This window comes from Streptomyces sp. NPDC005281 (assembly GCF_040607495.1).
Lineage (GTDB): Bacteria > Actinomycetota > Actinomycetes > Streptomycetales > Streptomycetaceae > Streptomyces.
Map to the genome: position 1 here is coordinate 115,344 of NZ_JBEXGX010000014.1, position 113,002 is coordinate 228,345.

Consider the following 113,002-nt stretch of genomic DNA (forward strand, 5'->3'; position numbering starts at 1 on the left):
CCATGGCCGACCTCAAGGGCACCCTGGACCACATGGTCCAGTCGCTCTTCGGCTCGGACATGAAGACCCGGCTGCGCCCGAACTACTTCCCCTTCACCGAGCCGTCCGCCGAGATGGACATGCTCTGCTACGTCTGCAAGGGCGAGTCCGTCGGCAACCCCGACCGCCCCTGTCGGACCTGCTCCTCCGAGGGCTGGATCGAGCTCGGCGGCTGCGGCATGGTCAACCCGCGGGTGCTCGTCGCCTGTGGCGTCGACCCGGAGAAGTACAGCGGATTCGCCTTCGGGTTCGGCATCGAGCGGATGCTGATGTTCCGTCACAGCGTTGAAGACATGCGAGACATGGTCGAGGGTGACGTCCGGTTCACCCGGCCGTTCGGGATGGAGATCTGATGCGGGTCCCGCTTTCTTGGCTGCGGGAGTACGTCGACCTGCCGGCGACGGAGACCGGGCGCGACGTCCAGGCCAAGCTCATTTCGGCAGGCCTCGAGGTCGAGAGGGTCGAGCAGCTCGGCGCCGACCTCAAGGGCCCCCTGGTCGTCGGCCAGGTGCTCACCATCGAGGAACTGACGGAGTTCAAGAAGCCGATCCGCTTCTGCACCGTCGACGTCGGCACCGCCAACGGCACCGGTGAGCCCCAGGAGATCGTCTGCGGCGCCCGCAACTTCGCCGCCGGCGACAAGGTCGTCGTCGTGCTGCCCGGCGCGGTGCTGCCCGGCGACTTCGCGATCGCCGCGCGCAAGACGTACGGCAGGACCTCGCACGGCATGATCTGCTCCGGCGACGAGCTGGGCATGGGCGACGACGGCAGCGGCATCATCGTGCTGCCGCCGGAGACCGCCGTCGGCACCGACGCGATCGAGCTGCTCCAGCTCGTCGACGAGGTCCTCGACATCGCCGTCACGCCCGACCGCGGCTACGCCCTGTCGATGCGCGGGGTGGCCCGCGAGGCCGCCATCGCCTACGGCCTGCCGCTGCGCGACCCCGCGCTGATCGACGTACCGGCCCCGAACGCGTTCGGGTACCCGGTCCAGGTCGCCGACCCGATGGGCTGCGACCGCTTCACCGCGCGTACGGTGACCGGCCTCGACCCCGACGCCCGGTCCCCGATCTGGGTGCGCCGCCGGCTCCAGAAGGCCGGCATGCGCCCGGTCTCCCTCGCCGTCGACATCACCAACTACGTGATGCTGGAGCTGGGCCAGCCCCTGCACGCCTACGACCGCAGCCGGGTCGAGGGCACCATCGGCGTGCGCCGGGCCGAGCAGGGCGAGAAGCTCACCACCCTCGACGGCGTCAAGCGCACGCTGGACGCGGGCGACCTGGTGATCACCGACGACCGCGGCCCCATCGGCCTCGCGGGCGTCATGGGCGGCGCCCACACCGAGATCGACGACGCCGAGGGCACCACGACCGAGGTCGTCATCGAGGCCGCGCACTTCGACCCGATCTCCATCGCCCGCACCGCCCGCCGGCACAAGCTGGCCTCCGAGGCGTCCAAGCGCTTCGAGCGTGGCGCCGACCCCGCGGCCACCTCGGCCGCGGCCCAGCGGACCGTCGACCTCCTCGTGCTCCTCGCGGGCGGCACCGCCGACGCCGGGGTGACCGAGGTGATCGCGCCGTCCGCGCCGCACACCATCACCATCCCGGCGAACCACCCGGACAAGGTGGCCGGTGTCGACTACGGCCGCGAGACCGTCGTCCGCCGCCTCCAGCAGGTCGGCTGCGACGTCTACGGCCAGGACGAGCTGATCGTCACCGTGCCGTCCTGGCGGCCCGACCTGACCGACCCGAACGACCTCGCGGAAGAGGTCATCCGGCTCGAGGGCTACGAGAACCTGCCCTCCACGCTGCCCAAGCCGCCGGCGGGCCTCGGCCTCACCGACCGGCAGCGGCTGCACCGCCGGGTCGGCCGCGCGCTGGCCGGCGCCGGATACGTCGAGGCGCCGAACTACCCGTTCATCGGCGAGCACGTCTTCGACCAGTTCGGCCTCGCCGACGACGACCCGAAGCGCAGGGTCGTCAAGCTGGTCAACCCGCTCTCCGACGAGGAGCCCGCGCTCCGCACGACGCTGCTCCCGGGCCTGCTCCAGGCCCTGCGCCGCAACGACGGACGCGGCAGCCACGACCTGGCGCTCTTCGAGACCGGCCTGGTCTTCCACCCGCAGGACGAACTGCGCGTCGCCGGGCGGCTGCCCGTCGACCGCCGTCCCACCGACGAGGAGATCGCGTCGCTGACCGCCGCGCTCCCCGTCCAGCCCCGGCACGCCGCCGTCGTCCTCGCGGGCGCCCGCGAGCAGGCCGGCTGGTGGGGCAAGGGCCGCCCGGCCGACTGGGCCGACGCGATCGAGGCCGCGCGCACCCTGGCCCGCGAGTCGGGGACCGAACTCCTCGTCCGCTCCGGCCGGTACGGGCCGTGGCACCCGGGCCGCTGCGCCGAGCTCTCGGTCGTCGTGGACGGCGCGGAGCAGGTCATCGGGTACGCCGGTGAGCTGCACCCCGGTGTCCTGAAGACGCTGGGCCTGCCCGCGCGCACCTGCGCGATGGAGCTTGACCTGGACGCGCTGGAGCGGGCGAGCTCGGGCCACCCCAAGGGCCCGAAGATCTCGACCTTCCCGGTCGCCACGCAGGACGTCGCGCTGGTCGTCGACAAGGGTGTCCGGCACACGGACGTCGAGGCGGCACTGCACGAGGGCGCGGGTGAACTCCTGGAGTCCATCCGGCTGTTCGACGAGTACGAGAGCGAGCAACTCGGCGAGGACAAGAAGTCCCTCGCCTACGCGCTGCGGTTCCGTGCCGCCGACCGCACGCTGACCGTCGACGAGGCCTCCGCGGCCCGCGACGCGGCGGTGGCGCTGGCCGCCGAGCGCACGGGAGCGGTGTTGCGCGGAGCCTAGAAGCTCCACCAGGGGTGCCGCCGGGGAACCGTGCGTCGTCGGGTGGCCGTGGATCGTTCACGGCCGGGCGACGCGCGGTTCCCCGCGGCCGTTCCCGAGGGGTTCCACCGGCTTCGGTATGCCCGGAGCGGGTGGTTCCGCTCGACTCCGGCCTGCCTGGAGCCAAGGGTGGTTCCTCCGGCTCGGGCCTGCCGGGAACGGGTGGTTCCCCGGCTCCTGCCTGCATAAATGCGGCTGTCCGAAGACACCTCACTCATTCGGGTGACATGTCCGGGCGATCCGGCCCGCCCGGGTCGGGCGGTCGACAGAATTCGGAGCGGTCTCTCCGAGGCCGTCTGCGCTGTCCGTGCCTATTGGGGGGCCAATCGGCATGATCCGTATCAAGGCTGGGGCTCCCCGCAGGGCGACGCTCCGGACGCATTCGCCGAACCCGGCCAGAGCGGGTTTCGGGCCGCGTCGCCGCCGCGACCGGCTGAGAGCCGGATTCGACCGGGCCGTGCGCGGTCGCGGACCCCGCACCGGGGTCACCCGTGAGGACTGCGGCCGCCGCAAGCGCGGCGGCCTCGGCCACCGGGTCCGGCGCACCGCCGGCCGGCCGCCGCTGCGCCGGGCGCTGAACCTCGGGCTGCCCGCGGTCTGGGGCGCGCTGGCGATCTCGTACAAGATGGCCTGTCCGCTCGCGCAGCAGCACGGGCTCGGTGCCCGCATCGTCACCAGCGCCGTCTTCTTCGCGGTCGGCGCCGGTCTGATACTCCACGTCAGAAGAGCGCTGCTGCGCGAACTCCGGCAGATCCGCAAGGTCGCCGGGGCCGCGCAGAGCGTCCTGCTGCGCCCGCTGCCACCGCGCATCGACGGGCTGGACATCGCCGCGGCCCAGCTCTCCGCGGACCACGGCGCGAGCATCGGCGGCGATCTGTACGAGGCGATCGCCACCGAACACGGCGTGCGGGTCGTGATGGGGGACGTCCGGGGCCACGGACTGGGTGCCATCGGGGCCGCCGCCGCCGTCCTCGGCAGCTTTCGCGAGGCCGCGCACGACGAACCCGAACTCGGCGGCGTTCTCAGAAGACTCGAACGGGCGCTGGCCCGGCATCTGCGCGAACGGGACCGGGCGGCCGAACACTCCTCCGCCGGACCCGGCCCCGAAAGCCACGCGGCCGAGGAGTTCGTCACCGTCCTGCTGCTGGAGATCCGCGGGGATGGCGAGGTGTACGCCCTCAACTGCGGCCATCCCTGGCCGTATCTGCTCGCCAGGGGCCGCGTCCGGCCCCTCGTGCGCGCCGAACCGCTGCCGCCGCTCGGGCTGTTCCCGCTGCCGGCCTGTCTCCCGGCCGAACCCTGCGGCCGGCTCGGACCCGGCGAGGGGCTCTTCCTGCACACCGACGGCGCCGAGGACGCGCGGGACGCACGCGGGCGGTTCTTCCCCCTGCTCCCGGCACTCACGGCGGCCGTCCGCGACGGGCCCGTCGTACCGCAGGCCGTGCTGCGCGCGGTGTTCACGGGTCTGCTGCGCCACACCGGCGGCCGGCCCGACGACGACGTGGCCCTGCTGGTGCTGCGCAACGACCGCCGGCCCCTCGCCCTGCGCCAGGGCCGGGTGTCCCAGCACGTGCCTCGATGACGGCTGTCCCGCACGCCTGCGGCGGGCACGGGCGACACCGGCATGCGCTCCGCCCGCGCGTTCCCGGGGACGACCGGCCACGGGACCCGCACCCGGACGACCGGAGTCCCGCGGTCGCCCCGGCCGGACCGGCTCTGCCGTCCGCCCGGCCACGGAGTGTCGGGCAGGCGGCCGGGCGGACGGCGCGGAGCGGGCCGCCGCACTGTACGAGGGGGAGCCGGCGGCCCGGCCGGCCTCTTGCGAGGCATTTCAGTCAACCGGTGCGAAACCCTCCGCGACAGCGCGCGCACAGCGCGGATACGGGCATTCCCATCACACCCCGTGTGAAAGGGGACGCACTACTCTCTCTGGTGCGGTCGGGCGTGGCCCGCGCGACCGGCGCCGTCGGCAACGAGCCACCCGGGGGGCCTCCCATGCAGCCCAACACTCTGCTCGACGCGATCCTCGACGAGGCGGGCATCTCGCACGCGGGACTCGCCGCCCACGTCAACCAGGCGGGCCGGGCCCGCGGACTCGCGCTGCGCTACGAACACACCGCCGTGGCGCGCTGGCTGAAGGGCCAGCGGCCGCGCGGCCAAGTCCCCGACCTCATCTGCGAGGTGCTCGCGGTGCGGCTGCACCGGCCCGTCACGCTCGACGACATCGGCCTCGGGGTCCCGGGCGAACCCGCCGCCCCGCACACGGGCTCGCTGTCCGGCTTCGTCGAACGCGCCACCGCTCTGTGGCGCTCCGACGAACAGCAGCGCCCGCACATACTCGGCGCGCCGGCCGTCACCGGAACCCCGGCCGTGATGCCCGTGTGGGAGTGGGAGAACCCGCCCGAGGACGCGGACGTCTCCCGTGGTGGCCGCCACCGGGTCAGCATGGCCGACATCGAGATGCTGCGCGCGGCGCGGGCCCACTACGAGCAGATGTACCGCAAGGCCGGGGGCATAGCGACCCGCACCCGCATAGTCGGCTTCCTCAACTCCGAGACCGCGCCCCTGCTGCGCGGCAGCTACACCGACGCCACCGGCCGCCAACTCCACCGGGCGACGGGCGGCTTGGTGGCCATCGCGGGTATCTGCGCGTACGACTCCGACGCGCACGGACTCGCTCAGCGCTACTTCCATCAGGCGCTGCGTCTGGCAAAGGCCAGCAACGACAGGGGACTTGGCGCGTATGTCATAGCCCTGCTGGTCAACCAGTCGCTGTTCATGCGCGAGTACCGGCAGGCGGTCGCCTTCGCCGAGGCCGCGCTGCGCGCCGCGGGGCGGGACATCACGCCCGCGCTCGCCTCCGACCTCTACGCCATGCAGGCCAAGGCGTACGCACACCTCGGCGACGGCAGCAGCGCGCTGTCCTGCATCCGGCGTGCCGAGCAGGCCGCCGAGCGCATCCGGCGCGGGTACGAGCCCGACGAGACCGGCTATGTCCAGCCGGGACTGGTCAACGTACAGGTGGCGGAGGCACTGCTCAGCCTCGGCGACCTCGTTGCCGCCGCGGAGCACGCCGCGGCCGCGGTCGACACTCCGGCGCACGACCGGGGGCGTGTGCACCGGCTGGCCATGCTCAGCCAGATCGAACTGCGCCAGGGCAACGCCGACAAGGCGGTCGCGACGGCCGTGCAGATGGCGGAACAGGCCCGGGGAATGGAGTCCCAGCGGCTGCGCGACAGACTCCGCGCGGTACGCGAACACCTGGTGCGCAGCGGCTGCGCGGGCACGAACGAGGCCGCTGAACTCATCGACGGCGCACTGCGCGTACCGCTCTAGGCAGCGCGCGGGAAAGCCGCATCGCGCGCCGGGCCGGAGTGCCGCGGTGGGGCGGCACCGGAACGCGGGCCACCGTTTCGCCCGGCCGCGTCCACCGTCACTGTGCTGCGCCCCGACCCCAGTGAGCCCTGCTGCCGGGAGGCCGCTGCTGCGATATTGCCATCACTCGGCGGAAGGTGGCAGAACCGTGCAGTGGACGAAACAGAACGAACAAACTGTGTATGAAAACCGCTGGTTCAGCGTCAATCTCGCAGATGTGGAGCTGCCGGACGGGCGGCATCTCGATCACTTCCTGATACGGCTGCGGCCCGTCGCCGTGGCCACGGTGGTGAACGAGGCCAACGAGGTACTGCTCCTGTGGCGGCACCGCTTCATCACCGACAGCTGGGGATGGGAGCTCCCGGCGGGCGTCGTGGAGGACGGCGAGGACATCGCCGTGGCGGCGGCCCGGGAACTGGAGGAGGAGACCGGGTGGCGGCCGGGACCCCTGCGGCATCTGATGAGTGTCGAGCCCTCCAACGGGCTCACCGACGCCCGGCATCACATCTACTGGGCCGACGAGGGCGCGTACATCGGACACCCCGTGGACGACTTCGAGTCCGACCGCCGGGAATGGGTACCCCTGAAGCTCGTCCCCGACATGGTCGCCCGTGGTGAGGTCCCGGCCGCCAACATGGCGGCCGCACTGCTCCTCCTGCACCATCTCAGGCTCGGGCAGGACGCGTTGCCCTGATCCGCCCCCTCATCGCGTCCCCGGCTCTAGTGGCCGAGAGCCTGCCAGACCGCCACGGCCAGTGCGCCCACGGCCGCGACGACGGCGACGGTGGGCAGGGGCCAGCGGGTGTGTTCTAGCGCGACGATCCGGGTGCTGAGGTCGTCGAGATCCTTGGCCGTCTGGTCGTCGCGCTGGGTGAGCAGTGCCAGTCCTCCCTCGATGCGGGTGAACCCCACTTCGAGAGACCGGCGTAACTCCGCGAGTTCCTTCGGTGCCGCGGGATGCCCTGGGTCGGCGGTCACGAGTCCGCTCCTTTCCGTGGTTGGCACATCCCCTGTCCGTGCACGGAAAGTCAACTCGCCTGGTGGACACGTGGGGAGAGTGTGCGCGGGGCATATGCGAGCCCGGTGCGCACACGGCGTGTGAACGACGCGGGCCCGGCACCGTGGAAGGTGCCGGGCCCGCGCGAACTCCGGGGAACGGAACGGCTGTTCAGCCGGTGTCCGGCCTGGTCAGCCGTAGCTGTAGAACCCCGAACCGGACTTGCGGCCGAGGCGGCCGGCGTCGACCATGCGCTGGAGCAGCGGGGGAGCGGCGTACAGCGGCTCCTTGTACTCCTCGTACATCGAGTACGCGACCGAGGCCACCGTGTCGAGACCGATCAGGTCGGACAGCTTGAGCGGGCCCATCGGGTGGGCGCAGCCCATCTCCATGCCGTTGTCGATGTCCTCGCGGCTGGCCATACCCGACTCGAACATCCGGATCGCGGACAGGAGATACGGGATCAGCAGCGCGTTGACGACGAAGCCCGAGCGGTCCTGGGCGCGGATGGCGTGCTTGCCGAGCGCCTTCTCGGCGAACAGCTGGGCGCGGCCGATCGTGCCCTCGGAGGTGGTCAGCGCCGGGATCAGCTCCACGAGCTGCTGCACCGGGGCCGGGTTGAAGAAGTGGATGCCGATGACCTGGTCCGGACGCGAGGTCGCGACGGCCAGCTTCACCAGCGGGATCGAGGAGGTGTTGGAGGCCAGGATCGCGTCCGGCCTGGTCATCACCTGGTCGAGCACCTGGAAGATCTCGGTCTTCACCTGCTCGTTCTCGACGACGGCCTCGATCACCAGGTCACGGTCGGCGAACTCGCCGAGGTCCGTGGTGAAGCTCAGCCGGTCCTGGGTGGCCTTGAGCTCGTCCTCGGAGATCTTTCCGCGCTCGGCCGCCTTGGAGAGGGAGGAGAAGAGCCGGGTCCGGCCGATCTCCAGGGCTTCGCCGGTGGTCTCGGCGACCTTGACGTCCAGTCCGGCGCGGGCGCACACCTCGGCAATGCCCGCTCCCATCTGGCCGCAGCCCACCACTCCGACGCGTTCGATGTCGGTCACATCGTCCCCTTCGCTGATCCGTACGGCCCGGCAGGTCGTCCGTTGTTCGGTCCCTGCTCCGAACGTGCACGTTACTCCCAAGTATCGATGATCGATCGTCGGGGTGGTGCATGCTGGGTGCCGATACGGTCCGTGATCAAGTCAATCCGCAACGTAGGGGGTACGGATATGGGGCGACTGCCACGCCGGGCGTTCGCGGTGGCCGCGCTCGCGACGCTGTCGGGATGCGGTACGGCGGGGGACGCCGCGGCCGCCCAGGACACGGCCGCGCCGCACCGGTCGGCGGCGGCCCCGCGCGCCATGCGGGGGATGTGGCTCGCGACGGCCTCGAACCGTGACTGGCCCTCCCGCACCGGCCTGAGCCCAGCCCTTCAGCGCGCCGAACTGCTCGCCCATCTGGACACGGCGGTGCGCCTGCGCCTCAACGCCGTGTTCCTCCAGGTCCGTCCCGCCGCCGACGCGCTGTGGCCCTCGCCGTACGAGCCCTGGTCCCGCTACCTCACCGGCGTCCAGGGCGGGGATCCCGGCTGGGACCCGCTCGGCACCGCGGTACGGGAGGCCCACGCGCGCGGCCTGGAACTGCACGCCTGGTTCAACCCGTACCGCGTCTCGGGGCAGCCGGACCCCGGCCGGCTCGCTCCCTCGCACCCCGCGCGTCTCCACCCCGACTGGACCGTGCGGTACGGCGGGAAGCTCTACTACAACCCCGGACTGCCCCCGGTCCGCACGTTCGTCCGGGCCGCGATGCTCGACGCGGTGCGCCGGTACCCGGTCGACGGTGTGCACTGGGACGACTACTTCTATCCGTACCCGGTGCGCGGCGAGCGCTTCGACGACGACGCGGCGTACGCCGAACACGGCGCGGGCTTCCCGGGCAGGGCGGCCTGGCGGCGGCACAACATCGACCGGCTGGTGCTGGAGATGGCGGCGGGCATCAGGAAGGCCCGCCCCGGGGTCCGTTTCGGGATCAGCCCCTTCGGGGTCTGGCGCAACGCCTCGACCGACCCGCTCGGCTCACCGACCCGGGCCGGCGTCGAGACCTACGACGACCTGTACGCCGACACCAGGAAGTGGGTCCGGGAGCGCTGGGTGGACTACATCTGCCCCCAGCTGTACTGGAACATCGGCTTCGCCGCCGCCGACTACGCGCAGCTGCTGCCCTGGTGGGCGCGGGTGGCCCGGGGCACGGGAGTGCAGCTGTACGCGGGCGAGGCGCTGTACAAGGCGGGCGACCCGGCGCAGCCCGCCGCCTGGCAGGACCCCGCCGAACTCTCCCGCCATCTCGCCCTCGCCCGCAGCCAACCGGAAGTACGCGGGCATGTCTTCTTCGCGGCCTCGGAGGCCCGCGCCGACCGGATCGGCGCGATGGCACGGGTGGTCGCCGACCACTACCGGCAGCCGGCGAAGCCCCCGCTCTGAGGGCCCGCCGGCACCCGTCCCACTCGTCCTGCTGTCGTCCTACTGCGGCATGTCCCGGTGACGGATCTCGGAGTCCGGGCCCGGCGAGCAGACGGCCTCGTGACCGTCCTCGAACCGCACGCGGTAGGGGGGAGAGCCTTCCGCTCCCATGACCTCGGTGATCTCCGCGACCTTGTCGTGCTGGCCGACGGTCCTGCCGTGCTGCACCAGCTGGTCGCCTTTGGTTGCGTGCATCTGAGCGGTCTCCTCGTCCGTACGGGAGCAACGGTTCGTGGCCTTGAAACGCAGGCCCGCGGCGCGGGTCGGCCCGGCCCCTGCGTGCCGGTCAGCCCCGTGCCCGCTGGGTCAGAGCGATGCAGACGAGGACGGCGGCCGCCGTCAGAGGCGCCGCCGGGGTGAGCCGCTCGCCCAGGAGCAGTACCGACCACACCAGTGTGAGCAGCGGCTGGGCCAGCTGCAACTGGCTGGCCTTGGGAATCCCGATCGACGCCATCCCCCGGTACCAGGCGACCAGGCCGAGGAACTGCGAACCCGCCGCCACCCACAGCACCCCGGCCACGCTGTGCGCCGTCAGCTGCACCGGCTCGTACGACAGCGCGAGCAGCGCGCCCGGAACGCTGAGCGGCAGGCACAGGACCAGAGCCCAGCCGATGACCTGCCAGCCCGGCATCACCCGGGCCAGCCGGCCACCCTCGGTGTAGCCCGCCGCGCAGATCAGCAGGGCCCCGAAGAGATAGGCGTCCGCACCGGTCAGGGCACCGCCGCTCTGCTGCACGGTGAACGCGATCACGGCCGCCGCGCCCGCGCAGGCCGCCAGCCAGAACGTCCGGGACGGCCGTGCGCCCGTGCGCAGCGCCGAGAACAGCGCCGTCGTGAGCGGCAGCAGCCCGACGACGACGGCGGCGTGGGCCGTGGTCGACGTCCGCAGGGCGAGGGTCGTCAGGAGCGGGAAGCCGAGGACGACACCGGCGGCGACGACGGCGAGGCCCGCCAGATGCCGCCGGGCGGGCCTCGGGACCCGAAGCGCCAGCAGACAGCCGCCCGCGAGAACGGCCGCGAGGACGCAGCGCACGGTCACCAGCGACCAGGGGCCGAAGCCCGTGAGGCCCCAGGCGGTCGCGGGAAAGGTGAGGGAGAAGGCGGTGACACCCAGAGCCGCCTGAAGGGTGCCCGCGCGGCGGTCCGCCGGAGCGGGACTCCGGGACAAGGCGGCGGCCGGGGTCTCGGTGTCGGTGCTGACCGCTATCCCGGTCGGGGCGGTAGCGCTACTCTGTGCTCTCATGTATAAGCGTAGCAGTGTGGGCGACCTGGCGGACAGACTGCGGAAGGAGCTGGACCGCTACTCTCCTGGTGGAAAGCTGCCGTCCAGCCGGGCACTCGTCCAGCGGTTCCGGGTGAGCCCGGTGACGGTGTCACGGGCGCTGGCGCAACTGGCCGCCGAGGGACTCGTGGTCACCCGGCCCGGTGCGGGTGCCTTCCGGGCGCGGCCCAGGCCCGCGGTCACCTCCACCGGCGACACGTCCTGGCAGGAGATCGCGCTGAGCGCGGACGCCGCCACCGAGGCCGTTCCCCGCACCGTGGACGCCTCCGGCGTTCTCGTCTCGCTCGCCGCGCCGCCGCCCGGGGTCGTCGAGTTCAACGGCGGCTATCTGCACCCCTCGCTCCAGCCGGAGCGGGCGATGGGCGCGGCCCTCTCCCGGGCCGGCCGCCGCCCCGGCGCCTGGTCCCGGCCGCCCATGGAGGGACTGCCCGAACTGCGCGAGTGGTTCGCGCGCGGTATCGGCGGGGCGATCGGCGCCGCCGACGTGCTGGTCGCGGCGGGCGGCCAGACCGCTCTGACGACCGCCCTGCGCGCCCTCGCGCCGCCCGGCGCCCCCGTCCTGGTCGAGTCGCCCACGTATCCGGGCATGCTGGCCATCGCCCGCGCCGCCGGGCTTCGTCCCGTTCCGGTCCCCGTCGACCCCGACGGGGTGAAACCCGAGCTCCTGGCCGACGCCTTCAAGGCGACCGGCGCGCGCGTCTTCGTCTGCCAGCCGCTGTTCCAGAATCCGACCGGCGCCGTGCTCGCTCCCGGGCGGCGCGGCGAGGTGCTGCGCATCGCGCGGGATGCCGGAGCCTTCGTCGTCGAGGACGACTTCGTACGCCGCCTGGTGCACGAGGACGCGGGCCCGCTGCCGCGTCCGCTGGCCGCCGAGGACCCCGACGGAGTCGTGGTGCACGTCGGTTCCCTGACCAAGGCGACCTCGCCGAGCTTCCGGGTGAGCGCCCTGGTGGCACGCGGTCCGGTGCTGGAGCGGCTGCGCGCCATCCAGGTCGTCGACACCTTCTTCGTGCCGCGCCCGCTCCAGGAGGCCGCGCTCGAACTCGTCGGATCGCCGGCCTGGCCGCGCCATCTGCGCACGGTTTCGGCCGAGTTGAAGACCCGGCGCGACACCATGACCGCCGCACTGCGGCTACGGCTCCCCGAACTCGCCCTGCCCCACATCCCGTTCGGCGGCTACCACCTGTGGGCGCGGCTGCCCGACGGCACCGACGAGTCCGTCTTCACCGCCGCCGCCCTGCGCGCGGGGGTGGCCGTGACCCCGGGCCGCCCCTACTACAGTGCCGAACCCCCGGCCGCGCAGATCCGGTTGAGCTTCGCGGCGGTGGCGGGGACGGAGGAGATCACGGAGGGCGTACGGCGGCTGGCGGCGGCCTACGACGAGGTGCGGGCCTGAGCCGGACGCGACGCGACCCCGCGCCGGACGCGACGCGGCCCCGCGCCACCCGGAGTCACGGGGCCGCGTCGGCGGGAAGGCCGAATCCGGGGAGTCCGCGCAGTCGGGGCACAGGCCAGAGGCTGATTGTCGCGTGAATATTCGGATACTCTGCGTAACGCCCTTGACCTGCGGGGTCCCGCGCTCCACGATCTGCGCATGCATCTTCGGGTCACGTTCGTCGCCGCCGCACGCAGCTCCGCGCTGCTCGCGGAGCGCTTCGAGGACGACCGGCCGCTCGACCAGGCGGGATGGGAAGAAGCGCAGCGCGCCGCCGCGGGACTGCTGTCGCTGGCGGCGGCCGAACTGCGCTACTGCGCGCCGACGCCCCGCAGCCGGGCCACCGGTGACGTCCTCGGCTACGCCCCCCTCGTCCAGCTCGCCCTGCGTGACTGCGACATGGGCCGCTGGCGGGGCTTCACCCTGGGCGAGGCCATGGCCCGTGAGCCCGAGGCCGTGGACTCCTGGCTCTCCGATCCGCGCTCCACGCCCCACGGCGGTGAGAGCCTGCTGGCCTTCATCGCCCGGGTCGGCGCCTGGCTCGACACCCGGCCGGGGGAGGACGGCGGCAGCATCGTCGCGGTGGCCGAGCCGTCGGTCGTACGGGCCGCGCTGGTCTACGCGCTGAAAGCGCCGCCGTCGACGTACTGGAACATAGACGTCCGTCCCCTGTCGGCGATCACGGTGACCGGCCACGCCGGCCGCTGGAATCTACGCGTCGACGGAGCGCCCGCTCAGGCCAGGCGCGCGTAGCCGGTGGTGAGCACCAGGTCCTTCGCGGGCCCGCGCACCCGCCAGACGGACCTCCAGTGGTCCTCGTCGCGGACGGTGAACTCGCCCCGGTAGAGATCCGCCGAGCACGGGTGGTCGGCGATCCAGTGCCCGCTCGTCAGGTCCAGGCCGTGGAACGGGCGGCCGTCGGAGAACCGTACGAGAGCCGTTCCTGGGCCGTCTCCCGGCAGGAACCGCAGGGTCCGCTCGGCGGGCCGCGCGACGCCCTGCCACATGAACGTGCCCGACTCCCGGTGCAGCAGCCCGCCCCCGTCCAGCGGACCGAAGACCGTCGTGCCGGTGAAGCGCCCCTCGGCGTCGCTCGCGAGGTCCCGCACGGTGCGCTCGACCCGCCAGCTCCCGCCCAGGTACGTCAGCACGTCCTCCACCGGCCAGAACTCGCCCATGCCGTCCCGATCTCCGTCCCGTCCGATGCGGCACGCCCCTTCGACGCGCGCCGGCCCGCCCCCATCCTGCCGTCCCGGCCGACGGCAGCCGACCGCCGTGTCGAGCAGGGCGCAGTCGGCGCATCCCGGGGATCAGGCGGCGGCCGGGCCCGCCGTGGAGTTCTCTGCGGCGGGCAGCAGCCCGCGCTCGCCGAACACCTTCTTCGCGACCAGGGTCGCGTTGATCGCCTTCGGCATGCCGCAGTAGACGGCGGAGTGCAGCAGCGCCTCGACGATCTGCTCCGGGGAGAGCCCCACGTTCAGCGACGCGTTGACGTGCACCTCCAGCTGGGGCTCGCAGCCGCCGAGCGCGGTCAGCATGCCGAGGGTGACCAACTGGCGGTCGCGCGGCGCGAGTCCGGGCCGGTCGTAGATGTCGCCGAAGCCCCAGGCGACGATCTGGTGGCCCAGTTCCGGACTGATGTCCCCGAGCGCGCCGACCACCCGCCGGCCGGACTCGCCGTCCACCCGGTCGAGGACCTTCAGGCCGTGCTCGAAACGCTCCTCGCGGGTGGTGGACCCGGTGCTGTTCACGGTGTCGCTCATGTCGCGTCGTCCGATCCCGGCCGCTCCAGCAGCCGTTCGTAGTGGTCGATCTTGTCGTCGAGGGCGGACGCGTTGCGGCGCAGCGCGCGGATCCGGTCCTTGAGGCCGGCGCTGTGCTCCCGGAGCATCGCCAGCCGTTCGGGGACCGTCGTGTCGCCCCCGGAGCGCAGCTCGGCGAACCGCCGTACCTCCGCGATCGGCATGCCGGTCTCCCGCAGCCGGATCAGGAACTCGAGCCAGGCGAGATCGGCCGCCAGGTACCGGCGCTGGTTCCCGGTGCTCCGGCCGACCCGTTCGATCAGACCGGCCTTCTCGTAGTACCGCAGCGTGTCGTGCGAGAGGCCGGTGCGTTCGACGACCTGCGCGATCGTGAGAGTCGACTCCGGGGTGCGTGGGAGGTGCTGTCCGCCGCTCATGAAGCAACCGTAGAACCTGGAGCGCGCTCCAGGTCAAGCACCGCCGGAACCGCAACGGGAACCGACCCCGGAACCCGAACTCGGAACCCTGAGCCGGAACTTGGCGGGGCTGAGCCGAGAGCGGGCGTGGGTCAGGAACCACGGTGGGGCTGAGCCGAGAGTGGGCGCGGGTCAGGAACTGCGGTGGGGCTGAGCCGAGAGTGGGCGCGGGTCAGGAACCGCGGCGGGGCTTGCCGCGCTTCGCGCCGCCCTTGGGGCCACCGGTGCCGCCGCCACGGGAGTTCTTGGCCGTGGCCCTGCCACCGCCCTTGCCGGGCGCGGGCTTGCGCCGGGCGCCGCCGCCCGTGTCCGGCTTCCGGGCAGCGGACTTGCCGGACTTCGCCGCGCCCCGGTCCTTCTCCTCCGCCGACTGCTGGGTCTGGGAACGCCCGCGGGTGCTGTTGACCGTGCGGCCGCGCACGATGCCGATGAAGTCCTCCACCCTGTCGGTCGTCCGCTCCTCGGGCCAGGCCAGCGCGACACGCGACTCGGGGGCGTCCGTGACCGTCCGGAAGGTGAGGTCCTTGCGGTGGTGGAGCCGGGCGATGGACTGCGGGACGATCACGACCCCGATGCCCGCCGCGACGAGGTCGACGGCGTCCGCGGTGCCGGCGGGCCGTTCCAGCGCGGGCCTGCCCGGCAGGCGCTCCCACTCCAGCGGGTCGTCGAGGGGGTGCAGCACGATCTCGTCGGCGAGATCCTCGCCGGAGACCTGCTCGACCGCCGCCACGATGTGATCCTTGGGGACCACGACGACCGTCGTCTCGGTGTAGAGGGGGATCGCGCTGAGATCGGCCGCGTCGACCGGCAGCCGGACGAAGCCCGCGTCGGCGTCGCCGCGCCGCAGGACGTCGCACACCTCGTCGGCGGACACCGGGACGAGGGCCAGGGGCACGCCGGGCAGCCGCTCGTTCCAGATCCGCACCCACTTCGAGGGCGTCACCCCCGGAACATAGGCGAGCCTGAAGGAGGGGGATGCTTCGGAGCCGGTCACCACGTCAGATTACCCGGCGCGGCCGTCGTCGCCGTACCCGCGATGGTCGGCGGGGGCCCGTGCGCTCGATACCCTTGACCCCATGAGTTCGCAGCAGACCGCCCAGACCATGAAGCCCGCCACCGCGGCGAAGAAGCTGGGTGTGCACCTCGAGGCCACACCCGCCGAGTTCCAGGAGGGTGTCGTCTCGCGTGCCGAGCTGAACGCGTTGCAGACCGACCCGCCCGCCTGGCTCCAGGAACTGCGCCGTACCGGCCCGCACCCGCGGCCGGTCGTCGCCGCCAAGCTCGGTGTCTCCATCGCGGGCCTCGCCCGCGGCGGCGTCAGCGAGGCGCTCACCACCGACCAGATCGAGGCGCTGAAGACGGAGGACCCCGGGTGGCTGCGGCGTGAGCGCGCCACCCAGGCGGAGGTCCGCAAGGAGTCGGCGCGCATCAAGCAGAAGAACGCGGACCGGGACGCCGAGCGCCCCTGACCCGAGGTGCCGCCCGGGGGATGCCACCGGGCGGCACCCGAGGCATCCCTCCGGCGGTCTCAGCCGCCGGTCCCCGGGGTGTCGCGCCCGTCGGAGCCGGGTGCTGGGGAGCCGCTCGCGCCGGGCGGGGATGCCTGGCCGCCCGAGTGGCCGAACGCCTTGACGAGCAGGTAGATCACCGCGCCCGGCGGGATCAGGAAGATGACGACGGGGAACTGGAACGTGCCCGTCGTCCGGTGGGCGACGTACCACCCGTAACAGGTGAGGAAGATCCCGCCCAGGGCGGCCCAGACGCGATCCTTGACCGAGACGCCGGGCACGAAGGCCGCTCCGATCAGGATGATTCCCGACAGGACGGCGAAGATCTCGTACGCGCTCCAGTGCGCGGACGACGACGATGACACAGTCGTTCCTCCAGGGTTGCGGGACAGGGTGCCGTACGGCTCGTACGGCACCTCTTCTATGCGTGCGGGAGCCGGGTCACACCGGTGACGGACACGGGTTCCGGGAGCGCGCCCGAGCCGAGGGTGACGGCGAGCTGCTCGGCGGACTCCCGGGTGAAGCTTCCGAAGATGTCGGCGGTGCCGCCGTCGAGCCGCTGAGCGACGGACGGGGCGGAGATCACGGCGCCGTCCAGGACGATGGCCATCTGGTTCTGCGGCGAGGTGTTCACGCACAGTGTCGCCGTCAGGGCGGAGAACTGCCGGGCGCCCACGGAGTCGAAGGCCAGGCGTACGAGCCAGCCCGCGCCCTGCTCGTCGTGCACCGCCCTGGCCGAGGAGACGTGGGTTCCCTCCACCGCCGTCGGTCCCAGAGCGAACTTGGCGCGCGAGGCCGATCCGCCGCCGTCGGTCCCGCAGGCGACGACGGAGTCCCGTGCGGCGGCCTCCGGCTCGGCCGCGGGCTTCTCCCGTGCCGAGCAGTCCAGTGCCACGAAGCGTGCCCGGAGCGCCGCGTCCGCCGCGTCCCCCTCGGCCGGAGCGGGCCCGGCGCTCGCGCTGGCGGACCCGGCGGCACGGGGGCGCAGCCCTTCGGTGACGGCGCGGCCCCGCGCGGGGTCGGCACTGGGGGACGGCACCGGCGTCGCACCGGACGTCTCCTCCGCGAGGACGGGGCGGAAGCCGAGCCGGCCGGACGCGCCCAGCCCCGTCAGACGCTTCTCGTCGGCGGTGCGGCCCATGACGGTGACCCCGCCCTCGCGCTCCTCGACGTGTACGTCCTCGAGCCCCAGCGCCTCGGCCCGCGCCCGCATACGGTCCGCCGTCCGGCGCGCGGCCTCGGCCCCCAGCGGTGTCACCCCGGCGAAGGTCAGGACCGACCGCCGCGAGTCCGCCGCGCCGGAGGGTGAGGCGCTGCCGGACCGGACCGCCCCCGGGGCGCCCGGCGACCGGTCCGCGGAGCCGGAGCCGGACGCGGAACAGGCGGCGAGCGTCGCCGCGGCGACGCAGAGGAGGAGAGCCCTGTGCGGGGCCCGGGGGAGACGCATGCGGGGGATGGTTCCAAGCCGCCGGCCCCCGGCGAAGCGGATGCCAGGCTTTGATCGGAATTCATCGGAACGGCTTGCGCATTTCCTTCGGGCCCGATCATGTGGTGCCGGACGGATCGAAGAGGATTGCATAAACGTGCAGCGAAACGTATAGTCATGCCATCCAAGAGGAGGGTTCCATGGCGATGCGTGCGGCGGTGGCGGGAGCGAGTGGGTATGCGGGCGGGGAACTGCTGCGCCTGCTCCTGACGCACCCCGAGATCGAGATCGGCACCCTGACCGGCAACTCCAACGCCGGCCGGCGGCTCGGCGGGATCCAGCCCCATCTGCTGCCGCTCGCCGACCGCGTCCTCACCACGACCACCGCCGAGGAACTGCGCGGCCACGACGTGGTGTTCCTCGCGCTGCCCCACGGTCAGTCCGCCGAGGTCGCCGAGCAGCTCGGCCCCGACGTCCTCGTGGTCGACATGGGCGCCGACTTCCGGCTGAAGGACCCGGCCGACTGGGAGCGGTTCTACGGATCCGCCCACGCCGGGACCTGGCCGTACGGCCTCCCCGAACTGCCGGGTGCCCGCGCCGCGCTGGAGGGGTCCAAGCGCATCGCGGTACCCGGTTGCTATCCGACGGCCGCCACGCTGGCCCTGTTCCCCGCCTACGCGGCGGGGCTGGCGGAGGCCGAGGCCGTGATCGTCGCCGCCTCCGGCACGTCGGGCGCAGGCAAGGCGCCGAAGGCCCACCTGCTCGGCAGTGAGGTCATGGGGTCGATGAGCCCGTACGGAGTCGGCGGCGGCCACCGGCACACCCCGGAGATGATCCAGAACCTCACCGCGGCCGCCGGTGAACCCGTCACCGTCTCCTTCACCCCGACCCTCGCGCCCATGCCCCGCGGCATCCTCGCCACGTGCAGCGCCAAGGCGAAGCCCGGAGTCGGGGCCGAGTCCGTCCGGGCCGCCTACGAGAAGGCCTTCGCCGACGAGCCCTTCGTCCACCTCCTGCCCGAAGGACAGTGGCCGGCCACGGCGTCCGTCTACGGTTCCAACGCCGTTCAGGTCCAGGTCGCGTACGACGCCGCCGCGCACCGCATCATCGCGATCAGCGCCATCGACAACCTCACCAAGGGCACCGCGGGCGGTGCCGTCCAGAGCATGAACCTCGCCCTCGGCCTCCCCGAGGACCTGGGGCTCTCCACGATCGGAGTCGCACCGTGAGTGTCACGGCAGCACAGGGATTCACCGCGTCCGGCGTAGCCGCCGGGATCAAGGCGAACGGCAACCCGGACCTGGCCCTCGTGGTCAACACCGGGCCGCGCCGCGCCGCCGCGGGTGTCTTCACCTCCAACCGTGTGAAGGCCGCGCCGGTCCTGTGGTCGGAACAGGTCCTCAAGAGCGGCGAGTTGAACGCGGTCGTCCTCAACTCGGGCGGCGCCAACGCCTGTACGGGACCGAAGGGCTTCCAGGACACCCACGCCACCGCCGAGAAGGTCGCCGAGGCGCTCGGTGACATCGGCGCGGGCAGCGTCGCCGTGTGCTCGACCGGCCTCATCGGCGTGCTGCTGCCGATGGACAGGCTGCTTCCGGGCATCGATCTGGCCGTCGCCGGGCTCGGCCCGCACGGCGGCGAGAAGGCCGCCATCGCCATCAAGACGACCGACACCGTGCACAAGACCTCCGTCGTGACGGGGACCGGCTGGACGGTGGGCGGGATGGCCAAGGGCGCCGGCATGCTCGCCCCCGGGCTGGCCACCATGCTCGTCGTGCTCACCACCGACGCGGACGTGGACGCCGCGGGCCTGGACCTGGCGCTGCGCGCGGCCACCCGTACCACCTTCGACCGGGTCGACTCCGACGGCTGCATGTCCACCAACGACACCGTGCTGCTGCTCGCCTCCGGTGCCAGCGAAGTCACCCCGGACCAGGCGGAGTTCGCCGAGGCGGTCCGCGCGGTCTGCGACGACCTGGGCCAGCAGCTGATCCGGGACGCCGAAGGGGCGAGCAAGGACATCAAGGTGGAGGTCGTGGGCGCCGCGAGCGAGGACGACGCCGTCGAGGTGGGCCGCTCCATCGCCCGCAACAACCTCCTCAAGTGCGCGATCCACGGCGAGGACCCCAACTGGGGACGTGTGTTGTCCGCGATCGGCACCACCAGGGCCGCCTTCGAGCCGGACCGCCTCAACGTGGCCATCAACGGTGTCTGGGTCTGCAAGAACGGCGGGGTCGGCGAGGACCGCGAACTCGTCGACATGCGCTACCGCGAGGTCCACATCGTCGCTGACCTCGCCGCGGGCGACGCGACCGCCACGATCTGGACCAACGACCTCACCGCCGACTACGTCCACGAGAACAGCGCGTACTCCTCATGAGCAATGTGACCCGCAAGCACACCGCACTGCCGAAGGCGCAGATCCTCATCGAGGCGCTGCCCTGGCTGACCCGGCACCACGGCAAGACCGTCGTCGTCAAGTTCGGCGGCAACGCCATGATCGACACCGAGCTGAAGGCCGCCTTCGCCCAGGACATCGTCTTCCTGCACCACGCGGGCCTGCGGCCGGTCGTCGTGCACGGCGGCGGTCCGCAGATCAGCTCGGCCCTCGACCGGCACGGCATCGTCAGCGAGTTCAAGGCCGGCCTGCGCGTCACCACCGAGGAGGCGATGGACGTCGTCCGCATGGTGCTGGCCGGACAGGTCCAGCGCGAGCTGGTCGGACTGCTCAACGAGCACGGACCGCTCGCCGTCGGTCTCACCGGCGAGGACGCGCACACCATCACCGCCACCAAGCATCTGCCCCGGATCGACGGCGAGTTGGTCGACATCGGGCGGGTGGGTGAGATCACCGCGATCGACACGGGCGCGATCGAGGCACTGCTCGCCGACGGTCGTATCCCGGTCGTCTCCTCGATCGCCCGGAGCCAGGACGACGGACATGTCTACAACGTCAATGCTGATACGGCGGCTGCGGCACTCGCTGCCGCACTGGGTGCCGAGACACTCATGGTCCTCACGGACGTCGAGGGACTCTACGAGGACTGGCCCGACAGCGACGAGGTGATCAGCCGCCTCACCGCCTCCCAGCTGGAGAAGCTGCTTCCCGATCTGGCCAGCGGCATGGTGCCGAAGATGGAGGGGTGCCTGCACGCCGTACGCAACGGCGTCACCACCGCCCGTGTCATCGACGGCCGGGTCCAGCACTCGATCCTGCTGGAGATCTTCACCGACGAGGGCATCGGCACGATGGTCGTGCCGGACGACGAGGAAGCGGGAGACGCCGAATGACCGGCAGCACGACGAACGCGGAGCTCACCCGGCGGTGGCAGGGCGCGCTCATGGACAACTACGGCACCCCGCGGCTGCCCCTCGTCCGCGGTGCCGGAACGAAACTGTGGGACGCCGACGGCAACGAGTACCTCGACTTCGTCGGCGGCATCGCGGTCAACGCCCTCGGACACGGCCACCCCGCCATCGTCGAGGCCGTGAGCCGGCAGATCGGCTCCCTCGGCCATGTCTCCAACCTCTTCATCGCCGAACCGCCCGTCGCCCTCGCCGAACGGCTGCTCCAGCTCTTCGGCCGCGAGGGCCGGGTGTACTTCTGCAACTCGGGCGCCGAGGCCAACGAGGGTGCCTTCAAGATCGGCCGGCTGACCGGCCGGACCCACATGGTCGCCACCACCGGCGGCTTCCACGGGCGGACCATGGGCGCCCTCGCGCTCACCGGCCAGCCCGGCAAGCAGGAACCCTTCCTGCCACTGCCCGGCGACGTCACCCATGTCCCGTACGGTGACGCGCAGGCCCTCGCCGAGGCGGTCACCGAGGACACCGCGCTGGTGATCATCGAGCCGATCCAGGGCGAGAACGGCGTCGTGGTACCGCCCCCGGGCTACCTGAAGGCGGCCCGCGCCATCACCGCGGCCCGTGGCGCCCTGCTCGTCCTGGACGAGGTGCAGACCGGTATCGGCCGCACCGGCCACTGGTTCGAGTACCAGGCCCACGAAGGCGTCCTGCCCGACATCGTCACGCTCGCCAAGGGGCTGGGCGGGGGTCTGCCGCTCGGTGCCACCGTCGCCTTCGGCCGCGCCGCCGGGCTGCTGGAGCCGGGCCACCACGGAACGACGTTCGGCGGCAATCCGGTCGTCTGCGCCGCCGGACTCGCCGTGCTCGACACGATCGAGTCCGAGGGGCTCCTGGAGAACGTGAAGCGCGCAGGCGAGAAGCTGCGGGACGGGATCGAGGGCCTCGGAGACGGTTCCGGCCATCCGCTGATCGACCACGTCAGGGGAGCCGGACTGCTCCTGGGTATCGTGCTCAACGAGCCGCTCGCTCCCCAGGTGCAGCGGGCGGCTCAGGACGCCGGTCTCCTGGTGAACGCGCCCGCACCCGATGTCGTACGGCTGATGCCGCCGCTGAACCTCGGCGACGACGAGGTGGACGCGCTCCTCCGGGCCCTTCCCGGCATCCTCGACGCAGCCAACGGGGACGGGTGATTCCGGGAAATGGGACGACGACGATGAGTCAGGCGCAGGACCACGGGCACGCAGGGCCTGCCGTGCCGCAGACCCGCACCGCACGCCACCGCCGGATCGTGGACATCCTCAACCGGCAACCGGTGCGCTCACAGAGCCAGTTGGCGAAGCTTCTCGCCGACGACGGGCTGAACGTCACCCAGGCGACGCTCTCCCGGGACCTCGACGAGCTCAACGCGGTGAAGATCCGCAACAACGAAGGCGACCTGATCTACGCGGTACCGAGCGAGGGCGGGTTCCGCACTCCGCGCGCGCCTCTGGGGGAGTCGGCGAAGGAGGAGCGGATGCGCCGGCTGTCCGGGGAGCTGCTCATCTCCGCGGAGGCCTCGGCCAATCTCGTGGTGCTGCGCACCCCGCCCGGGGCCGCCCAGTTCCTCGCCTCGGCCATCGACCAGGCGGAGCTGCACGACATCCTCGGCACGATCGCGGGGGACGACACCCTGATGCTGATCAGCCGGAGCCCGACGGGCGGTCAGGCGCTGGCCGATCATCTGCTGCGGCTGGCCCAGAACGATCACTGATCCGTACGACGGTGGAGGCGCGCCCCGCAGCGGGGCGCGCCTCCACCGTCGTATGCACCGTCGTACGCCCTGACGCGGGCGCCGGTCAGCCCAGGCGCTGGGCGAGGCCTCCCGTGCACCGGACCTCGTTGCCGGCCGTGATGAGCAGGGCCTCCACGTCGGGAAGCGACTCCAGCCAGTCGAGGCCCGCCCGCGAGCCCATCGCGAAGGCCGCGGTCGCCCAGGCGTCCGCCCAGGTCAGGCGGGGGCCCACCACGGTCACGGCCAGCAGGTCGGTGACCGCCGACTTCCCGGTCCGCGGGTCGACGATATGGGCGCCGCGTTCGGCGGTGCCCGAGGTCGCGACGGCCAGCTCGTCGACGCCGGCCGCGGAGATCACCGCGGCCAGCGAGCCCGGACGGAGCGGGTCGGACACGCCCACCCGCCAGGGGCGGTTCGGCCCGGGGACGCCGCTCAGCTGGACGTCGCCGCCGCCGTTGACGCTCACTCCGCTCGCCCCGGCCGCGGCGAGATGCAGGGCCGCGCGTTCGGCCGCCCAGCCCTTGACGATCCCCGTGGGGTCGAGCTGTCCCTCGTAACGCGTGCTGAACCAGCCGTCGCTGACGCGCTCGGCCTCGGCGCCCAGTTCGAGGACCTCGGCGACCTCGGGGTCGCACTCCTCGACGGTGAGCTCTCCGCGTACCAGCCGCGAGATCTGGCTGTCCTCGCGGTAGGTGCTGAACACCTCGTCCACGCGATGGAGTCGGGCGATCGCCTCCTCCAACGCCGTTCTCACGGCCGCGGGTTCACCGCCGCGCACGTCGAAGGAGAAGACCGTGCCCATCACCTCCTCGGCGTGGCGCAGCTCCTGGGGAGCGTCCTGCGCGGGCTCAGACACCGGCCTTGTCCAGGGCCGACTGGAGGGACTTCTTGTAGCCCTCGCTGGTGTAGGTCGCGCCGGAGACACTGTCGATCCGGGCGCTGCCGGCCGTGACGGCCTCCTGGTTGAGCTTGGGCACCGAGAGCGCGGTCTTCTGGTCGCTGGTCCCGCCCTTGGGGGCCTGGATCGCCTCGGCCTTGGTGATCTTCTTGCCGGAGAGGGTGAGCCGGACCTGGACCGGGCCGTACTGGGTGTCGGACACGGTCCCGGTGACGACGCGGGCCTGCGCGGCCGGGGCCGCGGAGGCCTTGCCCGAGGACCCGGATGACCCGGCGGAGCCCGCGGACCCGGCGGAGCCCGACGCGCCCCCGGCGGTCTTCGCCTTGTCCAGCGCCGACTGGAGGGACTTCTTGTAGCCCTCGCTGGTGTAGGTCGCGCCGGAGACACTGTCGATCCGGGCGCTGCCGGCCGTGACGGCCTCCTGGTTGAGCTTGGGCACCGAGAGCGCGGTCTTCTGGTCGCTGGTCCCGCCCGAGGGGGCCTGGACCGCGTCCGCCTTGGTGATCTTGCCGCCGCTCATGGTGAGCCGCACCTGGACCGGCCCGTACTCGGTCCGCACCACGTCACCGAGGACGGTGCCGGTGCCCGTCTGCTGAGCGGTGCCGCCCTGGGGCGAGCCCTGCGCGTCCGCCGTCTGCTGGGGCGCCGCGCCGGCCTGCGTCGACGCGGCGGCCGGGTCGGAGGCCGGCTTGAGCGCCAGCAGCAGCACTATCCCGGACACGGTGGCGGCGCTCGCCAGCACGAAGCGGCGGATGGGGTGATTCTTCTTCATCGTTCCTGACTCCCGTCGCTCACATCTCGAACGACTCGTGATGGATGCGGCGGGCGGGGACCCCCGCGCCGCGCAGTGCTTCGTAGACCTCCTGCGCGAAGCCGGGCGGCCCGCACATGAAGACGTCGTGGTGGTCTATGTCGGGCAGCTTGCGGCGCAGGGAGTCGGCCGAGATGTCAGGGCGTTCGCCCTCGGGGCTGTTCACCGCGTACATCAGACGCGCCCCGCGCTCCTTGGAGATGGCGGCGAGCTCGTCCCACAGGGCCAGGTCCTGGGTGGTGTTGGCGCGGTAGAGCAGGGTGAGGTCGCCGGAGGCGCCGGGGAGGGTCTCGAACAGCGCCCGCATCGGGGTGATGCCGACACCGCCCGCCACCAGGAGCACCTTGCCGCGGCTGCGCTTGCCGGCGGTCAGCGCGCCGTACGGGCCCTCGGCCCAGACCCGTGTGCCCGGCTCCAGGTCACGCAGGGCGGCGCTGTGGTCGCCGATCGCCTTGACGGTGATGCGCAGCATGTTGGGGCGGGGCGCCGCCGAGAGCGAGTACGGGTGGGAGCTGAAACGCATCCCGGGCGCCAGGAAGCGCCAGCGGAAGAACTGTCCGGCCTCGGCGCCCATCCGGTGCAGCTTGCGGCCGCTGATCAGCACGGACACGATGCCGGGCGTCTCCTCGATGACCGCCTGGACCCGCATCCGGTGCTTCAGGTTCAGCCGGACCGGAGAAAGGATTCGGTACCAGATGACCAGCGCTGTCACCGATCCGTAGAGCCCGTACCAGACGGTCTTGGCGACGGGTTCCACCGCGAAGTCGTTGCCGGTGGACAGCTGGTGCCAGAACGTCAGGAACACCGCGGCGTACGTCAGCAGGTGGACGTGGTACCAGGTGTCGTACGGGATCAGCCGGCGCAGCCAGCCGACGGAGATGAAGCCGATGAGCACGAGCAGACCCGTGCCGATGGCGGCCTTGCCCATGTCGGGCAGCTGGTTGACCGAGTCGATGGTCTGCTGCACGATCCCGCCGAGCCCCTTGCCGGACTGGAGGGCGTAGCCCCACATCGTCAGGAAGAGGTGGGCGAGGACCATGCAGATGGTGTAGCGGCCGGTCATCGCGTGCCAGCGCGCCACCCGGTCGGAACCCACCCGGCGTTCGAGGGCGGGGACGCGGGCCATCTGGAGCACCACGAGCGCCATCAGATATCCGGCGAGCAGCCCGGTGATACGGCCGGCGTTGAGGATCCTGCCGTTGTTGTCCGCGATGGACGGGGTGTTGTTCCACCACAGCCACAGGACGGCGGCGGCGCCGGCCCATACGGCGATCAACAGCGGGACGGCGGGCGAGCGGCGAGGGCGGATTCGGCGCATGGTCTGGCGCCGCGCGGCGCGACCACCGGCGATCGTGGACACGGTTCCTCCGTGTTCGTCCTGGAGAGACGGGGTGAGGGGAGTGACTCCCTGGCCCAGAGATACGGTCCACGACGCCCGTGCGTTCAGAGGCCCGCCGAGTCGAGTGCGGACTGAAGTGACCGCTTGTATCCGTCGCTGGTGTAGGTGGCTCCGGACACCGAGTCGATCCGGGCACTCTGCGCGGCCAGTGCCTCTCGTCTGAGCTGGGGAATCGCGTAACTGTTGATCTCCTGGTCCCGGGGATTCTCCGAAGGATAGGCGACCGCGGCGGACTCGGTGATCCGGCCGTCCTTCAGCGTGATCCGGACCTGGACCGGACCCCAACGGGTCTGCACCGTATCGCCGGTGACGGTCCGGGTCCCCCTGCTCTTCGAGCCTCCGGACGTTCCCGATGAGCTTCCCGATGAGCTTCCCGAGGAGTTCCCGGAGGAACCGCCCGAGGACGAGCCGCCCGAGGACGAGTCGCCAGAGGAGGAGGAATGTCCCGCGGACGACGAGGCAGCTGCCGGTGCGGGCGGTGTGTGCGGCTTCAGCGACAGCAGCAGGACGAAACCGGTGACCGTGGCGGCGGCCGCCAGCGTCACCCGTCGCAGCGGACGGTTCTTCTTCAGGGCGTGCACGGAGGCCTCACAGCTCGAACGACTCGTGGTGGATACGACGGTCGGGGACACCCGCGGCGCGCAGTGCCCCGTACAGGTCCCGCGCCATCCCCGGGGGCCCGCAGAGATAGACGTCGTGCTCGGCGACGTCCGGCACGGCCCCGCGCAGCGACTCGGCGGTGAACCGCGGGCGGGTGCCGTCGGCGGCGTTGAGCGCGTACAGGACGCGGGCCCCGCGCCACCGTGCGATGTCCTCCAGCTCGGCGCCGAGGGCCAGGTCCTCGGCCGTACGCGCCCGGTAGAGGAGCGTGACCTGGTCGGGCAGCGTCTCGAACAGGGCGCGCAGCGGGGTGATGCCGACGCCGCCCGCGATCAGCAGGGCCTTCGGCGAACTGCTCCGGTCCGCCGTCAGTGAGCCGTAGGGGCCCTCCGCCCACACCCGGGTGCCGGGACGCAGCATCCCGACGGCCGCGCTGTGGTCGCCGAGCGCCTTCACCGTGATGCGCATCCGGTCCGGCCGGGGCGGTGCCGACAGCGAGTACGGCGTCGAGGTCCACCGCATTCCGTCCGCGAGGAACCGCCAGCGGAAGAACTGCCCGGCCCGCGCGCTCAGTTCGTCCAGACGCTCCCCGCGGATCACGACCGAGAAGACCCCGGGGGACTCCCGGTGCACGGACTCGACGCGCAGCCGGTGGCGCCGGTTCAGCCGCACCGGAGCGAGCAGCCGGAACCACACGACGAGCGCGGCCGTACCGAGGTAGAGGGTGTACCAGGCCGCCCGCGCCGGCGCGTTGCCGACGAAGTCGGAGCCGAGGGCGAGCTGGTGGAAGAAGGCCAGGAAGACCGCCGCGTACGTCAGCAGATGCACGTAGTACCAGAACTCGTGCCTGATCCGGCGGCGGGCCAGGCGTGCCGAGGTGATCCCGACGGCGAACAGGATGACGGTGCCGTTCGTCGCCTTGAGCATGTCCGGGTAGTCGAACACCACGCTCAGCGTCTCGTGGACGACGCCTGTCCCGTCCTGGGCCGCGTAGCCGAAGAGGATCAGCGTCACGTGCGCGACCAGCAGACAGATCGTGTAGCGGCCGGCCATGGCGTGCCAGCGGGCCACCCGGTCTGAGCCGACGCGCCGCTCCAGGAGCGGGACCCGGGCCATGAGCGCCACCAGGACGGCGCAGCTGTAGCCGCACAGCAGCCCGGCGATCCGTCCGGCGTCGGTCAGCCAGCCGGCCAGGCCCACCACCGACCGGGTGTCCGTCCACCACAGGGCGAGAACGCCGGCCGCTCCCGCCCACAGCAGGGCGAGCAGCGGCCCCGCGGGTGAGGGGCGGGGCCGCCCGCGTCCTCGTGTCGTGCGCGGGTCCGCCCGCTCGTCCACCGTGGTCATCTGTCCGTCCCTCTTCCTGCCGTCCAGGAGGAAACTCTGCGTCGTGAACCTCTGAGACGGCTCTGAACCGGCCCCTTCCGGGCGGACTCACAGCGAACTGAGAGCGACGGGGGAGGGGAGACCGGGGGACGGGAAGCGGCGGGGGCAAGGGATTTTCCGGGCAGAGGCGACTCAGAGGAAACTCAGAGGCCGTGAGGCCCGGAGCGGTCCCCGCAGGAGCGATGCTGGAAGACGACATGAACACTTCCTCCCCAGACCCCGAGGCCCCGGGCCCCGAGACCTCACCCGGCCGGGACCCTGGTACACCCGTCGTCCCGGGGCCCGGCGTCGCCGACGGACCCGGTGACGGCGCCGTCCGCTCCCGTGGCACCGTGAGGCCGCCCACGCTCACCCGGCCCGACGGCACCCCCGTCCGCGTCCTCGTCGTCGACGACGATCCGGATCTGGCCGAGGTCCTCTGCGGCGCGCTGCGCTACGAGGGCTGGGAGGTCCGTACCGCCTGCGACGGCGCCTCGGCCGCCGCGGGGGCGCGCGAGTTGCTGCCCGACGCCGTCGTCCTCGACGTGATGCTCCCGGACACCGACGGCTTCACCGTGCTGCGCGACCTGCACACCGTGCTTCCGGGCGTCTGCGTCCTCTTCCTCACCGCCCGGGACGCGGTGGAGGACCGCATCGCGGGCATCACGGCGGGCGGCGACGACTACGTCACCAAGCCCTTCAGCCTGGAGGAGGTCGTCGCCCGGCTGCGCGGACTGCTGCGCCGCGCCGGTATGGCCCGCCGCGTCGACGAGGGCCCACGGCTCGTCGTCGGGGACCTGGCGATGGACGAGGAGGCCCGGGAGGTGACCCGGGGCGGCGACCTGGTCGAGCTGTCGCCGACCGAGTTCGAACTGCTGCGCTATCTGATGCGCAATCCACGCCGCGTGCTCAGCAAGGCACAGATCCTCGACCGCGTCTGGTCCTACGACTTCGGAGGCCAGGCCCATGTCGTCGAGCTCTACATCTCCTATCTGCGCAAGAAGGTCGACGCGGGCCGCGATCCGATGATCCACACGGTCCGGGGCGCCGGGTACGTCATCAAGCCCGCGGCGGGCCGATGAGCGCGAACAAACGGGCCGAGACGGGGACTGGTGCGGGACCCGGGGCCGGTGCTGGGGCCCGACCAGGGACCGGTGCTGGAGCCGGTGCTGAGGCCGGAGCCGGTGCCGGTGCTGGAGCTGGAGCCGGATCGGGGGCCGGAGCCGGTGCTGAGGCCGGAGCCGGTGCCGGTGCTGGAGCTGGAGCCGGATCGGGGGCCGGAGCCGGTGCCGGAGCGGGCGCCGGATCCGGATCCGGAGCGGGCGCCGGGGGCGGTGACGGGAGCCGTCGGTGGTGGCGGCCCGCGGCCGTCCTGCGCGCGCTGCCGCGGCCCCGCACGATGCGTGCCCGCCTCACCGCCGGACTGGTGGTGCTCCTGGCCGTCAGCTGCGCGGCCGTCGGCGTGGCCGCGGTCTACGAGCTGGACGGATTTCTGACCGGCCGCCTCGACCAGCAGCTCCAGGAGGCCGGGCCACGGTTCCCGGCGAGCCTCGAGCACGGCTCGACGAAGCCGTCCGACCACGACGGGGACGAATTCGGCGACACCCGGCGCCAGGGCACCGGCACGCTCGGAGCACGCCTGGTCGGCGGCGAGGTCACCAACGCCGCCATCGTGCCGCCGGGTTCCGGCACGGCCGTCCGGAACGTGGATCCGAGCGCCCACGACGAGGCGGTCCTGGCCGCGGTCCCGGTGGACGGCCGTGCCCACACCGTCTGCCTGTCGTCCCTGGGCGACTACCGCGTCCTGGCGACGTCCGGCAAGGACGGTGACGTACTGATCACCGGACTGCCCACCGAACCTGTCGACACGGCCGTCCACCGGCTGGAACTCGTCGCCTCCCTGGTCTTCGGCGTGGCCCTCGTCGTCGCGGGAGTCGCCGGGGCCCTGTGGGTGCGCATCTCGCTCCGGCCGCTGAACCGGGTCGCCGCGACCGCCACCCGGGTCAGTGAACTCCCGCTCGCCAGCGGCGAGGTGGCACTGCCACCCCGGGCGCCCGACTCGGACCCGCGCAGCGAGGTGGGCCGGGTCGCCGGGGCCTTCAACCGCATGCTCGGCCATGTCGAGGACGCGCTCACCAAGCGGCACGCGAGCGAGGAACGGCTGCGCACCTTCGCCGCCGACGCCAGCCACGAGCTGCGCACCCCGGTCGCCTCCGTCCGCGGTCACGCCGAGCTCGCGCTGCTGCACCCCGGCCCGGTGCCCCCGAAGGTGACCCGCGCCCTCGAACGCATCGCCGCCGAGTCCGCGCGCATGGGCGAGATGGTCGACGACCTGCTCCTGCTGGCCCGCCTCGACGCCGGCCGCCCCCTGGAACGGCTTCCCGTCGACCTCACCCACCTAGTCCTCGACGCGGTGACCGACGCCCGCGCGGCGGGCCCCGGACACCGCTGGGTACTGGAACTGGCGGAGGAGCCGGTGACCGTCGTGGGCGACGCCCACCGGCTCCAGCAGGTGTCGGCCAACCTGCTGGCCAACGCGCGGGTCCACACGCCGGTGGGCACCCGGGTGACGGTGTCCCTTGAGCGTGCCGGGGAGGAGGCCGTGCTGAAGGTCCACGACGACGGACCCGGGGTCCCCGAGGACGTCCGGCCCGGCGTCTTCGAGCGCTTCACCCGGGCGGACCGCCGCCGCGCCGACGCCTCCGGCAGCGGAGCGGGGCTCGGCCTGTCGATCGTGGCGGCCGTGGTCGAGGCGCACGACGGGACGGTCACCCTGGAGAGCCGTCCGGGAGCGACCACGTTCACGGTCGGACTCCCCGCGGCCTGAGCACCGGCCCGTCCCCCGGCGCCGTCAGTACCGGGTGAGCGCCGTCTCCCCGCCCGTCGTGCCGATGGCGATGTGGGGTCCGCGCGCCGGATCGGCCCACGCGAGGATCCGCCGCATCGCGTCCTCGGGCACGGACACACAACCGGCCGTGGGCCCGCTCCCGTCGACATGGAGGAAGATCCCCGCTCCACGCCCCCGTACCGGCCGCCCGTAGTTGAAGCCGATGACGAGGGCGTACGCGTACTGCTTGTCGTAGGTGATCAGATGCTCGGACTCCCCGGCCCGGCAGTCCGCCGGGCGGGGTTCGGTCCACCGGTTGTACGACCGGGAGTCGTTGTCCTGGCACCACCACGAATTCTGGTTCACCCGGCGGTACGGCATCGCGGTCCCGTCCGGCGCCGCCCGGGTCCCGAACGCGTACGGCAGCTCGTACAGGCCCGTGGGTGTGGTGTTCGTGCCCTGGCGCCGGGCTCCGCCCTCGACGAGTCCGCGCGCCCCGAACCGCGCGGGCGCCGAGCCGGCCCGCACCCAGCGCCCGCCCCGAAGGTCCCACCAGGTGAGGGTCCCCGAGGTCGCGTTCCCGCGCGGCGCCTCGGCGGTGACGAGCTGGCTCCCGCCACCGGTGTCGGCCAGCCGCGAGGGAAGCACGGCGGGGGGCGGAGGCCCGCTCGGGGCCAGGGCGAACAGGGACGCGGACGCGAGGACGGCGGCTCCGAGGCGCATGGCTCAGACCGTACTGGGGGGCAATGGCAGCGGCAGCCCGGGAAGTCCGTCCAGGCTCGTCGCGATGTGCTCCTTCTTGGTGAAGTACGCGTTCAGCGAGGCGTCGTCCTCGCGGGCGAAGCGCTTGCCGTGCAGGTCGCGGTCCTCGTCGTAGCTCATGAAGGGCACCGCGTAGCCGCAGGTGTCGCGGACCAGCTCGGCGGTCACGACGATGATGGCGCGCAGCCCGTGCCGGGCCGGGTCGATGCCGCCGAAGTGGGTGAGGAGTTCCTCGAAGCGGGGGTCGTCGCGGAAGACCGGTTCGCCGTGGCCGTGCACCCGGACGATGTTGGGCGGGCCCTGGAAGGCGCACCACATCAGGGTGATCCGGCCGTTCTCGCGCAGATGCGCGATCGTCTCCGCGTTGCTCCCGGCGAAGTCCAGATACGCCACGGTCAGTTCGTCGAGGACGGCGAACGAGCCGGTGAGCCCTTTGGGTGAGAGGTTGACCGTGCCGTCCCCGGACAGTGGCGCGGTCGCGGTGAAGAAGAGGGGCTGTGCCTCGATGAAGGTGCGGAGGCGGCCGTCGATGCGTTCGTAGGTCTTTCCCATGGCTAACGATTATCGGGGAAAGTCTTTCGTCTGTCTAAGGGATTGCGGGTTCCGGCGGCGTCGTTCAGGGGCACCGCCGGAACCCGTGGGCCGCCCCGGTCGGCGTCTTCGGGGCGGCCCACGTCACCGGTCAGGTCACTTGGTGAGCGTGCAGGCGGCCAGAGTGTCCAGTCCGGTGGGCTTGGCGGCGGTGCGGCCGATGGAGATCGCGATGCGGTCGATGGTGGAGACCCGCTTGTCCTTGAGGGGGCCGAGGATCGCGTTCTGGACGAAGTTCGGGCCACCCTGTCCGACGGTGTCGGCCAGTCGCTTGTTCGCCTCGGCGATCTGCGTGCCGAGCAGGGTGAGGTTGCGGTCGACCTCGGCCTTCGCGGTGACCGGGACGGCGGGCAGCTGTGAGGCGACGTCCGGGCAGGTGATGGTGCCGGCGGCGGTGGCGGCACCCGTTCCGGATGCGGCCCCGCCCGCCTGCGCGGTGGCCGCGGCGCTCGGCGCGGCGGTGGCGGCGCCCGTACCGCCGGCGGCCGCGCCTCCCGCGGTGTTCAGGGTGCAGGGCGCGAGCGCGTCCAGACCCTGAGGCTTGGCGGCGGTGCGGCCGATGGCCGTCGCGATGCGGTTGACGGTGGCGACGCGCTTGTCCTTGAGGGGGCCGAGGATCGCGTTCTGGACGAAGTTCGGGCCGCCCTGTCCGACGGTGTCGACCAGTCGCTTGTTCGCCTCGGCGATCTGGGTGTCGAGCAGGGCGAGGTTGCGGTCGACCTCGGCCTTCGCGGAGGCGGGGACCGCGGGCAGACTCGGGGCGACCGCGGGGCAGTTCACCGTGTTCGCGGCGGCCTTCGTCGTGGCGTTCTGGGCGTTGTTGTGCGTCTCGCCCGCCAGGGCGCTGCCGGCGATCACGGCCGCGGACAGCACCACGGCGGAGGCTCCGCCGATCATCACGACGCGCCGCTTGTTGTACTTCGGAAGAGCCCTGGACATGCGGAATCCTCACTCGGGTCGGGGGCGGACGACCACTGGTGTTCGACCAGTCGGTCATCGTCCGTGTGCCTGTCGTGCGTGAACGCGGCGCCTGCGTTCAGCGGGAGATACGCGGAAACGATTACGCGTGTTCAACCCTCGGTGAAGATTCCCCGGCCGAGCGCCCCGGGGCGGGCCACGATTGACGAATCATGCAGAGTGCTGCATACTCATGCATATCAGCGAATGCACTGTGAGGAGAACCCCGTGGCCGAGCGCGTCGTACTCGCCTACTCAGGCGGTCTGGACACCTCCGTCGCCATCGGCTGGATCGCCGAGGAGACGGGCGCCGAGGTCATCGCCGTCGCGGTCGACGTCGGCCAGGGCGGCGAGGACCTGGACGTCATCCGCAAGCGGGCGCTCGCCTGTGGTGCCGTCGAGGCCGAGGTCGCGGACGCCAAGGACGAGTTCGCCGACGAGTACTGCCTCCCGGCGATCAAGGCCAACGCCCTCTACATGGACCGCTACCCGCTGGTCTCCGCCCTCTCCCGGCCGACGATCGTCAAGCACCTCGTCGCCGCCGCCCAGAAGCACGGCGCCACCACGGTCGCCCACGGCTGCACCGGCAAGGGCAACGACCAGGTGCGGTTCGAGGCCGGCATCGTCGCGCTGGCCCCCGACCTCAAGTGCATCGCCCCGGTCCGCGACTACGCGATGACCCGGGACAAGGCGATCGCGTTCTGCGAGGAGAAGCAGCTCCCGATCGCCACCTCCAAGAAGTCCCCGTACTCCATCGACCAGAACGTCTTCGGGCGCGCGGTCGAGACGGGCTTCCTGGAGGACATCTGGAACGCCCCGATCGAGGACATCTACGAGTACACCGCGAACCCGGCCGAGGCCCGCGAGGCCGACGAGGTGATCATCACCTTCAAGCAGGGCGTCCCGGTCGCCGTCGACGGCAAGCCCGTCAGCGTCCTCCAGGCCATCCAGCAGCTCAACGAGCGCGCCGGCGCCCAGGGCATCGGCCGGATCGACATGGTCGAGGACCGGCTCGTGGGCATCAAGTCCCGTGAGGTGTACGAGGCTCCGGGCGCGATCGCGCTGATCACCGCCCACCAGGAGCTGGAGAACGTCACCGTCGAGCGCGAACTCGCCCGCTACAAGCGGCAGGTCGAGCAGCGCTGGGGCGAACTGGTCTACGACGGCCAGTGGTTCTCCCCGCTCAAGCGCGCCCTGGACGGCTTCATCGACGAGGCCAACCAGCACGTCAACGGCGACATCCGGATGACCCTGCACGGCGGCCGCGCGGTCGTCACGGGCCGGCGCTCCGACACCTCGCTCTACGACTTCGACCTCGCCACGTACGACACCGGCGACACCTTCGACCAGGCCGCGGCCAAGGGCTTCATCGACATCTACAGCCTGTCGTCGAAGATCGCCGCCAAGCGGGATCTGGCGTAAGCCGTACGGGACTTGGCGCGGCGCGTGTCCGCCGCCGCCGGCAGTCCCGCACACTGGACCGACAGCCGCCTCCTCACTCGCGCGTGGGGAGGCGGTGGCACATCCACACCTTTCGAGGAGCAACGCACGTGAGCAGCAACAGCGGTGACGTCCGGCTCTGGGGCGGACGGTTCGCCGACGGTCCCGCCGAGGCCCTGGCCAAGCTGTCCGCCTCGGTCCACTTCGACTGGCGCCTCGCGCCGTACGACATCGCCGGTTCCCGTGCGCACGCGCGCGTCCTGAGCGCCGCGGGCCTGCTCACCGAGGACGAGCTCACGCGCATGATCGAGGGCCTCGACCGGCTGGAGGCGGACGTCACCGACGGCTCCTTCGTCGGCACGATCGCCGACGAGGACGTGCACACGGCTCTGGAGCGCGGCCTCCTCGAGCGCCTCGGCCCCGACCTCGGCGGCAAGCTCCGCGCCGGCCGCTCCCGCAACGACCAGGTGGCCACGCTCTTCCGGATGTACCTGCGCGACCACGCCCGGATCATCGGCGGTCTGATCGCCGACCTCCAGGAGGCGCTGATCGGCCTGGCGGAGGCGCACCCGGACGTGGCGATGCCCGGCCGTACGCATCTTCAGCACGCCCAGCCCGTCCTGTTCGCCCATCACGTCCTGGCCCATGTCCAGTCCCTGTCCCGGGACGCGGAGCGGCTGCGCCAGTGGGACGAGCGGACGGCCGTCTCGCCGTACGGCTCCGGCGCGCTGGCCGGTTCCTCCCTCGGCCTGGACCCGGAGGCGGTGGCCAGGGACCTCGGCTTCGAGCACGGCAGTGTCGCCAACTCCATCGACGGCACGGCCTCCCGCGACTTCGTGGCCGAGTTCGCCTTCATCACCGCGATGATCGGCGTGAACCTCTCCCGGATCGCCGAGGAGGTCATCATCTGGAACACGAAGGAGTTCTCCTTCGTCACCCTCCACGACGCGTTCTCCACCGGCTCGTCGATCATGCCGCAGAAGAAGAACCCGGACATCGCCGAGCTGGCGCGCGGCAAGTCGGGCCGGCTGATCGGCAATCTGACCGGGCTGATGGCCACGCTCAAGGCGCTGCCCCTCGCGTACAACCGCGATCTCCAGGAGGACAAGGAGCCGGTCTTCGACTCCTGCGACCAGCTGGAGGTCCTGCTCCCCGCCTTCACCGGCATGATGGCCACGCTCACTGTCCACCGCGAGCGCATGGAGGAGCTGGCCCCGGCCGGCTTCTCGCTCGCCACCGACATCGCCGAGTGGCTGGTCAGGCAGGGTGTGCCGTTCCGGGTCGCGCACGAGGTCGCCGGCGAGTGCGTGAAGGTCGCCGAGGCGGACGGCAAGGAACTGGACGAGCTGACCGACGAGCAGTTCGCGAAGATCTCGGCGCATCTGACGCCCGAGGTGCGGACCGTCCTCGACGTGCCCGGAGCCCTCGCCTCCCGCGACGGCCGCGGCGGTACGGCCCCCAGCGCCGTCGCGATCCAGCTCGCCGAGATCAAGTCGGACGTCGCCGTCCAGCAGACGTGGGCGGCGGCCAAGCGGAACAAGTAGCACCGAGGCGGGCACCTTCCGCCCGCGCGGGAGCCGAGAGGTGAACGCCGCCCGCCCCGGCCCGATGAGCGGACACGGTCCGCGGGCCGGGGCGGGTGACGTACGACGGAGGGTGTCGCGGGTTACTTTGGCCGGGAGCCGCAAAGGAGCCGACCGAACGGAGCCGCGATGCCCTTCGCACGTCTCGCCTCAGCCACGACCGCCACCGCCCACCTCGGCCTGGGGCTCGCCGCGGTGGGCCGCCCGGGCTACATCAACCTCGGACGCGAGGAGGACCTCCCGGCCGACCGCAGTGTCGACGCCCTGCGCGAGCGCACCCATGAACTCCTCGAAGCCGCCTACGCCCAGGGCGTGCGCTACTTCGACGTGGCCCGTTCCTACGGCCGGTCCGAGGAGTTCCTCGCCGGCTGGCTGAGCGGCCGCCCGGATGTCGACGACGTCGTCATCGGCAGTAAATGGGGCTACGCCTACACGGCCGACTGGCGTACCGACGCCGAGGCGCACGAGGTCAAGGACCACGGTCTCGCCATGTACGAGCGGCAGCGCGCCGAGACGGCGGAACTGCTCGGCGACCGGCTCGACCTGTACCAGATCCACTCGATGACCCCGGACAGCCCGGCCCTCACCGACAAGGAGCTGCACGCGGCCCTCGCCGAAGCGGCCGCCGGCGGTCTGTCGGTCGGCTTCTCCACCAGTGGGCCCGCCCAGGCGGAGACGATCCGCGCCGCGCTCGCCGTCACGGTCGACGGCGAGCCGCTCTTCCGTACCGTGCAGTCCACGTACAACGTCCTGGAGACCTCCGCCGCCCCGGCGCTCGCCGAGGCCCACGACGCCGGGCTCACGGTGATCGTCAAGGAGGGCGTGGGCAATGGGCGGCTCGCCGGGCCGCACGCTCCTCAGGCGCTGCGCGCCGTCGCCGAGGAGACCTCCCTCGGCTGCGACGCGGTCGCCCTCGCCCTGATCCTGCGGCAGCCCTGGGCCGGTGTCGTGCTGTCGGGGGCGGCCACCGCCAATCAGCTCGCCTCGAACCTGCACGCGGCCGTCGTCGACCTCGACGACGGCCAGCTCTCCCGGCTCGCCGCCCTGACGGAGGAACCGCGGGCCTACTGGGAGCGGCGCGGGCAGCTGCCCTGGCACTGAGCGCCGGAACCGCCTGAAGCACCGGGTGCGCCAGAACGGGGTAATGCACCGGGTGCGCCAGAACGGGGTAATGCACCGGAAGCGCCCGAATCGACGGAAGCCGCGAAGGAGGGCGTCCGCACCCGCCCGACCAGACCAGTGTGAGACACGCGTGCCCAGGATGAGACGTTCATGTCTCACATGAGGTACCCTTGTCTCATGGCAGTCGACCGTGATCACGTGCTGCGCAGCGCAGCCGCCCTGCTCACCCGCAAATCCACCGCGACGATGGACGAGGTGGCCAGGGCCGCCGGGATCAGCCGGGCCACGCTGCACCGCCAGTTCGCCGGCCGCGAAGCGCTCGTACGCGCGCTGGAGGCGCTCGGCATCGAGGAGTGCGAGGCCGCTCTGGACGCGGCCCGCCTCGACGACGGCACCGCCCAGGAGGCCGTGCGCCGACTCGTGGGCGAGCTGGAGCAGGCGGCCGGACTGCTCGCCTTCCTCTACACGGAGAACCAGCTGTTCGAGGGCGAAGGCCAGCACGAGGGCTGGGCCCGGCTCGAGGCCCGGATGGCCGCGCTGTTCCGGCGCGGCCAGGAGAGCGGCGAGTTCCGCATCGACCTCACCCCGGCCTGGCTCACCGAGGCGCTCTACGGACTGATGGCCTCGGCGTCCTGGGCCGTGTCCGAGGGCCGGATCGCCGCCAAGGACTTCCACCACATGATCGTCGAGCTGCTGCTCGGCGGTGCGCTCAGGAGAGAGGAACCATGACCAGCACCCTGCGGCCGGCGGTCGCGACGGAGGCGCCGAGGCGACCGGGCCGCTGGCTCGCGCTCTGCGTGCTCGTCCTCGCCGTGCTGCTGGTGGCCGTCGACGCGACCGTCCTCGGCCTCGCGACCCCGTACATCAGCGAGGACCTCCAGCCCTCGGGCACGCAGCTTCTGTGGATCGGTGACGTCTACTCCTTCGTCATCGCGGGACTGCTCGTCTCCATGGGCAGTCTCGGCGACCGCATCGGCCGCAAGAGGCTGCTGCTCACCGGCGCCACGGCGTTCGGCTTCATATCCGTGCTCAACGCCTACGCCACGACACCCGAGTTGATGATCCTGGCGCGGGCGCTGCTCGGTGTCGCGGGCGCGACCCTGATGCCCGCCACCCTGGCCCTGATCCGCAACATCTTCCACGACCCGCGCGAGCGCAGTCTCGCCATCGGCATCTGGGGCGCGACGGCCTCCGCGGGCACGGCGGTCGGTCCCGTCGTCGGCGGCTTTCTGCTCGAACACTTCTGGTGGGGTTCGGTCTTCCTCATCAACGTTCCGGTGATGGTGGTCCTCGTCCTCGTCGGGCGCAAACTGCTCCCCGAGTCGAAGAGCCCGAACCCCGGCCCCTGGGACCTGATCAGCGTGACGCTCTCGCTCGTCGGTGTCATCGGTGTGGTGTACGCGGTGAAGGGGCTCGCCGCGCACGGGCCGAGCGGGCAGGCACTCGGCGCCGGTCTGCTGGGCGCGGGCGCCCTCTTCTGGTTCGTACGCCGCCAACTGACGCTTCCCAAGCCGCTGCTGGACGTGCGCCTGTTCCGCAACCGGGGATTCTCCGGAGCGGTGCTCGCCGATCTGTTCACCGTGCTCGGCATGTCCGGGCTCGTGTTCTTCCTCTCCCAGTACCTGCAACTCGTGCAGGGCCGGGGGCCGTTCGAGGCGGGCCTCGCCGAAGTCCCCGCCGCCGTGGGCGCGGTGGCGGCGGGCCTGGTCGCGGGACGGGTCGCGCGGCGCTTCTCCGTACGGACCGTCGTGTCCGGCGGGCTCGCCGCGGTGGGACTCGCGCTCGGCACGCTCACCGTGCTCGACCGGTCCACCGGCTACCCGCTGCTCGGCGCGGCCCTGCTGGTCGTCGGTGTCGGCGCGGGCTTCTCGTTCACCGTCACCGCCGACGTCATCCTCTCCGCCGTGCCCAAGGAGCAGGCGGGCGCCGCGTCCGCGGTCTCCGAGACGGCGTACGAACTCGGCGCGGCTCTGGGCATCGCACTGCTCGGCTCCGTCGTGACCGGCGTGTACGCGGGCTTCACCGGCCCCGCGGGGACACCGGCCCAGGCGCACGACTCGCTGGGCGGAGCGGTGGAGGCCGCCGGAGGCCTGCCCGAGCACACCGCCGAGGCACTGCTGACCGCGGCCAGGGAGTCGTTCGTGGACGGTCTGGCCCTCGCCTCGGCCGCGGGCGCCGTGGTCCTGCTCGCCACCGCGGCGGCGGCCTGGTTCCTGCTGCGCGGCCAGCGCCTGGAGTCCTAGGGCCCCCATCGGGCCGTCCTTCGACCGTACGAAACGGGTGGGCCCCGGCCGGAAGCTTCCGGCCGGGGCCCACCCGTGTGTGGTTTCGCGGTGCCGCGCGAAGAGGCGGACGCCTTCGCGTGTGGCCGAGGCGAGGCTAGGCGGCCTTCGCCTTGGTGGCGTACATGTCGACGTACTCCTGGCCGGAGAGTCGCATGACCTCGGTCATCACGGAGTCGGTCACGGCGCGCAGCACGTACCGGTCGCGGTCCATGCCCTCGTAGCGCGAGAACTCCATGGCCGGCCCGAAGCGGACCGTGACCTTGCCCGGACGCGGCATGCCCGCACCGCCCGGCTGGAGCTTGTCCGTGCCGATCATCGCGAACGGGACGACCGGGGAGCCGGTCATCAGGGTGAGGCGGGCGATACCGGTGCGGCCGCGGTACAGGCGGCCGTCGGGGGAGCGGGTGCCCTCGGGGTAGATCCCGAAGACCTTGCCCTCCTCCAGGACGCGGCGGCCGGTCATCAGCGCGGCCACGCCGCCGTTGGCACCGTCCCGGTCCACCGGGATCATGCCGACGCCGGTGAAGAACCACGCCATCAGACGGCCCTTGAGCCCCTTGCCCGTGACGTACTCGTCCTTGCCGATGAAGAACACCTGCCGGTCGCAGACCAGCGGAAGGATCATCGAGTCGATGAATGTGAGGTGGTTGCCGGCCAGGATCACCGGGCCGTCGCCCGGGATGTGCTCCACGCCTTCCACCCGTAGGCGGAACATCAGGCGCATGATCGTTCCGAGCACTGCCTTGATGAGCGCGAAGCGGGACAACGGGCCCTCCGGTGTCAAGGGATCGGTATGGAGTATGTGCAGGTGAGGACGATACTCGCGGTTCCCGGTCGATTGCACATCGGGTTCATCGACCGGATACGCACTGTTGACCTACGTTTACCTGCGGTTGCGTGCCCGTGAGCGGTGGACACGGGGTCGTCCGGTGTGACGGACATCGCGTACCGGTACCGGCGAACGGGTGAGCGCCCGGCGAAGGGGCCGTCCGCGCGCCTTCGTGCACCGCATACCCCCGAGCCCCCGGCCGATGCCCATGGACCGTCAGATTCCGCATCCCGGAGGGCATTCGAGGTCACCCACTGTTCCGCCGCGGGCCTCCCTCCCGTCACGCGGCGGCACCTACGATCGTCCCGCTTCGACAGGCAGGCACCTACGGCGGGAGGAGCGCTCATGGGGGCGCAGAAGTCGAACGGTCAGGAGCGGGGCACGGCGCGGCGGACGCTGCTGGGAGCCGCGGTGCTCGGGGCGGGCGGAGCGGCCCTCGGCCTGCCCGGCACCGCGAGCGCGGACGGACGTCACGGAGGGGGCGGCTACCGGAGCCTGCCGAGACCGACCGTCATCGGTCACCGCGGAGCCAGCGGCTACCGGCCGGAGCACACCTTCGGCTCGTATCAGCTGGCCCTCGACCTGGGCGCCGACGTCGTCGAGGCCGGCGACCTGGTGCCCACCAGGGACGGCCACCTCGTATGCCGTCACGAGCCCGAGATCGGCGGGACCACGGACGTCTCGGCGCACCCCGAGTTCGCCGGCCGCCGGACCACCAAGACGCTCGACGGGGTCCCCACCACCGGCTGGTTCACCGAGGACTTCACGCTCGCCGAGCTGAAGACCCTGCGCGCCGTGGAACGCATCCCCGCCAACCGTCCGCACAACACCCTCTACAACGGCCGCTGGGAGATCCCCACCTTCGAAGAGGTGCTCCGCTGGCAGGACGAGCAGACCCGCAGGCGCGGCAAGCAGGTCTGGATCTACCCGGAGACCAAGCACCCCACCTACTTCCGGGCCCTCGGCCTCGGCCTGGAGGAGCGGGTCGCGAAACTGCTGCGCAAGTACGGCAAGGACAAGAAGGACTCGCCGGTCATCCTCCAGTCCTTCGAGCCGAGCAGCGTCCAGCGGCTGGACAAGCTCGTCGGCAACCCGCTCGTCGTCCTGCTGTCGGCCGCGAACACCCGCCCCTGGGACTTCGTCGCGGCGGGTGACCCCCGCACGGTCGCCGACCTCGTGACTCCCGAGGGCCTGGAGTGGATCGCCTCGTACGCGCAGGGCATCGGCCCCACGCTCGACCTGGTCATCCCGAAGGACGCGGACGGGAACCTCACGAGCGCGACGACGCTCGTCGCCGACGCGCACCGCGCGGGCCTGATCCTGCACCCGTACACCATGCGCAACGAGAACCCCTTCCTGCCCGCGAACTTCCGCAAGGGCGCCGCCGCGGACGCCTACGGCGATCCCTTCGGCGCCTTCAAGGTCTACTTCGAGACGGGCATCGACGGCGTCTTCTCCGACAACGCGGACACCGCGGTGCTGGCCCGTGCGGACTTCCTCGGGCGATGAGGCCGTCGCCCCGGCCGGGCGGCGGACCGGGGCGGGGAGCCGGACCGGCGCCCGACCTGCGTCAACGGACAGCCCGCCCCTCCCGAATGGGGTGAGAAACGGCCGCCCCGGCAACCTCTCGCCGGGGCGGCCGTGTCGTTGCGGTCATGACCCACGAGCTGGTAACCACCCTGAGGCCGCTGCTCGCCGCCGAGGCGTCGGCCGAGGCCCACGCCTGCGGCGACGAGCCCGGCGACCTGGAACAGGCCGTCTGGCTGCGACTGCTGGAACGCCTGGAGGCGGCGGGACCGCCCGCCGACCCGCAGCGCTGGGTGCGCCGGGCCGTCCGCTCGGAGGCGCGCCGCAGTCGTCGCAGGGCCCGCGCCGAGCAGCCCTACGCCACCGAGCCCGCGGACGACGGCGGCCCGGGCCCGGAGCAGCGGGCTACGGCCTCCGCCCGCCGCGGCGAGCTGCACGCGGCGGTGCGCCGGCTGCCCGGCCGCTGCCCGGATCTGGTGGCCGCCCTGCTGTCCCCCGAGGACCTCACCTACCGGGAGATCGCGGGCGAGTTGGGTATCTCACAGGGCAGTCTTGGTCCGGAACGTTCCAGATGTCTTGGATGTCTTCGGCGATTGCTGACCGCGGAGGTTGCGGCCCACTGACGACGGGGATAGGAGTGGGGGACGACCGGAACAGGTGAGCGGGAGGCATGCACACATGGGCATGAGCGTGACCATCTCGGCGGCGACCGAGCAGGATGCGGAATCGATCCTGAAGCTTCAGTACCTCTGCTACCAGAGCGAGGCCGAGCTGTACGGCGACTACGGCATCGAGCCGCTCACCCAGCCGCTCGACTCGCTCAGGGCGGAACTGGCCGGCGGCACCGTCCTGGTGGCCCGGCTCGGCGACGAGGTGGTGGCCTCCGTGCGCGGCGCCGTCGACACCGACGGCACGGCCCGCATCAACAAACTCATCGTGCACCCGCGCATGCAGCGGCACGGCCTGGGCGGACGCCTGCTCGACGCGATCGAGGCCCGCCTCGGCGCAGAGGGGGAGGCCAAGTCCTTCCAGCTGTTCACCGGCCACCGCAGCGAGCGCAATCTGCGCCTGTACCGCAAGCACGGCTACGCACCCGTCTCCCAGGAGCGGGTGGGCGAGCGCATGACGCTGGTGACCCTGGCCAAGGGCGCCGACACCGGCGCGTACGCCACCAGCGCCTGAGCCCGGCCGGCTCCGGCCGGACCGTCAGCCGGCGGTCGTACGCGCCTTGCGCAGCCAGTACATCGCCGACAGCGGCAGCAGGACCGGGATGAAGAGATAGCCCATGCCGTAGTCCGACCACACCGTGGCGTCGGGGAAGGCGGACGGCTCGACCAGCGTCCAGGTTCCGACGATCAGTACACCCGCGAGCTCGGCGGCGCAGCACACCAGCGCCGCCCTGCGCGCCGTCTCACCGCCGCGCACGAGCGAGTACGTGATGAATCCGTAGACGAGACCGGCGACCGCGGACAGCGAATAGGCCAGCGGCGCCTTGTCGAACTGTGTGGAGATCTGCACGGCCGACCGCGAGACGGCGCCGACCACCATGACTCCGTACAGCCACAGCAGCAGGATGCCGGGGCCGCTGATGAGCCGCGCGCGCTTGGTGCCGGCGGCGGGCTCCGGTGCCGTCGTGTCCTGCGTCTCCCGCACTTCCTGCCCGTCCCGTTCGTCGCGAGGCACGCTCGTGTCCTCCTCCGTGGCCGTCATCTCAGCCTCCCCAGATGTCGTAGAGCCGGACTTCGAGCACGGCGAGGACGATGCCGCCCGCCGCCACCGTGACCGAACCCCAGCGGGTGCGCTCCGCCAGCGACATGAAACCCGCGGCGGGAATGCAGGCGAAAGCGCCGATCAGATACGCCACGAAGATCGTCGTGCCCTGCTCCGCCTTCTCGCCGCGCGCCAGCTGGACGACGCCGATCACCAGCTGGACCAGGGCGAGCACGCTCACCACGGCCATGCCGATGAAGTGCCAGTCCTTGGTGGGCTGATCGCGGTGGGCGGCCCAGCCGCACCAGGCGGCGAGCGCGAGCGCGGCGACGGCCGTCGCGACCGTCAGGGCATCAAACATGCCGTGACCCTATTACGGGCCAAAAGGCCTGCTCCAGGCGGGCCGCGCCGCGGGCGTGATCGCCGTGGCGTTGACCACAACGCGCCAGGCCGGAGAGCCCGTCGCGGACCTCGCCGGCCCGGACCCTCTCCACCTTGTCCCTACTGGTGACGGGCAGGGGAAAGGGGATCTCCGTCCGGGACCGGAAGACGCCTGGAGGCAGCCGGCCGCCGTCCAGCACTGTCCGCTATTCGGACAGCGTTGGCGGTACCCCGCCCCCGGTCTGCTTTACTTCCTTCCATGACCACGACGAGCTACCGCATCCTTGCGACCGAGGCGACCACGACGCCCGGTGCTCGTTGTATGTGTCGAATGTGCGCCTGCTAGAGGGCCCTCGCACCACCGCCTGATCCCGCGCCCCGAAGCGGGATCGCCGCGCCCTGTGTCCGTACCGCGTACGTGACCGGGCTGCCCCGCGCACACGTTCTCCTTCCGGTTCCATCGCCATCGCGAGAACCGTGCCGCGTTCCGACCGAATGCACCCGTGCCCGGCGCACACCCACGCCCCGCACTCGACAGTGACGGAATCCCCAGTGATCACGACAACGGGCCTGACCAAGGTCTACCGCTCGCGCGGCCGTGAAGTGACCGCCCTAGACGGCGTCGATCTGCATGTCCGCGAAGGCGAGGTGTACGGCGTCATCGGACAGTCCGGCGCCGGCAAGTCCTCGCTCATCCGCTGCGTCAACCTCCTGGAGCGTCCCACCTCCGGCACGGTCACCGTCGCCGGGCAGGACCTCACCGCCCTCGTCGGGCGCGGTCCGCGCGCCGGCCGGGAACTGCGCCTGGCGCGCACCCGGATCGGCATGGTCTTCCAGCACTTCAACCTGGTGTCCTCTCGGACCGTCCAGGAGAACGTCGAGCTGCCGCTCGAGATTCTCGGCGTGTCCGGGAAGGAGCGCAGCCGCAAGGCGCTCGAACTCCTCGACCTGGTCGGGCTCTCCGACAAGGCCAAGGTGTACCCCGCGCAGCTCTCCGGCGGCCAGAAGCAGCGCGTCGGCATCGCCCGGGCGCTGGCCGGCGACCCGAAGGTGCTGCTCTCCGACGAGGCGACCAGCGCCCTCGACCCGGAGACCACCCGCTCCATCCTCCAGCTGCTGCGCGACCTGAACCGCGAACTGGGCCTGACCGTCCTGCTCATCACCCACGAGATGGACGTCGTCAAGACGGTCTGCGACTCGGCCGCGCTGATGGACAAGGGCCGCATCGTCGAGTCCGGCACCGTCAGCGAGCTGCTCGCGACGCCCGGCTCCGTACTGGCCTCGGCCCTCTTCCCGGTCAGCGGCACCGCCTCGGGCGACGACCGCACCGTCATCGACGTCACCTTCCACGGGGAGTCGGCCACCCAGCCGGTGATCTCGCAGCTCTCGCGCACCTACAACATCGACATCTCGATCCTCGGCGCCGCGATGGACACCGTCGCGGGACGCCAGGTCGGCCGGATGCGCATCGAACTGCCCGGCCGCTACGAGGAGAACGTCGTGCCGATCGGATTCCTGCGCGAGCAGGGCCTCCAGATCGACATCCAGGGCCAGCAGCCCGTGCTGGTCGGGGAAGGTGCCAAGTGAACTGGTCCGAGATGCGGCCGCTGCTGTCCGAGGAGTGTTGGAACACGCTCTACATGGTCGGCTGGTCCACGCTCATCGCGATCGTCGGCGGCCTGCCGCTCGGTGTCCTGCTGGTGCTGACGGACCGCGGCGGCCTGTTGCAGAACGTCGTCGCCAACAAGGTCGTCGGACAGGTCGTGAACGTCGCCCGCTCGATGCCGTTCATCATCCTGATGGTCGCGCTGATGACGTTCACGCGGTGGATCACCGGTACGACCATCGGCCGTGAGGCCGCCATCGTGCCGCTCGCGATCGGCGCGATCCCGTTCTTCGCGCGCTTGGTCGAGACGGCCGTCCGGGAAGTGGACGGCGGCCTCGTCGAGGCCGTCCAGGCGATGGGCGGCAACACCTGGACCATCGTCCGCAAGGTGCTCGTCCCCGAGTCGCTGCCGTCGCTGATCTCCTCGGCGACCACCACCGTCGTGGCCCTCATCGGCTACTCCGCGATGGCCGGCACGGTCGGCGCCGGCGGACTGGGCGACCTCGCCATCCGCTACGGCTACCAGCGCTTCGAGACCGAGCTGATGTGGATCATCGTCGCCATCCTCGCCGTGGTCATCTCGGCCATCCAGTTCGGCGGCGACTACGCGGCCCGCACCCTGGACCGCCGCGCCGGCCACTCCGGCCCCGCCCCGAGGCTGCGCCTCCTGAAGTCCCGTCGGCCCGCGGCCGCGGACGTCGGCGAGGCCGCCTGAACCACCGCGGACCCACGAGCGGTCCCCGGTCCTATCCGCAGATTTCCCCGTCCACCCCATGACGGGGTCGCTCCACCCCTCAGGAAAGGCACTTTTCGTGCGTAACACTGCCAAGATCACCACCGCCGTCCTCGCCGCCGGAGCCCTCACCCTCGGTCTCTCCGCCTGCGGCTCGGACAAGGACTCCACCGCCTCCGACACCAGCGGCCCGCTCATCGTCGCGGCCAGCCCGGTTCCCCACGCCGAGATCCTGAACTTCATCAAGAAGAACCTGGCGAAGAAGGCGGGCCTCGACCTCGAGGTCAAGGAGTTCCAGGACTACATCGTGCCCAACACGGCCACCGAGGACGGCTCGGTCGACGCCAACTACTTCCAGAACCAGCCGTACCTCGACGACTTCAACAACAAGCGCGGCACCCACATCGTGCCCGTCGTCACGGTGCACCTGGAGCCGCTCGGCCTCTACTCCCACAAGGTGAAGAGCGCCGACGCCCTGAAGAGCGGCGCGACCGTCGCCGTGCCGAACGACGCCGTGAACGAGGCCCGTGCCCTGAAGCTGCTCGCGTCCAAGGGGCTCATCACCCTCAAGGACGGCGCCGGCAGCGAGGCGACCCCGCGGGACATCTCCAAGAACCCCAAGAACCTCAAGTTCAAGGAGGTCGAGGCGGCTCAGACCCCGCGCTCCCTGGACGATGTGGACGCCGCGGTGATCAACGGCAACTACGCCATATCCTCGGGCCTCAAGCCCGCCGAGGACGCCCTCTTCCTGGAGTCGGCGACGAACAACCCGTACGGAAACTTCCTCGCCGTCAAGAAGGGCAACGAGAACGACCCGCGCGTGAAGAAGCTCGCCAAGCTCCTCACCTCGCCCGAGGTCAAGAAGTTCATCGAGGACAAGTACGCCGGATCCGTCATTCCGTCGTTCAAGTAGACCGGCGGCCGGGCCGATTCGCGGCCCGCGGCCCGACTCGTCACCGCACGGGGTCCACTCCATTACCCGGAGTGGACCCCGTTGTGCCGTTCAGTGGTTTCATGCTGCATGCTGGGCAGTTCAGCGGACCCGACGGTACATCAGGTCCGAAGTCCCCGACGGTTACGGAGCGTCGCATGACGAGCACCTTCCCCGACATCTCCATCAGCACGGAGCGGTTGGTCCTGCGTGCGCTCGACGAGGACGACGTGCCCGCGCTGACGGAGATGATGAACGACGAGATGGTGGCGGCCTGGACATCGATCCCGCAGCCGTTCACCGAGGACGGTGCCCACGACTGGATCACCGACTACGCGCCCACGGAACGCGCCGGGGGACGTGGACTCGACCTCGCCGTCACCGAGTTCCTCACCCAGCGCCTGGTCGGTGTGATCCAGCTCGGCAAGACCAACTGGCGGGTCCGCTCCACCGAGCTGTCCTACATCGTCGCCCCCTGGGCGCGCGGCGAGGGCTACGCGTCCGAGGCCGCCCTCGCCACCGCGCGATGGCTGTTCCGTGAGCAGAAGTTCGAGCGCGTGGAACTGCGCACGGCCGCGGGCAACACCGCCTCGCAGCAGGTGGCCCAGAAGATCGGCTGCATCAGCGAGGGTGTGCTCCGCAACGCCTGCATAGCGCGCACCCGGACCGAGGCCGGCACCTGGGTCGACCTGCGCACCGACTTCATCGTGTGGAGCCTGCTGCCCGAGGACCTCGACGGCATGGACGGCCACCTCACCGACTCGGGCGGCTACGCCTCCTTCAACGACTGGAACTGAGACGGCCGGCGCGGAGGGGACCTGACGGAACCGGGCTGCCCACGGCACCTCCTGCGCGGTGCCCGCTCCGGTGAGGGAGAACCGTCACGACGGGTCGCGTACGGTCACGGCGAGTCGTATACGTTCGCGCCGGGTCACATGGGTGTACGGGAATCACCGCACCGGATCCCGGTCCGGTGGACCCGGGCCGCCGTCCTGGCACGGCGGGACCGCTCCGGCGCCACGCCGACCGGCACGCGCCCGCCGGGCCGCACCGGGGTACCCTCACCAGGCCCGTCCGGGCTGCACCTGAGACCTGCGAAGACCTTCTGGAGACTGACGACGATGGCCGACCGGGTCACGGTGATCGGCTGGGACGGCTCGCCGCTGACCGCCGCGGCGCGCTCGGCTCTCGGTGCCGCCACGCTGGTGGCCGGCGCGGCCCACCATCTCGAACTCCCCGAAGTGCCCGAGGGCGCCGAACGCGTCCGGCTCGGCAGCGTCGCACTCGCCGCCCGACGGATCGCGGGCCACCGGGGCACCGCCGTCGTCCTCGCCGACGGGGACCCCGGATTCTTCGGCATCGTACGGATCCTGCGCGCACCCGAGTTCGGCCTGGAGGTCGAGGTGGTGCCCGCCGTCTCCGCCGTGGCCACCGCCTTCGCCCGCGCCGGAATGCCCTGGGATGACGCACAAGTAGTTGTCGCACACAGCCGCACCCTGCGACGCGCGGTGAATGTATGCCGAGCCCACACCAAAGTCGCGGTCCTCACCTCACCAGGCGCCGGACCCGCCGAACTCGGGCTGCTCCTCGAAGGAGTGCACCGCACCTTCGTCATCTGCGAGGAACTCGGCACCGTCCGGGAACAGGTCACGATCCTCACCTCCGACAAGGCGGCCGACCACACCTGGCGCGATCCGAACGTCGTGATCGTCATCGGCGGATTCGTGGCCGCGGCCGAGGGCGGCGGCTGGATCGCCGGCCGGGAGCCCGGCGCCGGACCGCGCGGCTGGGCGCTGCCCGCCGGGGCGTACGGCGGCGCGCTCGGCGAGGGCGAGACGGATCTGCTGCGCGCCGCCCAACTCGCCCGGCTGGGACCACGCGTCGGCGACCTCGTCTGGGACATCGGCTCCGGCAGCGGCGCCTTCGCCACCGAGGCAGCCCGTACCGGTGCCGCCGTCATCGCGGTCGACCGCAGTCCGGGCGCCTGCGCCCGCACCGAGCACTCGGCCCGCCGCTACGGCGTGCAGATGCAGATCGTCCACGGCAGCGCCCCGCACGCGCTGGAAGACCTGCCCGAACCCGATGTCGTGAGGGTCGGCGGAGGGGGAGCGGCCGTCGTCTCGGCGGTCGCGGACCGCCGGCCCCAGCGCATCGTCGCGCACGCCGCGACCCGTGACGCCGCCGAACTCATCGGCCGCGATCTGACCGAACACGGCTACGACGTCGAGTGCGCGCTCATTCAGTCCGTCGAACTCGATACACGGGCCTGGACGGAGAAGGAGCGGAGCGTCGCGTTCCTGCTCAGCGGCCGTCTGCCGGATCGCGCCCCGTGATCCTGTTGTCGTACCGCGCGCGGTAGGCTGGCCGATCGTTGTACCGCTCCCGGGGGGTCGGCCTTTCGTAGGTCAATGTCCGGAAAACCCGCCCGTTTTGAGGCGTGTGTGGTACGGCAGAACCGGAGGACGCGCAACGTGGCGCAGTCCACAGCGGGCACTCGCGGATCACGCTGTCGCGAGGGCGGGATGACCGGGACAATGCCAGTTAATGGCTTTGTCGTCTTTGTTGGCCGGTCGTACGTGCCGCTGGGCACGCACGCTCGTTCTTCACTGTGGGGCGGTCGGTGCGCCGTTCCGGGCGAGCTGGACTTTGGAGCACTAACCGATGGGCGAGGGGTACGCATGACCGACACCGGCCAGGTCCCGGGCGAGGGATTGCCGGAGAGCGCAGGCATGGTGGAGCAGCCGGGCGTCACCACGCCGGGCGCGTACACCTACCTCGACACCTCCGAGGCCCCCGTCGAGGAGGAGGACGACCTCCTTCTGCTGCCGGGCGCGCCCGGCGCCCAGGGCGCCTGGGGCAACGAGGTGCCGCCGCCGGCCCCGATGCCCTTCACCGACGAACCCGGCCCGCACGAGACCGACGGACGTGACACCGGCGCGATCGACCTCGGCGCCGTGCGCGCGCCGAGTCCCGTGCCCCTGCATGCGCAGCCGGTCCCGCAGCCCGTGACGCCGCGCCGTCCGCTGCACCTCGGCCCGCCCACGCCGGACGTTTCCTCCAGCCCGGTGCGCTCGCTGGCCGACCGCGGCCCCGCGGGCGCCCGCCGGATCTCCGTGGCCACCCCGGTCACCCCGCTGCGCCAAGTGGGCCCGCCGACCGTCGGCCCCGAGTACCTTGACGTGGCCCAGCCGAGCGAAGCCCTGTCGCAGAGCGCGGTGCCGTGGGAGGCCGTGCCGGTCGCCGGCGAGATCCCGGCCGCCGAGTCGCACGTCCCGGCGGCGGCTCAGCCGCACGCGTCCGTGGCCGGCCAGGAGCCCGTACCCGCCCCCGAGGCACCGCAGGCCGCCGAGGCCGAGCCGGCACCCGCTTTCGAGGCGGCGCCCTTCGCGCACGACCCGGCCGCGGCGCCCGAAGCCGCTCAGGCACCGGCACCGCAGGCCGACGAGATGACCTTCGACCTCCAGGACCGGACGGACGGCCGGGCTCCCGAAGCCGTGCCCGCCCCGGACGGCTCGCTCGTCCCGCCCGTTCCCGACGGCCCCCGGTTCCAGGACACCCTGGGCGCGCCGGACCCCGCCGGGGAACCGGTGCGGGCCGCGACCGAGGCTCAGACGCCCGTGCCCGAGGCCGTACCCGCGCAGATCACCGGGGCCGGCGGGCACGCGCAGCCGCTCGCCGGGGCCGAGAGCCTCGCGCCCGCCGAGGACGCCGTTCAGGTCCTCGCGCAGCCCGTCGGCCAGGACACCGACGGAGCCGGCTCGGCCGCGCCGTCGGTCCAGGAGACCGGGTTCGCCGAGCCGGCCGTCCACATGCCGGAACCGGCTGTCCTCGCCGTGGACGAGGCGTCCCTGCCCGGCGCCGAGCCGTCCGCCGCTCCGGTACCGCATGCCTACGAGACCCCGGAGTCGGCGCTGTCGGCGCTCTCCGCCCGCTCGGCGGAAGCCGCCCAGGGCGGACCGGACATCGCCCTCGACGAGGTCGGGGCCCCGCAGTTCACCGACCAGCCCTTCGTGGCCGAGAACGGCGCCGCCCTTCCCGAGGACGCCGCCTTCTCCCACGACGCCGCCGCCCCGTCCGTGCCCGGCACCACCGAGGTCCCGCAGGCGGTACCCGTGGGCGTGGCCGCTCAGGCCGGGACGGGTGCCATCGCCGCCGCGGACCGGGCCGCCGGCGACCCGCACCACGGCGAGCAGTACACCGAGAGCGCCCTGGACGCTACGGGTGCCCCCGGATTCGCCGGCGCTCCCCAGGCGGACCGGAGCCTCGGCGGGTTCACGCCCGTGGACGGCACGGTGCCGACGACTGCGCACCCGGTCCCGGTCCCGACCCCGCCGCACGGCGTGACCGTGGCTCCGGCGCCCGTGGAGGAGCAGCCGGCGGCCGGGGAACCCGTGGCCGCGACGGCACCCGTCCCGGCCGAGGAGGCACCCGTGGCGGAGGCCGAGCCGTTCGCGCAGGCGTCCGTGCCCGCGCCCCGGGAAGCGGAGGCCGAGCCCACGCCGGTGGCGCAGCCGTTCACCGCGGAGCCGGAACCCATGGCCGCACAGCAAGCGGACGACCTGCGCACGCAGGTCGCCGACCAGGAAGAGAGCACGGCGTTGGTGGAAGACGTACGCGAGTCCACCGGTCAGGCGGCCCCCGGCTACAACGACGCCGAACGCGAGGCCGTCCTGCGCGTGATCCGTGAGCGCCGCGACATCCGCAACGGCTTCCGCAGCGACCCGATCCCGCACGACGTGCTCCTGCGCGTCCTGGAGGCCGCGCACACGGCTCCGTCCGTCGGGCACTCCCAGCCGTGGGACTTCGTCGTCATCCGCTCCGCCGACACCCGGCGCAGCATGCACGAACTCGCCCAGCGCCAGCGGGAGGCGTACGCCAAGTCGCTCCCCAAGGGCCGTGCCAAGCAGTTCAAGGAAATGAAGATCGAGGCCATCCTCGACACCCCGGTCAACGTCGTCGTCACCGCCGACCCGACCCGCGGCGGCCGCCACACCCTGGGCCGGCACACCCAGCCGCAGATGGCCCCGTACTCCGCCGCGCTCGCCGTGGAGAACTTCTGGCTCGCCGCGCGTGCCGAGGGCCTCGGCGTCGGGTGGGTCAGCTTCTTCGACGAGCGGGAGATGGTCCGCGCCCTCGGACTGCCCGAGCACCTGGAGGTCGTCGCCTACCTGTGCGTCGGGTACGTCGACGAGTTCCCGGAGGAGCCCGAGCTGATGCAGGCCGGCTGGTCCAAGCGCCGCCCCCTGTCGTGGGTCGTGCACGAGGAGACGTACGGCCGCCGGGCCCTGCCCGGTGAGGAGCCGCACGACCTGCTCGCCGAGACCGTCGGCAACATCCGCCCGCTGGACGCCAAGGCGCTCGGCGAGGCGTGGGAGCGCCAGAAGCGGATGACCAAGCCCGCGGGCGCCCTCGGCATGCTGGAGATCATCTCCGCGCAGCTGTCGGGCCTGTCCCGGATGTGCCCGCCGCCGATCCCGGAGCCGGCCGCCGTCGCGATCTTCGCCGGTGACCACGGAGTCCACGCGCAGGGCGTCACCCCCTGGCCGCAGGAGGTCACCGGCCAGATGGTGGCCAACTTCCTCGGCGGCGGCGCGGTCTGCAACGCGTTCGCCAACCAGGTGGGCGCCGAGGTCTGCGTCGTCGACGTGGGTGTCGCCTCCGACCTGCCGGCCACGCCGGGCCTGCTGCCGCGCAAGGTCCGCGCGGGCACCGCCGACATGACCACCGGTCCCGCCATGACCCGGGAAGAGGTCGTCGCCGCGCTGGAGGTGGGCATCGAGACGGCCCGCGACCTGGTGGCCGCGGGCAACAAGGCGCTGCTGACCGGTGAGATGGGCATCGCCAACACGACCGCTTCGGCGGCCCTGATCTCCGTCTTCACCGGTGCCGACCCCGCCGAGGTGACGGGCCGCGGCACCGGCATCAACGACGAGACCCTGGCCCGCAAGACCGAGGTCGTCCGCCGCGCGATCGACTTCCACCAGCCGGACCCGGCGGACCCGATCGGCGTCCTCGCGGCGATCGGCGGCCTGGAACACGCCGCCATGGTCGGCCTGCTCCTCGGCGGCGCGTCCCTGCGGACGCCGGTGATCCTGGACGGGGTCAGCGCGGGAGCCGCCGCACTGGTGGCGCGTGCCATCGCCCCCGAGGTCCTGGCCGCCTGCATCGCCGGTCACCGCAGCGCGGAGCCCGGTCACGTGGCCGCCCTGAACAAGCTGGGCCTGCGCCCGCTGATCGACCTCGACCTGCGTCTGGGCGAGGGCACCGGCGCCCTGCTCGCCCTGCCCATCGTGCAGAGCGCGGCCCGGGCGATGCACGAGGTCGCGACGTTCGACTCGGCCGGGGTGACCGAGAAGTAGACCGACGGACCGGGGTGGGGTGGGCAGGCGTCCCGAGCTGCCCGCCCCACCCCGCCGTACGCTGGACCCGTACCGAATAACCCCACGTCAGGGCCGCTCCAGAGCCGCAGCGCCCACCGCACCGCCTGCCCGTACGAGGAGCCGCACCTCCATGGCCGAACACCCCGCCTACCCCGTAGGCCTGCGTCTCGCCGGCCGTCGCGTCGTCGTCCTCGGCGGTGGCCAGGTGGCCCAGCGCCGGCTTCCCGCGCTCATCGCGGCGGGTGCGGACATCCACCTCGTGTCACCCGAGGCGACCCCGTCCGTCGAGGCGATGGCCGACGCGGGCGAGATCACGTGGACGAGGCGCCCGTACGAGGAGGGCGACCTCGCCGACGCCTGGTACGCGCTCATCGCCACGAGCGACCCGAGGGCGAGTGCCGACGCCTCCGCCGAGGCGGAGCGCCACCGCGTCTGGTGCGTCCGCTCGGACGACGCCGACGCGGCGACCGCCTGGACCCCGGCCACCGGCCACAGCGAGGGCGTGACCGTCGCCGTCCTCACCACCGACGCCAAGGGCCGCGACCCCCGGCACACCGCCGCCATCCGCGACGCCGTGGTCGAGGGCCTGCGCGACGGCACGCTCGTCGCCCCGCACCACCGCACCCGTACCCCCGGCGTCGCCCTGGTCGGCGGCGGCCCCGGCGACCCCGACCTGATCACGGTCCGCGGCCGCCGGCTGCTCGCCGAGGCCGACGTCGTCATCGCCGACCGTCTCGGCCCCCGTGACCTGCTCGCCGAACTCCCGCCGCACGTCGAGGTGATCGACGCGGCGAAGATCCCGTACGGCCGGTTCATGGCCCAGGAGGCCATCAACAACGCGCTCATCGAGCACGCGAGGCAGGGCAAGTCCGTCGTCCGGCTCAAGGGCGGAGACCCGTTCGTCTTCGGCCGGGGCATGGAGGAGGCCCAGGCGCTGGCCGAGGCGGGCATCGCCTGCACGGTCGTCCCCGGCATCTCCAGCTCGATCTCGGTCCCGGGCGCGGCGGGCATCCCGGTCACCCACCGGGGTGTCGCCCACGAGTTCACCGTGGTCAGCGGTCATGTCGCCCCCGACGACGAGCGCTCCCTCGTCGACTGGCCCGCCCTCGCGAGGCTGCGCGGCACCCTCGTCGTCCTCATGGGCGTCGACAAGATCGGCAAGATCGCCGACACGCTCGTGGCGCACGGCAAGCCGGCCGACACCCCCGTCGCCCTCGTCCAGGAGGGCACGACCGCGGCTCAGCGCCGGGTCGACGCCACCCTGGCCACCGTCGCCGAGACCGTGCGCACGGAGGACGTGCGGCCGCCCGCGGTCATCGTCATCGGCGAGGTCGTGGACGTCGGCCCCGGAATTCCCGAGTAACCCCGGGTAACCCAACCCGTTCCCAGCCGTTGGCACCGCACCCAGGACAAGGCAGTATCACCCTGTGGCCGATCTCATCACCGTCGACAACCCCGACGACCCGCGTCTGCGCGACTACACGGGCCTGACCGACGTGGAACTGCGCCGCAAGCGCGAACCCGCCGAGGGCCTGTTCATCGCCGAGGGCGAGAAGGTCATCAGACGGGCCAAGGACGCCGGCTACGAGATGCGCTCGATGCTGCTGTCCGCCAAGTGGGTCGACGTCATGCGCGACGTCATCGACGAGCTCCCGGCACCCGTCTACGCGGTGAGCCCGGAGCTCGCCGAGCAGGTCACCGGCTATCACGTGCACCGGGGAGCGCTCGCCTCCATGCAGCGCAAGCCGCTGCCGACGTCGGAGGAACTGCTGCGGACCGCGCGCCGGGTCGTCGTCATGGAGTCGGTCAACGACCACACCAACATCGGCGCCATCTTCCGCTCGGCGGCCGCCCTCGGCATGGACGCGGTACTGCTCTCCCCGGACTGCGCCGACCCCCTCTACCGCCGCTCGGTGAAGGTCTCGATGGGCGCGGTCTTCTCGGTCCCCTACGCCCGTCTGGAGACCTGGCCCAAGGGCCTGGAGTCGGTGCGCGACGCCGGGTTCAACCTGCTCGCCCTCACCCCGGACGAGAAGGCCAGGTCCCTCGACGAGGCCGCCCCGCACAAGATGGACCGGGTCGCGCTGATGCTCGGCGCGGAGGGCGACGGGCTCTCCACCCGGGCCCTGATGGCCGCCGACGAATGGGTCCGCATCCCGATGGCCCACGGCGTCGACTCCCTGAACGTCGGCGCGGCCGCCGCAGTCGCCTTCTACGCGGTGGCGACGGGCAGACCCGAGAGCTGAGAGCAGCGCTCCGGCCCCGCGGTCCGGGCCGGAGCGCTGCTTTTGCGGTTCGGATCTGCTCGGCTCCGGCGGTTCTGGCCAGGTCGGCTCGGCTCCCGCGGTTCCGGTCGGCTCGGCCCGGCGCACAGCGTGCTGCCGGCACCCCGAGCCGCGCGGCAGGGTCCGGACGACCGGCCCTAGCCGTCGTTGTGCGGCGCGCTCCGGTACGGATCGGCGATCGCGCCGTCCGCCGGCTGTGCCACGGACGCGGACTGTTGCTGGTGTACGCGCTTGCGCGGGCTGTCGTCGAGTCCGCGGGACGGCCCCTGGCACCCCTGGGCCGCCGCGATACCGAGCGCGACCAGCAGTGTCACCACCACGAACACGAAGAGCCGCTGGCGCAGCAGGCGCGGGTTGGCGGGTCGCCTGCCGGTGCCGGTGGTGCGCGGACCGGGCCGCCCGGCGCCGCTGCGGGGGGCGGGCCTGTTCCCGGTGCGGCCGGTGTTGCGGACGGGCGCCGGGCGCGAGCCCGAACGCGATCCGCCGTTCGTGCCGCCGGTGCGCGGCGGGGGAGTGGCCCCCGGCCGCCGCTGGGTGCGCTGTTCGGCGTACTGCTCGGCCAGGCGGCCCGTCGGCCGGTCCGGGTCCGAGCGCGGCGCGGGCGGCCGCGTGTCCGCCATGCCCTGGGCCTCGCGGGCGGCGATCTCCTTGAGCCGCAGGGACAGTTGGAGGGTGCTGGGCCGCTCCTCCGGGTCCTTCGCCAGGCAGGCCCGGACGAGCGGCGCGAGCGCGTCGGGGACCCCGTGCAGATGCGGCTCCTCGTGGACGACGCGGTAGAGCATCACCTCGGAGCTGCCCTGGCCGAAGGGCGAGTCCTGGGTCGCCGCGTACGCGAGCGTGGCCCCGAGCGCGAACACGTCCGTGGCCGGGGTGACGGCCACACCGCGCACCTGCTCAGGTGCCAGGAAGCCCGGGGAGCCGACCGCCGTGCCGACATGGGTGAGCGTGCTGGCGCCCGTCGCCCACGCGATGCCGAAGTCGATGATCCGCGGTCCCTTCGGGGACAGCAGGATGTTGGACGGCTTGAGGTCGCGGTGGACCACCCCGGCCTCGTGCACCGCGACCAGCCCCTCGGAGAGGGCGGCGCCGACGGCGGCCACGTCGGCGGCCGACAGCGGTCCCTCCTCGGCCACCTTGTCGTGCAGGGACGGGCCGGGCACGTACTGCGTGGCGAACCACGGCCGGTCGGCCTCGAGGTCGGCGGCTACGAGCCGTGCCGTGCAGCCGCCCCTGATCCGCCGTGCCGCCGAGACCTCGCGCGCGAACCGGGAACGGAACTCCTGATCCTCCGCCAGATCAGGCCGGATCACCTTCAGTGCGACCCGCTGGCCACGCCGGTCGGAGCCCAGGTAGACCACACCCATGCCCCCCGCGCCGAGCCGTCGGTGAAGCCTGAACGAGCCGACGACACGCGGGTCCTCGCGCCTCAGGCGCATCATCGCCATGTCCATCCCCGCTGCCCGGTCCGTTTGACGAGCCACAGCTTACGTTTCCGCGGCCGGGTGCGCGCAGAGGCCGCGCCCTCTCGTTCCGATCGATTGTCAGTGCCGGGTGGGAAACTTGAGAGGTGGTCAGGGAGCGTGCGTGAGGTGGCTCCTTGGCTCGGCTGCGATCCCAACCATCCATCGCTGAAGGGGGATTGAGCCCGTGAGGGGTGACCGCGTGGAGATAGTCGTGGACGCGGGGGACACGACGCGTACATACGAGGTGGTGGCGAGCAGGGCGGGCCGCCGGGTGGAGACGGCGGTGCGCCGAGGTGTGGTGGAAGTGAGCGAAGTCACTCGAAACGGAACAGTGGTACGGACCGCCCGCTTCATGGCAACTCGGGTGCTGGCACTCGTCGAGCAGCCGGTCCCCCGGGAGGACAGCTCGGAACAGTAGGGGCGCATCGGGCGTCCCCTCCGGGAAGACCCTGAGACCGGGGCCGACGTCTCCACCCACGGTAGTACTCAGCAGGTCACGGCTCATCCTCCGGGAGGCCCGGCAATCGGTACGAGGGCATGACGACCCGGCGTCGTCCCACGCCTAGATTTGAGGTCAAGCGGCGGGTGCAGCACTCGTCCCCCGAGGTCAGACACCCGCCGCTGCCAGGCACAACAGAATCTCGGTCAGGAGAGGGACCATGGCCCACACGGCATCGCGGACAGAGCTCCGCACGCAGGGACGCAGGGTTTACACCGCCGCGTTCGGCACCCGCCAGGGTCAGCGCCACCCGTTGGTGGCGACAGCGATGGTCCTTCCCCTGGCGGCCCTGCTCGTGGTCGTCTTCGGCGGCTGGGACGCGGTGGTCACACAGGCGTCGTCCGTGGGCGTGATGCTGGGGCGCTGAGCGGCGCCCCAGGCCCGGAAGAGCGGTCCGGGCGGGGACATCCGGCCATGAAACCCCGTGGGGACGGGGGTGCGGCGGACGGCAGGAAGATGCCCGCGCAGCTGGGGAGCTGCGCGGGCATCTCTTTTTTACCCGGGGGCGGGCCCGGAAGCGCGGGGGCGGGGGCGAGGACTCCTGGGGTGCCGGGGTGCCGGGGTGCCCGGGTGCGGCGACAGGCGTCGGGGTGCCGGAGCTCTCGGGTGCTGGCGTCGCGGGGTGCGGCGGCGGGCGGCGGGCGTTGCGGTGCCGGGTGTCGGGGTGCCGAGTCTCGCGGGCCTGGAGCGCCGGAGTCTCGGGATGCCGCAGTCACGCGGTCCTGAGGCCCTCGGGTGCTGGCGTCCCGGCGTGCCGGAGTGCGCGGGTCCCGGAGTGCCGAGGTCTCGACGTTCGGAGGCGGGGTGCCGGGGAGTCTTGGTGCCGGGTGCCGGGTGCCGGGTGCCGGGTGCGGGGGTTCGGGGTTCGCTGCGTACGCTCACCGGCAGGTGTTCGTGCAGGCCCGTCGTCCAGTTCAGGGGGATCCGTGACCGTGCAGAGCCTGCCCACCGCGCTCGGTGCCGTGGCGCGTGCCGCGGCTCATCCGGTGCCGGCTGTGCCCGGCCCCCGAGGAGCCTGCCCCTGCGGCGCCGAGGACACGCTCCTCGCGGACCGCGGCGACGGCACCGTGGTCCGCCACGGCGACTTCGTCGCCAAGGCACACGCGCCGGACACGGAACCCCGCGAGCTCGGCCTCCGCCTCTCCGTGGCCACGCGCCTCCCCGGCATATTCCTGCCGCCGTCGGAACCGGCCCCCGCCGACCTCCTCGGCCGCCGGGTGACCCGCTGGCCGTACGGCGCTCCCGTCGACCCCGACGCTCCTGACGCGGCTCCCTGGGAGGCGGCCGCGACCCTGCTGGCCCGTCTGCACCGGGCTCCCGCGCCGGACGGGCTGCCGCCCATGCGGGGGCCCGCCAAGGCCGCCCGCGCCATGGCCCGGCTGCGCGCGGCCGGCCCGCACCCGGCCGCCGCCCCCGTCCGGCGGGCCTGGGCCGCACTGCCCGGCTGGGCGCGGGCCGAGACCCCGATGCCGGACACCACGACCCTGTGCCACGGCGACCTGCACCTCGGCCAGCTCGTACGCCACCCCGCGCCGGACGGCCCCTGGCTGCTCATCGACGTGGACGACCTGGGCGTCGGCGACCCGACCTGGGATCTGGCCCGCCCCGCCGCCTGGTACGCCTGCGGGCTGCTGCCGCCCGAGGAGTGGCTCCGCTTCCTGACCGCGTACCGCGACGCGGGCGGCCCGGCCGTTCCCGCCGACGGTGATCCCTGGCCCGCCCTGGACGTCGCGGCCCGCGCCCTCACGGTGCAGGCCGCGGCCCTGGCGGTCACCAAGTCGGCGGCCGCGGACGAGCCGTTGGACGAGGTCCAGCAGGCCGTGGTCGACGCGTGTGACCGAATGAGCTCCGCCCCGACCGAGTTGACCCGAGGTTTCGCGACGTAGGGTGCAACCGAGCGAGGCCGGGCAGTGTCTGTCCTGGCGGAAGCAGTACCGACCGGCGAGGAGTTGAGCCGAGCATGCAGTGTCCGAAATGCCATGCGCCGATGCACACGTACAACCGCAATGGCGTCCAGATCGAGCAGTGCAGCGGCTGCCGAGGGATCTTTCTCGACTACGGCGAGCTCGAGGCGCTGACCCGGGTGGAGGGGCAGTGGTCCCAGCCCGCGCCGCCTCCGAGCGCTCCGCAGGCGTACCCGTCGGCGTCGGCCCCCGCGTGGGGTGCCCCGCAGCACGGTGGTCAGGGCGGCCACGGGGGTCACTACGGCGGTCACGGCAGCCATCACCGCCACAAGAGCTTCGGCCACATGCTCTTCTCGTCCTGAACGAGCCGAAGGGGCTCCCTCCCGAGCGGAGGAGCCCCTTCGTCGTGTCCGGACTCACACGGACCACGACGAAGCCCCCGGTCGTCGAGACGACCGGGGGCTTTGCTGGTGCGCGATACTGGGATTGAACCAGTGACCTCTTCCGTGTCAGGGAAGCGCTCTCCCGCTGAGCTAATCGCGCAGGTCACGCGGACTGAGCCACGCTCACTGCTGGTACTGCGTGCGCGATACTGGGATTGAACCAGTGACCTCTTCCGTGTCAGGGAAGCGCTCTCCCGCTGAGCTAATCGCGCGGGGATCCTCGCGGATCAGGTCCTTGCGGACCAGTGGACGATACTGGGATTGAACCAGTGACCTCTTCCGTGTCAGGGAAGCGCTCTCCCGCTGAGCTAATCGTCCTTGGAGGTGGAGACGGGATTTGAACCCGTGTAGACGGCTTTGCAGGCCGTTGCCTCGCCTCTCGGCCACTCCACCAGGAGTGCGGGTTCGCGAAGATCCCCCACACTTCCTGCGAGCGGACGACCAGGTTCGAACTGGCGACCTCAACCTTGGCAAGGTTGCGCTCTACCAACTGAGCTACGTCCGCTTGTCGTTTCCGATTCGCTTGCGCGTCCCGGCGACGTGTTGAACTCTAGCGGATTCCCGGGCCAGCACAAAAACGCGTTTGTGCAGCGTGCTGCCCTCTGTTCCCCCCGGGACATGGCCAGGGCGCTCGCGGGACACCCGCCCTAGACTCATCTGCGTGCTCGACCTCCCTCCTCTCGCCCGCTTCGGCGGCCTCGTCGCGACCGGCCTCCTCGATGTCACCGGCGATCCCGCGGCCCTGGACTCGTCCGGCTTCTGGGCCGTCTCGGCCGACTTCGAGGGGCGTCTGACCTGCGCCCGCTTCCGGGACGTACGAGAGGAGCCGGTGCCCGCCCCGGTCCCCGGACGGTGGCACGGCCCGGCGGCCGGCGACTGGACGTCGTCCCTCGACCACGCCGCGTACACGGCCGGTGTGCGACGCATCAGGGAGCACATCGCGGCCGGCGAGGTCTACCAGGCGAACCTCTGCCGTGTCCTCTCCGCGCCCGTCCCGCCCGACGCCGACGTCGACGCGCTGACCGCTCTGCTGGCCCGCGGCAACCCGGCGCCGTATGCCGGAACGATTCGGCTGCCTGATCACGGCGTCGAGACAGCCACCGCCTCCCCGGAACTCTTCGTGCGCCGCGCGGGCCGTTCCGTCGAGTCGGGCCCGATCAAGGGCACCGGGCGCACCGAGGCGGATCTGCTGGAGAAGGACTACGCCGAGAACGTGATGATCGTGGACCTCGTCCGCAACGACATCGGCCAGGTCTGCGCCACCGGCACGGTGACCGTGCCCGACCTGTGCGTAGTCGAGAAGCACCCCGGGCTCGTGCACCTCGTCTCCACCGTCAGCGGTGAACTGCGCGAGGACGTCGGCTGGCCCGGACTCCTGGCCGCGGCCTTCCCGCCCGGCTCCGTCACCGGCGCTCCGAAGTCCAGCGCCCTGCGGATCATCGAGGCCCTGGAGACCGCGCCGCGCGGCCCGTACTGCGGCGGCATCGGCTGGGTCGACGCCGACCGGGGCACGGGCGAGCTGGCCGTGGGCATCCGTACGTTCTGGATCGACCGCGCCGACGGCGTGCTGCGCTTCGGCACCGGGGCCGGCATCACCTGGGGATCCGACCCCGAGGGGGAGTGGCGGGAGACCGAGCTGAAGGCGTCCCGGCTGCTCGCGGTAGCGTCGGGAACGTACGACGCGGGTGACGGGACTCTCGCGGACTGACCCGGTTCCGGGGACGACGCGGGGCCCGGGGCCGGTACGCCGTGCCGGACGCGACTCCGGCACATTCACATGCGAGGTAGGACCAGTGAAGCTTTGGCTCGACGGCGGGCTCCAGGACATCGAGGCCGCCCGCGTCTCCGTCTTCGACCACGGACTGACCGTGGGTGACGGCATCTTCGAGACCGTGAAGGCGGTCGACGGCCGGCTCTTCGCGCTGACCCGCCACCTCGACCGGCTGGCCCGCTCGGCACGCGGCCTCGGCCTGCCCGAGCCCGACGCCGACGAGGTGCGCCGGGCCTGCGCCGCCGTCCTCGACGCCAACCCGATGCCGCTCGGCAGGCTCCGCATCACCTACACCGGCGGTCACGGCCCGCTCGGCTCCGACCGCGGAGAGCACGGCCCCACCCTCGTCGTCGCGCTCGGCGGCTCGGCCCCGCGCCCCGCCTCGACGGCCGTCGTCACCGTCCCCTGGACCCGCAACGAGCGCGGCGCCCTGACCGGTCTCAAGACCACCTCGTACGCCGAGAACGTCGTCGCCCTGGCCCGCGCGCGTGAACACGGCGCGTCCGAGGCGCTGTTCGCCAACACGGTGGGCCAACTCTGCGAGGGCACAGGGTCGAACGTCTTCGTCGTCCTCGACGGTGAGATCCACACCCCGCCGGTCGCCTCCGGCTGCCTCGCCGGCATCACCCGTGCCCTCGCGGTCGAATGGACCGGCGCCAAGGAGACCGATCTCCCGCTCGACGTCCTGGAGCGCGCGGACGAGATCTTCCTGACGTCCACCCTGCGCGATGTGCAGGCCGTGCACCGGGTCGACGCCCGTGAACTGCCGGGCGCGCCGGGCCCGGTGACCGCCAAGGCGATGCGCGTCTTCGGCGAGCGGGCCGGGGACGACCTCGACCCCTGACCCGCTGCGGAGGCCACCGGCCCTCTGTGACCGGGTGATTCGGAGGTCAGCGGCCCACCGCAGCCGCATGATTCGGAGGCCAAGAACCCACCGCTGCCGGGTGATCCGGAGGCCACGGGCCCCCCGCCGCCGGGTAATTGGGCTGACGGCGCGCGCGTCAGCGGGTACAACACCCCTGATGACCACCACCCTGCGGCCGACCGAGCCGCTTCATCGCGCCGCCGACGGGACGCTTTCGCGCCGCTACCAGGTGTGCGTGAACAGCCGTCCCGTCGGCCGGGTACACCTCGCCACCGAACCAGGCACGGGGCCGCCCGCCGCCAGGATCCACGAGTTGCGCATCGACGAGCCGGACCGCGGCCGGGGCCGGGGCACCGTCGCCGCGCTGGCGGCGGAGGAGATCGCCCGCGGGTGGGGCTGCCGGCAGATCGACGTGACCGTACCCGGGGACGCCACCTCGGCCCGGGCGCTCACCGGGGCGCTCGGTTACGTCCTGCGCAACCGCATCATGGAGAAGGCGCTCGACGAGCCCGCGGTCGTCCTCCCCCCGGGCAGCGCCGACCGTCCCATGACACAGGACGAGTACGAGATCTGGGACCGGGCGGGCAGACGCGACTACGCCGAGGACTGGATCAGGCGCGGGGTGCCGGAGGCCGAGGCGCTCGCCAAGGCCGACCGCGACTTCGGCGGCGCGCTGCCGCAGGGCCCCGGCACCGCGAACATGTGGCTGAGCGTCCTGGAGCACGAGGGCGTCCCCGTGGGCGATCTCTGGCTGGGGCGGCGCGGCGGACACGCCTTCGTCTACGACGTGGGGGTCCGCGCCGACCGGCGCGGGCGCGGACACGGCCGGACGCTCATGCGGCTCGCCGAGGCCCGGGCGGCGGCCGCCGGAATGGACCGCATCGCCCTCAACGTCTTCGCGGGGAACACCCCGGCCGAGCGGCTCTACGAGTCACTCGGCTACGAGACGACGGAGTACCACCTGTACAAGGCGCTGCTGTAGCGGAGCGAGAGTCTGCTCCGGCCGGGGCGAGGGTCCGTAGAGCTGGGGCGACACTCCGTACGGCTGGGCGAGGGGCTGCTCGGCCGGGGGCCGGGGGCTGCTTCGGCCTGGTCCGTGTCCGGCGGACCGGAACCCCGAGGCCTGACTTCCAGGTCCGTCACGGGGGCGACGCGGGGAGTGACGCGGGTCAGGGCTGTTCGGCGAGCAGCCGGTCGGCGATCTCCTCGATCCGCTCGCGCAGCCCCTCCTGGCTCTTGCCGCCGTCCAGGCGCTCACCGCCGATGACGTACGTAGGGGTGCCGGTGACGCCGATCGCCTTGCCCTCGGCCTGGTCCGCGTCGACGATCAGGATGTGCCGCCCGTCGATCAGGGCCGTGTCGAACTCCTCGGCGTCCAGGCCGAGTTCCCGTGCGACCTCGATCAGGAAGGCCTCGCCGCCCTTGCGGTCCAGCTCCTCGACGCGACCGAGCACGGCCTCGATGTACGGCCAGGCCTCACCCTGCTCGGCGGCTTCCTCGGACGCCTGCGCCGCGGCGAAGGCGTGCTTGTTCTTCTCCAGGGGGAAGTGCCGCAGCCGCAGCTCCATGCGGTCGCCGTAGCGGGCGCGCAGCGTACGCAGGTCGGCGAGAGCGTCACGGCAGTCGGGGCACTGGAGATCGCACCAGACGTCCAGGACGACGGGGGCCGGGCGTGTGGTGGAGGAGTCGGGGGAGTCGCTCATGGGATCCAGTCTCCCAGTCCGGTGAGGGTGCCGTGCCACCGGGACCTGAGGAGGACGGCGACCCCGAGATCTCCCTGAGGTGGGCCCGGACCGTGGCATACCGGGCATGTGACGGTGCAGGATGGAAGGGACGAGGAACCATGTCGCACCGAGCCCTGCCTGGAGGACCGGAATGATCGCAGAGACCGTCTGCTCCGCCGTCTCCGTCGCGGGGCTCGGCATCGCCGCTGTGACGGCGTACCGCAAGCGTTTCCTGGCGGCGGCCCGGATCGCCGCCTACTCCCTGGTGCCGATCGGCCTGGTCATGACCGGGGTCGTCGGCTGGCTGGCCGACACCGCGTTCAGTCCGACCGCGTGGGCCGGCTTCGTGGTGCTCGGCGGCGCCTGGGCGCTGTTCCTGATCACTCGCGCCGTGGAGCGGCGCGGCGGAGGGACCCGGAAGGAACGCAGAGCGGCGAAGGCCGCCGCCCAGCGTGAGGCGGCCGCCCCCGCGGCTTCGGCCCCGTCGCTGGGCCAGGGCTCCGGCCTCGCCGCCCGGCCCGCGGCGACACCCCGGGCCACGGGCTCCGGGGACGACTTCAGCGACATCGAGGCGATCCTGAAGAAGCACGGCATCTGACCGGCAGAAGCGACACAAGATCACACGCGTGACACAGGGAACGCGCGGAACCGTTCACGTTCGAGCGCACCCGTCACATCATCCAGCGAACTCCCGTATATTCCGGGCGTGTTGATCGCGAAGCGAGCGTCCTCTGCGTCATCATCGCCCGCGAGATGCTGGATACAACAACGAGCGACACCGCTGCTCCGCCCAAGGAGCGGCGCGGTTGTCTCTTCGCGCTCTCCCAGCCGCCGCTGATGATCTTCCTTGCGGTGATCGGCTGTCTCCTGCTCATGGCTTCGCTGCACGACCTGCTGCTGCTCTGAGCTGTACACGGAGCCCCTGGCGCCACCCGCCGAGGGCTCCGTCAGTCCGGCCGTGAGGCCGGCGATCAGTCCGGCGGCGAGGCCGCTCGTGGATCCGGCCACTCCGGATCCGGCCACTCCGGCGAACCGGCCGGTGTCCCGTCACGGTCCGGACCGCATCCGTCACGGCCCGGTCCGCCGTCTCTAGCCCGCGGCTTCCTTGCGGCGCGCCCGGTAGGCGGCCACGTGGAGCCGGTTCCCACACGTACGGCTGTCGCAGTAGCGGCGGGAGCGGTTGCGTGAGAGATCCACGAAGGCGCGCCGGCAGTCCGGCGCCTCGCAGCGCCGCAGCCGGTCCTGCTCCCCGGCGACCACGAAGAAGGCCAGTGCCATCCCGCAGTCGGCCGCGAGGTGGTCGGCGACCGAGGCGCCCGGTGCGAAGTAGTGGACATGCCAGTCATAGCCGTCGTGGTCGGTGAGCCGGGGCGTGGTGCCCGCGGCCGCGACCAGTTCGTTGATGAGCGAGGCGGCGGCCCGCGGATCCCCGGCGGCGAAGATCCCGGAGAACACGCCGCGAACGTTCTGTACGGCCGCGAGGTCGCGCTCCGACAGCACCCCTACGTCGCTGATGTCGTGCTTTCGTACGAAGTCGGCGAGGGACGGCACGTCGGCGAGCCCGTCCGCCGTCTCGTCCTCCGGCGCGGTGTTCACCAGATCCACCACGGCGTCGAGTGCGCACCGGGTGTCGTGGGTGATCAGCACGTTTCGCTCCCTGGCCTGTGGGTCGGGCGAGGGCGCCCGCCCGATGCTGGCCGATGGTAGTGGCTTCCCGGCGCGACGGAGACGGGGGAGGGGTCGCCGGTGCGGGGAGCCGCGCCCGGAAGGGGCTCGCGGGGGTTCGCGGAGCTCGCGGGGACGAGTGGCGCCGGGAGGCGCGTCCGGCCGCGGAGGGGAGACGCGCCTCGCCGCGGGGGCCGGGTGATCGGCCCGCTCCGCGGCCGGACGCGCAGCGGCGCCGTCACCGCGAACCTTCCGCGGTGCCGGCGCCGGTGTCTTTCCTGTGCGGTTGTCTGAGCCCGAGCCGTCTCCCCGAGTGGACGGCGCCGGGCGGCTCTGTCGTGACGCGTCAGCTCTCGGCCAGGATGTGGGAGAGCTCCGTGTCGAGGTCGAAGTGCCGGTGTTCCGTGCCGGGCGGCACGGCTGCGTCCGTTCGCTTCAGGAATGACTCCAGGGCCCTCGCAGGGGCTTCGAGCAGGGCTTCACCCTCCGGGGAGCTCAGGGCGATGCATACGACGCCCTGGCCGTGGCTTCGGGACGGCCAGACTCGGACGTCGCCGGTACCGGTGGGCCGGTGCAGGCCCTCGGCGAGGAGGTCGCGGGCGAACACCCACTCGACGGTTTCCTCGGCTCCGGTGTGGAAGGTGGCGTGCACGGCATAGGGATCGGCCGTGTCATACCGCAGTCCTGCGGGTACAGGCAGTGAGGACTCGCTCGACACAACGAGGCGCAGGTGCAGCTCGCAGCTGACCGTGGTGTTCATAAGCGCCAGGGCCTTTCGCTCAGTGTGCGCTCGGGGATTCGCACGTCGGCGAAATCGACATGCCACCTACGGTGCCGTTGTAAACCCCTCTGAGGGTTTTGCATGTCTTTATGTAACTCATCCGGCCGAGGGTGCGTTCTCCGGATAGGGCCATTCCGGTGACTGGTTTCTCTCGGGTAGGGTTTGGTCGTATGAATACGGGGAGTGACGAGTCCGGCGAGGTGGCCACGGCCGGCGACGGGGCGAACAATGAGCGAGCGCTCGGTTCACGGGCGCCCCAATTCATCAAGGCTCGGCGCGCGCTGCACGTGAGCTGGCAGGTGGGCGTTTTCGTCGTCGGGCTCGCGGTGGTCGTCGCTGGCGTGATCATGCTTCCGCTGCCGGGGCCCGGGTGGCTGGTGATCTTCGGCGGCATGGCGATCTGGGCGACCGAGTTCGTCTGGGCCCAGCTCGTGCTCCGCTGGACGAAGCGCAAGGTCACGGAGGCCACGCAGCGGGCGCTCGATCCCAAGGTCCGGCGTCGCAACATCATCCTCACTGCGGTCGGGCTCGTGATCGTGGCCGTCCTGGTGGGTGTGTACCTCTGGAAGTTCGGCTTCACGATGCCGTGGAACATCTCGGAGTGAGACAGTGGGCGGGGGCCCCGTCCGGCTGTCTCGGCTGGTCGAGGCCATCCCCTGACATGGGGTAATGTTCTTCCTGCGCCCGGGCGATTAGCTCAGCGGGAGAGCGCTTCGTTCACACCGAAGAGGTCACTGGTTCGAACCCAGTATCGCCCACACGTATGCAAGACGGCTCCGGCCCACGACACCGTGGACCGGAGCCGTCTTTGTCGTTTTTCCGGGTCTGGTCTGGTCGGGGCGGGGCGAAGGGCGAGGCTCTCCGGGCGTTGCGGGTGCGGTTCGCGTGCGTCGGCGTTCACGGGTTCCGGCCGGTGGGGGTCGGGGCCGTGCCGGTGCATCAGCCCGTCGCCGTTGGACGAGATGCGGGTGTCGGTGGCGACGGGCATTGATGTACCGGCACGGCCCCTTCCGTGCGTCGCCGGGTGCCCGTGAGTGGGGGTGCCGGCCCAGTCCGCCACGGGTGTGATCTGGCGGCACCTTGAGCGGACGCCACAGCAAATCGCCCCTCCTCTCCGCCCGCCTTCGGGTCAAGGCCCAGACCCCCTCGGCCTCGCGGCGGCCGTGGGGGCGGATTCCCCGGTCCACGACTTCGGTCGCGCGGGCGGATTCCCAGGGTTCACCACTTGGGTCGCGCGGGCAGGTTTCCGCTGGTCCACGGCTTCGGTGGTGGGGGCAGGATTCCCTAGGTCCACGGCTTCGGTCGAGGGGGCAGGTTCCCTTCCTCGGTCCGCGCCTTCGGCCTCGGGGGGCATTCCCCCTGGCCCACCCCTTCGGCCGCAGGGGACACATTCCCCCTGGTCCACTCCCTCGGCCGCGGGGGAAAGTTCGGCCCCTCCGGCGTTTGAGGAGCGGGGTCCGGGGCGGAGCCCCAGGTACGGGACGGGTAGGGGCGGAGGGGGCGAAAGAAGGCTCTGGCTGCACTCCGTGGCTCGGGGCCAGTGCTCCAGCCCCGCCGGGTGCAGCCCCGCCGGGCACCGGCAGCCCCTCCATCGGGCTCCGGCCCACCGGCTCCGGCACCCGTCCCGCCGGCCCCCGGCAGCCAACCTGCCAGGCTCCGGCCCACCGGTCCCGGCAACCGTCCCGCCGGCCACCTGCATCCCCTCTACCCGGTTCCGGCCCCCTGGTTCAGCCCCGCCGGGTCACGCTCCGTACCCCCCACCCCCGCCGACACCCCGTCAGCCCCCCTCGCGGCAGTACGTTTTCGGCCGTCCCGGGGAGCCGGTCCGTCGCCCCGGGAATGTTCGGCCGGCCGACCGTCAGGGCCCGACCTGCGTACTCCTGTGCGAATGCGCCCGAAGGGCCACGGGGTCCGGTGCGACGGGATCCGAGCGCCGCACATCAATTCCTGTCCGAATCATTGACGCGCCCGAACCGCCTCCGTACCTTGTGCCAGCAAGCGCTTACTTGAAACGATTCATGCAGGCGTCGTCGACGGTGTGGGGAGGCCCGACAGTGGTGAACAACGGGAGTGTCGAGCGGCGGACGGTCCTGAGGGCGGCCGGAGCCTCGGTGGCTGCGCTGGGCCTGGCCGCGACGACGGGCTGCGGTGGGAGCGGAAGCGGCGCCGGGGACGGGAAGGTGACGATCCGTTATGCCTGGTGGGGTGCGGACGAGCGGGCGAAGCGCATCAACCGGTCCATCGCCCTCTTCGAGAAGAAGTATCCGAACATCAAGGTGCAGACGGACTTTCAGGATTATGTGGCCTTCTGGGAGAAGTTCCAGACCCAGGCCGCGGGCGGAAATCCGCCGGACGTATTCCAGAACGCCGTCGGATTTCTGCGGAAGTACGACAAGCGAGGGATCCTGCTCGACCTCAAGTCCCAGATAGACGCCGGAAATCTCAGCCTGAAAAACTTCCGCGCCGGAGTCGAGAAGGTCGGCCAGGTCGACGGAAAACAGCTCGGAATTCCGGTCGGATCCAACACCATGTCACTTGTCGTCGACGAGAAGATGTTCGAGAAGGCGGGTGTCAAGCCGAAGCAGGGCTGGACCTGGGACGAGTACTTCGCCGCGCTCAAGAGGATTCACGACACGCAGAAGGTGGCGGGGGACACCGGGTACTTCAGCATCATGTACCTGTACGACCTCTACCTCCGGCAGAACGGCAAGGCGTTCTTCACCACGGACGGACTCGGTTTCGACGAGGCCGATCTGACGGAGTGGTGGACCGACGGCTACAACCGTGTGAAGGCCGGCATCGTCACCGATCCCAAGCGGGTCGAACAGGACAAGCCCAAGTCCTCCCTCTCGGCGGGCCACGCGGCCTCCGAGTTCACCTGGGACAACTTCACCGTCCGTTATACGGCCGAGGGCGACAGCAGTTACGGTCTGGCGCCGATCCCGACCACGGACGGCAAGCAGACGGGCCAGTACCTCGCCTCGCTGATGCTCAGCGCGTCCGCGCACACCAAGCACCCCAAGGAAGTCGCGCAGTTCATCGACTTCATGGTCCACGACCCCGAGGTCGGCAAGATCATGGGCTACGACCGCGGGATCCTGGCCACCACCGAGCAGTTCGACGCGTTCAAGCCCTCCGACGCACCCAGCAAGGCCATCGCGCGGTACGAGCAGGACGTCGCCGCGGCCGGTGTGCTGGGCACGATCACCCCGCATCCGGCGGGCGCCGACACCGTCGAATCCGCCTTCCTGCGCATCGGCGGTGACATGTCGCAGGGCACCAAGGTCTCCGACGCGGTGAAGCAGTTCTTCTCCGAGGCGAAGACCGCCCTCGCCGCCTGATGGGAACCGCCATGACGCTCGTCAAGGACTCTCCGCCCGGGGTCGCACGGACCCGCCTCGCGGCACCCGGCGCGGACAGGCGCCGGCGACGCGGGGAGAATCTCGCCGGCTTTCTCTTCATGTCGCCGTGGATCGCGGGCTTCCTGCTGCTGACCGCGGGCCCGATGGCCGCCTCCCTCTACTTCGCCTTCACCGACTACAACCTCTTCGACGCGCCGCGGTGGATCGGCTTCGGCAACTTCACCACCATGTTCGACGACCCCCGGTGGCAGAAGTCGGTGGAGGTCACGGCCAAGTACGTCGTCATCGGGACACCGCTCAAGCTGCTGCTGGCGCTCGGGGTGGCCCTTCTCCTCGCGCAGAGCCGACGCGGGCAGGGCTTCTACCGGGCCGCGTTCTACGCCCCGTCGCTGATCGGCGCGAGCGTCTCGGTCGGCTTCGTCTGGCGCGCGCTGTTCTCCGACGGCGCCGCAGTGGACCGTACGCAGTCCTTCCTCGGCTTCCACCCCGGAGGCTGGGTCGGCGATCCGGACCGGGTGCTCTACAGCCTGGTGGCACTCACCGTCTGGCAGTTCGGCGCGCCGATGGTCATCTTCCTGGCCGGGCTCAAACAGGTGCCGAGGGAGTTGTACGAGGCGGCGGAGGTGGACGGCGCCGGACCGCTGCGCAGGTTCTGGAGCATCACGCTGCCGATGCTGTCACCCGTGCTGTTCTTCAACGTGCTCCTGGAGACGATCCACTCGTTCCAGATCTTCGGTTCCGCGTACGTGGTCTCCAACACCGCCTGCGGTCCGGCCGACGCCACGCTCGTCTACACCTGTTACCTCTACCAGAAGGGCTTCAAGGAGTCCCAGATGGGCTTCGCCTCCGCCATGGCCTGGATGCTGCTGCTCGCCGTCGCGCTGGTGACCGCCGTCCTCTTCTGGTCGCAGAAGCGCTGGGTCCACTACGAGGAGGACGCCCGATGAGCGGCGCCGGCGGAAAGGCGTTCGGCGCCGTCAGTGCCCCGGGGCCCGCGCGGAGACCCGGACGAGGGCGTACCGGCTCGCTCGCCTGGCACATCGGGGCCCTGCTCGTCCTAGCGGTCGTCCTCTACCCCGTCCTGTGGGTCGTCGGCGCCTCCTTCAAGCCGAGCCGCGAGATCATCGGCGGCCTGGAGCTGTTCCCGGCCCGTCCGATCCTGGCCAACTTCAAGGGACTGGCCGACGGGATCGCCGACATCCCGATCGCCACCTTCTTCCAGAACTCCCTCTTCTACGCGCTCGGTTCCGTCGCCGGCATCCTGATCTCCTGCTCGCTGACCGCGTACGCCTTCGCCAGGATCCGGTTCGCCGGGCGGAACCTGCTGTTCTCGCTGATGATCGGCACGCTCCTGCTGCCGTATCACGTGCTGCTCATCCCGCAGTACGTGATGTTCCAGAAGGCGGGGCTGGTCAACACCTATGTGCCGCTGCTGGTCGGCAAGTACCTGGCCACCGAGGCGTTCTTCGTCTTCCTCATGGTGCAGTTCATGCGGAACCTGCCACGCGAACTGGACGAGGCGGCGCGCCTCGACGGCTGCGGCCACGCGCGCATCTACTGGTCGATCGTGCTGCCGCTGTGCCGCCCCGCCCTCATCACCAGCGCGATCTTCACCTTCATCAACGCCTGGAACGACTTCATGGGCCCGCTGATCTACCTCAACGAGCCCGGCAAGTACACGGTCTCGCTCGGCATGATGATGTTCCGCGACCAGGAGGGCGTCGCCAACTACGGCGGAATGATCGCGATGTCGCTGGTGGCGCTGCTGCCCGTGCTCCTCTTCTTCCTCGCCTTCCAGCGGTATCTGATCGACGGTATGGCCACGTCGGGATTGAAGGGCTGAGATGGCCGTCACCCGGCCGAGGGCCGGCGCCCGCAGGGCACCCCGGGAGTCCGTCCTCGCCGAGCGGTTCGCCGTCTTCGCGGAGTGTCTGCTGACCGGGGTGTGGATCGCGGTGGCCGCGCTGCCTCTCGTGACCGTTCCCGCCGCGTTCGCGGCCGGCGCGCGGCATCTTCGCCGGCGTACGGCTCATGAGGGCGGCGGATGGCGGGAGTTCGTCGCCGACTTCCGGGCGGCCGGGCGGGGCGGCCTGCTCGCCGGAGCCGCCGGATGGGCCGGGGCGGCGGCGGTCTGGGTCGATGTCCAGGCCGCCCGCGCCGGAATCCCCGGTGGTCCGCTCGTCGGCGCCGTCGGTCTCCTCGCGCTGCTCGGGGGAGCGGTCGCCGGACTGCGCGCGGCCGCCGTCTGGGAGCCGGGGGCGGCCTGGCGCGGGCTGCTCGCGGACGCCGGGCGCCGTACCGTCCTCGATCCCGCCGGGTCCTTCCTGCTCGTCGGCGGGCTGGCCGTCGTGGTCTGCTCCGCCCTGCTCGTCGCTCCGTTGGCGGTCCCCGCCCTGGGGGCCGTGGCCGCGGCCGCCGTCGCCGTCGAGGAGCGCCGGCGGCACCACTGAGCCCGTACGTCCGCAGGCCGGGCCCCGCCTGCCCGGCCGCCTCAGCCATGCCTCTGCACTGTCATGCCCCTGACCATCCCGTAGGAGAGGAAAGGTCATGTCGCCCATCCCCCGCAGGTCCCTTCTCAAGGCGGCCGCCGTCGCCGGAGCCGCCACGCAGTTCAGCTGGGCCCTCGGCGCCACGAACGCGCAGGCGGCGCCCGGAGCGGAGACCGCCGCCCCGGACCCCGTGAGCCTCGGCTGGCTGGAGGACGGCGGCCTCGGCGCCGCCCCCGGTTCCACCGTCGGCGTGCCCTGGCACAGAGGCGCCTACCCGCCGGACCAGACGTTCGCCCTCACGGACGCCGAAGGCAAGGCCGTCCCCACGCAGTCCTGGCCCATCGCCTACTGGCCCGACGGATCGCTCAAGTGGACGGCGCACGCGATGAGTTCGGACGCGGGCGGCCTCACGCTGACCGCGGGGGAGCCCGCCGCGCCGGAGCGGAGGGTGAGCGTCGACCGCAGCGGCGGCACCATCGGCGTCTCGACCGGGGTGATCACCGTGAAGATCGGCACGAGCGGTTCCACCCTGGTCAAGTCCGTGACACGCGGTACGACCGAGATCGCCAGGAACGGCCGCCTCGTTCTGATCCGCCAGCCGGAGATCGAGGACGAGGACCAGGGCGCCGAGAAGTACGAGCGGTTCGAGAGCGCGATCTCGGGCGTCGACGTCGAACAGGCGGGCCCGGTAAGGGCGGTCGTCCGCATCGACGGCAAGCACCGTAAGAGCGACCGGAGTTGGCTGCCGTTCTCGGTCCGCCTGTACTTCTACGCCGGCGCCGACTCCTTCCGCATGGTGCACACGATCACCTTCGACGGGAAGCAGGAACCCGGCGGGAGCAGCGGCGACTTCGTCCGCGGGCTCGGCGTCCGCTTCACCGTGCCGATGCGGGACGCCCCCTACGACCGGCACATCCGGATCGGCGGCGACGGGACCGGTCTGCTCCGCGAGGCAGTCCAGGGCGTCACCGGCCTGCGCCGCGACCCCGGAGCCGCCGTCCAGGCGGCTCAGTTCGAGGGAGAGAGACTGCCCGACCCCTCCACCTGGGACCAGCGGGTCACCACCCGGCTCCAGTACGTCCCCGAGTGGGGCGACTACACCCTCTCCCAGCTCTCCGCCGACGGGTTCAGCCTGCGCAAGCGGACCAGGAAGGGACACGGCTGGATCGCCGCGGGCGGCGGCCGGCGCGCCTCGGGCTTCGGCTATGTCGGCGGGCCGAGCGGCGGACTCTCCTTCGGACTGCGCGACTTCTGGGAGAAGTTCCCCGCCCAGCTCGACATCCGCGACGCCCACACCGAGGAGGCCGAGGTCACCCTCTGGCTCTGGTCGCCCGAGGCCCGCCCCATGGACCTGCGCTTCTACCACGACGGGATGGGCCAGGACACGTACGCCGAACAGCTCGAAGGCCTCAACATCACCTACGAGGACCACGAACCCGGCTTCGGGACCCCGTACGGCATCGCCCGCACCTCCGAACTGCTCTTCTGGGCCAACGAGTCGACACCCGCACCCGAGAAGCTCGCCCGGCAGGTCGACGCCGTACGCGTGCTGCCGCAGCTGGCCGCCCCGCCCCGGCAGTTGATCGGGGCGAAGGTCTTCGGCCCGGGTCTCTACTCGGAGCCCGACCGGTCGACACCGGCCAAGGCGAAGATCGAGGACCATCTCGACTTCCTCTTCACCTATTACAAGGACCAGGTGGAGATGCGCCGTTGGTACGGCTTCTGGGACTACGGCGACATCATGCACTCGTACGACCCGGTCAGGCACCAGTGGCGCTACGACATCGGCGGCTACGCCTGGGACAACTCCGAGCTGTCGCCGGACCTGTGGCTGTGGTTCGCCTATCTGCGCAGCGGCCGCGCGGACATCTTCCGCTTCGCCGAGGCGATGACGCGGCACACCGGCGAGGTCGACGTCTACCACCTCGGCCAGTGGGCGGGGCTCGGCACCCGGCACGGAGTGCAGCACTACGCCGACAGCGCCAAGCAGCAGCGCATCGCCAACACCACCTACCGGCGCTACTACTACTTCCTCACCGCCGACGAGGGCGTCGGCGACCTCATGCACGCCAACGTCGACTCCGACGAGACCTTCCTCGCCCTGGATCCGCTGCGCAAGATCCGCACCGAGCCGTACACACCCGATCGGCACGCGCTCTCGATCGGCTTCGGCACCGACTGGAGCGGGCTCGTCTCGGCGTGGCTGACCGAGTGGGAACGCAAGGGGCCCAAGTGGGAGAAGGCGAAGGCGCGCGTGCTCTCGACGATGGAGACCATCGCCGCGCAGCCCAACGGATTCGTCCAGGGCTCAGGCCTGTACGACCTCGACACCGGCCGGTTCGCCGTCGCCGCCGAGCCGGTGGTCGGCGTCTCGCACCTGTCCGCCGTCTTCGGCCTGAACGAACTGTGCGCCGAACTCGTCGATCTCGTCGACATGCCCGCCTTCAAGGAGGCGTACCTCGACTACTGCCGCTACTTCAACGCCACCAAGGCCGAGCAGGCGGCCCGGTACGGCGCCAACTTCGGCTCCCTGCTGCTCTTCCAGGGCCACTCCCGCCTCGACGCGTACGCCGCCGTGCAGACCGGCGACGCCCGACTCGCCGCGCGGGCCTGGGTGAAGTTCTACAACTCCGACGGCTACACCGAGTCCTCGCCCTGGAGGACGGAGAAGCTGACCGGCCCTCTCACCCTGGTGCCGGGCAGCGAGGCCGGCTGGGTCTATACGAACGACACAGCGCTCTACGGCCTCGCCGCCATCGAGAACCTGGCACTCCTCGGCGACAGGATGCCTTCGTGACCGGCCTGTTGTGACCGATCGCTAGTCCATCCTCCCCAGGACCTCCCGCACCCGCCGTGCGTCGCGGATCCGCTGCTCGTACGTGGCGCCCAGCGCGAGCAGCAGCAGCCCGGCGAGCGCGGGAGGCGTCCAGCGGGGGAGCGCGTCCACCAACTGCACTATGAAGGGCGCGAGTTCGTGCAGGGCGTCCAGGACCAGTACCGCGCCGCCCAGGACCAGCGGGGCCTGGAGCCGGTGCCGCGCGCCCAGCAGGGTGACCGCGAGCGCCGCGGCGCCCAGCAGCAGCGGACGCTGCCACTGTGCGTCGCCCCATGCCGCGAACAGGCTCGGCACGAGCGTCACGGACAGGCCCGGCGCGTACGCCGTCCACGACGACACCGAGTCGTCCGAGCGGCGCCTGTACGCGCCGAGGAGCAGTGCCGGAACGGTCACCGGCAGCGTGTACGCCTCCGGGGAGCCGACACCCCAGGACGCGAGGCGCACCCAGGAGGCCAGCACGAACAGGGCGGCCGCCGCGTGCGCGACGGGGCGTCGGTCCTCCCGTACGGCCGTACCCGCGGCGATCAGACCGCACAGGGCCAGGACCGTGGCCAGCAGGGCCGGTTCGGCCACCGCGAGCGCGACGGCGAGCAGACCGGCGAGGGCACCGGTGATCTCGATCGACAGAGTTGTCGGTCCGTCCTCGACGCGCGGGGCGAGCAGCGCGGCGGCCACGGGCACGGCGAGTACGAGCAGCGCGGTGTGCTGGGGCTGAAGACCGAGGGAGGCACCGGTCGCGCAGGCGAGGGCGGTGGCGTATCCGAGTGCGGCGGGCGCCGCGACCGGGCCGAGGCCGGGCCGCGGGGCGGCCACCGCGAACAGGGCGGTCAGCGCGGCGAGGACGGTGAGGGTCGCGCCCTCGGAGGCCAGCGCGAGGAGCGCGAGGCCGAGGGAGGTGAGAAGGGCCGGCACCGACGCCGTCAGTGGCCAGGCGGTCCAGCGGGCGTACCCGAGCAGCGCCGCCACGGTGATCCCCTGGACGGACAGCGCGGCCACGTAAGGGAGTTCGAGGGCCGCCGGGAGGACGAGCACCGTCGCCCACGCCAGGGCCAGCGCGCCGGCCAGGGCGTGCCGCCGCCACGCGGCGGCGCGGACGGCCACCACCAGGGCCGCGGCGACGAGCGCGAGCACGAGCGGTGCCGTGACCGCGTCCCGGGGCCAGGGCAGACCGTTCGTCACCGCGTCCCGCGCGTTCGCCGGAACACCGGACCAGACGGAGCCCACCCGGCCGATCGGTCCCACCAGGGCGATCACGACGACGGGCAGGGCCCATGCCACGGCGAGGGCCCCCACACAGCCGGAGGCCACTGCGATCCCACGGCGCACCTGCGCGGGAACGCCCCTTCCGGCGACGGCCGACAGGGCGATCGCGCACACCAGATGACCGGGAACCGTCCATTCGCCCGGCAGGGACGCCCGCAGCACCCCGCCGAACGCGACGACGCCGATCAGCCCCCCGGCCGTCGCGACGCCTGTCGCGGTGGCCGTCGTGAGGCCCGACTTCGGTGCGCCCCACGCCGCCGTCAGCGCGATCGACGCGGCGAGGAGGAGGAGCGCCGCCGCACGGGCGGCGGCGCCCGGACCGGCGGCCGTCCAGGACAGGCAGCCGGCGGCGAAGGTGCCCCAGCCGCCCAGACCGTACGCCCCGACGGCGGCGACGGCCCGGACGGACTTCACGGGCAGGCGCAGCGCGAGCACCACGTCGAGCGCCGCCGTGATCAGAAGGGCGGCCGTGGCGGCGTGCGCACCCGCGGCGGCGGCCACCGCCCACAGGAGCAGCGGCAACTGGGCGGCGGCCACGGCGGCGGGCAGGGGCAGCCGCAGCGACGGACGTGCACCGGGACCGGCCGTCCGGAGCGGCGAGCCGAGCGCCACCCCGTACACCGTCCACGACGCGGCCAGCGCCGCCGAGGCGAGCGCCGCGTAGCCGGCGCCGTCCGTGCCGGGGAGCGCGACCGCGTACAGCGCGTACGCGTCCAGGACCGTCAGCACCAGGCCCGTCCCCGCCAGCGCCTCCGCCGTCGAGCGCAGCCCGCGGCGCAGCAGGAGCACGGGCGCGCCGAGGGCGGCCAGCGTCACCGCGCCGAGCACCAGGGACCGCCCCGTGATCCCCAGCTGCCCCCAGCCGACCAGCGTGAACGCGATGGCGGCCACGGCCAGCAGGATGCCGCCGAGGAGCAGGAGCACGTTCTGCACCCCGGGTGCGGTGGTCTCGGGACGCCGGGTGCCGGGCGCCGGGGGCGCGGTCCGTACGGGCGCCGGCCGGAGCGCGTGGAGCAGCCAGGCGCGGCGGGTCAGCAACACGGCCCGGCGTGCGTCTAGTTGCCGCAACTCGGTGTCCAGGAGCCGCAATTCCTCGGCCGGGGACGGGATCTGGGTCATGTTTCGCAGTGTGCTCCGGGGCGCGCACCCGGACCTGAGTGCGCGTACTCACGCCGTACTCATCCCGGCGCACATGCGCTGCCGGTACTTCCGCCGCCGCGCCGCCTTGGGCACACTCGGCCCATGGACTGGACCCACTACCGTTTCCGCACCGTGTGGGAGCTGCCCGCACCCCCGGCGGACGTCTACCCGCTCCTGGAACAGGCCGAGACCTACCCGCGCTGGTGGCCCCAGGTCCGCGAGGTGACCCCCGTCGACGAACACACCGGCGTCATCCGGATCCGCTCGGTCCTGCCGTACGACATCACCATCACCGCCCGCGCGGCGCGCCGGGACCCACGGGCCGGTGTCCTGGAGATGCGGATGTCGGGCGATCTCGACGGCTGGGCACGCTGGACCCTCACCGCGGCCGGCCCGGGAACCCTCGCCCGCTACGACCAGGAGGTGCAGGTCACCACGCCACTGCTCCGGCGGCTCGCCGTGCCGGGACGCCCCTTCTTCCGCGCCAACCACGCCCTGATGATGCGCGCGGGACGACGTGGACTGAGGGCTCACCTCCAAGCGGTTTGAACCCCACCCGCCGGGACCTGTATGGTTCAGTCCGTTCCCGGGCGATTAGCTCAGTGGGAGAGCGCTTCGTTCACACCGAAGAGGTCACTGGTTCGAACCCAGTATCGCCCACCCGGAGAAGACCGGTCCGTCGTTGACGGACCGGTTTTTCGTTGTGCCCCCGGCGCGCGGCGGGTCGGGCCGCCGCCGGTGTCGCGCCCGTTCAGGCCGCCGCGGGCAGATCCGGGCGCAGCGGCCACGCCGGATCGACCGCCTCCGGTGTACCACTGCGCGCGAACCAGGCCTGGAGCCCGCGCGCCTGCGCCGCGTGCCACACCGACTGGAGCGTGTGCAGCTCGGAAGGCGACAACCGGTCGAGCCGGGCCGAGAAACGGCGCCCCACCGCACGGACCACCTCCATCGAGGCCAGCGCGTCGGCCGCCGCGTCGTGCGCGCCCTCCAGCGTCACTTCGTAGTGCGCGCACAGATCCGTCAAGGTGCGACGGCCCTTGCGATAGCGGTCCAGATGCTTGTCGAGGACGCGGGGATCGAGCACGCGCAGCGACGCCGCCTCGAACCAGTGGTCGAGGGACGAGGCGCGATGCCTGCGCAACTCCCGGTCCAGCAGCGTCAGATCGAACGGGGCGTTCATCACCACCAGCGGCCGGCCGGCCGTGGCCTGTTCACTCAGCTCCCGGGCTATCTCCTCCATGACGGGCGACGGCCAGCGGCCGTTGCGCTGAAGATGTTCGTCCGTGAGCCCGTGCACCGCCGTGGCCCCTGCGGGCACCGGCACTCCCGGGTTCACCAGCCACCGGGTCACCCGCGGACGGGAACCCGGGGCGTCCTGGACCACGACGGCGGCCGACACGATCCTGTCGGTCTCGACGTCCACGCCCGTGGTCTCCGTGTCGAACGCGGCCAAAGGGCCCTCGTACCAGCACGTCATACGCACACAACTCCTCGTTCACCCACGGCAGCTGACGCACCGTCTTCTGCCAGTTTGGTGATACCCGGGCTGTTTGCGCCGTACGCCGGAAGGAGACAACAGAGGTACGGGTCTTTGCAGTTCAGCGGCCCGTCGCGGGGATACATCAAGCCTGGAAGGCTGTTGGACTCATGGCACTCGCGCAGCCCGAACGGGGCGGGCTGCTGCCCCAGCGGACGGCACCCCATCGCGGATCGCTCGCCACCACCGCCTGCATGGAGACCTTGCAGGTGGGCTACTTGCACGCCGTCGCGGCGGCCGCCGGCTGTTCACTGTCCCAGCCGTTTCCCGACAACGGCATCGACTGGCACGTCAGCCACAGCGCCCCCGGGCACACGGTCGACGACGAAGTCACCATCAAGGTGCAGCTCAAGTGCACGTACCAGATCCCGCCCAACCCCCCGGGGCCCGCCTTCTCCTTCACGCTCGACAACGAGCACCTGGCGAAGCTCGCGCGGACCCCGGTCTCGGTGCACAAGATCCTGGTCGTGATGCTCGTGCCCAGATCCCAGGACGACTGGCTGCGCGCCAGCCACGACCGGCTCGACCTGCGGCACTGCTGCTACTGGATCAACCTCGCCGGACACGCCATCACGGGCCGGCGCCGGACCACCGTCCGGATCCCGACGGCCCGGATCTTCGACGACCGGGCCCTGTGCGAGATCATGACGAGGGTCGGGACGGGAGGCAGACCATGACACACCGCCCCATCGACGAGGTACTGCGGCCGGTCAGGCCGCACCCCGCAGAAGCCTTCTGGGACGATCCGCCGGCCCCCGACCAGGTGGACCCGGCGGTTCTGGGCGCGCTGCTGCGGCGCCACGGCTGGCAGCGCCGCGGGGGAGCGCCCGGTCGGTACGGCCGGTGGACCCCACCCGGGCCCGGGGGCGCCGGCACCAGCCTGCTGGTGCCGGAGAACCGGGCCTTCCCCGACAGCGACGACCTCCTCGGCGAGGCCCTCGTAGCGCTTTCCCGCAGCGCCTCCCCGTCCGCGCGTGACGTGCTGCTCGCCCTCGCCGTGCCCAGTGACGAGATCCGCTGGTGGCGGGACGTGCCGACCGGTCCCGTGGGCGCGGCGCCCTGGACCGTCGAGGAGCAGACGCGCGGGGCCGCCCGCCAGATGCTGCTCGCCGGGGCGCTCGCCGCACGCGCGCGTGCCGGCTATTACGGCGCCCGGCACCGCAGGGCGGCCTCCGCTTCGTTGGAGAACGTCCTGGTGGGCGCGGAACCGGGCGGCCGCGGTCTCACCGCCTTCGTGCCCGTCACCACCGGCCGGCCGCTCGCCGTACGCCTGCACGAGGCGCTGTGCGCCGCCCGCGAGGCCATCGACTACCAGCGGGCCACCGGCGGCATGGACGCCTTCGACGCGGCCGTGGAGGCGGGCGTCAGCCATGAACTCATGGAAGCCCTGGTGGCCCTCGTCCGGGGCACCGAGGGCGCCCGGATCACCGTCGAGTGGTCGCCCGCCGCGGGCGTCCCCGAAGGCGGCGCGAACCCCGCCGAGCCCGTCGAGTTCTCGCCCGGCGACCTGCCCGTGCTGCGCGGGGCCGGGGCGCGCTATCTGCGCGAGGAGCCGTCCGTGCCGGTGCGGCTCACCGGTGCCGTGGTCCGGATGCGCAGGTCGGGTCCGCGCGGGGCGGGCACGGTACGGCTGCGGGTCCTCGCGGGCGCCGAGGTCCCGCACGTGCGGATGACCCTGGACGAGGAGGCGTACCGGATAGCGGGCCAGGCCCATCTGGTCGGGCTGCCGGTCCGGGTGCACGGCCGCCTGGAGAGCCGCGGCGGCTTCCGCAGGCTCACCGACGCCACCGGGGTCGTACCCGTCCAGGTGGACGAGGCCGAACGGGACCGGCTGATGAAGTCGCTCCAGGAGAATCTGGACTTCTTCGAGGAGGCGTGCAGCGAGGACTGAGGCGCGCGAGCGGCGGGGGACCGGGGCGTGCCCGCGGCGAGAGCCGGGCGCGCCCGCGGCGAGGGCAGGGCGTGCGGGCGGCGGGGGCCCGGGCTTGGCCGCGGCGCGGGCCGGGGCGCCGAGTCCATAACCGTTTCGCGGAGGGGACCCGGGGCTCGGTAGGATTCGGGGCATTGCCCCGCCATGCCGTATGTGGTGTGGGACCCCTTCAGTCAGGAGAGACCGGTGTCAGACGTCCGTGTGATCATCCAACGCGATTCCGAGCGGGAAGAGCGCGTGGTGACGACGGGCACTACGGCCGCCGACCTCTTCCCCGGCGAGCGCACCGTCGTCGCGGCCCGCGTGGCCGGCGAGCTGAAGGACCTCGCCTACGAGGTGAAGGACGGCGAGGAGGTCGAGCCGGTCGAGATCTCCTCCGAGGACGGCCTGAACATCCTGCGCCACTCCACCGCGCACGTCATGGCCCAGGCCGTGCAGGAGCTCTTCCCCGACGCCAAGCTGGGCATCGGCCCGCCGGTCAAGGACGGCTTCTACTACGACTTCGACGTCGAGAAGCCCTTCACCCCCGAGGACCTCAAGGCCGTCGAGAAGAAGATGCAGGAGATCCAGAAGCGCGGACAGCGCTTCTCCCGCCGCGTCGTCACCGACGAGGACGCCCGCGAGGAGCTCGCGGCCGAGCCGTACAAGCTGGAGCTCATCGGCATCAAGGGCTCCGCGTCCTCGGCCGACGGCGCGGACGTCGAGGTGGGCGGCGGCGAGCTGACCATCTACGACAACCTCGACGCCAAGACCGGCGAGCTGTGCTGGAAGGACCTCTGCCGCGGTCCCCACCTGCCCACCACCCGCAACATCCCGGCGTTCAAGCTGATGCGCAACGCCGCCGCGTACTGGCGCGGCAGCGAGAAGAACCCCATGCTCCAGCGCATCTACGGCACCGCCTGGCCCTCCAAGGAGGAGCTGAAGGCGCACCTCGAGTTCCTCGCCGAGGCCGAGAAGCGCGACCACCGCAAGCTGGGCAACGAGCTGGACCTGTTCTCCATCCCGGAGCAGATCGGCTCCGGCCTCGCTGTCTTCCACCCCAAGGGCGGCATCATCCGCCGGGTCATGGAGGACTACTCGCGCCGCCGGCACGAGGAGGAGGGCTACGAGTTCGTCTACACCCCGCACGCCACCAAGGGGAAGCTCTTCGAGACCTCGGGCCACCTGGACTGGTACGCCGACGGCATGTACCCGCCCATGCAGCTCGACGAGGGCGTGGACTACTACCTCAAGCCCATGAACTGCCCGATGCACAACCTGATCTTCGACGCGCGCGGCCGCTCGTACCGTGAACTGCCGCTGCGTCTCTTCGAGTTCGGGACCGTGTACCGGTACGAGAAGTCGGGCGTCGTGCACGGCCTGACCCGCGCCCGGGGCTTCACGCAGGACGACGCGCACATCTACTGCACCAAGGAGCAGATGGCGGACGAGCTCGACAAGACGCTCACCTTCGTCCTGAACCTGTTGCGCGACTACGGCCTCACCGACTTCTACCTCGAGCTGTCCACCAAGGACCCGGAGAAGTTCGTCGGCTCGGACGAGATCTGGGAGGAGGCCACCGAGACGCTGCGCCAGGTCGCCGAGAAGCAGGGTCTCCCGCTGGTCCCGGACCCGGGCGGCGCCGCCTTCTACGGCCCGAAGATCTCCGTGCAGGCGAAGGACGCCATCGGCCGCACCTGGCAGATGTCGACCGTGCAGCTCGACTTCAACCTGCCCGAGCGCTTCGACCTGGAGTACACCGGCCCCGACGGCTCGAAGCAGCGCCCGGTCATGATCCATCGCGCGCTCTTCGGTTCCATCGAGCGGTTCTTCGCCGTGCTCCTCGAGCACTACGCGGGCGCGTTCCCGGCCTGGCTCGCGCCCGTCCAGGCGATCGGCATCCCGATCGGCGACGCGCACGTGGAGTACCTCCAGAAGTTCGCCGCCGAGGCCCGCAAGAAGGGCCTGCGCGTCGAGGTGGACGCCTCCTCGGACCGTATGCAGAAGAAGATCCGCAACGCGCAGAAGCAGAAGGTGCCCTTCATGGTCATCGCGGGCGACGAGGACATGGCGGCCGGCGCCGTCTCCTTCCGCTACCGCGACGGCTCGCAGGAGAACGGCATCCCCCTCGACGAGGCCATCGCCAAGATCGCGAAGGTCGTCGAGGAGCGTGCCCAGATCTGATCCGACCTGATCCGACCTGATCCGATCCGAGCCGCGCCGATCGGCGCGGCCCGTCGGAGCCCGAAGCCCCCGGGGAGCTCAGCTCCCCGGGGGCTTCTCGTCGCCCTCGCGCGAGAACACCTGCAACAGCCACGAGGAGAAGGACCCCGTCACCGCGCCGAGCAGCCCGAGGCCGCACGCCATCATGGCGACAGCGATCGTCCGCCCCCTCGGCGTCACCGGCGTCACGTCCCCGTACCCGACGGTCGCGAGCGTGGACGCCGCCCACCACACCGAGTCCCCGAAGGTGACGATCGTCGCGTGCGGCGCCCGGTACTCGGCCTGGTAGACGGCGAGGGCACCCGAGAAGCCGAGCAGCAGGACCGAGATGCTCGCGTAGAAGATCACTCGTGCGTACAGCGGGAGTCGGGGCTCCCCGCGGTGCCGCAGCACGGCGTCGTAGAGCTTGACGACCCGCAGCGGCCGCAGGAGCGGCAGGATCAGGACCACGGTGTCCAGCAGGTGGCTCCGGACGAAGCGCAGGCCCTGTCCGCTCAGCCGCCAGAGCATCAGATAGTCGACGAGGAACGCCGCCCAGGTGGCCGCGATCACGGAGAGGCACACATCGCGTCCCTCCGGGGGCAGATCGTGCGCCAGCACGTGCACCGCGTACGCGGAGAGGAACAGCAGCGACCCGACCGCCAGCGGTACCTCGGTGCGGCGCTCCCAGCGGGCCATCGGGCTGTCGTCGTCCATGGCCACAGCTTGGCCGCAGGCCGCTTTGCCCGGCACCCGCCGACACGCCGCGAACGGGCGAAGCAATATGCTGCAACACATGACGAGTGAGCCGGAGCAGCAGATCGGAGTGGGAACGCAGGACGCGTTCCAGCGCCTTTGGACGCCCCACCGGATGGCTTACATCCAGGGCGAGAACAAGCCCACGGGCCCGGGGGCCGACGACGGTTGTCCGTTCTGCTCGATACCGGCCAAGTCCGACGAGGACGGGCTGATCGTCCGGCGCGGGGAGCACGTGTACGCGGTGCTCAACCTCTACCCGTACAACGGCGGCCACCTGATGGTCGTGCCCTACCGGCACGTCGCCGACTACACGGACCTCACCGGGCCGGAGACCGCCGAGCTCGGCGAGCTGACCAAGCAGGCCATGACCGCCCTGCGCACCGCCTCCGGCGCCCACGGCTTCAACATCGGCATGAACCAGGGAACGGTCGCGGGCGCCGGCATCGCCGCCCATCTGCACCAGCACATCGTGCCCCGCTGGGGCGGCGACACCAACTTCATGCCGGTCGTCGGCCACACCAAGGTCCTGCCGCAGCTCCTCGCGGACACCCGCAAGATGCTGGCGGAGGCCTGGCCCACCGCGTAGCACGGCGCAGGCGGTTCCGGGGCGCCCCACACCGGGCGCCCCGTCCGCCGGTACGCACCGGGGAACACTCGTCCGCCCCGGCGCCGGGGCGGACGCACGCGGCCCTGTCCGGGGCACGTGCGCCCCGGCCCCGGGTCCGGCGGCCGTGCGGCTACGCGTCGTACACGTCGGCCTTGCGCGGTGAGGGGTCCTGCACCGAGGTGCTGAGGAACGCCGAGCGGTTGCCGAACTTCTCCGTGTCGACGCCGTTCTCCTCCAGGACCTTGATCGCCGCCGAGTGCACCACGCGCAGCACGGGCGTGGCGGCCCGCAGCGCGTCGTCAGCCATGAAGCGGTGCCGCCACGGCTGATCGGCCCAGGCGTGCCGGAGCCCGAACGGCTCGGGCAGCCCGAGGCTCCCGCCGACCCAGTTCAGCAGCGGCGGATACCAGGTCAGGGGCGCCCGCGCGGCGAGCCGTACGACCTCGTCCGCGGTGACCAGCGGCAGGCTCACCTTGCGGGTCTCCCAGAACTTGACGGTCTTGGCGACCTCCTTGGTGGGGGCCTCCGGCTTGCTGGTGAACAGCGGATTCACCGGCCCCAGCGCATGCCCCGTCACCTCGATGCGCAGCGTCTGGTGCAGCACGGTCACCGTGATCATCATGGTGATGATCAACTGGCCGTCCCAGAGCGTCCACTGGACCCCGAGATAGTGCCGGTCCCCGCTGCCGAACTGCTGCTTGTTGCAGATGTCCTGCACCGCGTGCGTCTTGATCGTGTAGGCGTCCACATCCGTGCCGCCCGGCCGGGACACCGTCTTCGCGTTCTCGCCGATCGGCGTGACGATCCAGTGCTTTATCGAAGGCGCCGGAAAACCACCGGTGTTGAGCGGACCGCGCTCCAGCATGCGCAGCTTGTCGTGGATGTTGCGGATGACGTCCCAGCTGCGGAACGGGTGGATCTCCTTCTTCGCGTCCACCGCCACCAGGTCCTCGGCGAGCTGCCAGCTGCCCCAGCGGGTGCCCATGCCCAGTATGCCCTTGGGGCCCGCGTAGAAGACCGAGTTGGACTGCTGCTCGGCGGTGAGCCTGGCGAGCGACTGGCGCAGTTGCTCCGCCGCCGTCTCACCGGGGCTGCCGGGGACCGCCTCGGGAATCTTGGCACCGATGCCGCCGCCCGACAGCAGGCTGTCCCAGCGCCCGCGCAGATCCTTGGCGGTGCGCTCGCAGATCTGCTTCGCCCACAGCCAGCCGACGACGGGGAGGACCACCGCGGCGCGCGCGTACCAGGCCCAGAAGCCGGTGAACGGCATGCGGACGAGGAACAGGACGGCCAGGGCGCCGACGGCGAACAGGAGCGTGGTGCCGAGCGCGGAGCCCCGCTTGTCCGCGCGTTTGGCGATCTGCGTACGGATCTGGAAGACCATCAGCCACACCAGCAGTCCGGGCAGGAACAGCAGCCCGCACAGCACCATGACGGCCGACAGCCAATTGTCGCGCTCCCGGCGGATGTTGGTCGCCGCGAGACAGTGCTCCACGATGACCTGCGGCTCGGTGCCGAAGGACTGGATCAGCGGAGCGCGGCCCGCGCCCAGCATGCGGGCCGTGACGGCCCCCGCGAAGGCCTCCCCGAGATTCGGCGCGAACAGCTTGATCCGGCCGGCCTTCACCGTGGACTGGTGCCATTCGTTGTCGGCCTTGAGGATCTCCGTCATCGGACTGTCGCGGTACGCCGCCGAGGCCAGGGCGAACGTCGCCGCCGTCTGCCCCGCGGAGCCCGTGAGCGGCACCTGCGCCCCGGGAGTGAAATCGAAACCGTCGAATGCCACTTCCGCCCCCATCGCCGCCGCACCCGCTCCTGCGGCTTTCCCGACTTCGGTGTCCGGCACACCTGTTGATCAGGTCTTCGTCTTGATCAGTTCTCAGAGTATCGGCCGCGGCCGGCATTCGTCGGCGGACGGCCGAAGCCGCCCACCGGCGAATGAAGCCGCCCACCGACGGATGAGGTCCCCCACCGGCGAATGAAGCAGCCCGCCCACGGATGAAGTCCCCCACCGGCGAACGAAGTTGCTCACCGAGGGATGAAGTCGCTCACCGACGGGGGTGAAGTGCCCGGAGCAGCCCGGCACTCAGGTTCCGGGGTCCTGTTCGCGGAGCCGCTCGGCGATGTTCTGCGGCATGGGTTCGTGCCGGGCGTAGCACCGGTCGAAGCGCGCGGTGCCGTGCGAGACGGACCGCAGATCGACGGCGTACCGCCCGATCTCGATCTCCGGCACCTCGGCGCGTACGAGCGTGCGCCCGCCGGCCGCCTGCTCGGTGCCGACCACCCGGCCGCGTCGTCCCGACAGATCGCTCATCACCGGGCCCACGTAGTCGTCGCCGACCAGGACCGTCACCTCCGCCACCGGCTCCAGGAGATGGATCGTGGCGTCGCGGGCCGCCTCGCGCAGCGCGAGCGCCCCCGCCGTCTGGAACGCGGCGTCGGAGGAGTCGACCGAGTGCGCCTTGCCGTCCAGAAGCGTGATCCGTACGTCGATGAGCGGATAGCCGGAGACCACGCCCCTGGCCGCCTGCGCGCGCACGCCCTTCTCGACCGAGGGGATGAACTGCCGGGGCACGGCGCCTCCGACGACCTTGTCCACGAACTCGATCCCCGAGCCGTTCGGCAGCGGTTCGACCTCGATCTCGCAGATCGCGAACTGGCCGTGCCCGCCGGACTGTTTGACATGGCGGCCGCGTCCGGCGGACGGGCCCGCGAACGTCTCGCGCAGGGAGACCTTGTGCGGGACCACGTCGACCTGCACGCCGTAGCGGTTGCGCAGCCGTTCCAGGGCGACGTCCGCGTGTGCCTCGCCCAGGCACCACAGGACGACCTGATGGGTGTTCTGATTCTGTTCCAGGCGCATCGTGGGGTCCTCGGCCACGAGCCGGCCGAGCCCCTGGGAGAGCTTGTCCTCGTCCGCCTTGCTGTGCGCCTCGATGGCGAGCGGGAGCAGCGGGTCCGGCATCTGCCACGGCTCCATGAGCAGCGGGTCGTCCTTGGCCGAAAGGGTGTCTCCCGTCTCGGCGCGGTTCAGCTTCGCCACACTGGCGAGGTCGCCCGCGATGCAGTGGGTGAGCGCGCGCTGCTGTTTGCCGAACGGCGCGGACAGGGCGCCGATCCGCTCGTCGACGTCGTGGTCCTCGTGTCCGCGGTCGGTCAGCCCGTGCCCGGAGACATGCACGGTCGCGTCGGGGCGAAGGGTCCCGGAGAAGACCCGGACCAGGGACACCCGGCCCACGTACGGGTCGGAGGCGGTCTTCACGACCTCCGCGACCAGCGGCCCGTCCGGGTCGCAGGCCTTCACCTCGCGCGGCGCGCCGTCCGGTGTGGTCACGGTGGGCGCCGGGCGCTCCAGCGGGGTCGGGAAGCCGCCCGTGATCAGTTCGAGGAGTTCCACGGTGCCGAGCCCCTGGCGGGCTCCCTCCGCGGCGGGCGCCGCGGCCAGCACCGGGAAGAAACTGCCGCGGGCCACGGCCCGTTCCAGGTCCTGCACGAGTGTCCTGAGGTCGATCTCCTCGCCGCCGAGATAGCGGTCCATGAGCGTCTCGTCCTCGCTCTCGGCGATGATCCCCTCGATCAGCCGGTTGCGGGCCGCCTCGATGAGCGGCTGCTGCTCGGGCCCCGGATCGGCCTCCTTGCGTTCCCCGGAGGAGTAGTCGAACAGCTGCTGGGTGAGGAGTCCGATCAGGCCGGTCACCGGCGCGTGCCCGTCCGGCGCCGCGGCCCCGTGCAGCGGCAGGTACAGCGGCAGTACGGCGTCGGGGTCGTCCCCGCCGAACGCCTGCGCGCAGATCGAGGTCATCCCCTCGAAGTCAGACCGGGCCGATTCGAGGTGGGTGACCACGATGGCCCGTGGCATGCCGACGGCCGCGCACTCCTCCCACAGCATCCGGGTCGAGCCGTCCACCCCGTCCGAGGCCGAGACGACGAAGAGGGCCGCGTCCGCCGCTCGCAGACCGGCCCTCAGTTCCCCGACGAAGTCGGCGTATCCGGGGGTGTCGAGAAGATTGATCTTGAGCCCGTCCCAGTCGACGGGCACCAGGGAGAGCTGCACCGATCGCTGCTGCCGGTGCTCGATCTCGTCGTAGTCGGAAACGGTGCCGCCGTCCTCCACGCGGCCCGCCCGGTTCACGGCTCCCGCCGTCAGCGCGAGAGCCTCCACCAAAGTCGTCTTGCCCGATCCGCTGTGGCCGACCAGCACCACATTCCGTACGGATGCGGGGTGGTCGGCCGCCGTAGCCCTGCCGGCGGCTCCGGGGTGTGCGTTCGCCTTGTCGCCCATGGCCTTGCCTCCCGTGCACGGTGAGGTCTCTGTGGCGCGGGACATGCCGAAGCCTCCCCCCAGACTCCGTCCGGGGGCACCCCAGCGGTGGCGGCCCCGGTGACGCCCGCGGTGTCTTCGAGCTTTGCACTCGCGTCACCGGGCGTCCATACAGGGGACGCGATCGCGCCGTGACACCGACGGCACCGGGTCGTGACACGGGGCGCGGGTGCCCGGACATCGCACACGCGCACGCGTGGCTACGATGGGCCAGCCGACGGCCAGCAGGGGCCGCCCGGCGACACCTACCCTCGGGAAGGCCATGCTGAACAAGTACGCGCGTGCATTCTTCACGCGTGTCCTCACACCGTTCGCCGCGTTTCTCGTCCGCCGGGGGGTGAGCCCCGACACAGTCACCCTCCTGGGCACGGCCGGAGTCATGGCGGGCGCGCTGGTCTTCTTCCCCCGGGGAGAGTTCTTCTGGGGAACGATCGTCATCACGCTGTTCGTGTTCTCCGACCTGGTCGACGGGAACATGGCGCGCCAGCTCGGCCGCTCCAGCCGCTGGGGCGCCTTCCTGGACTCCACGCTCGACCGGGTCGCCGACGGCGCGATCTTCGGCGGCTTCGCGCTCTGGTACGCGGGCAACGGCGACGACAACGTCCTGTGCGCGGTCTCGATCTTCTGTCTCGCCAGCGGCCAGGTGGTGTCGTACACCAAGGCCCGCGGCGAGTCGATCGGTCTGCCGGTCGCGGTCAACGGCCTCGTCGAACGCGCCGAACGGCTCGTGATCTCGCTGGTGGCGGCCGGTCTGGCGGGCCTGCACACGTTCGGTGTGCCCGGCATCCAGGTGCTGCTGCCCATCGCGCTGTGGATCGTCGCCGTCGGCAGCCTCGTCACGCTGATCCAGCGCGTCGTCACGGTCCGCCGGGAGGCCGCCGAGGCGGACGCCGCGGTCGCCGCCCAGGGCAGCGAGGCCACCTCGTGACCAGCCTGCGGGACAGGCTGGTCGACGGTGCGTACGCCGCAGGCTGGAGCGCCGTCAAGAAGCTGCCGGAGCCGGTCGCCGTGCGCCTCGGCCGCACGATCGCCGACATCGCCTGGAAGAGGCGCGGCAAGGGGGTCCGGCGCCTGGAGGGCAACTACGCGCGCGTGGTGCCGGACGCGACGCCGGAGCGGCTCGCGGAGCTCTCCAGGGCGGGCATGCGCTCGTACCTGCGCTACTGGATGGAGTCGTTCCGGCTGCCCGCGTGGAGCGAGGAGCGGGTGACGAACGGCTTCGAGATCAAGGACGTTCACCGGCTCACCGACGGCATCGCCTCCGACCGGGGCGTCATCCTGGCGCTTCCGCACATGGCGAACTGGGACCTCGCGGGCGCCTGGGTCACCACCGGGCTGAAGACGCCGTTCACGACCGTCGCCGAGCGCCTCAAGCCCGAATCGCTGTACGACCGTTTCGTCGCCTATCGCGAGGGCCTCGGCATGGAGGTCCTGCCGCACAGCGGCGGTACCGCGTTCGGCACGCTGGCCCGGCGCCTGCGCGACGGCGGACTGATCTGTCTGGTCGCCGAACGGGACCTGTCCGCCTCGGGCGTCGAGGTGGAGTTCTTCGGCGAGACGACCCGGATGCCCGCGGGACCCGCCCTGCTCGCCCAGCAGACCGGCGCTCTCCTCCTGCCGGTGACGCTCTGGTACGACGACTCGCCCGTGATGCGCGGTCAGGTGCATCCGCCCGTCGAGGTCCCCGGGACAGGCAGCCGGGCCGAGAAGACGTCTGTCATGACACAGGCGCTGGCCGACGCCTTCGCCGACGGCATCGCCGAGCACCCGGAGGACTGGCACATGTTGCAGCGTTTGTGGCTCAAGGACCTGGACGCCGGGAAGGCTCCCCATGAGGGGTCCGGCGCGCAGGATCCCGAGAAGAGGGCCTCGTGAGGATCGGCATCGTCTGCCCCTACTCCTGGGACGTCCCGGGCGGCGTCCAGTTCCACATCCGCGATCTGGCCGAACATCTCATCGGCCTGGGGCACGAGGTCTCCGTCCTCGCCCCCGCGGACGACGACACACCCCTGCCGCCGTACGTCGTCTCGGCGGGCCGCGCGGTCCCGGTGCCGTACAACGGCTCGGTGGCGCGGCTGAACTTCGGCTTCCTGTCGGCGGCCCGGGTGCGGCGCTGGCTGCACGACGGCACCTTCGACGTGGTCCACATCCACGAGCCGTCCTCGCCCTCGCTCGGCCTGCTGACCTGCTGGGCGGCGCAGGGCCCGATCGTCGCGACGTTCCACACCTCGAACCCGCGCTCCAGGGCGATGGTCGCCGCGTACTCGATCCTCCAGGCCGCCCTGGAGAAGATCAGCGCGCGGATCGCCGTGAGCGAGTACGCCCGGCGCACCCTGGTCGAGCACCTCGGCGGTGACGCGGTCGTCATCCCGAACGGCGTCGACGTCGACTTCTTCGCCCGCGCCAAGCCCAAGCCCGAGTGGCAGGGCGACACCATCGGCTTCATCGGCCGCATCGACGAGCCCCGCAAGGGCCTGCCGGTGCTCATGAAGGCCCTTCCCGCGATCCTGGCCGAACGCCCGCAGACGCGGCTGCTGGTCGCCGGGCGCGGCGACGAGAAGGAGGCCGTGGCGTCGCTGCCCGCCGAGATGCGCTCGCGCGTCGAGTTCCTCGGCATGGTCAGTGACGAGGACAAGGCCCGCTTCCTGCGCAGCATCGACCTCTACGTCGCCCCCAACACGGGCGGCGAGAGCTTCGGGATCATCCTGGTCGAGGCGATGTCCGCTGGGGCGCCCGTGCTCGCCGCGGACCTCGACGCGTTCGCCCAGGTCCTCGACCAGGGCTCCGCGGGTGAACTGTTCGCCAACGAGGACGCCGACGACCTGGCCGCCGCCGCGCTGCGCCTGCTCGCCGACCCGGAACGCCGGGCCGTGCTGCGCGAGCGGGGGAGCGAGCACGTACGGCGCTTCGACTGGTCGACGGTCGGCGCGGACATCCTGGCCGTGTACGAGACGGTGACGGACGGCGCCGCCGCGGTGGCGACGGACGAACGCACGGGCCTCCGCGCCCGCTTCGGCCTCGCCCGCGACTGACGTCCCCGCGCCCCCGCCGGGCCCGACGGGCCCGTACGGCGGTTCCGCGTCGGCTTCGGACCGGGCCGAGTCGGCTCCGTTCGGCGCCTCGGCGCGGGTCCTGGTGCCCCGCCGAGCCGGTCCGGCACGGGACCCTTCCCGCGCGGGGCACCGCACCGGTTTCACCGCCCTGACGCCGGCCATCCGCGCCGGGAACGGCCGGAACGTGAGGGTCCGGACCTTGCGTGCCAGGTGAGGGCTCCAGGAGCGGCCCGATCCCCGGTGGTGCGGTTCAGGTCGTGCGTGGGCCCCGGTGAGGCGGGTCGGGTCGTGGGTGGGCCCCGGTGGGCCGGGAACTCGCACGGGTAGCCTTGCCGCCCGTGACCGCAACCCTCATCTGGATCCTCGTCGGCCTCGTCGCGATCGGCCTCTACCTCAGCTGGACCGCCGGGCGTCTCGACCGGCTGCACTCCCGTATCGACGCCGCCCGCGCCGCCCTCGACGCGCAGCTGCTGCGCAGGGCCTCCGTCGCGCAGGAACTGGCCACCTCCGGGGTGCTCGACCCGGCCGCCTCGATCGTCCTCTACGAAGCGGCGCACGCGGCCCGGCAGGCCGAGGAGGAGCAGCGCGAGGTGGCCGAGAGCGAGCTGAGCCAGGCCCTGCGGGCGGTGTTCGGGGAGACCCAGCAGGTCGAGGCCGTACGCGAGGCGCCCGGCGGCGACGAGGCGGCCGGTGAGCTGGCCCAGGCCGTGCGCCGGGTGCCGATGGCGCGGCGCTTCCACAACGACGTCGTACGCGCTGCCCGCGCCCTGCGCCGGCACCGCAAGGTCCGCTGGTTCCGCCTCGCGGGCCACGCGCCGTTCCCCATGGCCTTCGAGATGGACGACGAACCCCCCACGGCCCTGGCCGACCGCCCGACGAACTGATGTGCACGGGTCGGCGGAAAAGGGCAGGTGGGAACCAAAACGATCCACCGCCTACCCATTGGCCCTTGCAGTGGACTGGTCACCTCGCGTTTCCTCGGAGCTGCAGAAATCCTCTTCCCCCCGAGCGAGGTCAACCCGTGTCCAGCACCCTCTCCAACTCCGCCGAGAACACCGCGATCGGTACCGCCCGCGTCAAGCGCGGCATGGCCGAGCAGCTCAAGGGCGGCGTGATCATGGACGTGGTCAACGCCGAGCAGGCGAAGATCGCCGAGGACGCCGGCGCCGTGGCCGTCATGGCCCTGGAGCGGGTCCCCGCCGACATCCGCAAGGACGGCGGCGTCGCCCGGATGTCGGACCCGAACATGATCGAGGAGATCATCGAGGCGGTCTCCATCCCGGTCATGGCCAAGTCCCGCATCGGCCACTTCGTCGAGGCCCAGGTCCTCCAGTCCCTCGGCGTCGACTACATCGACGAGTCCGAGGTCCTCACCCCGGCCGACGAGGTCAACCACTCCGACAAGTGGGCGTTCACCACCCCCTTCGTCTGCGGCGCCACCAACCTGGGCGAGGCCCTGCGCCGTATCGCCGAGGGCGCGGCCATGATCCGCTCCAAGGGCGAGGCCGGCACCGGCAACGTCGTCGAGGCCGTCCGCCACCTGCGCCAGATCAAGAACGAGATCGCCCGCCTGCGCGGCTTCGACAACAACGAGCTGTACGCCGCCGCCAAGGAGCTGCGCGCCCCGTACGAGATCGTCAAGGAGGTCGCCGAGCTCGGCAAGCTCCCGGTCGTGCTGTTCTCCGCCGGTGGTGTCGCCACCCCCGCCGACGCCGCGCTCATGCGCCAGCTCGGCGCCGAGGGCGTCTTCGTCGGCTCCGGCATCTTCAAGTCCGGCGACCCGGCCAAGCGTGCCGCCGCCATCGTGAAGGCCACCACCTTCTACGACGACCCGAAGATCATCGCGGACGCGTCCCGCAACCTCGGCGAGGCCATGGTCGGCATCAACTGCGACACCCTCCCCGAGACCGAGCGCTACGCCAACCGCGGCTGGTAGTCACATGAGCACTCCTGTCATTGGTGTCCTGGCTCTCCAGGGCGACGTACGGGAGCACCTCATCGCCCTGGCCTCGGCTGACGCCGTGGCCAGGCCGGTGCGGCGCCCCGAGGAGCTCGCCGAGATCGACGGTCTGGTCATCCCGGGCGGCGAGTCCACCACCATCTCCAAGCTGGCCGTCCTCTTCGGAGTGATGGAGCCGCTGCGCGCGCGGGTCCGCGAGGGCATGCCCGTCTACGGCACCTGCGCCGGCATGATCATGCTCGCCGACAAGATCCTCGACCCGCGCTCGGGCCAGGAGACCATCGGAGGCATCGACATGATCGTGCGCCGCAACGCCTTCGGACGGCAGAACGAGTCCTTCGAGGCGGCGGTCGACGTCCTGGGTGTCGGGGGCGATCCTGTGGAGGGCGTCTTCATCCGCGCGCCCTGGGTCGAGTCCGTGGGCGCCGAGGCCGAGGTGCTCGCCGAGCACGGCGGCCACATCGTCGCCGTCCGCCAGGGAAACGTGCTCGCCACGTCGTTCCACCCGGAACTGACGGGCGACCACCGTGTGCACGGTCTGTTCGTCGACATGGTGCGCGCGAACCGGACACCGGCGTCCTTGTAGGATCTGTGGGGTCTCCCAAGGCTCTCGACGCCTGGGGGAGTCCGTACAGGTTGGGTTACGCGAAGGAGACAGGCAGATGTCCGGCCACTCTAAATGGGCTACGACGAAGCACAAGAAGGCCGTGATCGACGCCAAGCGCGGCAAGCTCTTCGCGAAGATGATCAAGAACATCGAGGTCGCGGCCCGCACGGGCGGCGCCGACGTGTCCGGCAACCCGACGCTGTTCGACGCCATCCAGAAGGCCAAGAAGAGCTCGGTCCCGAACAAGAACATCGACTCCGCCGTCAAGCGCGGCGCCGGTCTCGAAGCCGGTGGTGCCGACTACGAGACCATCATGTACGAGGGTTACGGCCCGAGCGGTGTCGCCGTGCTCATCGAGTGCCTCACCGACAACCGCAACCGCGCGGCCTCGGACGTCCGTGTCGCCATGACCCGCAACGGCGGGAGCATGGCCGACCCCGGCTCCGTCTCGTACCTCTTCAACCGCAAGGGCGTCGTCATCGTCCCCAAGGGTGAGCTGTCCGAGGACGATGTCCTCGGTGCCGTGCTCGACGCGGGTGCCGAAGAGGTGAACGACCTCGGCGAGAGCTTCGAGGTCCTCTCCGAGGCCACCGACCTGGTCGCGGTGCGCACCGCGCTCCAGGCCGCCGGCATCGACTACGACTCCGCCGACGCCAACTTCGTCCCGACCATGCAGGTCGAGCTCGACGAGGACGGCGCCCGGAAGATCTTCAAGCTGATCGACGCCCTGGAGGACAGCGACGACGTGCAGAACGTCTTCGCCAACTTCGACGTCAGCGACGAGGTCATGGAGAAGGTCGACGCCTGATCCACGGGCTTGCCCGGAGCGACGGGCCGACGGGACACACCCGTCGGCCCGTCGCTCTGTCAGTGGCACCCGATAGCCTGCACGAACTGGGGAGACCCCCAGCGACGAGCGGCGCGATCGAAGGAGGGCCCGGGTGCGGGTGCTGGGTGTCGACCCCGGGCTGACCCGGTGCGGTGTCGGGGTGGTCGAAGGAGTCGCCGGGCGGCCCCTGACTATGTGCGGCGTCGGAGTCGTACGCACCCCCGCGGACGCCGAGCTGGGCCTGCGCCTGGTCGCCGTCGAGCAGGGCATCGAGCAGTGGCTCGACGAGTACGAACCCGAGTACGTCGCCGTGGAGCGGGTGTTCAGCCAGCACAACGTCCGGACCGTGATGGGCACCGCCCAGGCCAGCGCCGTCGCGATGCTCTGCGCGGCCCGCCGCGGCATCCCGGTCGCACTGCACACCCCGAGCGAGGTCAAGGCCGCCGTCACCGGCAGCGGACGCGCGGACAAGGCGCAGGTCGGCGCGATGGTCACCCGGCTGCTCCGGCTCTCCGCACCGCCCAGGCCCGCCGACGCGGCGGACGCCCTCGCGCTCGCCATCTGCCACATCTGGCGCGCCCCCGCCCAGAACCGACTTCAGCAGGCCGCCGTCCGGATAGGCCCCGACCGGGCCGTCGCGCAGAACAGACTCCAGCAGGCCGCGGCCGCCCACGCCGCACGCACCTCGCAACAGGCATCGAAAGGCCGTACCGCATGATCGCCTTCGTCAGCGGCCCGGTCGCCGCCCTCGCCCCCGACTCCGCCGTGATCGAGGTCGGCGGCATCGGCATCGCCGTCCAGTGCTCGCCCAACACGCTGTCCGGGCTGCGCTCGGGACAGCAGGCCAAACTCGCCACCTCCCTCGTCGTCCGCGAGGACTCGCTCACCCTCTACGGCTTCGCCGACGACGACGAGCGCCAGGTCTTCGAACTGCTCCAGACCGCGAGCGGAGTCGGCCCGCGCCTGGCCCAGGCGATGCTCGCCGTGCACACCCCGGACGCCCTGCGCCGAGCCATGTCCACCGGTGACGAGAAGGCCCTCATCGCCGTCCCCGGCATCGGCAAGAAGGGTGCCCAGAAGCTGCTGCTCGACCTCAAGGACCGGCTCGGCGAGCCCCTCGGCCCCGGCGGCCCGGCCATCGGCACGGCGGTCACCACGGGCTGGCGCGACCAGTTGCACGCGGCACTCGTCGGTCTCGGGTACGCGACCCGCGAGGCCGACGAGGCGGTCTCCGCCGTCGCCCCGCAGGCCGAGGCCGCCGAGGGAACCCCGCAGGTCGGCCAGCTCCTCAGGGCGGCCCTTCAGACCCTGAACCGCGCACGCTGACCGGCCCCGGCCCCCGGGCCGGGCACGTGCCCCGGTGCGGCCCGCGCCCGCCCGCCGACCGCCCCACCACCACGAGACCGCGAGGCACCACCGATGAACTGGGACGACACGACAGACGAAGCCGCCGACGAGCGGCTCGTCGGCCCCGCCGCGGAGCGGCTGGTGGGATCGGTCGCCGACGGCGAGGACCAGGCCGTCGAGGCCGCGCTGCGCCCCAAGGACCTGGACGAGTTCATCGGCCAGGAGAAGGTCCGCGAACAGCTCGACCTGGTCCTGCGCGCCGCACGCGCGCGCGGTGCCACCGCCGACCACGTGCTGCTCTCCGGCGCCCCCGGTCTCGGCAAGACCACCCTCTCCATGATCATCGCGGCCGAGATGGGCGCCCCCATCCGCATCACCAGCGGCCCCGCCATCCAGCACGCCGGAGACCTCGCCGCGATCCTCTCCTCCCTCCAGGAGGGCGAGGTCCTCTTCCTCGACGAGATCCACCGCATGTCCCGGCCCGCCGAGGAGATGCTGTACATGGCGATGGAGGACTTCCGCGTCGACGTCATCGTCGGCAAGGGCCCCGGCGCCACCGCCATCCCGCTGGAGCTGCCCCCGTTCACACTGGTCGGCGCCACCACACGCGCCGGACTGCTGCCCCCGCCGCTGCGCGACCGCTTCGGGTTCACCGCGCACATGGAGTTCTACGAGCCCGCCGAGCTGGAGCGCGTCATCCACCGCTCCGCGGGCCTCCTGGACGTCGAGATCGGCGCCGAGGGCGCCGCGGAGATCGCCGGCCGCTCCCGCGGCACGCCCCGTATCGCCAACCGCCTGCTGCGCCGCGTGCGCGACTACGCGCAGGTCAGGGCGGACGGGATCGTCACCCGGAAGATCGCCGAGGCGGCCCTGAAGGTCTACGAGGTCGACGCGCGGGGCCTGGACCGGCTCGACCGAGGTGTCCTCGAAGCGCTGATCAAGCTTTTCGGCGGCGGCCCTGTCGGATTGTCCACACTCGCTGTCGCTGTGGGGGAGGAGCGTGAGACGGTGGAAGAGGTCGCCGAACCCTTCCTCGTTCGGGAGGGGCTCCTCGCCCGCACTCCCCGTGGCCGGGTGGCGACACCCGCGGCATGGGTACATCTCGGCCTCACGCCGCCCCGCCGGTCAGCCGGCGGAAACGGACAAGAGGACCTGTTCGGGGCGTGACGGCGTGCGTACGTACCGGGGCAGGAACCCCGGTGCCATGCTGAGCGTTGTTCCCTGAGTGCGGACTCGCTTAGACTCCGCCGATGCCGCCCATGTCGACGGCATACATACCCCCATCCAGCAGGCCGCTCACCACTACGTGCGGTCGAAGAAGGAAGTCCCGACCGTGAGTCCAGTGACCCTCCTCCCGTTCATCGTGCTCATCGGGGCCATGTTCCTGATGACCCGGTCGGCCAAGAAGAAGCAGCAGCAGGCGGCTTCCATGCGCAATGACCTGCAGCCCGGCTCCGGCGTGCGCACGATCGGCGGTATGTACGCCACCGTCAAGGAGGTCAACGAGGAGACGGTCCTCCTCGACGCCGCTCCGGGTGTCGACCTGCTCTTCGCGAAGAACGCGATCGGCGCCGTCCTCACGGACGACGAGTACAACCGCATCGTCCACGGGATCGAGCACGACCTGAAGGCCGACGGCAGTGTCGTGCCGGACGACGCCTCCTCCCTCACCGAGACCGACGAGCCCGCCGCCGACGCCTCTTCCGACGCCTCCGACGACAAGCGCCTCGACCTCGGCAAGAAGGACGCGGCGGACAAGCCGGCCGACGAGGCCGTCGAGGCGAAGGCCGTCAAGGCCGACGTCGACGAGGCGGAGCCGAAGAAGACCGACGGCGAGGCCGAGGCGAAGTAGTCACGAACCGGGAGCGCGGCGCGATCCGCTCGCGCCGCACACCTCCCGGGACGTGCTGTTCTCGCACGGAGTCCCGACACCATGGCATGGCCGTCCAGGCGCTCACCCGGCGCAGGGCGGCCCGAGAGGGAGTACGAGAAGGTGGCAGCACCGAAGAAGGGCCGGAGCGCGAGCGCCCAGAGCAGGCCGGGGCGCTCGCTGGCCCTGATCCTGATCGCCATCGCGGCGCTCACCGGGGGAATGTTCGCGACAGGGCACCCCACTCCGCGTCTCGGCATCGATCTCGCCGGCGGCACGAGCATCACGCTCACGGCGAAGAACGAGCCGGGCCAGCCCAACGCGATCAACAAGACCAACATGAACACCGCGGTCGACATCATGAACCGCCGTGTCAACGGTCTCGGTGTCTCCGAGGCCGAGGTTCAGACCCAGGGTTCCGACAACATCATTGTCAACATTCCCAGGGGCACGAACTCCCAGCAGGCCCGCGAGCAGGTCGGCACCACCGCCAAGCTGTACTTCCGTCCCGTGCTGGTCACGGACAACTCCGGGGCCGCGGCGTCGACCACTCCGTCGCCGAGCGCCTCCAGTAGTTCCTCCGCCAAGGCCGGGGACACGGCGACCTCGTCCTCCTCGCCCTCCGCGAAGCCGTCGGCCTCCGCCACCACCCAGGGCCGTCCGGTCACGGACGCCCTGAAGGCGGGCTCCTCGCCGTCCGCGAGCAGCACCCCGAGTTCCTCGGCCTCCGGTGGCGCCACGCCGTCCGCGAGCGCCAGCGTGGACCCGGCGACCGCCAAGCTCCAGGCCGAGTTCGCCACGCTCGACTGCACCGACAAGGCGGTCCGTGCCAAGGCCGGCGCGGGCGCCAAGCCGACCGACCCGACCGTGGCCTGCGGCCAGGACAAGAACTCCTCCGGCCAGTGGCAGAAGTACATCCTCGGCCCGGCCGAGGTGTCCGGCACGGACGTCAAGAAGGCCGGCGCGGTCTTCGACACGCAGAGCGCCGCGGGCTGGAAGGTCACCATGGAGTTCACCTCCGGTGGCTCCAAGAAGTTCGCGGCCATCACCGGCAGGCTCGCCCAGAACCAGGAGCCGCAGAACCAGTTCGCCATCGTCCTGGACGGTCAGGTCGTCTCCGACCCGCGCGTCAGCGAGTCGCTGAGCGGCAACGCGGAGATCTCCGGCAGCTTCACCCAGACCGAGGCGCAGGACCTGTCCAACATGCTGAAGTACGGCGCGTTGCCGCTCAGCTTCAAGGAGTCCAGCGTCACCACGGTGACCGCCGCGCTCGGTGGTGAGCAGCTCCACGCCGGACTGATCGCGGGCGCCATCGGCCTCGCGCTGGTCGTCCTCTACCTGGTGATCTACTACCGGGGTCTGTCGGCCATCGCCATCGCCTCCCTGGGCGTCTCCGCGATCCTCACCTACGTGCTCATGGCGCTGCTCGGCCCGGCCATCGGCTTCGCGCTGAACCTCCCGGCCGTCTGCGGTGCGATCGTCGCGATCGGTATCACCGCGGACTCGTTCATCGTCTTCTTCGAACGCATCCGGGACGAGATCCGCGAGGGCCGCACCCTGCGGCCGGCCGTCGAACGTGCCTGGCCGCGTGCCCGGCGCACCATCCTGGTCTCCGACTTCGTGTCCTTCCTCGCCGCCGCGGTGCTCTTCATCGTCACCGTCGGCAAGGTCCAGGGCTTCGCGTTCACGCTCGGTCTGACCACGGTGCTGGACGTCGTCGTCGTGTTCTTCTTCACGAAGCCGCTGATGACGCTTCTCGCCCGCAGGGATTTCTTCGCCAGTGGCCACAAGTGGTCCGGCCTCGACCCGAAGCGACTGGGCGCCAAGCCGCCGCTGCGCCGCACCCGTCGCGCGTCCGCCCCCGTCGACACGAAGGAGGCGTGAGATGTCGAAACTCGGCACCCTCGGCGCCCGGCTCCACCGCGGCGAGATCGGCTACGACTTCGTCGGCAAGCGCAAGATCTGGTACGGCATCTCGATCCTGATCACCATCACGGCCATCCTCGGCCTGACGGTGCGGGGCCTGAACATGGGCATCGAGTTCCAGGGCGGCGCCGTCTTCACCACCACCGGCAAGTCCAGTGTCTCGGTGAGTCAGGCGGAGACGTTCGCGCAGGACGTCTCCGGTCACGACGCGGTCGTCCAGAAGCTCGGCAACGGCGGACTGCGTATCCAGATCGCCGGTATCGACACCGACAAGTCGGACACGATCAAGAACAAGCTCGCCACGGACCTCAAGGTCGACTCGGAGAGCATCAACGCGGACCTGGTCGGCCCCAGCTGGGGTGACCAGATCGCCAACAAGGCCTGGGAGGGCCTGGCGATCTTCATGGTCCTGGTCGTGATCTACCTGGCGATCGCCTTCGAGTGGCGTATGGCCATCGCAGCGCTGGTCGCCCTGATCCACGACATCACGATCACGGTCGGCATCTACGCCCTGGTCGGCTTCGAGGTCACCCCGGGCACCGTGATCGGTCTGCTCACGATCCTCGGTTACTCGCTCTACGACACGGTCGTCGTCTTCGACAGCCTCAAGGAGCAGACGAAGGACATCACCAAGCAGACCCGCTGGACCTACAGCGATGTCGCCGACCGTTCGATCAACAGCACCCTGGTGCGTTCCATCAACACCACGGTGGTCGCGCTGCTGCCGGTCGGGGCGCTGCTGTTCATCGGCGGCGGCGTGCTCGGCGCCGGAGTGCTCAACGACATCTCGCTGTCGCTGTTCGTCGGTCTCGCGGCCGGCGCGTACTCCTCGATCTTCATCGCCACGCCGCTCGTCGCCGACCTCAAGGAACGCGAGCCGCAGATGAAGGCCCTGCGCAAGCGGGTCCTCGCCAAGCGGGCCCAGGCGGCCGCCCAGGGCGAGTCCCTGGAGCCGCAGGGCACCGAGTCGTACGAGGACGACGAGCGGGACGACGCCACCCCGGCGGTCGTCGGTCCCCGCAACCAGCCCGCGTCCCGCACCCGCGGCCGCGGCCGCCCCTCGGGGAAGCGCCGATGACCGGCATCGAGGAGCTGCTGTTCAGTCGCATCCGTGACGTGGCCGACTACCCGGAGCCGGGAGTGATGTTCAAGGACATCACTCCGCTCCTGGCCGACCCGGCCGCGTTCGGCGCGCTGACCGGTGCCCTGGCGGACATCGCCGTGCGCAACGGCGCCACCAAGATCGTCGGCCTGGAGGCCCGCGGCTTCATCCTCGGAGCCCCGGTCGCCGTCCACGCCGGGATCGGCTTCATCCCCGTGCGCAAGGCGGGCAAGCTCCCCGGAGCGACCCTGTCGCAGACATACGACCTGGAGTACGGCTCCGCCGAGATCGAGGTGCACGCCGAGGACCTGAACGCGGCCGACCGCGTGCTCGTCGTCGACGACGTCCTCGCCACCGGCGGCACCGCCGAGGCGTCCCTCCAGCTCATCCGCCGGGCGGGCGCCGAGGTCGCGGGCGTCGCCGTGCTGATGGAGCTCGGCTTCCTGGGCGGCCGCGGCCGTCTGGAGCCGGCCCTGGCCGGGGCTCCCCTGGAGGCGCTCCTGACGGTCTGAGGACCGTGCGCACGCCAGCCGGGGGTCCAGCTCCCGTAAAGGCCCCCGAAAGGCCTGAGGCACCCGTAGGACACCGCGGAGGCGGGCCCGGAGGAATCCGGCGCCCGCCTCAGGCGTTCCTGCTGTACGAGGCCGCCCACGGCGGCCGACAGCGAGTCCGGCACGAAGGATCGCTACCATGGGGTTTCCGGAGCCTGACCGGGGGACCCGGATCGCGCACGAGGAGCCCTCTTGCCAGACGAGGCCCAGCCACTCGCCCCCAGCGCGGAACGCCTGGGGCGAACCGCCTCCACCCAGCCCGAGCCCGGCTCGGGCGCCGCGGAGCAGCCCGCAGCGAAGGCAGCGAGCGGGCCGGTCGAGCACGCCCAGTCAGCGCCCGACGGCACGGCCGCGGAGGGATCGCGTCCCAAGCCCGCCCCGCCCGAGCGCCCCGCGAACACCCCGCCGGTCCGTCCCGCGGCTTCCCAGCCCTCGCGTTCCGGAGGCTCCTCGAACCGTGTCCGGGCCCGCCTGGCCCGTCTCGGCGTCCAGCGCTCGAACCCGTACAACCCCGTCCTGGAGCCGTTGCTGCGGATAGTGCGCAGCAACGACCCCAAGATCGAGACGTCGACGCTCCGCCAGATCGAGAAGGCCTACCAGGTCGCCGAGCGCTGGCACCGCGGCCAGAAGCGCAAGAGCGGCGACCCGTACATCACGCACCCGCTCGCCGTCACCACCATCCTCGCCGAGCTGGGCATGGACCCGGCGACGCTCATGGCCGGTCTCCTGCACGACACGGTCGAGGACACCGAGTACGGGCTCGACACCCTGCGCCGCGACTTCGGCGACCAGGTCGGGCTGCTCGTCGACGGCGTCACCAAGCTGGACAAGGTCAAGTTCGGAGAGGCCGCGCAGGCCGAGACCGTGCGCAAGATGGTCGTCGCCATGGCCAAGGACCCCCGCGTCCTGGTCATCAAGCTCGCCGACCGCCTGCACAACATGCGCACGATGCGCTACCTCAAGCGTGAGAAGCAGGAGAAGAAGGCGCGCGAGACCCTGGAGATCTACGCGCCGCTCGCCCACCGCCTGGGCATGAACACCATCAAGTGGGAGCTGGAGGACCTCGCCTTCGCGATCCTCTACCCCAAGATGTACGACGAGATCGTGCGGCTGGTCGCCGAGCGCGCCCCCAAGCGTGACGAGTACCTCGCCATAGTGACCGACGAGGTCCAGTCCGACCTGCGCGCGGCGCGCATCAAGGCGACCGTCACCGGCCGCCCGAAGCACTACTACAGCGTCTACCAGAAGATGATCGTCCGCGGCCGTGACTTCGCGGAGATCTACGACCTGGTGGGCATCCGCGTCCTCGTGGACACCGTCCGCGACTGCTACGCGGCGCTCGGCACCGTGCACGCGCGATGGAATCCGGTGCCCGGCCGGTTCAAGGACTACATCGCGATGCCGAAGTTCAACATGTACCAGTCGCTGCACACGACGGTCATCGGCCCCAACGGCAAGCCCGTCGAACTCCAGATCCGTACGTTCGACATGCACCGCCGCGCCGAGTACGGCATCGCCGCGCACTGGAAGTACAAGCAGGAGACCGTCGCCGGTTCCTCCAAGGTCCGCACCGACGTGCCCCGCGCGGCCAAGGGCAGTGCCGGCCAGGACACCGTCAACGACATGGCGTGGTTGCGCCAGTTGCTCGACTGGCAGAAGGAGACCGAGGACCCCAGCGAGTTCCTGGAGTCCCTGCGCTTCGACCTGTCGCGCAACGAGGTCTTCGTCTTCACCCCCAAGGGCGACGTCATAGCGCTTCCGGCCGGTTCGACGTCGGTGGACTTCGCCTACGCGGTGCACACGGAGGTCGGCCACCGGACGATAGGAGCACGGGTCAACGGACGACTCGTGCCGCTCGAATCCACCCTGGACAACGGCGACCTGGTGGAGGTCTTCACCTCCAAGGCGGCCGGCGCGGGCCCCTCCCGCGACTGGCTCGGCTTCGTGAAGTCGCCGCGCGCCCGCAACAAGATCCGCGCCTGGTTCTCCAAGGAGCGCCGCGACGAGGCGATCGAGCACGGCAAGGACGCCATCGCCCGCGCGATGCGCAAACAGAACCTGCCGATCCAGCGCATCCTCACCGGCGACTCCCTGGTCACCCTCGCGCACGAGATGCGCTACCCCGACATCTCGTCCCTGTACGCGGCGATCGGCGAGGGCCATGTCACCGCCCAGAGCGTCGTCCAGAAGCTGGTCCAGGCACTCGGCGGCGAGGAGGCGGCCACCGAGGAGATCGACGAGTCGGTACCGCCCGCGCGGGGCCGCGGCCGCAAGCGGCGCAGCAACAACGACCCCGGTGTGGTCGTCAAGGGCGTCGACGACGTGTGGGTCAAGCTCGCCCGCTGCTGTACGCCGGTGCCGGGTGACCCGATCATCGGCTTCGTCACCCGCGGAAGCGGCGTTTCGGTCCACCGCAACGACTGCGTCAACGTCGACTCGCTCTCCCGCGAGCCCGAGCGCATCCTGGAGGTCGAGTGGGCGCCCACCCAGTCCTCGGTCTTCCTGGTCGCCATACAGGTCGAGGCGCTTGACCGGTCCCGGCTGCTGTCGGACGTCACCCGCGTCCTGTCCGACCAGCACGTCAACATCCTGTCCGCGGCCGTCCAGACCTCCCGCGACCGTGTCGCCACCTCCCGGTTCACCTTCGAGATGGGCGACCCCAAGCACCTGGGACACGTCCTGAAGGCCGTCCGGGGCGTCGAGGGCGTCTACGACGTGTACCGCGTGACCTCGGCCCGCAGGCCCTCCGAGGCCTGACATCCGCGTCCGCCCGGCCACGCGCCGGGCGGACGCGGGCAACACGTGAAGGGGCTCCCGTACGGTGCGTACGGGAGCCCCTTCACGTATGTGCGGTCCGGCCTAGCCGCCGAACTCCTGAAGACCCTTCAGCGCCTGGTCCAGCAGCGCCTGACGGCCGTCGAGCTCCTTCTGGAGCTTGTCCGCCTTCGCGGTGTTGCCCGCGGAGCGCGCCGTCGCGATCTGGCCCTGGAGCTTGTCGACGGCGGCCTGGAGCTGACCGGTCAGACCCTCGGCACGCGCGCGTGCCTCCGGGTTCGTCCGGCGCCACTCGGTCTCCTCCGACTCCTGGAGAGCCCGCTCCACCGCGTGCATCCGGCCCTCGACCTTCGGGCGGGCGTCACGCGGCACGTGGCCGATGGCCTCCCAGCGCTCGTTGAGGGAGCGGAAGGCCGCACGGGCCGCCTTCAGATCCTGCACCGGGACGAGCTTCTCGGCCTCCTCGGTCAGCTCCTCCTTGAGCTTCAGGTTCTCCGTCTGCTCCGCGTCACGCTCGGCGAAGACCCCGCTGCGTGCGGCGAAGAACACGTCCTGGGCGCCGCGGAAGCGGTTCCACAGGTCGTCCTCGTGCTCGCGCTGGGCGCGGCCCGCGGCCTTCCAGTCCGCCATCAGCTCGCGGTAACGGGCCGCCGTCGGACCCCAGTCCGCCGAGGCGGACAGCGACTCGGCCTCGGCGACCAGCTTCTCCTTGGTCTTGCGGGCCTCCTCGCGCTGCGCGTCCAGAGAGGCGAAATGCGCCTTGCGCCGCTTGGAGAACGCCGAGCGGGCATGCGAGAAGCGGTGCCACAGCTCGTCGTCCGACTTGCGGTCGAGTCGCGGGAGCCCCTTCCAGGTGTCCACCAGCGCGCGGAGCCGCTCACCGGCCGAGCGCCACTGGTCGCTCTGCGCCAGCTCCTCGGCCTCGACGACGAGCGCCTCCTTGGAGTGCCGCGCCTCGTCGGACTGCTTGGCCCGCTGGACCTTGCGTTCCTCGCGGCGCGCGTCGACCGTCTCCACGAGCTTGTCCAGCCGCACCCTCAGCGCGCCCAGATCACCGACCGCGTGGTGGGCGACCACCTGCTCGCGGATGTGATCGATGGCGGTCTGGGCGTCCTTCGCCGACAGGTCGGTGGTCTTCACTCGCTTCTCGAGGAGGCCGATCTCGACAACCAGGCCTTCGTACTTGCGCTCGAAGTAGGCCAGCGCCTCATCAGGCGTGCCGGCCTGCCAGGATCCGACGACCTGCTCGCCGTCGGCCGTACGCACGTACACGGTCCCCGTCTCGTCGACGCGGCCCCACGGGTCGCTGCTCACAGCGCCTCCTCCACATGATGCCTGCGTGGGGCGTTGGCGCCCCCTGGCATCGTCCACAGTTTCGTCACGGCCAACATAGGCGACCGGCGGGGCGGCTGTCCGCATCCCGCGCGACCGAAATTCAGCAGCTGACGGTCAGGATTTCGTCACGGTCAGCTTGTTGATCACGACAGTCGCGTTCGGCGCGCCGTCGCCCTGGCCCGTGCTCTCGCCGGCTGCCGCGATCTTCTTCAGGACCGTCAGACCGGACTTGGAAATAGTGCCGAACGGTGTGTAACTGGGAGGAAGCTGACTGTCCTGGTACACCAGGAAGAACTGGCTGCCGCCGGTGTGCTTCTGGCCGGTGTTGGCCATGGCGATCGTGCCCGCCGGGTACACGTTGTTCTTGAGCGACGCGTCCTTCAGGTTCTCGTCCGGGATCGTGTATCCGGGACCGCCGGAGCCCTGGGCCGTCGGGTCGCCGCACTGAAGGACGTAGATGCCGTTCGTGGTGAGCCGGTGGCACTTCGTGTGGTCGAAGTACCCCTTGCCGGCGAGGAAGTCGAACGAGTTCACCGTGTGCGGGGCCGCCGACGCCTTGAGGGCGATGTCGATGTCGCCGCAGGTCGTCGCCATCTTCATGGTGTAGGCGGCGGACTTGTCGATGGCGAGCGCCGGCTCCTTCTTCCACGTGAGCGACTTCACCTGGCCCGCGGCGGGCTTCTCGCACGGATCGGGCGCCTTGCTCGTCGGCGCCGCGCTCGGCGTCGGGCTGGGCGTCGCACCGGCGCCCGCGTTGGCCTTCTTGTCGTCGCTCTTGAAGAGCCCGGTCGCGTAGGCCGTCGCACCGCCCGCGACGACCACGCCGACGACCGCCGCGATCACCGCGTTGCGTGTCTGGTTCCTTCGTCGAGCGGATGTGCGGCGCTGCTGCTGTCGCAAGAACTTCTCCCGGGCGAGCTGACGCCGCCGCTGTTCCTGGCTGACCACCGGGTTTCTCCTCGTGCGTCTCGTACGTCGAGTGGGACGCGTGCGTCGCCTGAGCCGACCGCCTGCGTGTGCCCCGTACCGTATATGGGTTCGCTGAGGAATCGGCAGCGCCGGTAGGCTCTGTTGCGCAGCCAACCGCCCCGTACGACACCAGCGCGTACGCCACCACGAAGGACGATCGTGCTCATTGCCGGGTTCCCCGCCGGGGCCTGGGGGACCAACTGTTACCTGGTCGCCCCCGCCGCGGGTGAGGAGTGCGTGATCATCGACCCGGGCCATCAGGCCACTCAGGGAGTCGAGGACGCGCTCAAGAAGCATCGGCTCAAGCCCGTCGCGGTCATCCTCACCCATGGCCACATCGACCATGTCGCCTCGGTCGTCCCGGTGTGCGGAGCGCACGACGTGCCGGCCTGGATCCACCCCGCGGACCGTTACATGATGAGCGACCCGGAGAAGGCGCTCGGCCGGTCCATCGGAATGCCGCTGATGGGCGAGCTGACCGTGGGGGAGCCCGGCGACGTGCGGACGCTGACCGACGGCGCGGAACTGAAGCTGGCGGGCCTCGACCTCTCCGTCGCGCACGCCCCGGGCCATACGAAGGGGTCGGTGACGTTCCGGATGCCCGAGAACGCGGACATCCCGTCCGTGTTCTTCTCCGGGGATCTGCTCTTCGCCGGCTCCATCGGACGCACCGACCTGCCGGGCGGCGACATGGACGAGATGCTCGACTCGCTGGGCCGGGTGTGCCTGCCGCTCGACGACTCGACCGTGGTGCTGTCCGGCCACGGCCCCCAGACGACCATCGGCCAGGAGCGCGCCACCAACCCGTATCTGCGGCAGGTGACGGCGAGCCGCCAAGAACGCGGAGCGGACCCGACCTCCGCTCCTCGACGAGGAATGTGACAAGACTTCCGTGAGCACCTTCAGGGCCCCCAAGGGCACCTACGACCTCATTCCGCCGGACAGCGCCAAGTACCTCGCGGTCCGCGAGGCCATCGCGGCCCCGCTGCGCAACTCCGGCTACGGCTACATCGAGACGCCCGGCTTCGAGAGCGTCGAACTGTTCGCGCGCGGAGTCGGTGAGTCCACCGACATCGTGACCAAGGAGATGTACTCCTTCGAGACCAAGGGCGGCGACAGGCTCGCCCTGCGCCCCGAGGGAACCGCCTCCGTCCTGCGCGCGGCCCTCGAGGCCAACCTGCACAAGGCCGGCAACCTCCCCGTCAAGCTCTGGTACTCGGGCTCGTACTACCGCTACGAGCGTCCTCAGAAGGGCCGTTACCGCCACTTCTCCCAGGTGGGAGCCGAGGCGATCGGAGCCGAGGACCCGGCGCTCGACGCCGAGCTGATCATCCTGGCGGACCAGGCGTACCGCTCGCTCGGCCTGCGCGACTTCCGCATCCTGCTGAACAGCCTGGGCGACAAGGAGTGCCGACCCGTCTACCGCGCCGCGCTCCAGGACTTCCTGCGCGGTCTCGAGCTCGACGAGGACACGCTGCGCCGCGCGGAGATCAACCCGCTGCGCGTGCTCGACGACAAGCGTGAGGACGTCCAGAAGCAGCTGGGCGGGGCGCCGTTGCTGCGCGACTACCTCTGTGACGCCTGCAAGGCGTACCACGAGGAGGTGCGCGACCTGATCACGGCCGCGGGCGTCTCGTTCGAGGACGACCCGAAGCTGGTGCGCGGTCTGGACTACTACACGCGGACCACCTTCGAGTTCGTGCACGACGGTCTCGGCTCGCAGTCCGCGGTCGGCGGCGGCGGCCGTTACGACGGGCTGTCCGAGATGATCGGCGGCCCCGCGCTGCCGTCCGTCGGCTGGGCGCTGGGCGTCGACCGTACGGTGCTCGCGCTGGAGGCGGAGGGCGTGGAGCTCGAACTCCCCTCGGCCACCAGTGTGTTCGCGGTACCGCTCGGGGAGGAGGCCCGCCGGATCCTCTTCGCCGCGGTCACCGAGCTGCGCAGGCTCGGTGTCGCCGCCGACTTCTCGTACGGCGCGAAGGGGCTCAAGGGCGCGATGAAGAACGCGAACCGCAGCGGGGCCCGCTTCACGATCGTCGCCGGTGAGCGTGATCTCGCCGAGGGCGTCGTGCAGCTCAAGGACATGGAGTCCGGGGAGCAGGCGGCGGTCGCCACCGGTGAGATCGTGGCCGAGCTGCGGTCACGCCTGGGCTGACCCGCTTCCTCTGCCCCGGTGGCATCCCACCGGGGCAGAGGCCTGCGGGCCCGGTGGCATCCCACCGGGGCAGGGGCCCGCGGGCCGGAGCCGTCATCCGTCGCGCCGGTCCTTCCAGCGGAAGGTCAGCAGACACAGCAGCAGCCCTCCGGCGCACCACGCCCCGAGCACCAGGGCGATCCGTCCGAACTCCCAGTCGCCCGCCTGCTCCAGCACCTTCGCGGAGTCGGGCAGGAACACCCCGCGCAGCCCCTGGCACATCCACTTGAGGGGGAACAGCGCGCCGATGTTCAGCATCCAGTCCGGGATCGTGTCGACGGAGATGTAGACGCCGGAGATGAACTGGAGGACGAGGAAGGGCAGGACGACCACCGAGGTGGCACTCTTGCCCGACTTCGGGACCGAACTGACCGCGATGCCGAGCAGCGCGCAGGCCGTGAGACCCAGGACGAAGATCCAGCCGAAGTCCGCCCATCTGCCGGGATCCGAGGGCAGGTCGACGCCGTACAGCGTGGTGCCGACGACGAGCAGGATCGCCGTCTCCAGGGCGCCGGTCACCAGAACCAGCCATATCTTCCCGAGGAAGTACGCCGCCGGGGGCATCGGTGTGCCGCGCAGCCGGCGCAGCACCTTCTCGTCCCGTTCGATCGCGATCGAGATGCCGAGGGACTGGAAACTGGTCGACATGATGCCCGCGGCCATCATCGCCGGGACGTACAGCTGGGAGGCGGTGACACCCGCGCCCTTCACGTCGTCGCTGAAGATCGACGCGAACAGGAACAGGAAGACGACCGGGAAGGCGAAGGTGAACACCACCTGGTCGCGCTGGCGGAAGAACTGCCTGATCTCCAGAGCGCCGCGCCGCAGTCCCAGTCCCCAGGTGCCGGGCAGCCGGCCGGACATGTTCTTCGTGTCGAGGCGTACGTCGGTCGTGGTCATCGCGCGTCCTCCAGGCCGGTCAGTCGCAGATAGACGTCCTCCAGGGTGGGGCGGCCGACCCGGAGTCCCGGGATCTCCCCGTCGAAGCGGTGCGTGAGCTCGGCGACCGTCCTGGTGGGGGTGTCGGTGCGCTCGCTGCGCGGGCTGCCGTCGGCCTCCGTCCACTCGACCGTGGCCTCGGTGCCGAAGCGCTCGCGCAGCGCGGCCGGTTCTCCCTCGGCGACGACCCGGCCCCGCGCGATGACCGCCAGCCGGTCCGCGAGGGCCTCGGCCTCCTCCAGGTAGTGCGTGGTCAGGAGGATCGTGGTGCCCTCGTCGGCCAGTTTGCGGATCAGCTCCCAGAACTGGCGTCGCGCCGCCGGGTCGAAGCCCGTGGTCGGCTCGTCCAGGAGCAGCAGCTCGGGGCCGCCGATCACCCCGAGGGCCACGTCGAGCCGCCGGCGCTGACCACCCGACAGTGACTTGATCCTGCTGTCCTTCTTCTCTTCCAGACCGACCAGGCCGATGACCTCCTCCGGATCACGTGGATTCGGGTAATAGTGGGCGAAATGCCTCACCGTCTCGCCCACCGTCAACTCGGCGGGCGCGGATTCGTCCTGCCAGACGATTCCGACACGTGAGCGCCACGCGCGCGTGCCCGTCGCCGGGTCCGAGCCGAGGACCGAGACCTCTCCCGCGTCCCGCCGGCGGTTGCCCTGGAGGATCTCCACGGTGGTGCTCTTGCCCGCGCCGTTCGGTCCGAGCAGGCCGAACACCTCGCCCTGCCGGATGCCCAGATCGACGCCGTCGAGCGCGGTGACGTCCCCGTACCGCTTGCGCAGCCCCCGTACATCCACAGCGAGTTGGTCCGTGTGAGTTGTCATGCGGACGAGCCTCTCCCCGAACCGAGCGTTCCGGGGCGGCCGTGCGTACCTTCTTATGTCCACCGAACGGTGGGCGGTCCGGCGGGTGCGGCACAATGAGCCTGCCCGCAGGCCCTCTCGAAGCTACGGAAACGGCGTGATGAACAAGACGACAGTCAAGGACGTCCCGACCGATCAGGAACGCCCCGCCGCCGCCGTCGCGCGGACGGCCGGCAGCAGTCGCGCGCTCGCCGTGCTGCTGGTGATCACGGGGGCGGCCGGTCTCCTTGCCGCGTGGGTCATCACGATCGACAAGTTCAAGCTGCTGGAGAACCCGAACTTCGTCCCGGGATGCAGCCTGAACCCGGTGGTCTCCTGCGGCAACATCATGAAGAGCGCCCAGGCCTCGGCCTTCGGCTTCCCCAACCCCATGATGGGGCTCGTCGCCTACGGCATCGTGATCTGCGTCGGCGTGAGCCTGCTCGCACGGGCCACCTTCCCGCGCTGGTACTGGCTGACCTTCAACGCGGGCACGCTCTTCGGAGTCGCGTTCTGCACTTGGCTCCAGTTCCAGTCGCTGTACCGGATCAACTCGCTCTGCCTGTGGTGCAGCCTGGCCTGGGTCGCCACGATCACCATGTTCTGGTACGTGACCTCCTTCAACGTCCGGGGCGGCTTCCTGCCCGCCCCGCGCTGGATGAAGAGCTTCTTCGGCGAGTTCACCTGGGTCCTGCCGACCCTGCACGTCGGCATCATCGGCATGCTGATCCTGACCCGCTGGTGGGACTTCTGGACCAGCTGACGGGCCTGAGGGGATTGTCAGTGCGGTGACATAGCATTTCGGACGTGGAGCCCGATCTGTTCACCGCCGCCGCCGAAGACCGCCAGGAGAAGGACCCGTCCGCGAGTCCCCTGGCCGTACGGATGCGCCCGCGCACCCTCGACGAGGTCGTGGGCCAGCAGCATCTGCTGAAGCCGGGCTCTCCCCTGCGCAGACTCGTCGCCGAGGGGAGCGGCGGCCCGGCCGGACCGTCCTCGGTGATCCTCTGGGGCCCGCCGGGCACCGGCAAGACCACCCTCGCGTACGTCGTCTCCAAGGCCACCGAGAAGCGCTTCGTGGAGCTCTCCGCGATCACCGCCGGGGTCAAGGAGGTGCGCGCGGTCATCGACGGAGCCCGCCGTGCCGCCGGCGGCTTCGGCAAGGAGACCGTCCTCTTCCTGGACGAGATCCACCGCTTCAGCAAGGCCCAGCAGGACTCCCTGCTCCCGGCCGTGGAGAACCGCTGGGTCACCCTGATCGCCGCGACGACCGAGAATCCGTACTTCTCGGTGATCTCGCCACTGCTCTCCCGCTCCCTCCTGCTCACCCTCGAACCGCTCACCGACGACGACCTGCGCGGTCTGCTGCGCCGGGCACTCG

Annotated in this window: 105 protein-coding genes and 7 tRNA genes (2 of these 112 only partly in view); 73 read left to right on the forward strand and 39 right to left on the reverse strand. The window is 71.5% G+C overall.

Annotated features, from left to right (window positions below; translation table 11 throughout):
* From pheS to ABZV42_RS20865, 5 genes are all read left to right on the forward strand, one after another.
* A protein-coding gene (pheS, locus tag ABZV42_RS20845) for a phenylalanine--tRNA ligase subunit alpha (protein ID WP_355984547.1) crosses the window boundary here: on the forward strand, positions 1-392 show its 3' portion. Its footprint begins 736 nt before the window's first position; only the last 392 of its 1,128 coding nucleotides appear in the window; its start codon lies off the left edge, out of view; the stop codon is at positions 390-392.
* Positions 392-2,893 (forward strand): phenylalanine--tRNA ligase subunit beta, encoded by a 2,502-nt coding sequence (gene pheT / locus ABZV42_RS20850; protein WP_355984548.1) that lies wholly within the window; start codon positions 392-394, stop codon positions 2,891-2,893. Before pheS ends, pheT begins: the two co-directional genes overlap by 1 nt.
* Before the next feature lie 664 nt (positions 2,894-3,557).
* On the forward strand, positions 3,558-4,514 hold the full coding sequence (locus ABZV42_RS20855) for a PP2C family protein-serine/threonine phosphatase (RefSeq protein ID WP_355984554.1): 957 nt from the start codon (positions 3,558-3,560) through the stop codon (positions 4,512-4,514).
* A gap of 413 nt (positions 4,515-4,927) precedes the next feature.
* On the forward strand, positions 4,928-6,268 hold the full coding sequence (locus ABZV42_RS20860) for a transcriptional regulator (RefSeq protein ID WP_355984549.1): 1,341 nt from the start codon (positions 4,928-4,930) through the stop codon (positions 6,266-6,268).
* Between the two features lie 187 nt (positions 6,269-6,455).
* Positions 6,456-7,001, forward strand: coding sequence for an NUDIX hydrolase (locus ABZV42_RS20865; protein WP_355978399.1), 546 nt, complete (start codon positions 6,456-6,458; stop codon positions 6,999-7,001).
* A 26-nt stretch (positions 7,002-7,027) separates the two neighbouring features.
* On the opposite strand, the gene ABZV42_RS20870 is transcribed toward ABZV42_RS20865, so the two are convergent.
* Both ABZV42_RS20870 and ABZV42_RS20875 read right to left on the reverse strand, forming a co-directional pair.
* The gene (locus ABZV42_RS20870; RefSeq protein ID WP_355978398.1) at positions 7,028-7,285 is read right to left on the reverse strand and encodes a hypothetical protein; all 258 of its coding nucleotides are present in this window, start codon (positions 7,283-7,285) and stop codon (positions 7,028-7,030) included.
* Between the two features lie 210 nt (positions 7,286-7,495).
* Positions 7,496-8,356: a 3-hydroxybutyryl-CoA dehydrogenase gene (locus tag ABZV42_RS20875; RefSeq protein ID WP_355978396.1), complete on the reverse strand. Its 861-nt coding sequence runs from the start codon at positions 8,354-8,356 to the stop codon at positions 7,496-7,498.
* A gap of 168 nt (positions 8,357-8,524) precedes the next feature.
* Here ABZV42_RS20875 and ABZV42_RS20880 point away from each other — a divergent pair, with 168 nt between their 5' ends.
* Complete coding sequence (locus ABZV42_RS20880) at positions 8,525-9,775, forward strand: family 10 glycosylhydrolase (RefSeq protein ID WP_356053075.1); 1,251 nt, start codon at positions 8,525-8,527, stop codon at positions 9,773-9,775.
* A gap of 39 nt (positions 9,776-9,814) precedes the next feature.
* Here the strand turns inward: ABZV42_RS20880 and ABZV42_RS20885 are convergent, their stop codons facing one another.
* The gene (locus ABZV42_RS20885; RefSeq protein WP_355978392.1) at positions 9,815-10,009 is read right to left on the reverse strand and encodes a DUF1918 domain-containing protein; all 195 of its coding nucleotides are present in this window, start codon (positions 10,007-10,009) and stop codon (positions 9,815-9,817) included.
* Positions 10,010-10,100: 91 nt separating this feature from the next.
* Positions 10,101-11,057 carry a DMT family transporter gene (locus ABZV42_RS20890; RefSeq protein ID WP_355978390.1) on the reverse strand — a complete coding sequence of 319 codons (957 nt, stop codon included), beginning with the start codon at positions 11,055-11,057 and terminating at the stop codon, positions 10,101-10,103.
* Here ABZV42_RS20890 and ABZV42_RS20895 point away from each other — a divergent pair.
* The gene (locus tag ABZV42_RS20895) at positions 11,056-12,492 is read left to right on the forward strand and encodes a PLP-dependent aminotransferase family protein (protein ID WP_356053077.1); all 1,437 of its coding nucleotides are present in this window, start codon (positions 11,056-11,058) and stop codon (positions 12,490-12,492) included. The genes ABZV42_RS20890 and ABZV42_RS20895 overlap by 2 nt on opposite strands.
* A gap of 198 nt (positions 12,493-12,690) precedes the next feature.
* Entirely contained in the window at positions 12,691-13,284 is a 594-nt protein-coding gene (locus ABZV42_RS20900) for a histidine phosphatase family protein (protein ID WP_355978385.1), read from the forward strand.
* On the opposite strand, the gene ABZV42_RS20905 is transcribed toward ABZV42_RS20900, so the two are convergent.
* From ABZV42_RS20905 to ABZV42_RS20920, 4 genes are all read right to left on the reverse strand, one after another.
* The gene (locus tag ABZV42_RS20905) at positions 13,266-13,709 is read right to left on the reverse strand and encodes a DUF6314 family protein (RefSeq protein WP_356053079.1); all 444 of its coding nucleotides are present in this window, start codon (positions 13,707-13,709) and stop codon (positions 13,266-13,268) included. The genes ABZV42_RS20900 and ABZV42_RS20905 overlap by 19 nt on opposite strands.
* A 132-nt stretch (positions 13,710-13,841) precedes the next feature.
* Complete coding sequence (locus tag ABZV42_RS20910) at positions 13,842-14,294, reverse strand: carboxymuconolactone decarboxylase family protein (RefSeq protein ID WP_355978383.1); 453 nt, start codon at positions 14,292-14,294, stop codon at positions 13,842-13,844.
* Entirely contained in the window at positions 14,291-14,710 is a 420-nt protein-coding gene (locus ABZV42_RS20915) for a MerR family transcriptional regulator (protein ID WP_355978381.1), read from the reverse strand. The genes ABZV42_RS20910 and ABZV42_RS20915 overlap by 4 nt, the downstream gene beginning before the upstream one ends.
* Positions 14,711-14,921: 211 nt before the next feature.
* Positions 14,922-15,743 carry a LysR family transcriptional regulator substrate-binding protein gene (locus ABZV42_RS20920; RefSeq protein ID WP_356053081.1) on the reverse strand — a complete coding sequence of 274 codons (822 nt, stop codon included), beginning with the start codon at positions 15,741-15,743 and terminating at the stop codon, positions 14,922-14,924.
* Positions 15,744-15,825: 82 nt separating this feature from the next.
* On the opposite strand from ABZV42_RS20920, the gene ABZV42_RS20925 reads away from it, so the two are divergent.
* Positions 15,826-16,218 (forward strand): DUF5997 family protein, encoded by a 393-nt coding sequence (locus ABZV42_RS20925; RefSeq protein WP_355978377.1) that lies wholly within the window; start codon positions 15,826-15,828, stop codon positions 16,216-16,218.
* 59 nt (positions 16,219-16,277) lie between these two features.
* Here the strand turns inward: ABZV42_RS20925 and ABZV42_RS20930 are convergent, their stop codons facing one another.
* Together ABZV42_RS20930 and ABZV42_RS20935 are read right to left on the reverse strand one after the other, a co-directional pair.
* Complete coding sequence (locus ABZV42_RS20930) at positions 16,278-16,622, reverse strand: hypothetical protein (RefSeq protein WP_356053083.1); 345 nt, start codon at positions 16,620-16,622, stop codon at positions 16,278-16,280.
* A 56-nt stretch (positions 16,623-16,678) separates the two neighbouring features.
* Complete coding sequence (locus ABZV42_RS20935) at positions 16,679-17,704, reverse strand: hypothetical protein (protein ID WP_356053085.1); 1,026 nt, start codon at positions 17,702-17,704, stop codon at positions 16,679-16,681.
* Positions 17,705-17,883: 179 nt separating this feature from the next.
* On the opposite strand from ABZV42_RS20935, the gene argC reads away from it, so the two are divergent.
* From argC to ABZV42_RS20960, 5 genes are read left to right on the forward strand one after another with little or no spacing between them, the layout of a single operon-like run.
* Complete coding sequence (gene argC, locus ABZV42_RS20940; RefSeq protein ID WP_355978370.1) at positions 17,884-18,912, forward strand: N-acetyl-gamma-glutamyl-phosphate reductase; 1,029 nt, start codon at positions 17,884-17,886, stop codon at positions 18,910-18,912.
* A complete protein-coding gene (gene argJ, locus ABZV42_RS20945; RefSeq protein WP_356053086.1) occupies positions 18,909-20,063 on the forward strand; it encodes a bifunctional glutamate N-acetyltransferase/amino-acid acetyltransferase ArgJ in 1,155 nt (384 codons plus the stop codon). Before argC ends, argJ begins: the two co-directional genes overlap by 4 nt.
* Entirely contained in the window at positions 20,060-20,974 is a 915-nt protein-coding gene (argB, locus tag ABZV42_RS20950) for an acetylglutamate kinase (protein ID WP_355978366.1), read from the forward strand. The genes argJ and argB overlap by 4 nt, the downstream gene beginning before the upstream one ends.
* Positions 20,971-22,179 carry an acetylornithine transaminase gene (locus ABZV42_RS20955; protein ID WP_356053087.1) on the forward strand — a complete coding sequence of 403 codons (1,209 nt, stop codon included), beginning with the start codon at positions 20,971-20,973 and terminating at the stop codon, positions 22,177-22,179. Before argB ends, ABZV42_RS20955 begins: the two co-directional genes overlap by 4 nt.
* 23 nt (positions 22,180-22,202) lie before the next feature.
* Positions 22,203-22,739 (forward strand): arginine repressor, encoded by a 537-nt coding sequence (locus tag ABZV42_RS20960; RefSeq protein WP_355978362.1) that lies wholly within the window; start codon positions 22,203-22,205, stop codon positions 22,737-22,739.
* A gap of 85 nt (positions 22,740-22,824) precedes the next feature.
* Here ABZV42_RS20960 and ABZV42_RS20965 read toward each other — a convergent pair whose 3' ends face one another.
* The 5 genes from ABZV42_RS20965 to ABZV42_RS20985 all read right to left on the reverse strand — a co-directional run bounded on the left by ABZV42_RS20965 (position 22,825) and on the right by ABZV42_RS20985 (position 27,815).
* Complete coding sequence (locus ABZV42_RS20965) at positions 22,825-23,616, reverse strand: FAD:protein FMN transferase (RefSeq protein WP_355978360.1); 792 nt, start codon at positions 23,614-23,616, stop codon at positions 22,825-22,827.
* The gene (locus ABZV42_RS20970) at positions 23,609-24,430 is read right to left on the reverse strand and encodes an FMN-binding protein (RefSeq protein ID WP_355978358.1); all 822 of its coding nucleotides are present in this window, start codon (positions 24,428-24,430) and stop codon (positions 23,609-23,611) included. Before ABZV42_RS20970 ends, ABZV42_RS20965 begins: the two co-directional genes overlap by 8 nt.
* A gap of 19 nt (positions 24,431-24,449) precedes the next feature.
* Entirely contained in the window at positions 24,450-25,787 is a 1,338-nt protein-coding gene (locus ABZV42_RS20975) for a ferredoxin reductase family protein (RefSeq protein ID WP_355978429.1), read from the reverse strand.
* A 125-nt stretch (positions 25,788-25,912) separates the two neighbouring features.
* The gene (locus ABZV42_RS20980; RefSeq protein ID WP_356053088.1) at positions 25,913-26,449 is read right to left on the reverse strand and encodes an FMN-binding protein; all 537 of its coding nucleotides are present in this window, start codon (positions 26,447-26,449) and stop codon (positions 25,913-25,915) included.
* 7 nt (positions 26,450-26,456) lie between these two features.
* Positions 26,457-27,815: a ferredoxin reductase family protein gene (locus tag ABZV42_RS20985; protein ID WP_356053089.1), complete on the reverse strand. Its 1,359-nt coding sequence runs from the start codon at positions 27,813-27,815 to the stop codon at positions 26,457-26,459.
* A gap of 236 nt (positions 27,816-28,051) precedes the next feature.
* On the opposite strand from ABZV42_RS20985, the gene ABZV42_RS20990 reads away from it, so the two are divergent.
* Positions 28,052-28,915 (forward strand): response regulator transcription factor, encoded by an 864-nt coding sequence (locus ABZV42_RS20990; RefSeq protein ID WP_356053090.1) that lies wholly within the window; start codon positions 28,052-28,054, stop codon positions 28,913-28,915.
* A gap of 317 nt (positions 28,916-29,232) precedes the next feature.
* Positions 29,233-30,660, forward strand: a complete 1,428-nt coding sequence (locus ABZV42_RS20995) for a HAMP domain-containing sensor histidine kinase (RefSeq protein ID WP_355978350.1) — start codon at positions 29,233-29,235, stop codon at positions 30,658-30,660.
* A gap of 24 nt (positions 30,661-30,684) precedes the next feature.
* Here ABZV42_RS20995 and ABZV42_RS21000 read toward each other — a convergent pair whose 3' ends face one another.
* The 3 genes from ABZV42_RS21000 to ABZV42_RS21010 all read right to left on the reverse strand — a co-directional run bounded on the left by ABZV42_RS21000 (position 30,685) and on the right by ABZV42_RS21010 (position 32,952).
* A complete protein-coding gene (locus tag ABZV42_RS21000; protein WP_355978348.1) occupies positions 30,685-31,383 on the reverse strand; it encodes a L,D-transpeptidase family protein in 699 nt (232 codons plus the stop codon).
* A gap of 3 nt (positions 31,384-31,386) precedes the next feature.
* Positions 31,387-31,974 (reverse strand): pyridoxamine 5'-phosphate oxidase family protein, encoded by a 588-nt coding sequence (locus ABZV42_RS21005; protein ID WP_356053091.1) that lies wholly within the window; start codon positions 31,972-31,974, stop codon positions 31,387-31,389.
* A 135-nt stretch (positions 31,975-32,109) separates the two neighbouring features.
* Positions 32,110-32,952, reverse strand: coding sequence for a hypothetical protein (locus ABZV42_RS21010; protein WP_356053092.1), 843 nt, complete (start codon positions 32,950-32,952; stop codon positions 32,110-32,112).
* Between the two features lie 246 nt (positions 32,953-33,198).
* Here ABZV42_RS21010 and ABZV42_RS21015 point away from each other — a divergent pair, with 246 nt between their 5' ends.
* The 5 genes from ABZV42_RS21015 (at position 33,199) to ABZV42_RS21035 (ending at position 39,358) form a co-directional block, all read left to right on the forward strand.
* On the forward strand, positions 33,199-34,392 hold the full coding sequence (locus ABZV42_RS21015; protein WP_355978339.1) for an argininosuccinate synthase: 1,194 nt from the start codon (positions 33,199-33,201) through the stop codon (positions 34,390-34,392).
* A 128-nt stretch (positions 34,393-34,520) separates the two neighbouring features.
* Positions 34,521-35,954 carry an argininosuccinate lyase gene (gene argH / locus ABZV42_RS21020; RefSeq protein WP_355978336.1) on the forward strand — a complete coding sequence of 478 codons (1,434 nt, stop codon included), beginning with the start codon at positions 34,521-34,523 and terminating at the stop codon, positions 35,952-35,954.
* Positions 35,955-36,122: 168 nt separating this feature from the next.
* Positions 36,123-37,094: an aldo/keto reductase gene (locus ABZV42_RS21025; protein ID WP_355978334.1), complete on the forward strand. Its 972-nt coding sequence runs from the start codon at positions 36,123-36,125 to the stop codon at positions 37,092-37,094.
* Positions 37,095-37,292: 198 nt separating this feature from the next.
* A complete protein-coding gene (locus ABZV42_RS21030) occupies positions 37,293-37,844 on the forward strand; it encodes a helix-turn-helix domain-containing protein (protein WP_356053093.1) in 552 nt (183 codons plus the stop codon).
* A complete protein-coding gene (locus ABZV42_RS21035; protein ID WP_356053094.1) occupies positions 37,841-39,358 on the forward strand; it encodes an MFS transporter in 1,518 nt (505 codons plus the stop codon). Before ABZV42_RS21030 ends, ABZV42_RS21035 begins: the two co-directional genes overlap by 4 nt.
* A 136-nt stretch (positions 39,359-39,494) precedes the next feature.
* On the opposite strand, the gene ABZV42_RS21040 is transcribed toward ABZV42_RS21035, so the two are convergent.
* On the reverse strand, positions 39,495-40,184 hold the full coding sequence (locus tag ABZV42_RS21040; RefSeq protein WP_355978325.1) for a lysophospholipid acyltransferase family protein: 690 nt from the start codon (positions 40,182-40,184) through the stop codon (positions 39,495-39,497).
* Positions 40,185-40,574: 390 nt separating this feature from the next.
* Between ABZV42_RS21040 and ABZV42_RS21045 the strand changes: the two genes are divergently transcribed.
* The 3 genes from ABZV42_RS21045 to ABZV42_RS21055 all read left to right on the forward strand — a co-directional run bounded on the left by ABZV42_RS21045 (position 40,575) and on the right by ABZV42_RS21055 (position 42,938).
* Positions 40,575-41,738, forward strand: coding sequence for a glycerophosphodiester phosphodiesterase (locus tag ABZV42_RS21045; RefSeq protein WP_356053095.1), 1,164 nt, complete (start codon positions 40,575-40,577; stop codon positions 41,736-41,738).
* Between the two features lie 146 nt (positions 41,739-41,884).
* The gene (locus ABZV42_RS21050) at positions 41,885-42,379 is read left to right on the forward strand and encodes a sigma-70 family RNA polymerase sigma factor (protein ID WP_355978320.1); all 495 of its coding nucleotides are present in this window, start codon (positions 41,885-41,887) and stop codon (positions 42,377-42,379) included.
* 55 nt (positions 42,380-42,434) lie between these two features.
* Positions 42,435-42,938: a GNAT family N-acetyltransferase gene (locus ABZV42_RS21055; protein ID WP_355978317.1), complete on the forward strand. Its 504-nt coding sequence runs from the start codon at positions 42,435-42,437 to the stop codon at positions 42,936-42,938.
* 24 nt (positions 42,939-42,962) lie between these two features.
* On the opposite strand, the gene ABZV42_RS21060 is transcribed toward ABZV42_RS21055, so the two are convergent.
* Together ABZV42_RS21060 and ABZV42_RS21065 are read right to left on the reverse strand one after the other, a co-directional pair.
* On the reverse strand, positions 42,963-43,466 hold the full coding sequence (locus ABZV42_RS21060; RefSeq protein ID WP_355978314.1) for a hypothetical protein: 504 nt from the start codon (positions 43,464-43,466) through the stop codon (positions 42,963-42,965).
* 1 nt (position 43,467) lies between these two features.
* On the reverse strand, positions 43,468-43,827 hold the full coding sequence (locus ABZV42_RS21065) for a hypothetical protein (RefSeq protein WP_356053096.1): 360 nt from the start codon (positions 43,825-43,827) through the stop codon (positions 43,468-43,470).
* A 515-nt stretch (positions 43,828-44,342) separates the two neighbouring features.
* Between ABZV42_RS21065 and ABZV42_RS21070 the strand changes: the two genes are divergently transcribed.
* The 8 genes from ABZV42_RS21070 to ABZV42_RS21105 all read left to right on the forward strand — a co-directional run bounded on the left by ABZV42_RS21070 (position 44,343) and on the right by ABZV42_RS21105 (position 55,743).
* Positions 44,343-45,434 (forward strand): ATP-binding cassette domain-containing protein, encoded by a 1,092-nt coding sequence (locus ABZV42_RS21070; protein WP_355978426.1) that lies wholly within the window; start codon positions 44,343-44,345, stop codon positions 45,432-45,434.
* The gene (locus ABZV42_RS21075) at positions 45,431-46,168 is read left to right on the forward strand and encodes a methionine ABC transporter permease (protein WP_356053097.1); all 738 of its coding nucleotides are present in this window, start codon (positions 45,431-45,433) and stop codon (positions 46,166-46,168) included. Before ABZV42_RS21070 ends, ABZV42_RS21075 begins: the two co-directional genes overlap by 4 nt.
* A 97-nt stretch (positions 46,169-46,265) precedes the next feature.
* On the forward strand, positions 46,266-47,099 hold the full coding sequence (locus ABZV42_RS21080; protein ID WP_355978305.1) for a MetQ/NlpA family ABC transporter substrate-binding protein: 834 nt from the start codon (positions 46,266-46,268) through the stop codon (positions 47,097-47,099).
* Positions 47,100-47,275: 176 nt separating this feature from the next.
* Positions 47,276-47,914 (forward strand): GNAT family N-acetyltransferase, encoded by a 639-nt coding sequence (locus ABZV42_RS21085; protein ID WP_355978303.1) that lies wholly within the window; start codon positions 47,276-47,278, stop codon positions 47,912-47,914.
* 324 nt (positions 47,915-48,238) lie between these two features.
* A complete protein-coding gene (cbiE, locus tag ABZV42_RS21090) occupies positions 48,239-49,450 on the forward strand; it encodes a precorrin-6y C5,15-methyltransferase (decarboxylating) subunit CbiE (protein WP_355978300.1) in 1,212 nt (403 codons plus the stop codon).
* 345 nt (positions 49,451-49,795) lie between these two features.
* Positions 49,796-53,476, forward strand: a complete 3,681-nt coding sequence (cobT, locus tag ABZV42_RS21095) for a nicotinate-nucleotide--dimethylbenzimidazole phosphoribosyltransferase (protein WP_356053099.1) — start codon at positions 49,796-49,798, stop codon at positions 53,474-53,476.
* Between the two features lie 151 nt (positions 53,477-53,627).
* Complete coding sequence (gene cobA, locus ABZV42_RS21100) at positions 53,628-54,860, forward strand: uroporphyrinogen-III C-methyltransferase (protein WP_355978294.1); 1,233 nt, start codon at positions 53,628-53,630, stop codon at positions 54,858-54,860.
* Positions 54,861-54,924: 64 nt separating this feature from the next.
* The gene (locus tag ABZV42_RS21105; RefSeq protein ID WP_355978291.1) at positions 54,925-55,743 is read left to right on the forward strand and encodes an RNA methyltransferase; all 819 of its coding nucleotides are present in this window, start codon (positions 54,925-54,927) and stop codon (positions 55,741-55,743) included.
* 176 nt (positions 55,744-55,919) lie between these two features.
* Here ABZV42_RS21105 and ABZV42_RS21110 read toward each other — a convergent pair whose 3' ends face one another.
* Positions 55,920-57,233 (reverse strand): protein kinase, encoded by a 1,314-nt coding sequence (locus tag ABZV42_RS21110; protein ID WP_356053130.1) that lies wholly within the window; start codon positions 57,231-57,233, stop codon positions 55,920-55,922.
* A 196-nt stretch (positions 57,234-57,429) separates the two neighbouring features.
* Here ABZV42_RS21110 and ABZV42_RS21115 point away from each other — a divergent pair, with 196 nt between their 5' ends.
* From ABZV42_RS21115 to ABZV42_RS21130, 4 genes are all read left to right on the forward strand, one after another.
* Positions 57,430-57,663: a hypothetical protein gene (locus ABZV42_RS21115; protein WP_326788867.1), complete on the forward strand. Its 234-nt coding sequence runs from the start codon at positions 57,430-57,432 to the stop codon at positions 57,661-57,663.
* Between the two features lie 241 nt (positions 57,664-57,904).
* Positions 57,905-58,111, forward strand: a complete 207-nt coding sequence (locus ABZV42_RS21120; RefSeq protein WP_355978286.1) for a hypothetical protein — start codon at positions 57,905-57,907, stop codon at positions 58,109-58,111.
* 619 nt (positions 58,112-58,730) lie between these two features.
* On the forward strand, positions 58,731-59,630 hold the full coding sequence (locus ABZV42_RS21125) for an aminoglycoside phosphotransferase family protein (RefSeq protein WP_355978422.1): 900 nt from the start codon (positions 58,731-58,733) through the stop codon (positions 59,628-59,630).
* A 74-nt stretch (positions 59,631-59,704) separates the two neighbouring features.
* A complete protein-coding gene (locus ABZV42_RS21130) occupies positions 59,705-60,010 on the forward strand; it encodes a zf-TFIIB domain-containing protein (RefSeq protein WP_355978284.1) in 306 nt (101 codons plus the stop codon).
* Positions 60,011-60,116: 106 nt separating this feature from the next.
* Here ABZV42_RS21130 and ABZV42_RS21135 read toward each other — a convergent pair.
* From ABZV42_RS21135 to ABZV42_RS21155, 5 genes are all read right to left on the reverse strand, one after another.
* A tRNA-Val gene (locus ABZV42_RS21135) sits at positions 60,117-60,191 on the reverse strand.
* Positions 60,192-60,231: 40 nt separating this feature from the next.
* A tRNA-Val gene (locus ABZV42_RS21140) sits at positions 60,232-60,303 on the reverse strand.
* Positions 60,304-60,337: 34 nt separating this feature from the next.
* Positions 60,338-60,409 (reverse strand) — tRNA-Val (locus ABZV42_RS21145).
* A gap of 1 nt (position 60,410) precedes the next feature.
* Positions 60,411-60,484, reverse strand: a tRNA-Cys gene (locus tag ABZV42_RS21150).
* 39 nt (positions 60,485-60,523) lie between these two features.
* Positions 60,524-60,596, reverse strand: a tRNA-Gly gene (locus tag ABZV42_RS21155).
* 156 nt (positions 60,597-60,752) lie between these two features.
* Between ABZV42_RS21155 and ABZV42_RS21160 the strand changes: the two genes are divergently transcribed.
* The 3 genes from ABZV42_RS21160 to ABZV42_RS21170 all read left to right on the forward strand — a co-directional run bounded on the left by ABZV42_RS21160 (position 60,753) and on the right by ABZV42_RS21170 (position 63,709).
* Complete coding sequence (locus tag ABZV42_RS21160) at positions 60,753-61,799, forward strand: chorismate-binding protein (RefSeq protein ID WP_355978282.1); 1,047 nt, start codon at positions 60,753-60,755, stop codon at positions 61,797-61,799.
* A gap of 85 nt (positions 61,800-61,884) precedes the next feature.
* The gene (locus tag ABZV42_RS21165) at positions 61,885-62,706 is read left to right on the forward strand and encodes an aminodeoxychorismate lyase (protein WP_355978280.1); all 822 of its coding nucleotides are present in this window, start codon (positions 61,885-61,887) and stop codon (positions 62,704-62,706) included.
* A gap of 178 nt (positions 62,707-62,884) precedes the next feature.
* The gene (locus ABZV42_RS21170) at positions 62,885-63,709 is read left to right on the forward strand and encodes a GNAT family N-acetyltransferase (RefSeq protein WP_355978278.1); all 825 of its coding nucleotides are present in this window, start codon (positions 62,885-62,887) and stop codon (positions 63,707-63,709) included.
* A gap of 187 nt (positions 63,710-63,896) precedes the next feature.
* On the opposite strand, the gene ABZV42_RS21175 is transcribed toward ABZV42_RS21170, so the two are convergent.
* The gene (locus ABZV42_RS21175; RefSeq protein ID WP_355978276.1) at positions 63,897-64,430 is read right to left on the reverse strand and encodes a DsbA family protein; all 534 of its coding nucleotides are present in this window, start codon (positions 64,428-64,430) and stop codon (positions 63,897-63,899) included.
* Between the two features lie 172 nt (positions 64,431-64,602).
* Here ABZV42_RS21175 and ABZV42_RS21180 point away from each other — a divergent pair, with 172 nt between their 5' ends.
* Positions 64,603-65,049 carry a hypothetical protein gene (locus ABZV42_RS21180; RefSeq protein WP_355978274.1) on the forward strand — a complete coding sequence of 149 codons (447 nt, stop codon included), beginning with the start codon at positions 64,603-64,605 and terminating at the stop codon, positions 65,047-65,049.
* Positions 65,050-65,204: 155 nt separating this feature from the next.
* Positions 65,205-65,357 carry a hypothetical protein gene (locus tag ABZV42_RS21185; RefSeq protein ID WP_355978271.1) on the forward strand — a complete coding sequence of 51 codons (153 nt, stop codon included), beginning with the start codon at positions 65,205-65,207 and terminating at the stop codon, positions 65,355-65,357.
* Positions 65,358-65,540: 183 nt separating this feature from the next.
* Here the strand turns inward: ABZV42_RS21185 and ABZV42_RS21190 are convergent, their stop codons facing one another.
* Both ABZV42_RS21190 and ABZV42_RS21195 read right to left on the reverse strand, forming a co-directional pair.
* Positions 65,541-66,098, reverse strand: coding sequence for a CGNR zinc finger domain-containing protein (locus ABZV42_RS21190; protein ID WP_355978268.1), 558 nt, complete (start codon positions 66,096-66,098; stop codon positions 65,541-65,543).
* 364 nt (positions 66,099-66,462) lie between these two features.
* Positions 66,463-66,876: an SsgA family sporulation/cell division regulator gene (locus ABZV42_RS21195; RefSeq protein WP_003959770.1), complete on the reverse strand. Its 414-nt coding sequence runs from the start codon at positions 66,874-66,876 to the stop codon at positions 66,463-66,465.
* 191 nt (positions 66,877-67,067) lie between these two features.
* On the opposite strand from ABZV42_RS21195, the gene ABZV42_RS21200 reads away from it, so the two are divergent.
* From ABZV42_RS21200 to ABZV42_RS21230, 7 genes are all read left to right on the forward strand, one after another.
* Complete coding sequence (locus ABZV42_RS21200; RefSeq protein ID WP_355978266.1) at positions 67,068-67,502, forward strand: TIGR02611 family protein; 435 nt, start codon at positions 67,068-67,070, stop codon at positions 67,500-67,502.
* 81 nt (positions 67,503-67,583) lie between these two features.
* Positions 67,584-67,655: transfer RNA gene (locus ABZV42_RS21205), tRNA-Val, on the forward strand.
* Positions 67,656-68,951: 1,296 nt separating this feature from the next.
* Positions 68,952-70,238, forward strand: coding sequence for an extracellular solute-binding protein (locus ABZV42_RS21210; protein WP_355978263.1), 1,287 nt, complete (start codon positions 68,952-68,954; stop codon positions 70,236-70,238).
* Positions 70,239-70,249: 11 nt separating this feature from the next.
* A complete protein-coding gene (locus ABZV42_RS21215; protein WP_356053101.1) occupies positions 70,250-71,206 on the forward strand; it encodes a sugar ABC transporter permease in 957 nt (318 codons plus the stop codon).
* Positions 71,203-72,102, forward strand: coding sequence for a carbohydrate ABC transporter permease (locus ABZV42_RS21220; RefSeq protein WP_355978257.1), 900 nt, complete (start codon positions 71,203-71,205; stop codon positions 72,100-72,102). Before ABZV42_RS21215 ends, ABZV42_RS21220 begins: the two co-directional genes overlap by 4 nt.
* A gap of 1 nt (position 72,103) precedes the next feature.
* Positions 72,104-72,709: a hypothetical protein gene (locus ABZV42_RS21225; protein ID WP_355978254.1), complete on the forward strand. Its 606-nt coding sequence runs from the start codon at positions 72,104-72,106 to the stop codon at positions 72,707-72,709.
* A gap of 97 nt (positions 72,710-72,806) precedes the next feature.
* Positions 72,807-75,545 (forward strand): Tat pathway signal sequence domain protein, encoded by a 2,739-nt coding sequence (locus ABZV42_RS21230; protein ID WP_356053103.1) that lies wholly within the window; start codon positions 72,807-72,809, stop codon positions 75,543-75,545.
* Between the two features lie 21 nt (positions 75,546-75,566).
* Here ABZV42_RS21230 and ABZV42_RS21235 read toward each other — a convergent pair whose 3' ends face one another.
* Positions 75,567-77,966, reverse strand: a complete 2,400-nt coding sequence (locus ABZV42_RS21235) for a hypothetical protein (protein ID WP_355978250.1) — start codon at positions 77,964-77,966, stop codon at positions 75,567-75,569.
* 123 nt (positions 77,967-78,089) lie between these two features.
* Here ABZV42_RS21235 and ABZV42_RS21240 point away from each other — a divergent pair, with 123 nt between their 5' ends.
* Positions 78,090-78,536 carry an SRPBCC family protein gene (locus ABZV42_RS21240; RefSeq protein WP_355978248.1) on the forward strand — a complete coding sequence of 149 codons (447 nt, stop codon included), beginning with the start codon at positions 78,090-78,092 and terminating at the stop codon, positions 78,534-78,536.
* A gap of 39 nt (positions 78,537-78,575) precedes the next feature.
* A tRNA-Val gene (locus ABZV42_RS21245) sits at positions 78,576-78,647 on the forward strand.
* A gap of 91 nt (positions 78,648-78,738) precedes the next feature.
* Here ABZV42_RS21245 and ABZV42_RS21250 read toward each other — a convergent pair.
* Complete coding sequence (locus ABZV42_RS21250) at positions 78,739-79,464, reverse strand: 3'-5' exonuclease (RefSeq protein ID WP_356053105.1); 726 nt, start codon at positions 79,462-79,464, stop codon at positions 78,739-78,741.
* 170 nt (positions 79,465-79,634) lie between these two features.
* Here ABZV42_RS21250 and ABZV42_RS21255 point away from each other — a divergent pair, with 170 nt between their 5' ends.
* From ABZV42_RS21255 to thrS, 3 genes are all read left to right on the forward strand, one after another.
* Positions 79,635-80,201 (forward strand): DUF4365 domain-containing protein, encoded by a 567-nt coding sequence (locus tag ABZV42_RS21255; protein WP_037621207.1) that lies wholly within the window; start codon positions 79,635-79,637, stop codon positions 80,199-80,201.
* Positions 80,198-81,415, forward strand: coding sequence for a hypothetical protein (locus ABZV42_RS21260; RefSeq protein ID WP_355978244.1), 1,218 nt, complete (start codon positions 80,198-80,200; stop codon positions 81,413-81,415). Before ABZV42_RS21255 ends, ABZV42_RS21260 begins: the two co-directional genes overlap by 4 nt.
* A 225-nt stretch (positions 81,416-81,640) precedes the next feature.
* Entirely contained in the window at positions 81,641-83,617 is a 1,977-nt protein-coding gene (thrS, locus tag ABZV42_RS21265; RefSeq protein WP_355978242.1) for a threonine--tRNA ligase, read from the forward strand.
* Between the two features lie 78 nt (positions 83,618-83,695).
* Here thrS and ABZV42_RS21270 read toward each other — a convergent pair whose 3' ends face one another.
* Positions 83,696-84,352, reverse strand: a complete 657-nt coding sequence (locus ABZV42_RS21270) for a potassium channel family protein (RefSeq protein ID WP_355978240.1) — start codon at positions 84,350-84,352, stop codon at positions 83,696-83,698.
* Positions 84,353-84,419: 67 nt separating this feature from the next.
* Here ABZV42_RS21270 and ABZV42_RS21275 point away from each other — a divergent pair, with 67 nt between their 5' ends.
* Complete coding sequence (locus ABZV42_RS21275) at positions 84,420-84,980, forward strand: HIT domain-containing protein (RefSeq protein ID WP_103547824.1); 561 nt, start codon at positions 84,420-84,422, stop codon at positions 84,978-84,980.
* Positions 84,981-85,131: 151 nt separating this feature from the next.
* Here the strand turns inward: ABZV42_RS21275 and ABZV42_RS21280 are convergent, their stop codons facing one another.
* Complete coding sequence (locus ABZV42_RS21280; RefSeq protein WP_355978238.1) at positions 85,132-86,799, reverse strand: hypothetical protein; 1,668 nt, start codon at positions 86,797-86,799, stop codon at positions 85,132-85,134.
* Positions 86,800-87,087: 288 nt separating this feature from the next.
* The gene (locus ABZV42_RS21285) at positions 87,088-89,283 is read right to left on the reverse strand and encodes an elongation factor G-like protein EF-G2 (RefSeq protein WP_355978420.1); all 2,196 of its coding nucleotides are present in this window, start codon (positions 89,281-89,283) and stop codon (positions 87,088-87,090) included.
* A gap of 244 nt (positions 89,284-89,527) precedes the next feature.
* Here ABZV42_RS21285 and pgsA point away from each other — a divergent pair, with 244 nt between their 5' ends.
* From pgsA to ABZV42_RS21360, 15 genes are all read left to right on the forward strand, one after another.
* Positions 89,528-90,250: a phosphatidylinositol phosphate synthase gene (gene pgsA / locus ABZV42_RS21290; RefSeq protein ID WP_355978418.1), complete on the forward strand. Its 723-nt coding sequence runs from the start codon at positions 89,528-89,530 to the stop codon at positions 90,248-90,250.
* On the forward strand, positions 90,247-91,197 hold the full coding sequence (locus ABZV42_RS21295; RefSeq protein ID WP_355978236.1) for a phosphatidylinositol mannoside acyltransferase: 951 nt from the start codon (positions 90,247-90,249) through the stop codon (positions 91,195-91,197). Before pgsA ends, ABZV42_RS21295 begins: the two co-directional genes overlap by 4 nt.
* Positions 91,194-92,354, forward strand: a complete 1,161-nt coding sequence (locus tag ABZV42_RS21300; RefSeq protein ID WP_355978234.1) for a glycosyltransferase family 4 protein — start codon at positions 91,194-91,196, stop codon at positions 92,352-92,354. Before ABZV42_RS21295 ends, ABZV42_RS21300 begins: the two co-directional genes overlap by 4 nt.
* 359 nt (positions 92,355-92,713) lie before the next feature.
* Positions 92,714-93,259: a hypothetical protein gene (locus ABZV42_RS21305; RefSeq protein WP_355978232.1), complete on the forward strand. Its 546-nt coding sequence runs from the start codon at positions 92,714-92,716 to the stop codon at positions 93,257-93,259.
* Between the two features lie 137 nt (positions 93,260-93,396).
* The gene (pdxS, locus tag ABZV42_RS21310; RefSeq protein WP_355978230.1) at positions 93,397-94,311 is read left to right on the forward strand and encodes a pyridoxal 5'-phosphate synthase lyase subunit PdxS; all 915 of its coding nucleotides are present in this window, start codon (positions 93,397-93,399) and stop codon (positions 94,309-94,311) included.
* Between the two features lie 4 nt (positions 94,312-94,315).
* The gene (gene pdxT, locus ABZV42_RS21315; protein ID WP_355978227.1) at positions 94,316-94,921 is read left to right on the forward strand and encodes a pyridoxal 5'-phosphate synthase glutaminase subunit PdxT; all 606 of its coding nucleotides are present in this window, start codon (positions 94,316-94,318) and stop codon (positions 94,919-94,921) included.
* A gap of 76 nt (positions 94,922-94,997) precedes the next feature.
* Complete coding sequence (locus tag ABZV42_RS21320) at positions 94,998-95,750, forward strand: YebC/PmpR family DNA-binding transcriptional regulator (RefSeq protein WP_355978224.1); 753 nt, start codon at positions 94,998-95,000, stop codon at positions 95,748-95,750.
* Positions 95,751-95,883: 133 nt separating this feature from the next.
* Complete coding sequence (ruvC, locus tag ABZV42_RS21325) at positions 95,884-96,489, forward strand: crossover junction endodeoxyribonuclease RuvC (protein WP_356053107.1); 606 nt, start codon at positions 95,884-95,886, stop codon at positions 96,487-96,489.
* The gene (gene ruvA / locus ABZV42_RS21330; RefSeq protein ID WP_355978218.1) at positions 96,486-97,097 is read left to right on the forward strand and encodes a Holliday junction branch migration protein RuvA; all 612 of its coding nucleotides are present in this window, start codon (positions 96,486-96,488) and stop codon (positions 97,095-97,097) included. Before ruvC ends, ruvA begins: the two co-directional genes overlap by 4 nt.
* Positions 97,098-97,190: 93 nt before the next feature.
* On the forward strand, positions 97,191-98,285 hold the full coding sequence (gene ruvB / locus ABZV42_RS21335) for a Holliday junction branch migration DNA helicase RuvB (protein ID WP_355978215.1): 1,095 nt from the start codon (positions 97,191-97,193) through the stop codon (positions 98,283-98,285).
* 166 nt (positions 98,286-98,451) lie between these two features.
* Positions 98,452-98,970, forward strand: coding sequence for a preprotein translocase subunit YajC (yajC, locus tag ABZV42_RS21340; protein ID WP_356053109.1), 519 nt, complete (start codon positions 98,452-98,454; stop codon positions 98,968-98,970).
* A 141-nt stretch (positions 98,971-99,111) separates the two neighbouring features.
* Positions 99,112-100,872 (forward strand): protein translocase subunit SecD, encoded by a 1,761-nt coding sequence (secD, locus tag ABZV42_RS21345; RefSeq protein ID WP_355978210.1) that lies wholly within the window; start codon positions 99,112-99,114, stop codon positions 100,870-100,872.
* Between the two features lies 1 nt (position 100,873).
* The gene (secF, locus tag ABZV42_RS21350; protein WP_355978207.1) at positions 100,874-101,992 is read left to right on the forward strand and encodes a protein translocase subunit SecF; all 1,119 of its coding nucleotides are present in this window, start codon (positions 100,874-100,876) and stop codon (positions 101,990-101,992) included.
* Positions 101,989-102,528 carry an adenine phosphoribosyltransferase gene (locus tag ABZV42_RS21355; protein ID WP_355978205.1) on the forward strand — a complete coding sequence of 180 codons (540 nt, stop codon included), beginning with the start codon at positions 101,989-101,991 and terminating at the stop codon, positions 102,526-102,528. The genes secF and ABZV42_RS21355 overlap by 4 nt, the downstream gene beginning before the upstream one ends.
* 273 nt (positions 102,529-102,801) lie before the next feature.
* The gene (locus ABZV42_RS21360) at positions 102,802-105,324 is read left to right on the forward strand and encodes a RelA/SpoT family protein (protein ID WP_355978416.1); all 2,523 of its coding nucleotides are present in this window, start codon (positions 102,802-102,804) and stop codon (positions 105,322-105,324) included.
* A gap of 102 nt (positions 105,325-105,426) precedes the next feature.
* Here the strand turns inward: ABZV42_RS21360 and ABZV42_RS21365 are convergent, their stop codons facing one another.
* Positions 105,427-106,656: a DUF349 domain-containing protein gene (locus tag ABZV42_RS21365; RefSeq protein ID WP_355978203.1), complete on the reverse strand. Its 1,230-nt coding sequence runs from the start codon at positions 106,654-106,656 to the stop codon at positions 105,427-105,429.
* Positions 106,657-106,791: 135 nt separating this feature from the next.
* Complete coding sequence (locus tag ABZV42_RS21370; RefSeq protein ID WP_355978202.1) at positions 106,792-107,625, reverse strand: peptidylprolyl isomerase; 834 nt, start codon at positions 107,623-107,625, stop codon at positions 106,792-106,794.
* A gap of 180 nt (positions 107,626-107,805) precedes the next feature.
* Here ABZV42_RS21370 and ABZV42_RS21375 point away from each other — a divergent pair, with 180 nt between their 5' ends.
* Positions 107,806-108,528 (forward strand): MBL fold metallo-hydrolase, encoded by a 723-nt coding sequence (locus tag ABZV42_RS21375; protein ID WP_355978200.1) that lies wholly within the window; start codon positions 107,806-107,808, stop codon positions 108,526-108,528.
* Between the two features lie 10 nt (positions 108,529-108,538).
* The gene (hisS, locus tag ABZV42_RS21380; protein ID WP_355978197.1) at positions 108,539-109,801 is read left to right on the forward strand and encodes a histidine--tRNA ligase; all 1,263 of its coding nucleotides are present in this window, start codon (positions 108,539-108,541) and stop codon (positions 109,799-109,801) included.
* Between the two features lie 93 nt (positions 109,802-109,894).
* Here the strand turns inward: hisS and ABZV42_RS21385 are convergent, their stop codons facing one another.
* Positions 109,895-110,740 carry an ABC transporter permease gene (locus ABZV42_RS21385; protein WP_356053111.1) on the reverse strand — a complete coding sequence of 282 codons (846 nt, stop codon included), beginning with the start codon at positions 110,738-110,740 and terminating at the stop codon, positions 109,895-109,897.
* Complete coding sequence (locus ABZV42_RS21390) at positions 110,737-111,603, reverse strand: ABC transporter ATP-binding protein (protein WP_356053113.1); 867 nt, start codon at positions 111,601-111,603, stop codon at positions 110,737-110,739. Before ABZV42_RS21390 ends, ABZV42_RS21385 begins: the two co-directional genes overlap by 4 nt.
* A gap of 139 nt (positions 111,604-111,742) precedes the next feature.
* Between ABZV42_RS21390 and ABZV42_RS21395 the strand changes: the two genes are divergently transcribed.
* Complete coding sequence (locus ABZV42_RS21395) at positions 111,743-112,384, forward strand: vitamin K epoxide reductase family protein (RefSeq protein WP_356053115.1); 642 nt, start codon at positions 111,743-111,745, stop codon at positions 112,382-112,384.
* A 44-nt stretch (positions 112,385-112,428) separates the two neighbouring features.
* On the forward strand, positions 112,429-113,002 hold the 5' end (the start) of the coding sequence (locus ABZV42_RS21400; RefSeq protein ID WP_356053117.1) for a replication-associated recombination protein A. 782 nt of this gene lie beyond the right edge of the window; only the first 574 of its 1,356 coding nucleotides appear in the window; its start codon is at positions 112,429-112,431; its stop codon lies off the right edge, out of view.

Bases quoted from the DNA above. Each gene is read 5' to 3' on its own strand.
- ABZV42_RS20915 (WP_355978381.1), bottom strand. From the start codon at position 14,710: ATGAGCGGCGGACAGCACCTCCCACGCACCCCGGAGTCGACTCTCACG.
- ABZV42_RS21010 (WP_356053092.1), bottom strand. From the start codon at position 32,952: ATGTCCAGGGCTCTTCCGAAGTACAACAAGCGGCGCGTCGTGATGATC.
- ABZV42_RS20885 (WP_355978392.1), bottom strand. From the start codon at position 10,009: ATGCACGCAACCAAAGGCGACCAGCTGGTGCAGCACGGCAGGACCGTC.
- ABZV42_RS21050 (WP_355978320.1), top strand. From the start codon at position 41,885: ATGACCCACGAGCTGGTAACCACCCTGAGGCCGCTGCTCGCCGCCGAG.
- ABZV42_RS20895 (WP_356053077.1), top strand. From the start codon at position 11,056: ATGTATAAGCGTAGCAGTGTGGGCGACCTGGCGGACAGACTGCGGAAG.
- ABZV42_RS21320 (WP_355978224.1), top strand. From the start codon at position 94,998: ATGTCCGGCCACTCTAAATGGGCTACGACGAAGCACAAGAAGGCCGTG.
- ABZV42_RS21175 (WP_355978276.1), bottom strand. From the start codon at position 64,430: ATGAGCGACTCCCCCGACTCCTCCACCACACGCCCGGCCCCCGTCGTC.
- ABZV42_RS21260 (WP_355978244.1), top strand. From the start codon at position 80,198: ATGACACACCGCCCCATCGACGAGGTACTGCGGCCGGTCAGGCCGCAC.
- ABZV42_RS20890 (WP_355978390.1), bottom strand. From the start codon at position 11,057: ATGAGAGCACAGAGTAGCGCTACCGCCCCGACCGGGATAGCGGTCAGC.
- ABZV42_RS21230 (WP_356053103.1), top strand. From the start codon at position 72,807: ATGTCGCCCATCCCCCGCAGGTCCCTTCTCAAGGCGGCCGCCGTCGCC.
- pdxT (WP_355978227.1), top strand. From the start codon at position 94,316: ATGAGCACTCCTGTCATTGGTGTCCTGGCTCTCCAGGGCGACGTACGG.
- ABZV42_RS21180 (WP_355978274.1), top strand. From the start codon at position 64,603: ATGATCGCAGAGACCGTCTGCTCCGCCGTCTCCGTCGCGGGGCTCGGC.
- ABZV42_RS21355 (WP_355978205.1), top strand. From the start codon at position 101,989: ATGACCGGCATCGAGGAGCTGCTGTTCAGTCGCATCCGTGACGTGGCC.
- ABZV42_RS20905 (WP_356053079.1), bottom strand. From the start codon at position 13,709: ATGGGCGAGTTCTGGCCGGTGGAGGACGTGCTGACGTACCTGGGCGGG.
- argC (WP_355978370.1), top strand. From the start codon at position 17,884: ATGGCGATGCGTGCGGCGGTGGCGGGAGCGAGTGGGTATGCGGGCGGG.
- ABZV42_RS21240 (WP_355978248.1), top strand. From the start codon at position 78,090: ATGGACTGGACCCACTACCGTTTCCGCACCGTGTGGGAGCTGCCCGCA.
- ABZV42_RS21070 (WP_355978426.1), top strand. From the start codon at position 44,343: ATGCACCCGTGCCCGGCGCACACCCACGCCCCGCACTCGACAGTGACG.
- ABZV42_RS20910 (WP_355978383.1), bottom strand. From the start codon at position 14,294: ATGAGCGACACCGTGAACAGCACCGGGTCCACCACCCGCGAGGAGCGT.
- ABZV42_RS21085 (WP_355978303.1), top strand. From the start codon at position 47,276: ATGACGAGCACCTTCCCCGACATCTCCATCAGCACGGAGCGGTTGGTC.
- ABZV42_RS20880 (WP_356053075.1), top strand. From the start codon at position 8,525: ATGGGGCGACTGCCACGCCGGGCGTTCGCGGTGGCCGCGCTCGCGACG.
- ABZV42_RS20925 (WP_355978377.1), top strand. From the start codon at position 15,826: ATGAGTTCGCAGCAGACCGCCCAGACCATGAAGCCCGCCACCGCGGCG.
- ABZV42_RS20995 (WP_355978350.1), top strand. From the start codon at position 29,233: ATGCGTGCCCGCCTCACCGCCGGACTGGTGGTGCTCCTGGCCGTCAGC.
- ABZV42_RS21250 (WP_356053105.1), bottom strand. From the start codon at position 79,464: ATGACGTGCTGGTACGAGGGCCCTTTGGCCGCGTTCGACACGGAGACC.
- ABZV42_RS20955 (WP_356053087.1), top strand. From the start codon at position 20,971: ATGACCGGCAGCACGACGAACGCGGAGCTCACCCGGCGGTGGCAGGGC.
- cobA (WP_355978294.1), top strand. From the start codon at position 53,628: ATGGCCGAACACCCCGCCTACCCCGTAGGCCTGCGTCTCGCCGGCCGT.
- ABZV42_RS21045 (WP_356053095.1), top strand. From the start codon at position 40,575: ATGGGGGCGCAGAAGTCGAACGGTCAGGAGCGGGGCACGGCGCGGCGG.
- ABZV42_RS21275 (WP_103547824.1), top strand. From the start codon at position 84,420: ATGCTGCAACACATGACGAGTGAGCCGGAGCAGCAGATCGGAGTGGGA.
- ABZV42_RS21195 (WP_003959770.1), bottom strand. From the start codon at position 66,876: ATGAACACCACGGTCAGCTGCGAGCTGCACCTGCGCCTCGTTGTGTCG.
- argB (WP_355978366.1), top strand. From the start codon at position 20,060: ATGAGCAATGTGACCCGCAAGCACACCGCACTGCCGAAGGCGCAGATC.
- ABZV42_RS21225 (WP_355978254.1), top strand. From the start codon at position 72,104: ATGGCCGTCACCCGGCCGAGGGCCGGCGCCCGCAGGGCACCCCGGGAG.
- ABZV42_RS21055 (WP_355978317.1), top strand. From the start codon at position 42,435: ATGGGCATGAGCGTGACCATCTCGGCGGCGACCGAGCAGGATGCGGAA.
- ABZV42_RS20855 (WP_355984554.1), top strand. From the start codon at position 3,558: ATGGCCTGTCCGCTCGCGCAGCAGCACGGGCTCGGTGCCCGCATCGTC.
- ABZV42_RS21390 (WP_356053113.1), bottom strand. From the start codon at position 111,603: ATGACAACTCACACGGACCAACTCGCTGTGGATGTACGGGGGCTGCGC.
- ABZV42_RS20985 (WP_356053089.1), bottom strand. From the start codon at position 27,815: ATGACCACGGTGGACGAGCGGGCGGACCCGCGCACGACACGAGGACGC.
- ABZV42_RS20970 (WP_355978358.1), bottom strand. From the start codon at position 24,430: ATGAAGAAGAATCACCCCATCCGCCGCTTCGTGCTGGCGAGCGCCGCC.
- ABZV42_RS21120 (WP_355978286.1), top strand. From the start codon at position 57,905: ATGGCCCACACGGCATCGCGGACAGAGCTCCGCACGCAGGGACGCAGG.
- pheT (WP_355984548.1), top strand. From the start codon at position 392: ATGCGGGTCCCGCTTTCTTGGCTGCGGGAGTACGTCGACCTGCCGGCG.
- ABZV42_RS21130 (WP_355978284.1), top strand. From the start codon at position 59,705: ATGCAGTGTCCGAAATGCCATGCGCCGATGCACACGTACAACCGCAAT.
- ABZV42_RS20975 (WP_355978429.1), bottom strand. From the start codon at position 25,787: ATGCGCCGAATCCGCCCTCGCCGCTCGCCCGCCGTCCCGCTGTTGATC.
- ABZV42_RS21200 (WP_355978266.1), top strand. From the start codon at position 67,068: ATGAATACGGGGAGTGACGAGTCCGGCGAGGTGGCCACGGCCGGCGAC.
- ABZV42_RS20960 (WP_355978362.1), top strand. From the start codon at position 22,203: ATGAGTCAGGCGCAGGACCACGGGCACGCAGGGCCTGCCGTGCCGCAG.
- ABZV42_RS20990 (WP_356053090.1), top strand. From the start codon at position 28,052: ATGAACACTTCCTCCCCAGACCCCGAGGCCCCGGGCCCCGAGACCTCA.
- secF (WP_355978207.1), top strand. From the start codon at position 100,874: ATGTCGAAACTCGGCACCCTCGGCGCCCGGCTCCACCGCGGCGAGATC.
- cbiE (WP_355978300.1), top strand. From the start codon at position 48,239: ATGGCCGACCGGGTCACGGTGATCGGCTGGGACGGCTCGCCGCTGACC.
- ABZV42_RS21000 (WP_355978348.1), bottom strand. From the start codon at position 31,383: ATGCGCCTCGGAGCCGCCGTCCTCGCGTCCGCGTCCCTGTTCGCCCTG.
- ABZV42_RS21030 (WP_356053093.1), top strand. From the start codon at position 37,293: ATGGCAGTCGACCGTGATCACGTGCTGCGCAGCGCAGCCGCCCTGCTC.
- ruvB (WP_355978215.1), top strand. From the start codon at position 97,191: ATGAACTGGGACGACACGACAGACGAAGCCGCCGACGAGCGGCTCGTC.
- ABZV42_RS21285 (WP_355978420.1), bottom strand. From the start codon at position 89,283: ATGGGCGACAAGGCGAACGCACACCCCGGAGCCGCCGGCAGGGCTACG.
- ABZV42_RS21395 (WP_356053115.1), top strand. From the start codon at position 111,743: ATGAACAAGACGACAGTCAAGGACGTCCCGACCGATCAGGAACGCCCC.
- ABZV42_RS21025 (WP_355978334.1), top strand. From the start codon at position 36,123: ATGCCCTTCGCACGTCTCGCCTCAGCCACGACCGCCACCGCCCACCTC.
- ABZV42_RS21005 (WP_356053091.1), bottom strand. From the start codon at position 31,974: ATGGGAAAGACCTACGAACGCATCGACGGCCGCCTCCGCACCTTCATC.
- ABZV42_RS21215 (WP_356053101.1), top strand. From the start codon at position 70,250: ATGACGCTCGTCAAGGACTCTCCGCCCGGGGTCGCACGGACCCGCCTC.
- ABZV42_RS21270 (WP_355978240.1), bottom strand. From the start codon at position 84,352: ATGGACGACGACAGCCCGATGGCCCGCTGGGAGCGCCGCACCGAGGTA.
- ABZV42_RS20900 (WP_355978385.1), top strand. From the start codon at position 12,691: ATGCATCTTCGGGTCACGTTCGTCGCCGCCGCACGCAGCTCCGCGCTG.
- ABZV42_RS20860 (WP_355984549.1), top strand. From the start codon at position 4,928: ATGCAGCCCAACACTCTGCTCGACGCGATCCTCGACGAGGCGGGCATC.
- ruvA (WP_355978218.1), top strand. From the start codon at position 96,486: ATGATCGCCTTCGTCAGCGGCCCGGTCGCCGCCCTCGCCCCCGACTCC.
- ABZV42_RS21065 (WP_356053096.1), bottom strand. From the start codon at position 43,827: ATGTTTGATGCCCTGACGGTCGCGACGGCCGTCGCCGCGCTCGCGCTC.
- pgsA (WP_355978418.1), top strand. From the start codon at position 89,528: ATGGGCCAGCCGACGGCCAGCAGGGGCCGCCCGGCGACACCTACCCTC.
- ABZV42_RS21255 (WP_037621207.1), top strand. From the start codon at position 79,635: ATGGCACTCGCGCAGCCCGAACGGGGCGGGCTGCTGCCCCAGCGGACG.
- ABZV42_RS21110 (WP_356053130.1), bottom strand. From the start codon at position 57,233: ATGGACATGGCGATGATGCGCCTGAGGCGCGAGGACCCGCGTGTCGTC.
- ABZV42_RS20935 (WP_356053085.1), bottom strand. From the start codon at position 17,704: ATGCGTCTCCCCCGGGCCCCGCACAGGGCTCTCCTCCTCTGCGTCGCC.
- ABZV42_RS21035 (WP_356053094.1), top strand. From the start codon at position 37,841: ATGACCAGCACCCTGCGGCCGGCGGTCGCGACGGAGGCGCCGAGGCGA.
- ABZV42_RS21220 (WP_355978257.1), top strand. From the start codon at position 71,203: ATGAGCGGCGCCGGCGGAAAGGCGTTCGGCGCCGTCAGTGCCCCGGGG.
- ABZV42_RS21060 (WP_355978314.1), bottom strand. From the start codon at position 43,466: ATGACGGCCACGGAGGAGGACACGAGCGTGCCTCGCGACGAACGGGAC.
- ABZV42_RS21385 (WP_356053111.1), bottom strand. From the start codon at position 110,740: ATGACCACGACCGACGTACGCCTCGACACGAAGAACATGTCCGGCCGG.
- cobT (WP_356053099.1), top strand. From the start codon at position 49,796: ATGACCGACACCGGCCAGGTCCCGGGCGAGGGATTGCCGGAGAGCGCA.
- ABZV42_RS21235 (WP_355978250.1), bottom strand. From the start codon at position 77,966: ATGACCCAGATCCCGTCCCCGGCCGAGGAATTGCGGCTCCTGGACACC.
- ABZV42_RS21170 (WP_355978278.1), top strand. From the start codon at position 62,885: ATGACCACCACCCTGCGGCCGACCGAGCCGCTTCATCGCGCCGCCGAC.
- ABZV42_RS21185 (WP_355978271.1), top strand. From the start codon at position 65,205: ATGCTGGATACAACAACGAGCGACACCGCTGCTCCGCCCAAGGAGCGG.
- ABZV42_RS21280 (WP_355978238.1), bottom strand. From the start codon at position 86,799: ATGGGGGCGGAAGTGGCATTCGACGGTTTCGATTTCACTCCCGGGGCG.